The sequence below is a fragment of the Sandaracinaceae bacterium genome, from assembly GCA_020633055.1.
Classification (GTDB): Bacteria; Myxococcota_A; Polyangia; order Polyangiales; family Houyiibacteriaceae; genus JADJJE01.
The window spans coordinates 230,687-346,029 of sequence record JACKEJ010000011.1 but is presented as its reverse complement, the minus strand read 5'-3'; the positions used below and the strand labels follow the sequence as shown (position 1 = coordinate 346,029).

Annotated in this window: 100 protein-coding genes (2 of these 100 running past the window's edge); 37 read left to right on the top strand and 63 right to left on the bottom strand. The window is 70.3% G+C overall.

Going from position 1 to position 115,343, the window contains the following annotated elements; genetic code table 11:
- On the bottom strand, positions 1-791 hold the 5' portion of the coding sequence (locus H6726_25990; GenBank protein MCB9661126.1) for a hypothetical protein. The gene continues 430 nt to the left of window position 1, outside the view; 791 of the gene's 1,221 nt are visible here — the first part of the coding sequence; it begins with the start codon at positions 789-791; its stop codon lies off the left edge, out of view.
- 202 nt (positions 792-993) lie between these two features.
- The gene (locus tag H6726_25985) at positions 994-1,650 is read right to left on the bottom strand and encodes a hypothetical protein (protein ID MCB9661125.1); all 657 of its coding nucleotides are present in this window, start codon (positions 1,648-1,650) and stop codon (positions 994-996) included.
- Positions 1,651-2,754: 1,104 nt separating this feature from the next.
- On the opposite strand from H6726_25985, the gene H6726_25980 reads away from it, so the two are divergent.
- From H6726_25980 to H6726_25970, 3 genes are all read left to right on the top strand, one after another.
- Entirely contained in the window at positions 2,755-3,342 is a 588-nt protein-coding gene (locus tag H6726_25980) for a hypothetical protein (protein ID MCB9661124.1), read from the top strand.
- Positions 3,339-4,064 (top strand): DbpA RNA binding domain-containing protein, encoded by a 726-nt coding sequence (locus H6726_25975; GenBank protein ID MCB9661123.1) that lies wholly within the window; start codon positions 3,339-3,341, stop codon positions 4,062-4,064. Before H6726_25980 ends, H6726_25975 begins: the two co-directional genes overlap by 4 nt.
- Positions 4,065-4,688: 624 nt before the next feature.
- A complete protein-coding gene (locus H6726_25970) occupies positions 4,689-5,264 on the top strand; it encodes a hypothetical protein (GenBank protein MCB9661122.1) in 576 nt (191 codons plus the stop codon).
- Between the two features lie 143 nt (positions 5,265-5,407).
- On the opposite strand, the gene H6726_25965 is transcribed toward H6726_25970, so the two are convergent.
- Together H6726_25965 and H6726_25960 are read right to left on the bottom strand one after the other, a co-directional pair.
- A complete protein-coding gene (locus tag H6726_25965) occupies positions 5,408-6,028 on the bottom strand; it encodes a hypothetical protein (protein ID MCB9661121.1) in 621 nt (206 codons plus the stop codon).
- 17 nt (positions 6,029-6,045) lie between these two features.
- A complete protein-coding gene (locus H6726_25960) occupies positions 6,046-7,002 on the bottom strand; it encodes an ABC transporter ATP-binding protein (GenBank protein MCB9661120.1) in 957 nt (318 codons plus the stop codon).
- A gap of 207 nt (positions 7,003-7,209) precedes the next feature.
- Here H6726_25960 and H6726_25955 point away from each other — a divergent pair, with 207 nt between their 5' ends.
- The gene (locus H6726_25955; GenBank protein ID MCB9661119.1) at positions 7,210-8,301 is read left to right on the top strand and encodes a DUF1517 domain-containing protein; all 1,092 of its coding nucleotides are present in this window, start codon (positions 7,210-7,212) and stop codon (positions 8,299-8,301) included.
- Between the two features lie 9 nt (positions 8,302-8,310).
- On the opposite strand, the gene H6726_25950 is transcribed toward H6726_25955, so the two are convergent.
- A complete protein-coding gene (locus H6726_25950; GenBank protein MCB9661118.1) occupies positions 8,311-9,801 on the bottom strand; it encodes a PLP-dependent aminotransferase family protein in 1,491 nt (496 codons plus the stop codon).
- A gap of 98 nt (positions 9,802-9,899) precedes the next feature.
- On the opposite strand from H6726_25950, the gene mazG reads away from it, so the two are divergent.
- Both mazG and H6726_25940 read left to right on the top strand, forming a co-directional pair.
- Positions 9,900-10,718 carry a nucleoside triphosphate pyrophosphohydrolase gene (gene mazG, locus H6726_25945; GenBank protein MCB9661117.1) on the top strand — a complete coding sequence of 273 codons (819 nt, stop codon included), beginning with the start codon at positions 9,900-9,902 and terminating at the stop codon, positions 10,716-10,718.
- 4 nt (positions 10,719-10,722) lie between these two features.
- Positions 10,723-11,790, top strand: a complete 1,068-nt coding sequence (locus tag H6726_25940; protein ID MCB9661116.1) for a hypothetical protein — start codon at positions 10,723-10,725, stop codon at positions 11,788-11,790.
- A 56-nt stretch (positions 11,791-11,846) separates the two neighbouring features.
- On the opposite strand, the gene genX is transcribed toward H6726_25940, so the two are convergent.
- Genes genX through H6726_25925 form a run of 3 tightly spaced genes read right to left on the bottom strand, consistent with a single transcriptional unit; the run spans position 11,847 to position 14,095 of the window.
- Positions 11,847-13,163, bottom strand: a complete 1,317-nt coding sequence (genX, locus tag H6726_25935) for an EF-P lysine aminoacylase GenX (GenBank protein ID MCB9661115.1) — start codon at positions 13,161-13,163, stop codon at positions 11,847-11,849.
- On the bottom strand, positions 13,108-13,671 hold the full coding sequence (gene efp / locus H6726_25930; protein ID MCB9661114.1) for an elongation factor P: 564 nt from the start codon (positions 13,669-13,671) through the stop codon (positions 13,108-13,110). Before efp ends, genX begins: the two co-directional genes overlap by 56 nt.
- 4 nt (positions 13,672-13,675) lie before the next feature.
- Positions 13,676-14,095: a hypothetical protein gene (locus H6726_25925; GenBank protein ID MCB9661113.1), complete on the bottom strand. Its 420-nt coding sequence runs from the start codon at positions 14,093-14,095 to the stop codon at positions 13,676-13,678.
- Between the two features lie 139 nt (positions 14,096-14,234).
- Between H6726_25925 and H6726_25920 the strand changes: the two genes are divergently transcribed.
- Together H6726_25920 and H6726_25915 are read left to right on the top strand one after the other, a co-directional pair.
- Positions 14,235-15,116, top strand: coding sequence for a tetratricopeptide repeat protein (locus H6726_25920; GenBank protein MCB9661112.1), 882 nt, complete (start codon positions 14,235-14,237; stop codon positions 15,114-15,116).
- 67 nt (positions 15,117-15,183) lie between these two features.
- Positions 15,184-16,107, top strand: coding sequence for a patatin-like phospholipase family protein (locus tag H6726_25915; protein ID MCB9661111.1), 924 nt, complete (start codon positions 15,184-15,186; stop codon positions 16,105-16,107).
- Positions 16,108-16,217: 110 nt separating this feature from the next.
- On the opposite strand, the gene H6726_25910 is transcribed toward H6726_25915, so the two are convergent.
- The 3 genes from H6726_25910 to H6726_25900 are packed head-to-tail and all read right to left on the bottom strand — an operon-like array spanning position 16,218 to position 18,038.
- Positions 16,218-16,580: a divalent-cation tolerance protein CutA gene (locus H6726_25910; protein ID MCB9661110.1), complete on the bottom strand. Its 363-nt coding sequence runs from the start codon at positions 16,578-16,580 to the stop codon at positions 16,218-16,220.
- A 2-nt stretch (positions 16,581-16,582) separates the two neighbouring features.
- A complete protein-coding gene (locus H6726_25905) occupies positions 16,583-17,227 on the bottom strand; it encodes a hypothetical protein (protein MCB9661109.1) in 645 nt (214 codons plus the stop codon).
- On the bottom strand, positions 17,220-18,038 hold the full coding sequence (locus H6726_25900) for a class II glutamine amidotransferase (protein MCB9661108.1): 819 nt from the start codon (positions 18,036-18,038) through the stop codon (positions 17,220-17,222). Before H6726_25900 ends, H6726_25905 begins: the two co-directional genes overlap by 8 nt.
- A gap of 164 nt (positions 18,039-18,202) precedes the next feature.
- Here H6726_25900 and H6726_25895 point away from each other — a divergent pair, with 164 nt between their 5' ends.
- The gene (locus H6726_25895) at positions 18,203-20,854 is read left to right on the top strand and encodes a hypothetical protein (protein MCB9661107.1); all 2,652 of its coding nucleotides are present in this window, start codon (positions 18,203-18,205) and stop codon (positions 20,852-20,854) included.
- Positions 20,855-20,880: 26 nt separating this feature from the next.
- On the opposite strand, the gene H6726_25890 is transcribed toward H6726_25895, so the two are convergent.
- Both H6726_25890 and H6726_25885 read right to left on the bottom strand, forming a co-directional pair.
- Positions 20,881-21,840: a cation diffusion facilitator family transporter gene (locus tag H6726_25890; GenBank protein ID MCB9661106.1), complete on the bottom strand. Its 960-nt coding sequence runs from the start codon at positions 21,838-21,840 to the stop codon at positions 20,881-20,883.
- A gap of 58 nt (positions 21,841-21,898) precedes the next feature.
- The gene (locus H6726_25885; protein ID MCB9661105.1) at positions 21,899-23,056 is read right to left on the bottom strand and encodes a glutathione S-transferase family protein; all 1,158 of its coding nucleotides are present in this window, start codon (positions 23,054-23,056) and stop codon (positions 21,899-21,901) included.
- Between the two features lie 99 nt (positions 23,057-23,155).
- On the opposite strand from H6726_25885, the gene xerD reads away from it, so the two are divergent.
- The 3 genes from xerD (at position 23,156) to H6726_25870 (ending at position 26,310) form a co-directional block, all read left to right on the top strand.
- Positions 23,156-24,055, top strand: a complete 900-nt coding sequence (gene xerD / locus H6726_25880; protein ID MCB9661104.1) for a site-specific tyrosine recombinase XerD — start codon at positions 23,156-23,158, stop codon at positions 24,053-24,055.
- A gap of 131 nt (positions 24,056-24,186) precedes the next feature.
- Positions 24,187-25,566 (top strand): penicillin-binding protein, encoded by a 1,380-nt coding sequence (locus tag H6726_25875; GenBank protein MCB9661103.1) that lies wholly within the window; start codon positions 24,187-24,189, stop codon positions 25,564-25,566.
- A complete protein-coding gene (locus H6726_25870) occupies positions 25,567-26,310 on the top strand; it encodes an extensin family protein (protein MCB9661102.1) in 744 nt (247 codons plus the stop codon).
- Between the two features lie 13 nt (positions 26,311-26,323).
- Here the strand turns inward: H6726_25870 and H6726_25865 are convergent, their stop codons facing one another.
- Positions 26,324-26,659 carry a DUF2834 domain-containing protein gene (locus tag H6726_25865; protein MCB9661101.1) on the bottom strand — a complete coding sequence of 112 codons (336 nt, stop codon included), beginning with the start codon at positions 26,657-26,659 and terminating at the stop codon, positions 26,324-26,326.
- Positions 26,660-26,896: 237 nt separating this feature from the next.
- Here H6726_25865 and H6726_25860 point away from each other — a divergent pair, with 237 nt between their 5' ends.
- Positions 26,897-27,877, top strand: a complete 981-nt coding sequence (locus tag H6726_25860; protein ID MCB9661100.1) for an ATP-binding protein — start codon at positions 26,897-26,899, stop codon at positions 27,875-27,877.
- Complete coding sequence (locus H6726_25855) at positions 27,874-29,247, top strand: sigma-54-dependent Fis family transcriptional regulator (GenBank protein MCB9661099.1); 1,374 nt, start codon at positions 27,874-27,876, stop codon at positions 29,245-29,247. The genes H6726_25860 and H6726_25855 overlap by 4 nt, the downstream gene beginning before the upstream one ends.
- A gap of 98 nt (positions 29,248-29,345) precedes the next feature.
- On the opposite strand, the gene msrA is transcribed toward H6726_25855, so the two are convergent.
- From msrA to H6726_25830, 5 genes are all read right to left on the bottom strand, one after another.
- Complete coding sequence (msrA, locus tag H6726_25850; GenBank protein MCB9661098.1) at positions 29,346-30,083, bottom strand: peptide-methionine (S)-S-oxide reductase MsrA; 738 nt, start codon at positions 30,081-30,083, stop codon at positions 29,346-29,348.
- A gap of 34 nt (positions 30,084-30,117) precedes the next feature.
- Positions 30,118-30,942: an SPOR domain-containing protein gene (locus H6726_25845; GenBank protein ID MCB9661097.1), complete on the bottom strand. Its 825-nt coding sequence runs from the start codon at positions 30,940-30,942 to the stop codon at positions 30,118-30,120.
- 80 nt (positions 30,943-31,022) lie between these two features.
- A complete protein-coding gene (locus H6726_25840) occupies positions 31,023-31,757 on the bottom strand; it encodes a penicillin-insensitive murein endopeptidase (GenBank protein MCB9661096.1) in 735 nt (244 codons plus the stop codon).
- 150 nt (positions 31,758-31,907) lie between these two features.
- Positions 31,908-33,089, bottom strand: a complete 1,182-nt coding sequence (locus H6726_25835) for a hypothetical protein (protein ID MCB9661095.1) — start codon at positions 33,087-33,089, stop codon at positions 31,908-31,910.
- Between the two features lie 34 nt (positions 33,090-33,123).
- The gene (locus H6726_25830) at positions 33,124-34,278 is read right to left on the bottom strand and encodes a hypothetical protein (GenBank protein ID MCB9661094.1); all 1,155 of its coding nucleotides are present in this window, start codon (positions 34,276-34,278) and stop codon (positions 33,124-33,126) included.
- A gap of 65 nt (positions 34,279-34,343) precedes the next feature.
- Between H6726_25830 and H6726_25825 the strand changes: the two genes are divergently transcribed.
- Positions 34,344-35,093 (top strand): ribonuclease HI, encoded by a 750-nt coding sequence (locus H6726_25825; protein MCB9661093.1) that lies wholly within the window; start codon positions 34,344-34,346, stop codon positions 35,091-35,093.
- 55 nt (positions 35,094-35,148) lie between these two features.
- On the opposite strand, the gene H6726_25820 is transcribed toward H6726_25825, so the two are convergent.
- On the bottom strand, positions 35,149-35,775 hold the full coding sequence (locus tag H6726_25820) for a carbonic anhydrase (protein MCB9661092.1): 627 nt from the start codon (positions 35,773-35,775) through the stop codon (positions 35,149-35,151).
- 27 nt (positions 35,776-35,802) lie between these two features.
- On the bottom strand, positions 35,803-36,774 hold the full coding sequence (locus H6726_25815) for a diguanylate cyclase (GenBank protein ID MCB9661091.1): 972 nt from the start codon (positions 36,772-36,774) through the stop codon (positions 35,803-35,805).
- A gap of 152 nt (positions 36,775-36,926) precedes the next feature.
- Between H6726_25815 and H6726_25810 the strand changes: the two genes are divergently transcribed.
- The gene (locus H6726_25810; protein ID MCB9661090.1) at positions 36,927-38,513 is read left to right on the top strand and encodes an AarF/ABC1/UbiB kinase family protein; all 1,587 of its coding nucleotides are present in this window, start codon (positions 36,927-36,929) and stop codon (positions 38,511-38,513) included.
- Positions 38,514-38,609: 96 nt separating this feature from the next.
- On the opposite strand, the gene H6726_25805 is transcribed toward H6726_25810, so the two are convergent.
- Entirely contained in the window at positions 38,610-40,661 is a 2,052-nt protein-coding gene (locus H6726_25805) for a bifunctional aldolase/short-chain dehydrogenase (GenBank protein ID MCB9661089.1), read from the bottom strand.
- Positions 40,662-40,778: 117 nt separating this feature from the next.
- Here H6726_25805 and H6726_25800 point away from each other — a divergent pair, with 117 nt between their 5' ends.
- Positions 40,779-41,249 carry a PaaI family thioesterase gene (locus H6726_25800; GenBank protein MCB9661088.1) on the top strand — a complete coding sequence of 157 codons (471 nt, stop codon included), beginning with the start codon at positions 40,779-40,781 and terminating at the stop codon, positions 41,247-41,249.
- 27 nt (positions 41,250-41,276) lie between these two features.
- On the opposite strand, the gene H6726_25795 is transcribed toward H6726_25800, so the two are convergent.
- Positions 41,277-41,858, bottom strand: coding sequence for a DUF4202 domain-containing protein (locus H6726_25795; protein ID MCB9661087.1), 582 nt, complete (start codon positions 41,856-41,858; stop codon positions 41,277-41,279).
- Between the two features lie 198 nt (positions 41,859-42,056).
- Between H6726_25795 and H6726_25790 the strand changes: the two genes are divergently transcribed.
- The 4 genes from H6726_25790 (at position 42,057) to H6726_25775 (ending at position 46,689) form a co-directional block, all read left to right on the top strand.
- Positions 42,057-43,148 (top strand): hypothetical protein, encoded by a 1,092-nt coding sequence (locus H6726_25790; GenBank protein MCB9661086.1) that lies wholly within the window; start codon positions 42,057-42,059, stop codon positions 43,146-43,148.
- Positions 43,141-44,205: a hypothetical protein gene (locus tag H6726_25785; GenBank protein MCB9661085.1), complete on the top strand. Its 1,065-nt coding sequence runs from the start codon at positions 43,141-43,143 to the stop codon at positions 44,203-44,205. The genes H6726_25790 and H6726_25785 overlap by 8 nt, the downstream gene beginning before the upstream one ends.
- A gap of 7 nt (positions 44,206-44,212) precedes the next feature.
- On the top strand, positions 44,213-46,015 hold the full coding sequence (locus H6726_25780) for a hypothetical protein (protein ID MCB9661084.1): 1,803 nt from the start codon (positions 44,213-44,215) through the stop codon (positions 46,013-46,015).
- Between the two features lie 74 nt (positions 46,016-46,089).
- Complete coding sequence (locus H6726_25775; protein MCB9661083.1) at positions 46,090-46,689, top strand: TetR/AcrR family transcriptional regulator; 600 nt, start codon at positions 46,090-46,092, stop codon at positions 46,687-46,689.
- 24 nt (positions 46,690-46,713) lie between these two features.
- On the opposite strand, the gene H6726_25770 is transcribed toward H6726_25775, so the two are convergent.
- Together H6726_25770 and H6726_25765 are read right to left on the bottom strand one after the other, a co-directional pair.
- Positions 46,714-47,031, bottom strand: coding sequence for a cupin domain-containing protein (locus H6726_25770; protein MCB9661082.1), 318 nt, complete (start codon positions 47,029-47,031; stop codon positions 46,714-46,716).
- A complete protein-coding gene (locus tag H6726_25765; protein ID MCB9661081.1) occupies positions 47,028-47,657 on the bottom strand; it encodes a hypothetical protein in 630 nt (209 codons plus the stop codon). Before H6726_25765 ends, H6726_25770 begins: the two co-directional genes overlap by 4 nt.
- A gap of 154 nt (positions 47,658-47,811) precedes the next feature.
- Between H6726_25765 and H6726_25760 the strand changes: the two genes are divergently transcribed.
- Positions 47,812-48,366, top strand: coding sequence for a hypothetical protein (locus H6726_25760; GenBank protein MCB9661080.1), 555 nt, complete (start codon positions 47,812-47,814; stop codon positions 48,364-48,366).
- Here the strand turns inward: H6726_25760 and H6726_25755 are convergent.
- The 8 genes from H6726_25755 to H6726_25720 form a co-directional block, all read right to left on the bottom strand.
- Positions 48,293-48,841, bottom strand: coding sequence for a hypothetical protein (locus H6726_25755; protein ID MCB9661079.1), 549 nt, complete (start codon positions 48,839-48,841; stop codon positions 48,293-48,295). The two genes, H6726_25760 and H6726_25755, sit on opposite strands and share 74 nt — an antisense overlap.
- A gap of 58 nt (positions 48,842-48,899) precedes the next feature.
- Complete coding sequence (gene smc / locus H6726_25750) at positions 48,900-52,508, bottom strand: chromosome segregation protein SMC (protein ID MCB9661078.1); 3,609 nt, start codon at positions 52,506-52,508, stop codon at positions 48,900-48,902.
- Positions 52,509-52,897: 389 nt separating this feature from the next.
- A complete protein-coding gene (locus H6726_25745; protein ID MCB9661077.1) occupies positions 52,898-56,245 on the bottom strand; it encodes a hypothetical protein in 3,348 nt (1,115 codons plus the stop codon).
- 130 nt (positions 56,246-56,375) lie between these two features.
- Positions 56,376-56,696, bottom strand: coding sequence for a hypothetical protein (locus H6726_25740; protein ID MCB9661076.1), 321 nt, complete (start codon positions 56,694-56,696; stop codon positions 56,376-56,378).
- A gap of 21 nt (positions 56,697-56,717) precedes the next feature.
- A complete protein-coding gene (locus H6726_25735) occupies positions 56,718-56,969 on the bottom strand; it encodes a hypothetical protein (protein MCB9661075.1) in 252 nt (83 codons plus the stop codon).
- A gap of 77 nt (positions 56,970-57,046) precedes the next feature.
- Positions 57,047-58,492: a FecR domain-containing protein gene (locus H6726_25730; protein MCB9661074.1), complete on the bottom strand. Its 1,446-nt coding sequence runs from the start codon at positions 58,490-58,492 to the stop codon at positions 57,047-57,049.
- Positions 58,489-59,100, bottom strand: coding sequence for an RNA polymerase sigma factor (locus tag H6726_25725; GenBank protein ID MCB9661073.1), 612 nt, complete (start codon positions 59,098-59,100; stop codon positions 58,489-58,491). The genes H6726_25730 and H6726_25725 overlap by 4 nt, the downstream gene beginning before the upstream one ends.
- Positions 59,101-59,111: 11 nt before the next feature.
- Complete coding sequence (locus H6726_25720; GenBank protein ID MCB9661072.1) at positions 59,112-60,869, bottom strand: hypothetical protein; 1,758 nt, start codon at positions 60,867-60,869, stop codon at positions 59,112-59,114.
- A 103-nt stretch (positions 60,870-60,972) separates the two neighbouring features.
- On the opposite strand from H6726_25720, the gene H6726_25715 reads away from it, so the two are divergent.
- Positions 60,973-61,638: a hypothetical protein gene (locus tag H6726_25715; protein MCB9661071.1), complete on the top strand. Its 666-nt coding sequence runs from the start codon at positions 60,973-60,975 to the stop codon at positions 61,636-61,638.
- A 47-nt stretch (positions 61,639-61,685) separates the two neighbouring features.
- Here H6726_25715 and H6726_25710 read toward each other — a convergent pair whose 3' ends face one another.
- From H6726_25710 to H6726_25690, 5 genes are read right to left on the bottom strand one after another with little or no spacing between them, the layout of a single operon-like run.
- The gene (locus tag H6726_25710) at positions 61,686-62,183 is read right to left on the bottom strand and encodes an MOSC domain-containing protein (protein MCB9661070.1); all 498 of its coding nucleotides are present in this window, start codon (positions 62,181-62,183) and stop codon (positions 61,686-61,688) included.
- 9 nt (positions 62,184-62,192) lie between these two features.
- Positions 62,193-63,713 (bottom strand): GMC family oxidoreductase, encoded by a 1,521-nt coding sequence (locus H6726_25705; protein MCB9661069.1) that lies wholly within the window; start codon positions 63,711-63,713, stop codon positions 62,193-62,195.
- Positions 63,710-64,210 (bottom strand): hypothetical protein, encoded by a 501-nt coding sequence (locus H6726_25700; protein MCB9661068.1) that lies wholly within the window; start codon positions 64,208-64,210, stop codon positions 63,710-63,712. Before H6726_25700 ends, H6726_25705 begins: the two co-directional genes overlap by 4 nt.
- A gap of 24 nt (positions 64,211-64,234) precedes the next feature.
- Positions 64,235-64,849, bottom strand: a complete 615-nt coding sequence (locus H6726_25695; protein MCB9661067.1) for a hypothetical protein — start codon at positions 64,847-64,849, stop codon at positions 64,235-64,237.
- Positions 64,850-64,883: 34 nt separating this feature from the next.
- Positions 64,884-65,693: a FadR family transcriptional regulator gene (locus H6726_25690; protein MCB9661066.1), complete on the bottom strand. Its 810-nt coding sequence runs from the start codon at positions 65,691-65,693 to the stop codon at positions 64,884-64,886.
- 179 nt (positions 65,694-65,872) lie between these two features.
- Between H6726_25690 and H6726_25685 the strand changes: the two genes are divergently transcribed.
- Both H6726_25685 and H6726_25680 read left to right on the top strand, forming a co-directional pair.
- Positions 65,873-66,832: an NAD-dependent epimerase/dehydratase family protein gene (locus H6726_25685; GenBank protein ID MCB9661065.1), complete on the top strand. Its 960-nt coding sequence runs from the start codon at positions 65,873-65,875 to the stop codon at positions 66,830-66,832.
- A 16-nt stretch (positions 66,833-66,848) separates the two neighbouring features.
- Positions 66,849-68,435 carry a protein kinase gene (locus H6726_25680; protein MCB9661064.1) on the top strand — a complete coding sequence of 529 codons (1,587 nt, stop codon included), beginning with the start codon at positions 66,849-66,851 and terminating at the stop codon, positions 68,433-68,435.
- 82 nt (positions 68,436-68,517) lie between these two features.
- Here H6726_25680 and H6726_25675 read toward each other — a convergent pair whose 3' ends face one another.
- The 8 genes from H6726_25675 to H6726_25640 form a co-directional block, all read right to left on the bottom strand.
- Complete coding sequence (locus H6726_25675) at positions 68,518-69,411, bottom strand: hypothetical protein (protein ID MCB9661063.1); 894 nt, start codon at positions 69,409-69,411, stop codon at positions 68,518-68,520.
- A gap of 123 nt (positions 69,412-69,534) precedes the next feature.
- Positions 69,535-70,425 carry a hypothetical protein gene (locus H6726_25670; GenBank protein ID MCB9661062.1) on the bottom strand — a complete coding sequence of 297 codons (891 nt, stop codon included), beginning with the start codon at positions 70,423-70,425 and terminating at the stop codon, positions 69,535-69,537.
- Positions 70,426-70,447: 22 nt separating this feature from the next.
- Positions 70,448-70,852, bottom strand: coding sequence for a hypothetical protein (locus tag H6726_25665; GenBank protein ID MCB9661061.1), 405 nt, complete (start codon positions 70,850-70,852; stop codon positions 70,448-70,450).
- Positions 70,849-72,108: an ATP-binding cassette domain-containing protein gene (locus H6726_25660; GenBank protein ID MCB9661060.1), complete on the bottom strand. Its 1,260-nt coding sequence runs from the start codon at positions 72,106-72,108 to the stop codon at positions 70,849-70,851. Before H6726_25660 ends, H6726_25665 begins: the two co-directional genes overlap by 4 nt.
- A 46-nt stretch (positions 72,109-72,154) precedes the next feature.
- A complete protein-coding gene (locus H6726_25655; GenBank protein ID MCB9661059.1) occupies positions 72,155-72,892 on the bottom strand; it encodes a hypothetical protein in 738 nt (245 codons plus the stop codon).
- The gene (locus tag H6726_25650) at positions 72,889-74,505 is read right to left on the bottom strand and encodes a GTPase domain-containing protein (GenBank protein ID MCB9661058.1); all 1,617 of its coding nucleotides are present in this window, start codon (positions 74,503-74,505) and stop codon (positions 72,889-72,891) included. Before H6726_25650 ends, H6726_25655 begins: the two co-directional genes overlap by 4 nt.
- Before the next feature lie 30 nt (positions 74,506-74,535).
- Positions 74,536-75,744, bottom strand: a complete 1,209-nt coding sequence (locus H6726_25645; GenBank protein MCB9661057.1) for a DUF4388 domain-containing protein — start codon at positions 75,742-75,744, stop codon at positions 74,536-74,538.
- A 1,168-nt stretch (positions 75,745-76,912) separates the two neighbouring features.
- Positions 76,913-77,812, bottom strand: a complete 900-nt coding sequence (locus H6726_25640) for a LysR family transcriptional regulator (GenBank protein ID MCB9661056.1) — start codon at positions 77,810-77,812, stop codon at positions 76,913-76,915.
- A 329-nt stretch (positions 77,813-78,141) separates the two neighbouring features.
- On the opposite strand from H6726_25640, the gene H6726_25635 reads away from it, so the two are divergent.
- From H6726_25635 to acs, 6 genes are all read left to right on the top strand, one after another.
- Entirely contained in the window at positions 78,142-79,257 is a 1,116-nt protein-coding gene (locus tag H6726_25635; protein ID MCB9661055.1) for an IS4 family transposase, read from the top strand.
- Between the two features lie 126 nt (positions 79,258-79,383).
- A complete protein-coding gene (locus H6726_25630) occupies positions 79,384-79,617 on the top strand; it encodes a hypothetical protein (protein ID MCB9661054.1) in 234 nt (77 codons plus the stop codon).
- Positions 79,618-80,391: 774 nt separating this feature from the next.
- Positions 80,392-82,245: a PAS domain-containing protein gene (locus H6726_25625; GenBank protein MCB9661053.1), complete on the top strand. Its 1,854-nt coding sequence runs from the start codon at positions 80,392-80,394 to the stop codon at positions 82,243-82,245.
- 69 nt (positions 82,246-82,314) lie between these two features.
- On the top strand, positions 82,315-83,445 hold the full coding sequence (locus H6726_25620; GenBank protein ID MCB9661052.1) for a hypothetical protein: 1,131 nt from the start codon (positions 82,315-82,317) through the stop codon (positions 83,443-83,445).
- Entirely contained in the window at positions 83,442-85,238 is a 1,797-nt protein-coding gene (locus tag H6726_25615) for a hypothetical protein (protein ID MCB9661051.1), read from the top strand. The genes H6726_25620 and H6726_25615 overlap by 4 nt, the downstream gene beginning before the upstream one ends.
- 29 nt (positions 85,239-85,267) lie before the next feature.
- Positions 85,268-87,220: an acetate--CoA ligase gene (gene acs, locus H6726_25610; GenBank protein MCB9661050.1), complete on the top strand. Its 1,953-nt coding sequence runs from the start codon at positions 85,268-85,270 to the stop codon at positions 87,218-87,220.
- An 83-nt stretch (positions 87,221-87,303) separates the two neighbouring features.
- Here acs and H6726_25605 read toward each other — a convergent pair whose 3' ends face one another.
- The 7 genes from H6726_25605 to H6726_25575 form a co-directional block, all read right to left on the bottom strand.
- Complete coding sequence (locus H6726_25605; protein ID MCB9661049.1) at positions 87,304-89,742, bottom strand: transglycosylase domain-containing protein; 2,439 nt, start codon at positions 89,740-89,742, stop codon at positions 87,304-87,306.
- Between the two features lie 198 nt (positions 89,743-89,940).
- Entirely contained in the window at positions 89,941-91,605 is a 1,665-nt protein-coding gene (locus H6726_25600; GenBank protein ID MCB9661048.1) for a CTP synthase, read from the bottom strand.
- A 63-nt stretch (positions 91,606-91,668) separates the two neighbouring features.
- The gene (locus H6726_25595) at positions 91,669-93,003 is read right to left on the bottom strand and encodes a DNA polymerase IV (protein ID MCB9661047.1); all 1,335 of its coding nucleotides are present in this window, start codon (positions 93,001-93,003) and stop codon (positions 91,669-91,671) included.
- A complete protein-coding gene (locus H6726_25590; GenBank protein ID MCB9661046.1) occupies positions 92,909-94,027 on the bottom strand; it encodes a CapA family protein in 1,119 nt (372 codons plus the stop codon). Before H6726_25590 ends, H6726_25595 begins: the two co-directional genes overlap by 95 nt.
- 155 nt (positions 94,028-94,182) lie before the next feature.
- Positions 94,183-95,793, bottom strand: coding sequence for a hypothetical protein (locus H6726_25585; protein ID MCB9661045.1), 1,611 nt, complete (start codon positions 95,791-95,793; stop codon positions 94,183-94,185).
- Positions 95,794-95,991: 198 nt separating this feature from the next.
- Positions 95,992-96,297 carry a GIY-YIG nuclease family protein gene (locus tag H6726_25580; GenBank protein ID MCB9661044.1) on the bottom strand — a complete coding sequence of 102 codons (306 nt, stop codon included), beginning with the start codon at positions 96,295-96,297 and terminating at the stop codon, positions 95,992-95,994.
- A complete protein-coding gene (locus H6726_25575; GenBank protein MCB9661043.1) occupies positions 96,294-97,037 on the bottom strand; it encodes a hypothetical protein in 744 nt (247 codons plus the stop codon). Before H6726_25575 ends, H6726_25580 begins: the two co-directional genes overlap by 4 nt.
- Positions 97,038-97,211: 174 nt before the next feature.
- On the opposite strand from H6726_25575, the gene H6726_25570 reads away from it, so the two are divergent.
- Entirely contained in the window at positions 97,212-98,021 is an 810-nt protein-coding gene (locus H6726_25570) for an enoyl-CoA hydratase (GenBank protein MCB9661042.1), read from the top strand.
- A gap of 75 nt (positions 98,022-98,096) precedes the next feature.
- On the opposite strand, the gene H6726_25565 is transcribed toward H6726_25570, so the two are convergent.
- Positions 98,097-99,125: an alpha/beta hydrolase gene (locus H6726_25565; GenBank protein ID MCB9661041.1), complete on the bottom strand. Its 1,029-nt coding sequence runs from the start codon at positions 99,123-99,125 to the stop codon at positions 98,097-98,099.
- A gap of 189 nt (positions 99,126-99,314) precedes the next feature.
- On the opposite strand from H6726_25565, the gene H6726_25560 reads away from it, so the two are divergent.
- Both H6726_25560 and priA read left to right on the top strand, forming a co-directional pair.
- Positions 99,315-100,424, top strand: coding sequence for an EscU/YscU/HrcU family type III secretion system export apparatus switch protein (locus H6726_25560; protein MCB9661040.1), 1,110 nt, complete (start codon positions 99,315-99,317; stop codon positions 100,422-100,424).
- Positions 100,421-102,694 (top strand): primosomal protein N', encoded by a 2,274-nt coding sequence (priA, locus tag H6726_25555; GenBank protein ID MCB9661039.1) that lies wholly within the window; start codon positions 100,421-100,423, stop codon positions 102,692-102,694. The genes H6726_25560 and priA overlap by 4 nt, the downstream gene beginning before the upstream one ends.
- Positions 102,695-102,734: 40 nt before the next feature.
- Here the strand turns inward: priA and H6726_25550 are convergent, their stop codons facing one another.
- The 3 genes from H6726_25550 to H6726_25540 all read right to left on the bottom strand — a co-directional run bounded on the left by H6726_25550 (position 102,735) and on the right by H6726_25540 (position 105,438).
- Positions 102,735-103,073: a TerB family tellurite resistance protein gene (locus tag H6726_25550; GenBank protein ID MCB9661038.1), complete on the bottom strand. Its 339-nt coding sequence runs from the start codon at positions 103,071-103,073 to the stop codon at positions 102,735-102,737.
- A gap of 86 nt (positions 103,074-103,159) precedes the next feature.
- A complete protein-coding gene (locus tag H6726_25545; GenBank protein ID MCB9661037.1) occupies positions 103,160-104,989 on the bottom strand; it encodes a hypothetical protein in 1,830 nt (609 codons plus the stop codon).
- Positions 104,986-105,438, bottom strand: coding sequence for a hypothetical protein (locus H6726_25540; protein ID MCB9661036.1), 453 nt, complete (start codon positions 105,436-105,438; stop codon positions 104,986-104,988). The genes H6726_25545 and H6726_25540 overlap by 4 nt, the downstream gene beginning before the upstream one ends.
- Before the next feature lie 66 nt (positions 105,439-105,504).
- Between H6726_25540 and H6726_25535 the strand changes: the two genes are divergently transcribed.
- On the top strand, positions 105,505-105,951 hold the full coding sequence (locus tag H6726_25535; protein ID MCB9661035.1) for a GNAT family N-acetyltransferase: 447 nt from the start codon (positions 105,505-105,507) through the stop codon (positions 105,949-105,951).
- A gap of 31 nt (positions 105,952-105,982) precedes the next feature.
- Here the strand turns inward: H6726_25535 and H6726_25530 are convergent, their stop codons facing one another.
- Genes H6726_25530 through H6726_25520 form a run of 3 tightly spaced genes read right to left on the bottom strand, consistent with a single transcriptional unit; the run spans position 105,983 to position 109,154 of the window.
- Complete coding sequence (locus tag H6726_25530) at positions 105,983-107,254, bottom strand: protein kinase (GenBank protein ID MCB9661034.1); 1,272 nt, start codon at positions 107,252-107,254, stop codon at positions 105,983-105,985.
- A gap of 32 nt (positions 107,255-107,286) precedes the next feature.
- Positions 107,287-108,822 (bottom strand): GMC family oxidoreductase, encoded by a 1,536-nt coding sequence (locus tag H6726_25525; protein MCB9661033.1) that lies wholly within the window; start codon positions 108,820-108,822, stop codon positions 107,287-107,289.
- A gap of 53 nt (positions 108,823-108,875) precedes the next feature.
- Complete coding sequence (locus H6726_25520) at positions 108,876-109,154, bottom strand: hypothetical protein (GenBank protein ID MCB9661032.1); 279 nt, start codon at positions 109,152-109,154, stop codon at positions 108,876-108,878.
- 159 nt (positions 109,155-109,313) lie between these two features.
- Between H6726_25520 and H6726_25515 the strand changes: the two genes are divergently transcribed.
- Together H6726_25515 and H6726_25510 are read left to right on the top strand one after the other, a co-directional pair.
- Positions 109,314-110,777, top strand: a complete 1,464-nt coding sequence (locus tag H6726_25515) for a hypothetical protein (protein ID MCB9661031.1) — start codon at positions 109,314-109,316, stop codon at positions 110,775-110,777.
- A gap of 160 nt (positions 110,778-110,937) precedes the next feature.
- On the top strand, positions 110,938-111,660 hold the full coding sequence (locus H6726_25510; GenBank protein MCB9661030.1) for a hypothetical protein: 723 nt from the start codon (positions 110,938-110,940) through the stop codon (positions 111,658-111,660).
- A 67-nt stretch (positions 111,661-111,727) separates the two neighbouring features.
- On the opposite strand, the gene H6726_25505 is transcribed toward H6726_25510, so the two are convergent.
- The 3 genes in view from H6726_25505 to H6726_25495 are tightly spaced (at most 7 nt apart) and all read right to left on the bottom strand, a layout consistent with a single transcriptional unit that may run on beyond the window.
- On the bottom strand, positions 111,728-112,726 hold the full coding sequence (locus H6726_25505) for an SDR family NAD(P)-dependent oxidoreductase (GenBank protein ID MCB9661029.1): 999 nt from the start codon (positions 112,724-112,726) through the stop codon (positions 111,728-111,730).
- A gap of 7 nt (positions 112,727-112,733) precedes the next feature.
- On the bottom strand, positions 112,734-113,357 hold the full coding sequence (locus tag H6726_25500; protein ID MCB9661028.1) for a hypothetical protein: 624 nt from the start codon (positions 113,355-113,357) through the stop codon (positions 112,734-112,736).
- Positions 113,354-115,343, bottom strand: partial view of a TIGR03960 family B12-binding radical SAM protein gene (locus H6726_25495; GenBank protein ID MCB9661027.1) — the 3' portion only. The gene runs 1,031 nt beyond the window's last position; only the last 1,990 of its 3,021 coding nucleotides appear in the window; its start codon lies beyond the right edge, outside the window; it ends in the stop codon at positions 113,354-113,356. The genes H6726_25500 and H6726_25495 overlap by 4 nt, the downstream gene beginning before the upstream one ends.

Below are 115,343 nucleotides of genomic sequence, written 5' to 3'. Positions count from 1 at the left end.
TCGGTCGTGGCGCCTGCGGGGCCCGGATAGGCGGACCAGCGCCGCCATGTGAGGTTGAGCGCGAGCATCAACTCGGGGATGGGCTTCCAGGACCCCTCCACCGACAGGTTGTGCGGGTCGTAGTGCGCGTAGGCGTCGATGCCCAACAGAGGGAGCGAGATGGGCAGGTTGCGGACCGAGATGTCGAGGTCGATGGCCGACACCAACTCGGACCTGTACGTGATGCCCAAGGAGAAGTTGTCACGGTAGAACTGCAGACCTGCGATGGGCGCGAAGTCGGCCAGCAGCTGCACCTCGGTGAGCGAGACGAACTGGTTGGTCTCGTCGAGGAGGACGTCGAGGGTGCCGGAGTTCTGCGCCAACCCGGAGATGCCGATGCCCAACCGCAACCCGGGGATCCAGCGCTCGAGACCGATGCCGAAGCCGATCTGGAGCGCGACCACCTGAGCTCGGTCGATGACGGTCCACTGCGGCGCCTCCGCGAAGCGCACGTCGTTCCGGAGGATGGTGTTGAACGGCGTGAAGAAGCCCGCACCGAGCGTCAGGACGTCTTCCAACGGGCCGCCGAAAGGGAGCGGCAGCTGAAAGCCGATGGTCATGCCCTGGGAGGCGTCGAGAGGGAATTCCGACCCGTCGAGCTTCAGGCGGAACATGCCGCCCGTGGCTCCGAGCATGAGCTCCATCCTGCCGTTGCGTCCGAGGCCGGCCGGGTTGCTGTAGGCCGCCTCGAAGTTGTCGGCGAACGACGTCCCCGTCATGCCCATGGCGGGCGAGCGACCCCCGAAGCCCATGAGGTCCTGGGGTGTCGCGTGGGCTGGGCGTGGAGCCCCCAGACATATCGCGAGGGTCAGTGGGAGGAGCAGGACGCGCAGGCGTGGCCAAGTCATGAGCTTGGCCGCGACGCTAACACGATGTCATGGCCACTCGGACACGAAAACGACCAAGATTGACACGGGGTGACAAATGGCACCGTGTAGGTGTCAGTGCGCGTAATTACGGGAGTTCTGCGCGCCGTCGGGCGATGAAGTCCGCGAGATCCTTGTGTTCGTCATTACTGGCATTGCGGATCGCGCGGGCCGACGCGCTCTTGCCCCCCGAGCGCATGGCGTGCCCCCCGGCGTCCACCGCGCGGCGTGTCAGCGGCCCCACGGGGATGACCGCGAACGCCGCGACGAACAGATAGTCCAGGCTGTCGTCCACCACGCCGGCCATCGCGCGCACCAGCGCGTCCTTCTCGACCGACTCGATCGCGAGCTGCAGCGCGGCCGCGTTGTCGGGCGTCATGGGGACGGCGATGACGGGCTGCGCGACGTCGGGGAGGCGGGCGACCCGCGACGTGAAGAATTGGCCGGCGTCCATCAAGACGTCACGGGGAGCTTTCTTCAACACCTGGTGTACGAGCTTGCCCGCGACGCTCTCCACCAGGGAGGCCAAGCCGCGCATGAGCGACTCGGTGAACGAGCTGACGGTCACCCCGTCCGTGATGAGGCCCAGGACCAGCCCCTGCACCGACGCATCGACGAACGCGTGGGCCAACGCGGTGACATGGGCGCGGAGCGGCTCGACGTCCCACCCCGCGTGCTCACGCGCGAACGCGTCTGTGAGGGCGGGGAGCTCCTCTCCGGCGGACAGGGTGAAGACGGTGTTCACGCGCGGGAAGGTAGCAGCCCCGCAAGGCGCGGTGCGCACTATCCGGCGGGCGGGTCGTCGGGCGGGGGGGCGCCGACTGGACGCGGCGCGGGATTGCCCCCATAAAGGGGACCCGAGCGTCGGTCGGTGCGCCTAAAGCGCTGACCCCTCCTCTCACCCCCACGCGTGTCCCGCGCGGAGAGGACCCCGCTCCCCATCGCCGTTCTCGTTGGCTGCCTCTGCTTCAGTCGTCTTCGAAGAGGCGCCCCGAGACCACTAGATGACATTGCACGAACCTCTCCGCCGCCCCCCTGGGCTCCGGCGACACCCAGGTGCGCAGGCTTCCCGAATCGCTCACCACTGTCCAGGCCGCCGTCGTACGCCGACGCCGTCGGCCGAGACCCTACGCGTCTCTTCGCAGACCGGGTCCGGAAGACTGTCGTGATCGGCCTCGCCGTCGCGGACATCATGGACCATCGAACCTCCAGGCGCCGCCACGCGGCGCCCTCGCTCGTGATCGCCCACACGCGAGCTCGCGCAGCAGCTGGGTCGGGAGCTCACGGGCTGTACCAGCGCTGCGCGCGTGGGCGCTCGCCGCCGGTGGCACCAACCCGTCGAGGGCTGAGCTCAGGTCTGAGCCAGCGGTCGTGGTGAGCGCCTGGTCGGCTTCGACCACCTGCGCACGGTGGCCTGCAGCCGGCGACATGCGCGCCGTGGTGCTGGACGACCGACCAGATGCTCGACATGGACTTCGAGGAGAGCTCAACGCCATCCTCGGCCACGCACCAGAAGAGCGCACGACGCACCCGGTGTCCGCGACGTTCCCCTGCGGTTCAGCGGCTCGCGAGCCGCCTGCAGCGACCTGCTGGCGCCTGAGGCACGACCCTGGGCAGCGCGAACGCGGACATCGATCACGTCGCGAGGGGTCCAACGGGCAGGCGCTGCCGGCCATCATCAACACGCTGCTGTCCGCGCCCGACGACAAGACGCTGCTCTTCGTGCGCACGCGCGCCGACACCGAGGGGCTGGCGGCGGCGCTCTGCGACAACGGCTTCTCGGCGCGCGCGCTGCACGGCGACATGACGCGGATGAGACGGGGACGTTCGAGTTGTTCCGCAGCGGCGCGTGGCCGCTGGTCGCGACGGGACCTCGCGGCGCGGGCTCGACGTGCACGACATCGCGTTGGTCATCCAGGTGGACCCACCAACGAACGCGGACGTGTACACGCACCGTAGCGGGCGCACGGGTCGCGCCGGAAAGAAGGGCCGCAACGTCATCTTCGTGCCGCCCCGCGCTCGCAGCCGGGCCGAGATGCTCTTCCGCTCGGCGCGCGTGAAGCCGCGCTTCGAAGACGTGCCCACCGCCGACGATGTCGCGCCTCGGCCCGTGAGCGCCTCTTGGCTTCCGTGGCCGAGACCGCGCAGCACGATGCCGAGACGGGCGACGAGTCGCTCCCCGGGCGGCGCCGATTGGCCGAGTTGCTGCTCGACGGCAGGGACGCCCGCGACCTGGTGGCTGCGTTGCTCACGCGGATGGACTTCGCAGGCCCCTGTGCGCCGCGCGACGTGCAGCCGTACCGCGACCCGCGCGCCGAACGCGCGCCGCGGGTCGGTCGCGCGACACCCAGCGAAGGGCGCCAGCGTCCGGCTGGTCCCGCGCGGGCGCCCAAGGGCTCGTCCGCCCCAGGGAACGAGTTCGTTACCTTCCAGGTGAGCTGGGGCGAAGAGAAGGGGGCCGACGTGCGGCGTCTGCTCGCCATCCTCTGCCGCAAGGGGGACGTCACCAGCCAGGACATCGGCGAGATCCGTGTCCAGGCACGCAGCAGCGCGGTGGACGTGCACGCGTCGGTGGCCGAACAGTTCGAGCGCAACGCCACCCGCGCCGGATCGACGCGCAGCGCTGGGCGCTGGGAGCGACGGCGGCGCTGCGAAGGCGCCAGCCTCGCAGCAAGCGCAAGGTCGGCTGAAGGCGCACGTCAAGGCGTCGTGGCGCGCCCGCGCACCTGCTGCCCACGGAACCGGGGGCGTCGCGCGCCCGCGCAGCGCAGTGACTATCGCGCTCGCGCTGCGCAGTGGCCGTCGCGCGCCGCGCTGCGCAGTGGCCGTCGCTCGCGCTGCGCAGGCCGGTCGCTCGCGCTGCGCAGTGGCCGTCGCGTTCGCGCGACGAGGGTCTGCGAACCCCGCGCTCGCACGACGTCGGGTGCTGGCGTCGTGGGGCTTGGCCTCAGCGGCGGGGCCTCTCGTCGGACGTGCTCGCTCCCTGATCCGTCGCGCTCCCGCGCGCGCGGCGTTCGCGTGCACGGCGTCGGAGGCGCAACACCACCTGCAGGCCGACGGCGCCCACGCACACCAGCGTGGCGTGGACGACGTGATCACGCAGCCACACGAGGAAGCGGTCGGTCACGTCGCCCACCTCACGTCCGAAGTAGAAGCTGAGCAGCACGTACCCCACCTGGCCCAGCGTCGTACCGGCCAGAAAGCGGCCCAGCGGGGTGCGCACCACGCCAGCGATGGAGCTCAACGTGTAGGACGGCCAGACCACGAGGAGCGCTGGGCCAGTGCGCAGGAAGGCGCGCTCGATGAAGCGCACCAGACGCAAGACGCGTGGATAGCGTCCCTCGATGAAGCCCAACGCCGCGCCACCGAACGCTGCGCCGACGGCCCAGGCCGCGTACATCCCAAACACCCGGCGCGGCACGCAGATGAGCAGGACGGTGCGCAGGTCGAGCGAGGTCGCGGTGAGCATGATGTGCCGCATGTCGGGGCTCAGCCCCAGCAGCCACTCGGGGTGATGCAGCAGCAGCATGGGCGAGAGCGCCGTGCCAATCGCGCCGACCATCGTGCTGACGGCGGCGAGCAACGCGGCCCAGCGCTGCTCGCGGCTGGTGCGTGGGGGCGTGGCGCGCAGGCTCGTGGGGGCCAGCTGCCCGACGAGCGGTGAGTCCTCGGAGGAGCGCGCGTCGTCGGCCACGCCCCACGGTATCAGCTGCCGTGCGGCAGGCCAGCGCCCCTCCGCTACCTTCGTCTGGTCAGCGGGGCGGGGCCTGCTAGATCGGGCGCATGTTCCTTCGCAAAGCGGCCCTGCGCCCCGTGCCCCGTCACGCGGTGGTGGACGAGCACTTCGTCCAGCTCGTGGAGGCGCAGCTGGACGCGCACGAGGACGACCTCCAGGGCCTGCTGGACCGCGGCTATTCCGAGCTGGACAGGCGCCAGCCGGCGCTCAGCGACTGGCTGGCGGAGCAGCTCTCGGACGGCCAGGACGAACTGGTGCAGTCACTCGGGTACTTCTTGGTGGTGACCGTCTTCATGATTTTCCGCGAGGCCTTCCCGACGCGCCTCGAGGAGGTCGACGAGCGCTCGCTGCAGATCGCCCTCGAGACCCTCAGCGTGGACGAGGAGCTGCGCGCCAACGATCCCACGGAGACGCTGGACAGCGACGACGTGGTCGCCATGGGTCAGCCCGCAGTGCTCGACTTCGTGCAGCACCACGTGGAGGAGGCCATCGAGCAGGCCGAGGGAGAGGTCGAGCTGACGGAGCTCGACAGCGTCTACCGCGCGCTGCTCGTGGAGGTCATCGCGCTCAGTCACGCCGTGACCGGGCCACGCGGCGAGGCCCGCAGCCACATGGTCTCCTGACGCCCTCCTGCATCACGCTCGGGCGTCCGCGATCCTCGGTCGATCGACCCCTCTACGGACCGTTGCGGGGCTACCGACCCCTGGGACGGCCGAGCCGCTCGAGGAAGTGTGGGAGACGTGAGGAGCTCCGCCACGAACCCGACCTATTTGGCAAACCCGTCGTTCGGTGTCTCGACGTCACGCGTCGGCAGGCCGAAGCGCAGCCCCGCGACCCCGCTGAATGCGAGGCCTGCCATCATCATGAAGGCTCCCGCCAGCAGCTGCGCACGCCCGGCGCCCCCCGCCTGCAGCAGGAGCTCCACGTGCGCGAACACGCGCTGGGCCGTGTGGGCGATGGACGCGCCACCCACGCAAGAGAGCAGGGGGATGGTCAGCCGGGCGCTGCGCATCGCGCTGGGGGTGCGCCGCGTGGCGAGCACGGCGAGCTGCGCCAGCGCGACTCCCAGGGGGGTCCACAGGTTGAGGGCCCGATCCAGCGCGAACGTGTACGCAGAGGCGGTCGCCAGCTGGCCGTCGAACTGGAATTCGATGAAGGGCAGGAAGAAGCCGACGAACGTGGTGATGGCGCCGAGCGCGATGGGCCCGCGCATGAAGCCGGGGTGCAGCGCGTCGATGCGCTCCTCGGGCGCCGCCCGTTCACGCAGCACGTCTTCGTCCAGTCGGCTGCGCAGGCGATCGAACGGGACGAGCTCCAGCTCGTGCTCCGGGCAGTGGGTCAGGCCCTCGAACGACTCTTCGCAGAAAGGGCAGAACAGGACGGACACGGGGCTGGTACCTCCGGCTAGGGGGCGGTGGCCCCGGCCCCGCTAGCGGCTTCGTCGGCGTCGTCGCGCTTGGCCAGGGTGTCCAGGAACGCTCGCTCCAACGTGAGCTTGAACGGCGCCATGTGCCGCACAGGCTGCTTCGCCTCGCGGGCGGCGCGCAGGATGGCGTCGGTGCCCACGCCGTCCGGCAAGCGGACGCGCAGCGCCGCGCCATCGCGCTGCACCACGCAGCGCTCCATCTCGAGCGCCTTCCGCACCGTGTCCGGGTCGCCCTTCACGCGCACCTCGTAGATGCTGTGGTCGGTCCGCAGCAGCTCTGCCAGCTCGCCCGCGTAGAGCACCTCGCCCTGCGTCATGACGACGACTTGGTCGCACGTCTTCTCGACGTCCGGGAGGATGTGCGTGGACAGGATGACGCTCGCGCCGGTGCGCTTGGGGATGTCCAGGATCAGCGCCAGCATCTCGTCGCGGCCGCGCGGGTCGAGGCCGCTCGTGGGCTCGTCCAACAGCAGCAGCTTCGGGTCGGATACAAGGGCTTGGGCCAAGCGTGCGCGCTGCTTCATGCCCGTCGAGAACGAGCCCAACGGCCGGTAGCGAGCCTCGCCCAGGCCTACGTAGTGGAGGATCTGGTGTGCGCGCCCCATCGCCTCGGCGTGCGGGAGACCACACAGCTCGCCGGCCAGGACCGTGTAGTGCAGGGCGTTCATCTCGGGGAACACGGCGTCGCCTTCGGGCATGTATCCGATCAACGCGCGCAGCTTCAGCTCCTCGCGCGAAGGGTCCAGGCCCAGGACGCGTACGGTGCCGTGGGACGGCTGGAGCAGGCCCAGGAGCGTCTTCAAGAAGGTGCTCTTGCCCGCGCCGTTCGGGCCGAGGAGCCCGATTCGCCCTGGCTCGAGCGTCAAGTTCAGGTTCTTCAGCGCGCGAAGCTCGCCGTAGCGCTTTTCGACGTTCTCGAGGTGGAGCAGGGACACGGCGGCAACGTACGCGCCCAGGCGCGGGATTGGCAAGCCGATGCGCGCGGACCGGTGTTCCAGCGCTGCCGGGGCCCGCTTTCGGCGCGAGGGGCTCGACGGGTGCGGGATGGTTCCGGGGCTCGCGGGGTGCGGGAGGAGGTGTGGGCTCGGTGGTGGCTTGTCGCGGACTTTCCGTGCGGGCCGAGCTGTGGGACTCTGCCGCACATGTCTTCGCGGTTCGCCGTGTGTGCTCGCCTCGTGGTGCTGTGCTCTGTCGTGTCTCTCGGCTTGCCCGCCGCGGTGTGGCCGTGCGCGGCGGTCGCGCAGAGCACGGGCGGCAGCTTCGGGGGAGGGAGCTTCTCTGGAGGAGGAGGCGGCGGGGACTACGGTGGCGGCGGCGGCTATGGCGGCGGTGGGGACTACGGTGGCGGCTATTCGCCCACGTACCAGCCGAGCTCGGGCTACCAGGGGTACGACGGTGGCTATGGAGGAACGCCCTACGAGGGGGGCTCTGGAGATGGCTTCTCAGCCCTGTGCTGCTGCTTCATCATCTTCGTCCTCATGGCCGCGGTGATGCTCCTGTCGCGCTTCCGCTCTGGGGACGCGGTGCGGGGCACCGTGCCGAGCACCAACCGCATCGACGTCTCGGGGCTGATGCTGGCCATCGATTGGCGCGCCCGGAAGCACGTGCAGGGGCAGCTCGAGCGGCTGGCCCGTGAGGGCGACACCAGCACCCGTGACGGACTGGCGCGGATGGCGCGCGAGACCGCGCTCGCGCTGCGGCGGGCCGAGCTCTCGTGGCTGTACGGCTCGGTGCTCAACGCGCTGCCGGCTGCGCCGCAGGACGCCGAGCGCGTGTTTCGGCGCGCGGCCGCCGAAGCGCGCGCCAAGTTCCGGTACGAGCTCATCCGCAACTCCGACGGGTCGTCCCGCGTGAGCTCCGCGCCCACGCAGCGATCCAGCCGCGAAGAGGGTGAGGGCGTGGTCGTCGTCACCCTGCTCGTCGCGGCCCACCGCGAGCTGATCGACGTGGCGGACGTGACCAACGCCAACGAAGTGCGGCACCTGCTGGACCAGGTCATCGCGCTCGACGGCGAGAGCCTCGCCGTGTTGGAGGTGATCTGGTCACCTGCCGACGACGCGGACCGCATGAGCACGGCCGAGCTCGAGGTGCTCTATCCGGATCTCCGTCGGATCAACGAGGAGACCGTCGCCGGGCGTGTGTTCTGCGCGTACTGCGCCGCACCGTTCGCGAAAGAGCTGAACACGTGCCCGCACTGCGGTGCGCCCGCGGGGGACGCGCGTCCGCGCAGCTGAGCGGCGCCGTCACCGCAACGCGCGGCGCGCATCCACCAGCAGCGCGACCGCCTGCTCCAGCTCCGCCTCCGTGTGCGCACCGTAGCCCAGGCGCACGTGCTGACGCGGCCTGCGGTCGAACGTGAACAGACGCGCGGGTTGGATCAGCACGTGTCGCTGGGCGGCCGCGGCCGCCCATTCGTCCACGTCGAAGCCCCGCACTCGGGCCCAGAGCGCCATCCCTCCGCGGGGCACACCGAAACGCAGCTCGTCTCCGAACGCGTCCGTGAGCAAGCGCACCATCGTGTCGCGCCGGGCTTCGTAGAGCGTGCGCATGCGTAGCACGTGACGGCTGACCTCACCGTCCGCGAGCAGCTCTGCCAGCGCCTCTTCCACGACCTGGTCACCCTGCCGGTCGATGATGCCGCGGTGGGCGACGAGCGCCTCCCGCAGCGGAGACGGGGCCACCACCCAGCCGAGGCGTAACCCGGGGGCGAGCACCTTCGACAGCGTCCCGACGTACACGACGCTCGTGGGCCCGCGCGCCGCGAGGGGGCGGATGGGGCGCCCCTCGTAGTGGAACTCGTGGTCGTAGTCGTCCTCCAGGATCGCGATGCGCCGTTCTTGGGCGAGGGCCAGCAACGCGAGGCGTCGCGGCGCGGGGAGCACCGCGGTGCTCGGGTACTGGTGGTGCGGGGTCACGTACACGGCGCGCACGGGCGTCTGATCCGTGAGCGCCGCCAGACGATCCACGCGCAGGCCGTGGGCATCGACGGGCACGGGTACCAGCCGCGCACCTGCGTGCGTGAACGCTTCCCACGCAGGCCGGTAGCCCAGCGCCTCCACCGCCACGACGTCCCCGGGCCGGACGAGGGCGCGCGCCACCAGGTCGAGCGCCATTTGGCTGCCCCGGGTCACCACCACGTCGTCGGGTGAGAGGGGGAGGCCGCGCGTCCGGGCCAACATCTTGGCGAGCTCCGCGCGGAGCGAGAGGGTCCCGCCGGGGTCGCCGTAGCTCAGCACGCCGGGTCGTCGCAGCGCACGGCGGTAGGCACGGGCGAGCGCCGCAGTGGGCACGTGCCGCAGGTCCGGGACACCGCCCAAGAGTGTGAAGCACCCGCGCGGTGGGGGGCTCACCAGGAATGAAGGCGGGCGCGGGACGTGAAACTGGGCGCTCCCCGTGGGCCGAGGCGCGGGAGACAGCGGTCTCGCCGGGAGGGCCTCCGAGATGCGTGTGCCGCGCGCAGGCTCGGTCACCAGGAAGCCCTGCTTCTCCAGCTCCCGCAACGCGGCGAGGACGGTGTTGCGGTGCACGCCCAGGGACGCGGCCAGGGTGCGGCTGCCCGGGAGTGCTGCGCCTGGCGCGAGCACGCCCCGACGGACGTCGGCTGCGATGACCTCCGCGATCTGAACGTACAGTGGCAGCGCCTCGGCGGACGTGTCCAGCTCGATGGCGTGTCCCCAACGCGCGCCCGCACGGCTGGCGCGGCTGGGTCTGCTCTGGTCTGTCTGCTTGGGCATTTCGTGGAAGCTCGAAGGTACCAGCTCCGAGCCCCTCCGCGAGCGCGCGGCGGCAACGTTCGCGCGGGCGGTCACGCGGTGGGCTGGTAGGGTTTGCCATGACCAAGTCGAGCGCCCTGCGTGGCGAGAACCTCCCGGAGCTGGTGTCCATCATGCAACGGCTGCTGGGGCCAGACGGCTGCCCGTGGGACCGCGAGCAGACGCTCGAGTCCCTGCGCCCGTACGTCATCGAGGAGGCCCACGAGGTCGTGGACGCGATCGACTCGGGTGACCCCCGTGAGCTGTGCGAGGAGCTCGGCGACCTGCTCCTGCAGGTCGTCTTCCAGGCCGAGATCGCGCGCGGGAAGGGCTGGTTCGGGCCTGGCGACGTGGTCGAAGCGATCGCGAACAAGATGACGCGTCGCCACCCGTGGGTGTTCGGCGACGAGTCCATGGACACCGCCGAGGGGACCGTGTCGCGCTGGGAAGCCATCAAGGCGGCGGAGAAGCGCGCGGCCACGGACGGCGCCGAAGAACGACCGAAGGGAGCGCTCGAGGGGGTGCCGCGAGCGCTGCCCGCGTTGCTGCGCGCGACCCGCGTCGGCGAGAAGGCCTCCGCGGTGGGCTACGACTGGCCCGACGCGGCCGGCGCACGCGAGAAGGTGGACGAGGAGCTGGGCGAGCTCGACCAAGCGCTCGCCAGCGGGGACCGAGAGGCGATGGAGCGTGAGCTGGGTGACGTGCTGTTCGCGTTGGCCAGCCTCGCGCGCAAGCAGCAGCTCGACCCGGAGGCTGCCCTGCGCGGCACGCTCGCGCGCTTCAGCGCCCGCTTCGGGTTCGCGGAGGAACAAGCCCACGCGGAGGGACGGGGGCTGCGTGAACGTACGCCGGAGGAGCTGGACCTCCTGTGGCAGCGCGCGAAGGAGCGGGTAGGATAGGCACGTGACGCGCAGCTCGGTGGCGTTCGTGTTGGCCCTGATGGCGCTCGGGTGCGGGCGCTCGAGCGTCAGCGCGGTCGTCGCGTACCCTGCCGCCATGCCGCTGCGGGTGTACCCGGTGGTGCTGGTTGCGTTCGGGTCCGAGCCCACGGGCGCGGAGGCGGCGGCGCGCGTGGAGGAGCATCTTCGCCAGCCCGTGGGTGAGTCACCCGCCGTGGACGCACGCATCATGCCGCGGGAGAGCGTGGAGCAGCTGATCAGCGCGGGCGCACTCCAGCCCGGCACCGCCGTGGTCGACGTTGCCTCGGCCGCCTCCGTGCGCATCACGACCGTGCCACGGACCATCAACTACCAAGACTGCTCGTTCGGTCGCTGTGTCTCGCGCATGCGCACCGACTATGTCGACGAAGCGGTCTCGATGCTGGCCGTCACGCTCTCCGTGCGGGACATCCGCACGGGGCGTGTCATCCACCGTGTCCGGGAGGCGGCCGACCTGATCGGCGCCGGACCGCGCGCGGAGCGGTCCCTGATGAGCCGCGTGATGAGCGCGCTCCTCCCGTATCTGGACCAGCGTACGGAGCGCGTGCGCCTCCGGCTCCTGAGCGTCTCGGAGCCCCGCGTCGAACGGGCGCTCGACCTCCTGCGGGAGGGCGAGTGGCGCGCGGCGCGCGTGCTGCTCGAGGAAGCCGTGCGCAGCCCCGAGTTGGCTGCGCTCGACGCCGAGGACCGCGCGCGCGCGCTCTACGATCTCAGCGTCGCACGGCGCTTCGACCCCACCACGACGGACGATGTCGCGCGCCACTATGCCGCTGCCGCGGCACCTCTCGAGGCAGCCCAGGCGTTGGATCCGGAGCGGACGTTCTACCGAGACGCCCTTGCCGCGCTGCGGGCGGACGAGGCGAGGGCTGCCGCGCTCGCGGCGCAGTACGAGGTCGCCCGCGCGAACGCCGCCGGACCCGGCGCGCTGCCCGCTGGCGGGGAGGCCGCCGCTCAACCGTCGGATCCCTCCCCGCGCGATCCGCCGGGGACGTCCAGCGTCGACGTGGCCCCGCCGCCGCCAGGTTATCGCTGAGGCCCCCGGCCTACCGGAGCTCCCGTCCACGTGGTCACCGCGGCGAGGCGTCGCGATCAGAGCCGATCATGCGGGATGGCGCAGACGTCGTCGATGTGGGTCGCGCCCGTGAGCAGCATCAGCAGACGGTCGAGCCCCAGCGCGTTGCCCCCCGACGGCGGGAGCCCCTCCCGGAGCGCATCCAGGAAGCGCTCGTCGATGGGGTACACGGGGAGCCCCGCGTCGCGCCGCGCGTCCTGGTCGCGACGCAGGCGCCGCTCCTGTTCGGCCGCGTCGATCAGCTCGCCGAAGCCGTTGCAAAGCTCCACACCGTCCACGATGGCCTCGAAGCGCTCCGCGTGGGCGGGGTCCGCGGGAACCAGTCTGGCCAGGGACGCCATGCTGGCCGGCCAGTGCGTGAGGAACACCGGCTTGTCGCGGCCGAGCTGCGGCTCCACCTCCGCGGTGTACACGTCGAAGAAGCGCGTCTCGTCGGTCCGGGCGAGCGCGTCGGCGTCGGCGTCGGCGTACCGTCGAAACGCCTCCGCGACCGTCAGACGTGGCCACGGAGGGCTCAGGTCGATGACCTGGGTGCGCCCCGGGACGCGCAGGGCTTCGTCGCCACCGCCACGCAGCGCCCACGCGGCGTGTGCGACCAACGCCTCGGTGTCGGCCATCACGTCGTCGGCCCCGGCGCCGCCCCGGTACCACTCCAACATGCTGAATTCGGGCTGGTGAAGGGCGCCAGCTTCATCGCGGCGGAAACAACGGCAGGTCTGGTAGATGCGCGTCAGGCCCCCCGCCAGGAGCCGCTTCATCTGATACTCCGGGCTGGTGATCAGCCAGCGCGGTGCCCGTGCGCCACCCAGCTCGAAGGCGTCGAGGTGCGTGTCCAGGCCTGGACTGGGCACGGCGAGTGGGGTCTCGACCTCCACGAAGCCCTGGTCGTCGAAGTAGTGCCGCACCGCGCGCATCAGCCGCGCGCGCAGGACGACGTTCTTCAAGCGTCGCCCGTCGTCGTCGTGCAACCAGCGGAAGTCACCTCCCGCGGCAGGGAACGGACCGACTGGCGCGTTGAGCACCCTCAGACGAGCCCCCCGCAGTCGGCCGTCCACGAAGCGCCCCTCGAGGAGGACCCAGGCACCTGCGGGGGGCGCGGGCTGCCCGTCGTCCAGGTCACACCACACCGAAGCCGCCGCTTCGACGACGAGCAGCGTCCGTTCGAGGACGGAAGCGACGCGCCCCGTGACCCGCACGTCCAGTCTCGGGACCGATGCGGTCGCAAGGAGGGACGCGATGGTGTCGCGGGGCGCTTCGCTCGAGCTCACGTGGGGGTCGTCAGGCTTTGACGCGCTCGACGTACTCGCTGGTGCGCGTATCGATCTTGAGCACATCACCCTCGACGACGAACAGCGGCACGTTCACCGTCAGGCCCGTCTCGACGGTCGCTGGCTTGGTGGTGTTGCTGCTGGTGTCCCCCTTGAACCCCGGCTCCGTGGCGGTCACGGCCAGGTTCACGAAGGTGGGCGGGGTCACGCCGATGGGCTTGCCGCGGAAGAACATGACGTCGACGTTCGTGCCGTCGAGCAGGAAGTACTGGGAGTCGCCCAGCTGCTCGTTCGACAGGTTGATCTGGTCGTACGTCTCGGTGTCCATGAAGACGCGCGCTTCACCCTCGGGGTAGAGGTACTGGTAGGTGCGCTCCTCCGTGTCCGCCTTGTCCAGCTTCTCACCAGACTTGAACGTGTGGTCCACCACGCGGCCGGTGATCATGTTCTTCAGCCGCGTGCGGAAGAAAGCCTGACCCTTGCCCGGCTTGACGAACTGACAGTCCGCCACGAGCCAGGGCTGGTCGTCCTTGATGAGCTTGAAGCCCTTCTTGAGATCGCTTGTATCGCCCAATGAACTACTCCTCGACCAGCTGCTCCGCCACGACGACGTCGCTGGGGGACGTCACGTCCCGGTTCTCTTCCGCCGTCACACGGACGCGGAATTGCGAGTACGGGGTCGTCGCCACCATGGTGCCGGTCCGTTCCGCATCATCGTAGTCGAGGGCGCCCGCCAGAGTGGGCGCCACGCCGTCACGGATGAACCACACCACGTAGGTCGTCAGGCCATCGCCCAAGCGCGCGGGTGGCGGCAGGTGACGCAGCTCGATCTCGACCATGTAGTTCCCGTTTTCGTGCGCGTCCACCTCGACCGTGCCGTCGGTCCCGATGGAGCGCGGCGTGCCGACCAGGGCGTACACGGTGGGGCCGCCGCAGGCGGGGAGCGCGAGGGCCGCCACGAGGGCGAAGACACTGAGGGTGCGGGAGAGCGTGTTCATGGGGGTTCCTCCGAGGCGGCGCATTACGCGCCATGGCAGGGGTCGTCAAGGGACGCGGCGCAGTATGTCACCGTTTTTGGCGCGCGTCTCGTCCGTGTGGGGCTTGCTTGTGGCGCGCAACGGGGCTACCTCCCCGCCTGTGCGCGAGACCGACGAGGAGATCCGTGAGATCAAGAAAGAGATCATCGAGTCTCGTGGTCTCACCATCAAGACGAACAACCTCGTCAACTCTCTGGGCGCAGACATCAAGTCCATCGCCAAGCGGCAGGCGGGCTACGAGCGGCGCTTCAACTGGAACGGCGCCGTGGCCTACGCGCTCTTCGCGGCGCTGTCGTTCGGCGGCCTGAAGCTCGCTTCGGACGCCACCATCGCGGCCATCGAGTCGGAGAAGCTGGCGCTCGAGGCCCGCAACACGGACCTGCGGCGTGCGCTGCTCGAGGAGCGCCAGCGCGCCGACGATCGCAGCGCGGCCGAGGCGCGCGCGGCGCGCTTCTACGATCTCATCCGTCAGGAGAAGCGGCGCGAGGTGGTGACGCGCTACGACGCGATCGCCGAGGACACGCACATCTCCCGCGCCGAGGCCCAGTTCTTCCGCGACTTCTACGAGCGGTTCAGGCTCGACCTGAGCATCGAGGCCTACCAGAACGGCCTCGACCTGGTGCGCACCGGTCGCTACGCCGAGGCCGCGGACAAGCTGGAGGAGGCCATCCGTCTGAAAGAAGACGCGCCCCACGTGCCGGCCATGCGCTACGAGCTGGCGCGCGCGTTGCGCCGTCTGGGGCGCCAGGCCGAGGCCATCCTCTACGCGCGCCAGGTGGCAGAGCAGAACATCGACCCCGACCTGCAGGACGACGCGGTGTTCCTCGCCGCCCTCTGCGCCGAAGAGCTGGGCGACCTGGACTCCGCCATCGATGGCTATCTCACGCTCATCCGCCGCTGGCCGCGCTCGAGCGTGGCGCACGAGGCCCGGCCGATGCTGCGGGAGGCGCGCCAGAACGCCATCCGCAACCGCAGCCGCTAGCGGCCCGTTCACGCGGTCGGTGCAACGCACACTTGACCCACAAGGCCGGGCGAGAAACCATGAACCCATGGGTAAGCCTCGCATCGCGTTCGTTGGTTCAGGTGGAGCGACCAAGGGCGTCGCGCACCTGGGGGTCCTCAAGGCGATGGAGGAACTGGCCCTCGAACCCGACATCTACGTGGGCGCCTCGGCAGGCGCCATCGCGTCGGCGTTCTACTCGCAGGGCTTCAACGCGACGCAGCTCGCGGAGTGGGCGCGCCCGTTCTATCAGCGACGCACGGCCGAGACCAACCCGCTGCGCGCGCGCTACTTCCTCGGGCTCCCCACGATGGAGCAGCTCGGGCAGCCGGCCTACCTCAGCACAGGGCTGTTCTCCATCGATCGCTTCGAGCGCTTCATGGCCGAGAAGCTCCCCAAGAACGACTTCCGAGCTCTGGACAAGGACGTCTTCATCACCGCCGCGGACATCGACGGGCGTGGGCGTGTGGTGTTCGGGCGAGGGCACCGCGAGGACGTCCCCATCAGCCAGGCGGTCGCCGCCTCGGCCTGCGTCCCGCTCCTGTTCCGCCCGTATCGCATCGGCGATCGCTACTACGTGGACGGAGAGTTGGTCCGCACGCTCAGCATCGACCTCGCCGTAGAGGCGGGAGCCGACGTGGTCATCATCTCCAACGTGTACCGTCCGCACGTCATCCGGCCGGGCCAGCGTTCGCTGGTGCATCAGGGCGGGTTCTCCATCGGTCGCCAGGCGCTCAACATCGTCATCAGCGAGAAGGAGAAGCGGGGCATCGACCTGATCAACCGTCTCTACCCGCACGTGACGGTTCTCAACGTCTCGGCCGACCTCGGGCGCTTCTCGTTCACCTCGCGCGCCAACGCGAAGCTGCTCATGACGCGCGGCTACCGTGAGGCGTTGCGCGTGCTCGCGGCTGCCAAGCGGCGCGGGATGTTCGACATCGCGTCCAACGTGCACACCATCGGCGAAGCCTGAAGACTCTCCACGCCCCCGTCTGGAGAGTCGCTTCGTACGCGTGGGCCAGGACCCGCTCGTCACGCGTTGGCGTCGACCGACGCTGCGCGCCTCAGGGAACGAGCCGCGCGTCAGCCCACGCCGTCACGCACGAAGCGCTGGTAGGCGGCGCTGCTCGAGACGGGGTCCGTGTCCAGCACGAGCACCTCGGGCACGTCGTATGGATGGGCGTGCGCGAGGTGTGCCGACAGCGCTGGCGCGTGGGCGCGTGTGGTCTTGAGCACGAGCTGGACCTCCAGCTCGTCACAGAGGGCGCCGTCCCACATGTAGAACGAGCGAACCCCTTCGACGAGGTTGACGCACGCGGCCAGGCGGGCCCGCACCGCGCCTTCTGCCAGCGCAGCGGCCACCTCCCGCGACGGCGCCGTACACAAGACGACCACCACGTGGTCTTCGGTCGCGGTCGGCGCTGCGGGCTCGGGCACACGCGTCATGCTCAGAAGCCAATCACTTGGGGCGACCCACCGACGCGCACCAGGACGCGCACCCGGGCGGTCCAGCCCGGGTACCAGCGGGCCAACTCCACGCGGCCCTCGGCCGTGCTCGGGAACGTGACGAGCGTGTCGTTGGGTCGCAGCCGTTGCTGGATGTCCGCGCTGGTGGGTCGCGGGGCCGTCACCTCGACGTGCTGCAGCTGCACCAGGCGGGCGATGGGTGGGAGCCGCACCCCGGCGGCGCGGCCTCGGGACGTGGCCGAACGCAGCTGGACCAGCGCGTTGTTCGCGCTCATCGGTCGATAGGTGTCACGCTCGCCCAACCTGTACATCTCGTCTGCCATCAGCGCCCGCGCGCGCGTCAGGTTGGCGTCGCGCACGGCCTCCAGGAACTCGAGCGCCAGCTGAACGGCGCTGTCGACATGCGAGCTGGCAGCGAGCGCGCGCAGGTCCTCGTCGCCCGCCGCGTGCGGAGTAGGGCGGTACGGCTCCGGGTCTTGATCGGTGAGCGGAGCACGTACACCTTGGCCCCCAGCGCGGGTGGACCGCCCGCAACCCCACCCGAACGAGGCCACGACCGCGGCGAGCCCGAGCGCCCGCCAGCGTACCCATCGCGAGCAGCCGTCAGAGTCTCGAGCGTCACGCATCGGTGGGGCTCACGTGGACGCGCAGGTCGCGGTCCACGACCAGGATCTGTCCTTGGGGCACGCCCTGGTAGTTCATGGGGGGCGCCTCGGCCGTGGTGATCATCACGTAGCGCAGCACGGCTGCATGCTGGGGCGAGCTCGGACGCGGGGCGGGCTCGTCAGCGGGCAGGGGACCGCGCCGCTCCACGTAGTACAGCGGGGCCCCGTGGCAGAGGCCGAGCGTGAGACGGCCGTCGGTCAGCACGCACGTGAGGCCGCTGGGGACGTCCGACTGTGCCCGCGCGAGAGTGGCCAGTGTGGACTTCGACTGAGCGAGCGCGCTGATCAGCACGTCCGGGCTGGGCGCCTGCGCCTCGAGCGCGCCGCGACGGTGTAGCTCCCCGAGGACGTGATGGAAGAACACCTCGCTGTCGGTCTCGCCCTGGACGTTCCGGCGCAGGAAGTCCGGCAGATCTCCCAGCAGCTGCTCGCGCAGGGCCGCGAAGCCGGCGAGCGTGCCCTGATGGGCGAAGGTCCAGCGGCGATAGCGGAAAGGGTGCGTGTTCTCTGTGCGGAAGTCGCCCACGGTTGGTTCACGCAGGTGCATGAGGGCGCAGTCCGTGGTGACCCCCTCACCGAGCTCCGACCACGCCGGCGCGCTCCCGGCCGGCAGCGGACGCTTCTTGTGGAGCACCTCGTCGCCCTGGTAGAAGGCGATACCCCACGCGGCCTCGCCCTGCGCAGGGGGCGGACGGAGCGCGTGGCGCTCGAAGCGCAGCGCAGCGGCGAGGCCGTCGCGCCGGTTGGCGGTGTAAGCTACTAGCCGTCCCATCGCGCTCTCCTTCTTGTCTCGCGCGTCGTCCGTGCTCCCGGGCTCGCAGCTGGAGCGCGGTGAACGAGGGGCGACACCGAGAGATCGAAGTGCATCATCAAGGCCTGATCACTACATACCATGCGCACGATCCGACCCCAAAGCCCTGCGGTGGCTTGGGCCTCTTGGCGCGCACGCTGATGCTGGTGCTCGCGGCGCTCGTGGGCCTCCCCTCCGCCCCGGTGCGCGCTGCAACACCCGAGATTTACGACGTGAACGCGGTCGTCGACCCTGCCACGGGGTGGGTGCGGGGGGCGTTCCGGGTCGTGGTCGATGTCTCGCCAGAGGAGATCGAGCTGCGGCTCTGGGTGCTCGGAGCGAAGCTCGCGTACGTCCCCAGCGCCATGGACGAGCAGAGCGCGCGCTGGGTGTATCCGCGGCGCCCGGACCTCGGCGAGGCGACGGTGGAGGACCTCCACCTCGATGGTGTACCCGTCGAGGCCACGCTGCTCCCGCATCTGGTCGACACCGGGCGCGACCCCGACGCCGCGGGGATCGACCTGCGCGTGCCCATCCCGCCGGGTTCGCTGCGCGTCATCCTCACGGGACACTTCGCGGTGCGCATCCCCGAGCGCTTCGGGCGGTTGGGGCGCGTGGGCGGGCGCTTCAGCATGTTGGCCCCGTGGTATCCGCTGGTGGTCTCGGGCGAAGGCGGCGAGCGCTGGCAGCACGAGGCCGAGCATCGCGTGCGCTTGACGTCGACCCGTCCGCGCGAGTGGCTCGTGGGCGGGCAACCGCTGGGCTCACAGCCCATCGTGGTGCGCGGGCCGTACGCGCCCGTCTTCGGCGCCAGGAGGCTGTACGCACAGCCCGTGGTTCACCGCGGCGCACGTGTCACGCTCTACGCGACGCGGCCGTGGTACGTGACGCCCCCGGACGGCGCGCAGGGGCTCGATGCCCTGCGCGACCTCGCGCGCCCCGACCGCCTCGGCCCGTTACGACGCGCCGTGGTGGACGCTCTCGACACGCTCGCGCTGAGCGGGACGCGAGGGGTGCGTCCGCCACGCGCCGCGCTGCTGGTGCCCTCACGCTCGGAGCTGGCGGGCAACGCGCCTTCCATGCTGTTGGTGTCCGATCGCGCGTTCGAGGTGCTGCCCGTGCGGGCCGTGCTGGAGTACCAGGAGCGGGCCGTGAAGCGCGCGTTCCTGCGGGAGAGCGTGAGCGCCCGCGCGCGACGGTTGGATGGCCCGCGCGACGCAGGGTGGGCCGCGGACCTGCGCGCCGTGTGGCTGACCGACCTGGACGCGCGAAGGCGCGAGGTCGCGCTGTCCACGCCACAGGAGCTGCTCAGCTTCGCCGCGTTCAACCCCGCCATCGACCAGTTGCTCTACGCCCCTCAGGTGACGTTCGTGGACGTGTACTTCGGCCGCGTGGCGGAGCCCGATCTCTTCCGCGACGACCCGGTGCAGGCGCGTTGGGTGCACGCGCGTGGGCGCCTGGTGCTGGAGTACGTGCGCGACGCGCTGGGCGAGGGTGAGCGACTTGCGACGCTGGCGCGCGCGTTGCTCCACGAGCCGCGCGCTGCCCGATTCGTGTTGGCGAGCGTGGGGTTCGACGACGCCGCGGTCGAGCAGCTGCTGGCGAACCCGCGCTTGCCGGTGAACTACGCGTTGGGGGAGATCACCAGCGTGCGTCGCGAGACCGGCTACGTGCATCGCGTCGAGGTCATCCGGCAAGGCGCCGAGCGTCCCGAGAGCGTCCCGGTGCGCGTGCGCGACCGCGAGGGGAACGTGGTCACCGTGAGTTGGGACGGGGGCGACGCGCGGGGCACCGTGGAGGTCGAGACGCCCGCGCCGCTGCGCACCGTGTGGATCGACCCCCTCGGGCGGCGGCCCGAGAGCGCGGCGGTGGCCGGCGGCCATCCAGCACGCGACAACACCAACCGCTTGCCCTTGCGGCCCCCCATTCTCCAGCGCTTCGAGCCCACGTACGCGGGGGGGCTCGGCCTCGCCGTCAGCTTCGGCGTGTTCCGCAAGTACGACCTCGAGAACAGCGCGGTCGTGGACCTCAACCTCTATCCGCGCTCGTATGGAGGCTCGCTGCGGTACGTGCGCAGCTTCGGCCGCACGCGAGACCTCAACCATCGCGTCGCATCGGGCTCGGCGGGCCTCGCGGTGGAGCGCGTGCTGTCGCTGCGGCGCGACGGCGAGGACGGGACCCGCTACAGCGTCTTCGGGGGCGTCGCGTACAACGACAGGCGGTACTACCTGGACCCGCGTCATGGGCAGTCGTTCAGCGCGGGCCTCCGCTTCGCGTGGGTGGAGGGGGACGCCGGCCGCGCGGGGGCCGCGGTCTCCTTCTCACTGCACGGAAACGTGACCCGCAGCCCGAGCTGGCGTCACGCGTTCATCTTCGTGGTGGATGCTGCGGGGGTGCTCGGGACGACGCTCGAGGGGCAGCTCCAGGGCATCGGCGGGCCCAGCCTGCTGCGTGCCTACGAGTACACGGAGCTGTTGGGGAAGGGGCGCGCGCTGGCCGTCGCGGAGTATCGGCTCACGGCGCTCGCGGACCTCCACATCAACGTGTTCCACGCGTTCTACCTGCGCGAGGTGCAGCTGGCGATCTTCACGGGTCTGGGGGTGGTGGCGCAGTCCGACGACGGCCGCGCCCTGGCTCCGGCCGCCGAGGTGGGGGCCGGCGTGCGCCTGCACTTCGAGTACGGGGGCGTCCAACCCTCGCTGCTCAGCCTCGACGTCGGTGTCCCGCTCATCGAGGCGCCGCAGTTCGGGCGCATCGTGCCCATCACCACCGTGCTCAGCTTCGAGCAGTACTTCTGAGGGTCCTGGGCACGCCCGCGGGGTGCTCAGACGCGGTGCGTGGCGGCCTTGACCGGGTCGTAGATGTCGGGCTCCACCACGACGTAGCGTGCCCACGGGCTGGTCGCGCGGATGCGGTCCTCCAGCTCGTTGGTGCGCTTCGACACCTCGTCGATGCGCAGGTCGCCCTCCCACTGGATCTTGAGCGTGACCAGGAACTCGTCGTCTCCCAGCTGCATGGAGCGCATGTTCATCAGGCTGACCACGCCCGGTGTCTCGTTGACCAGCCCCGCGATGACCGCGAGCGCCTCTTTGTCGGCCGACTCCCCGATCAGGAGCGACTTGGTCTCGCGGCTGACGAAGAAGGCGATCAGCACCAGCAGGCCGCCGATGGCGAAGGTGGCGTACACGTCCCAGTACGGGTTGCCCGTGGCGAGCGTGAGGCCCACGCCGGTGAGCGCGAAGAGCAGGCCGATCAGGGCCCCGGTGTCCTCCATCCAGATGACGATGATCTCGGTGGACTTCGAGCGCTCGATGAACTGCCACATGCTGAGCTCGCCGCGCAGGCGGTTGACCTCCCGTGTGGCGGCCGTCCACGAGTAGCCCTCGAGCGAGATGCTCACCAGCAGCACGCCGATGGCGATGCTGGGGTGCTCCATGACGGGCGTCTCGCCTGCCGCCAGGGCGGCGCGCACCTCGGCCAGCTTGTGAGTCGCCTCGTAGATGGCGAAGAGGCCGCCCAGGCTGAAGAGCATCAGCGCGACGATGAAGCTCCAGAAGTAGCTCTCCATCTTGTAGCCGAAGGGGTGCGCCTCGTCGGGCGCACGCGAGGCCTTGTTCATGCCGAGCAGCAGGAGCAGCTGGTTGCCCGTGTCGGCCACGGAGTGGATGGCCTCGGCCAGCATGGACGACGAGCGCGTCATCAGGAACGCCACGAACTTGGCGACCGCGATGCCGAAGTTGGCGCCGAGCGCGAGGAGGATGACCTTCTTGGAGCCGTGAGACATGCGTGTTTCCGTAGACGGGGACGCCGAATGTAGCAGCCCGGCGCCGAACTGCCTCGGGCTATCGCGCGGCTGGCTCGCCGGCCGTGAGCGCGCTGGCAAGGGCCGGCGTGCGTGTCGCGAGGCGCAGCTTGAACGCGTGGCGTTCCAGCGGGTGGCGCACCGTGCGTGCGATGGCGTCCCGAGCGGCGTCTCCGCCAAGACGCCGCAGCCATGCGTCCACGGCCGGGCGGTCCGTGGCAGAGAGCGTGGCGTAGGCCGCGAGCGGACGCTGTGCCATCCACTGCGTGTAGGTGAGCAAGCGGCGACGCCCCGAGGAGCCCCCCACCGTGAAGGCGTGGTCCCCCAGCGCGCGCGGGACGCGGGTCGCTTCCGGGTGTGCGTCGCACCAAACGTCGATCGCGTCCATCAGCGCCATCACGAACGGCATCTGTTCGGCGAACAGGGTGGCCAGGACGGGCTCCAGCGTAGCCGGCACCTCGTCGTCGGGGAGGAAGGCGCCGTCGCGCCCGAGGGGGCTCATCAGTCGCTCGAACCACGCGACGATGTGCGGGGTGTCGCGGAAGAGGTAGGTGGAGCCCGGGTCGCGGTAGAGGTGCGCCCACAGCGGCCCGTAGAGGGCGAAGTCCGCGACGGACGGGCGCGTCCCGAACAGGAACGGGTACGCGCGCAGGTGCAGCTCGAGCTGCGCTAGCAGCGACGCCGTGAAGCGCTCGAAGCCAGGGATGGTCTCGTGCGTCACGCCCACGACGGCGCGGTAGCCGGCCATCTTGGAGGCCACCGGTCGAACGAGCACGCGGCTGAGCGCGGGAGGGAGTCCCGGGAAGGCCGCGCTACCGAACTCGCGCAGGGCGAAGTCGCGGTTCTCGTGCCGGTTCCAGCGATAGTGGAGGGCCACGCTCGGGAGCCACTCGTCCGCGTGCAGCTCCAGCAAGAGAGCGGCGATGCGCTGCTTGGGCGTGCTGGGGTGGACGGACACCTTCGGGAAGCGCTCTTCCAACGCGTCGATGATCTCCGTGCTGTCTTGCATCCAGCGCCCCTCCGGGGTGAGCACGGTCGGCATGATCGCTGCGCCCACGGCCTTCTGGATGTCGCGGTACAGGGTCCACGCACTGGGGGCCACCTCGGTGAACGGGATGCGCTTGAACGTGAGGTAGGCGCGCGTCTTCGCGGAGTAGGGCGAGACGGTCCACGCGAAGTGGGTGAAGTAGGCGCTCATCGGGGGCGCACAGTAGCAGCCCTCGGCGCCTGCCACCGCTCGACGGTGCCCGCGCGAGAAAGTTGGGCCTGGTGCTCGCGCGCGCCACACTCGAGATCCATGAGCCACGACGACCAGCTCTTCGACGCGTACCTCGCGCACCTCAAGGTGGAGCGCGGCCTGTCGAAGAACACGCTCGCGGCCTACGGCGGTGATCTCGCGCGGTACGCGACTTGGCTGGAGGAGCGCGGGGTGTCCGTGGAAGAGTCCAGCGAACCGGACGTGGCGCGCTACCTCGCGCACCTTGGTGCCCAGGGCCTCTCCGCCCGCTCGCAGGCCAGGGTGCTCAGCGCGCTGCGCGGGTTCTACAAGCACCTGCTCGGTGAGCGCGAGGTGCGTCGGGACCCGACGCATCTGCTCGAGGGACCGAAGCTCGCCAAGCGCCTCCCGGTCGTCATGACGCGCGACGAGGTGCTGCGGCTGCTCGCGGCCCCACGCGGTCAGAAGCCCAACGCGGTGCGCGACCGCGCCATGTTGCACACCATGTACGCGGCGGGGCTGCGAGTGTCCGAGTTGGTGCGGCTCGAGCTGGGCGACCTCCACCTCGAGGCCCGCTTCCTGAACGCGTTCGGCAAGGGCAGCAAGAGGCGCCTCGTGCCCATCGGTGACCTCGCCATCGAGGCGCTCGTGGCGTACCTGCGTGAAGTGCGTCCACGCTGGGCGCTGCGCAGCGGGTCGGCGGTTCCTCAGGTCTTCCTGACCGCCCGCGGTACGCCGCTCACGCGCCAGGCCTTCTGGAAGTCGATCAAGGACTACGCGCGTCAGGCCGAGATCCAGAAGGACATCTCGCCGCACAAGCTGCGCCACAGCTTCGCCACGCATCTGCTGCTGGGTGGTGCGGACCTGCGTGCCGTGCAGTCCATGCTGGGCCACGCCGACATCGCGACCACCGAGGTGTACACGCACGTTACTGGCGCCCACCTGCAGCACGTACACCGAACGTACCACCCCCGAGGCTGAACCTCCGGCGCGGTGGCTTTTTTGACGCGCACCGGGCGCGTCCCTAGGTTCCACGGGTGATGCCTGTCCGGACCCGAAGAGTTTCGGAGATCACCGTGGCGTGCCTGTGCGCCGGCGGTCTCTTCGCAGCCATGTCGAGCGGTGGCGACGCCAGCGCTTCGCAGGCGGCCTCGGCGCACGCGAACGTGGGCTCCACCGGAGGCACGTCTGGAGGGGTGGCCGCCTCTGGCGGGGCTGTCTCCACGGCCTCGACTCCGGTCGCGTCCGCCGCGCCGGCCGCGCCGGCCGCAGCCCAGGTCTCGCTCCCTGCACAGGGCGCCGCGCTCACGGACGGACCAGGAGACGTCGGGCTGCCCCTCGAGCACTACGCGCAGGGAGCCGACGACTCGGTCCCGCCAGGTCTGGCGGCGCACCTCGACGGCTTCGACCCACGCGAGCACGCGCTCGCCGAGGGGCGCCTGGTGTCCCCTCTCGACGGTGGCGCGCGCGCGGTGCTCACGTTGCACCCCGGGCTGCAGGCCCACATCACGGACCGCTTCGCGCAGTACGAGGTGCCGTACGGGGCCCTCGTCGCCATCGAGCCGAGCACCGGGCGCGTGCTCGCTTACGTGAGCCACAGCAGCCGCAACCCGCGCGGCGGCGACCTGGTGCTGGACGCCACCCCGCCCACCGCGTCGGTCTTCAAGGTGGTCACCGGCGCGGCGCTCATCGACGCGGGCATCGGGGCGGACACCAACGTCTGCTACCACGGCGGCGCAAGCCGCTTGGAGCTCAGCGACCTGACGGACAACCGCGCGCGCGACCGCTGGTGCGCGACGCTGAGCGACGCGATGGGAGGTTCCATCAACGCCGTCTTCGCCAAGCTCGCGGACCGGCACCTCTCGCCCGCCGTCATCACGCGTTACGCCTCCGCGTTCGCGTGGGGGCAGCGCGTCCCCTTCGACATCCCCGTCCGGCCGAGCCCGGCCGAGGTCCCGACCGACCGCCTCGAGTTCGCGCGCACGTCGGCTGGCTTCTGGCACATGCACATGTCCCCGCTGCATGGCGCGCTCGTCGCCGCGACCATCGCGAACGACGGCCAGATGCCACGCGCTGCCGTCGTGAGCGAGGTGCTCTCGGCTCGCGGCGAGCGCGTTTACCAGCATCAACCCGCCATCTATCGCGCGGTGCTCAGCCGTCGCACCGCTCGCCGCGTCGGAGAGATGATGGAGCGCACCGTCTCGCACGGTACGGCCCGCCGTTCGTTCCACGACAACGCAGGCAACGCCTTTCTGCCTGGGGTCCGCATCGCGGGCAAGACGGGCACGCTGACCGGCAGCGACCCCTACCGGGGCTACACGTGGTGGGTGGGCTTCGCGCCAGCCGACGCCCCCACCATCGCCGTCGCGGCGCTGGTGGTGAACGACCCCGCGTGGCGCGTGAAGGCGAGCTACATGGCCCGCGAGGCGCTGCGCTACTATCTGGTGGAGGCGCCTCGCGTGGACGCTCGCGCCGAGGCCCGGAGCGAGTAGATGCGCACCCGGGGTCGTGCCTGTGTCGCCCTCGGACTCGGCCTCGTGTCGTTCGGGGTGAGCCTCGGCCCCGACTCGTTCGTGCCGGCCGCTCACGCCAACCTGGCCCAGCACTTCCCCACCGAAGCGCCCCTGCGTGACATGCCGTCCGGCGCGGCCATCGCCAACCTCGATCCTCCGACCTGCCGTGCGATTCTACGCGCCAACGGCGTCTCGTTCAGCCGCTATCGAGGCGATCACGACGAGGCGATCACCGGTCACGGCATGCTCCTGGGCGGGCCGCTCAACGGCGTGCGCTTCGAGCACGCCGGGCGTAGCGAGATGCACTCGGTGCTGGACTGCCGTCTGGCGCTGGCCCTGCTGGCGTGGACGCCCGTGCTGCGCGAGTTCGGCGTCACCCGCGTACAGCACATGAGCACGTTTCGACCCAACGCCCACGTGGCGGGCACGTCCCGCGTCAGCGGACACGCGAGCGCGCTGGCCATCGACTTCCGCTACCTCGAGTTCGCCGACGGAACGCGGCTGGACGTGCTGACCGACTGGACGTCGCGGGAGCGTGGCGCGCCTCCGTGCACGCACCCTCCCGACGAGCTGGGCCCGAGCGCCGTGCTGCGCCGCGTGGTCTGCCGCGCCATCGAGGCCGACCTGTTCCAGGTGGTGGTGTCCCCGCACCACAACGACGCCCACAACAATCACGTCCACCTCGAGGTGCGCCCCGAGGTGACGTGGCGGTCCATCCAGTAGCGCCGGCCCGAGCTCAGGCGTGCTCGACCACGGAGCGCGCGGGAACGCCCCCGGGTGTCGCCTCCTCGCTCGGTCGGCGCAGCAAGTAGAGCAGCGGGCCCACCGAGCCGAAGAGCACCATCAGCGGCACGTACGGCAGCACGCTCACACCGCGGCGTCGCGCGTCCTGGACCATCCAGAAGAGGACGAGGCCAAGGGCGATCGCCAAGTCGACCAGCATCGCGACGGTGCCGACGTTGTCGAGGGCGGCGCGGACGAAGCCGTCGTAGCCCATGGCGTACACCACGTAGGCGTTGAGCGCGGCGAAGTCGACGAAGAGCACGGAGAGCAACAGTTTCTGACGGGTCATGAGAACCTCCTGAGTGTTGTCAGGAGGTACAGCACGGGGCGTGCCAGCCGTGTTTCGTGCATGCTGCATGGGATGCGGTGCGCGGTGCGCGTTCGACGTTGCGTGCCTGCAACGCACGCCGTGGCCGGGACGCAACGCGGGGGGCGAGTCGCGTGACACGGAGCTTCGGGCGCCGCGGTCTGCGGGGCTCGCGTGGCGGGCACATCGAACGGTACGCTCTTCGCAAGGCGCTCGTTCGTGACCCATCCTCTGCCGACCTCCTCCGTGCGTGCCGGTTCGCTCTCGGGCGCGCTGCGTACCCCTGCCTTCCATGGGCTGCTCGGCTTCGCCGTGGGGCTCGTGGACCTCGGCCTGTTGGCCTGGCTCGACGTGCGCATGCGCTACGCAGACCACGACGTGCGTGTGCCGGTGGTGCTGCTGTTCGCCGGGACCTTCGCGCTGCTGGGCTACGCGGTGGGGCACCTGCGCGAAGCGCGGGTTCGCGCCGTCGCCGACCAGGAGACCATCCGCCGTCAGCTGATCGCCTTGCGCGCAGAGCAGGCTCGCGCGCTCGAGAACGAAGCGCTCGCCAGCGTCGGGCGCCTGTCCGCCAGCGTGGCCCACGAGGTGCGTAACCCGCTAGGGGTGATTCGTGCATCGGCGAGTGTGCTCCAGGAGGAGCTGCGCGACGGGGACGCCGACGTCGTGCAGGCGTGCGTCTTCATCCGTGAGGAGGTGGAGCGCTTGGACGGGTTCGTCGCGAAGCTGCTGGGCTATGCGCGGCCGAGCGCGTTCGCGACGACGGTGCAGGACCCCGCCGCGCTGCTCGAGCGTGTCGTCGCGCTGACGGAAGGACCTCCCGCCCAGCTGACGCTCGATGTGAGCGTCGCGCACGCCGCCATCGACGCCGAGCTGCTCCTCCCGGCGCTGGTCAACGTCGTGCAGAACGCGCGTCAGGCTGCCGCGTCCAGCGTGCGGGTGGCGGCGCGTGTGGAGGACCGGGCCCTCGTGGTCGAGGTTCGCGATGACGGTGCCGGTGTGGCCCCAGCGCACCAGGCGCGGCTCTTCGAGCCCTTCTTCACCACCAAGAGCACGGGCACCGGGCTGGGCCTCGCGATGGCCCACAAGCTCGTCACGGCCCACCGCGGCATGCTCGGGTACGTGGCGGACGCCGGGCTGGGTGAAGGGGGGCGGGGGGGCTGCTTCCGGATCATCCTGCCCGACGCGGAGGCCGCATGAGCGGGCGTGTGTTGGTCGTCGACGATGAGCCGCGCATGGCGGAGGTCGTACGCATGGTCCTACGCCGTGCGGGCCTCACGGTGGACGTGGCGTTGGGGGGCGAGGACGCGCTCTCGGCGCTGCGCGCGGCACCACCGGACCTGCTGCTGACGGACCTGCGCATGCCCGGCATGGACGGGCTCGCACTGATGGAGCAGGCGCGTGCCCTGGACGCCGAGCTCCCCATCATCCTGATGACGGCGCACGCGACGCTGCAGAACGCCATCGACGCGCTTCGTCTGGGAGCCCACGACTATGTGCAGAAGCCCTTCGAGAACGCGGAGCTCGTGGCGCGCGTCTCGCGGGGGCTCGCGTTGCGGGCGCTGACGCGCGAGAACCGCTACTTGCGGGGAGCCCTACTGCGGGAGCAGGGACCCGCGCAGGTCATCGCGGAGAGCGAGCCCATGCGGGCCGTATTGGAGCTCGTGTCACGTGTGGCGCCGAGCGACGCCACGGTCATGATCGAGGGCGAGAGCGGGGTGGGCAAGGAGGTCGTCGCGCGCGCCCTGCACCTCGGAAGCCCGCGCGCAGGCGGTCCATTCGTGGCCGTCAACGTCTCCGCCCTGGCCGAGTCCGTGCTGGAGAGTGAGCTCTTCGGTCACGAGCGCGGGGCGTTCACGGGCGCCCACGCGCGCAAGGCGGGGCTGTTCGAGCGAGCCTCGGGGGGCACCTTGTTTCTGGACGAGATCGGCGAGGTCGGACCGGAGTTCCAGGCCAAGCTGCTGCGCGTGCTGCAGGAGCGCGAGGTCACGCGCGTGGGGGGACTGGCTCCCGTGCGCGTGGACGTGCGGGTGCTCACGGCGACGCACCGGGACCTGCCGCGGGCCGTGGCGGCGGGGCAGTTTCGCGAGGACCTGTTCTTCCGCCTCGCCGTCATCCCCATGCGCGTGCCCCCTCTGCGCGAGCGTCGCGCCGACATCGCCCCTCTGGCGCTGCACTTCCTCACGCGCCACGGTGACGAGACCAGGCGTCCCCTCCGCTTCAGCGACGCCGCGATGGAGGCGCTCGAGGCGCACGCGTTCCCCGGGAACGTGCGCGAGCTGGAGAACGCGGTGCTGCGTGCGGTGGTGCTGGCGCGCGGGTCCGAGGTCCAGGTGGAGGACCTGATGCTGGGCGGTTCAGCCGTGGGGGCGGCGGGCCTCGAGCCGCCACGGCGAAGCGCCTCGGGCGAGGGCTTCGCGACGCTCGCAGCGCATCTCGACGCGGCGACCCGCGAGCACATCGCCGCCGCGCTGCAGCGCGCCGCGGGGGTGAAGCACGAAGCCGCTACGCTGCTCGGCGTCGAGCGGACCACCCTCTACCGTCTCCTCAAGAAGGGCGAGGGAGGATAGGAAGACGCGTGCGTGGCGGGGAGCTTCCAGCTGCACGGTGGCGCAAGGCGTTCGTCGCGCGGCGATCGCGAAGCGCAGGGGAGCCATCGACCACGCCTTCAGGGCGCGTGGCCGGACGCCGCCTCGCCCCACAGCTCCCGTAGCCGCGCGTCGCGTCCGCAGCCGAGGCGGTAGCGTTCGTAGTGAGCACGGTGTGTGCGGTAGAAATCCTGGTGGTAGTCCTCTGCCAGCCAGAACGGTCCGGCCTCGCGCACCTCCGTCACGACGGTGCGCCCTAGCGCTTCTGCCGCGGCGCGGAGGGCTGCCTGGGCGGCGGCGCGCTCTTCATCGCTCGCGACGAAGATGGCGGACCGATACTGTGTGCCTCGATCGCAGAACTGTCCGTCGTCCTGCGTAGGGTCGATGTTGCGTACGAACACCTCGAGCAGCCGTGCATAGGTGACCTGTGCGGGGTCGTAGATCACGCGCACCGCCTCGACGTGCCCCGTGTTCCCCCTGCCGATCTGCTGGTAGGTCACGTGCTCGAGCGCCCCGCCGGTGTAGCCAGAGAACACCTCGCCCACACCCGGGACGGCCTCGAGCGGGCCCTCCATGCACCAGAAGCAGCCTCCTGCGAAGACGGCTGCGCGCAGCGGGGGAGTCGGATCCTCGGCCAACCGCGTGCCTTCCCCGCTCTCTGCGTGTTCGCCGTCGCCGCTCGCGTGTGCACGGCCGCTCGGGGCGCGCGGTGGTGCCACGGGGTCGGAGCAGGCCAGGAACGAGAGCGCCCCCGCGATGGCGAAGCCGAGGCGGAGGCGACGTGGGGGCGGGCAGGAGCGGGGCGGGCGGCGGACCATGCCCACACTATGGCCCGTCGCGCGCATGGTTACGTCACGCTTCGTCGCGGCGGCGCACGACGTAGGTGTTCATCTGCTCCTCCTGCTCGAAGGTCGCGCGGTAGCGCGCCGCCTCCCGGGCGTTCTCGAAGGGCCCGATGCGCACACGGAAGAACACGCCGCGCTCACCGAGGTCGGCCTCGGTCACGAACGCGCCATGTCCACGGCCGCGGAGCGCCTCCGCGAAGATCTCGGCCTCTTCGCGGGTGCGGTAGCTGATCACCTGCAGCGTGTACAGACCCTCCGCGCCGACCGACGCGCGCGTGCGTGGCTCGCGCTGCCGAGCGACCGCGGGGAGCGCAGCCGCCACGAGGGGGTCGCCTCCCATGGCGAGGCTCAGGTCCCCGTTGTCCGGGCTGGCGGCCACCGCCGCTGGCAACGCCTGCATCACGACGTTCGTGTCCATCACGCCCAGCGCCGCGGGCATCTGCGCCATGGCGGCGGGCACGGGCAGCGGCTCGGGGTGGTTCAACTCGGCGGCGGCGGCGGCCAGCGCAGCCTCCACCTCGGGCCGCTCGTCGGCGGCGCTCGGCGTAGCGCTCAGGGTCTCGTGGAAGCGCAAGGCGCGGGCGTCGACGTCCACGTCTTCCTCGGCGGGGGCCTCGGCCCGCAGCTGGCTGCCGGCCGCGCGATCCAGCGCCGCGAGCGGGTCTTCGGCCTCGGCGGGGTCCTCGGCGCCAGCCTGGAGCATCGTGCCCATCGCAAACACCAGCATGACGGTCGCCAGCGCGGCCATCGCCAACATGCCCAAGCGGCGGCTCGAGCCGTCGTCGGGTTCGGTCTCTTGAATCTGCTCGAGGTTGCGCATCGCGGTGTCCATGTCTGCCTGCCTTCCGGTCTGTGGGGGCCGTAGGAGGTGATGTAGGACAACTCAGCACATGTGCGCAAAAAAACTACGTGTCATTCCGTGTGCGCTCGGTTCGGGGCGGGCGCGTCGGCCATGAGTGCCTCCACGAGCGCCTCGTCCGTCCACGCCCGCGCGGGGTCGGCGGCGTCGTTCGACGCGCCGTGTCGCAGCCAGGGCCAGTCGGGGCCCCAGTCGCGGCAGCCCAAACGCTGCTCGCGTAGCCCGCACGCCACCCGGACGTGAAAGTGGTCGGCGTGCGGGTTTCCGCGGCTGGGCTGGTGCAGCACCTCCCGGGCACGCGTGACCGCCGCGCGTTCGGGTTCGTGCGCGACCGCAAATCGAAGCAGCCGCGCCTTCAGACCGTTCGACACGAAGATCCACTGCACACGCGCCTCCTCATCCAACAGCAGCGAGCGCACCAGCGCCCAGTTGCGGGCGTCGTCGAAGAAGAACACGCGCCCTCGACGGCCGCCTTCATCGACCTCTCGCGCGGCTCCAAAGCGGTCGTAGGCCAGCCACCCGCGCCCACGGGTCGGTGTGCCGGCGGCGTCCGTCGCGTAAAAGATGACGTCTGCATCGCGACCCGCGCGGTGGCTCCCGTGGCGGGGGTGACGCCCACCGTCTGGAGAGGACAGGTCGCCGATGCGTAGCGGCGAGCCACCCGGGTGCCTCGCTTCGACGTACGCCGCTGCGCGGCTCAGCGCGCTGACCAGCTGTCGGGTGCCTGCCCGCGTCGCCTCCCCGGGTCTGGCGCGTACGAAGCCCGGCCCTCGCTCGGGCAGGTTCACCGGGTGAATGACGAGACCGTTGGACGTCGTGCCGAACGAGAAGCTCTCGTCCGCGGGCGTCTGCGGCGGGATGCAGCCGGCCGAGCAGGCCAGCCAGAGGCTGAAGGCCAGCGCGCGCGGCGAGCGCCCCTGCGTCGCGCGGGCCAGCGGCTATTCCCCTGCACCCACGAGGCGCCGCTCCAGCTCGCGCAGGAACCCGTCGACGCGCGCCTCCTCGGCGCCCCGGATGGCGACGCGCACGTGGTCTGCTGCGTCCAGCCGCACGGCCACGTGCCCGCGCCGGCCGAAGGGCAACACCCCCAGCGTGAGGTCGAGGAGCGCGCCGGTCAGCATCAACGCGCCGCCCGCCATGAGGAGATAGGTCTCCCCGGTGCGCACGCCCTCGGCGACCCACACGCCGCCAAGCAGCAGGCTAGCGCCGAAGGCGGCGGCCCCGAGCAGCAGGTGCGCGCGCGGGTAGCGCACCTCGCGCGAGGCCGCCTGCACGCTGCGCAGCGGGAACGTTTCGCGTGACCGGCGGACCTCCCGACCCATGAGCCGCGTCGTGCTCAGCACCTCCACGCCTGCACCACCGAGCTGCAGCGTGGTGTGCCGCCGGAGCGTGACGATGAACGCCAGCGCGCGACCCAGCCACTGGAGGGCGGCCCACCCGGAGAGCAGCCGGATCACGCCGCGCACGCCGCCTGGTGGCGCATGACCCGCGAGGCCCTGTACGGCGTGTGCGGTCGCGCCGCTGCTGACGCTCGGCGCTGCCATCGCCCTTACCACGCCGTCCGAGGCGTCCTCGGCGATGCGCTCCAGAATGCGTGCGCTCTCTGCCGAGCTGGAGGATCGCAGGCCAGCGCACCAGGCTGCAGCCCGCGCGGCTTCGGATGGGGTGGTGGCCTGCGCGCCGAGCAGGCGCTCTCCCACCTTGTCCCAATACGCGTCGGCGGCGTGCGACTCCAGGAGGCGGTCCACGAACGCGAAGACGGGGTAGCGCGTCTGCGTCTCGAGCCACAGCGCTCGCTCGGTCCAAGCAGCCATGACCTCGGCGCGCCGCGCGCCCGGCAGGTCGACCCAGTGCGACACGGCCAGCGCTGCGATCAGGGCATGGTCCACGTCCGACTCTGGCCCGCGCTCGAGGATGTCGAGCACGTTCCCCGACGCGAAGTCGGCGTCCGTGCGCGTGATGCCCGCCTCACGGACCCGCTGCGACACCGCGTCCGGGCTCAGGTGGCGTAGCTCCGACTCGGCGAGGCGCGCCAGCAGCGCGGCGGACAGCGCCGCCAGCGCTGGGCGCTGCGGGTGCGCCCGGACTTCGTCTGCGATCTTGTCGGCGAGGGTGGTCATACTGGCCAGGGTGATAGCACCGCTGGGCGCGCTGTCAGGGAGCGGCCGGGGCGCCTTCGGTGGGGGCTGGCTCGCTCGGGGCCGGCGCGGCCTCGGAGGCCGCCGGGTCGTCCGCGGGGGCAGGGGCTGGCGTCGCACCAGACGGAGGCACGAACATCCCGCCGGGGCCGTGCATGGGGCCGGGGGCACCTCCGCTCGCCGCGCCACCGAAACGCTCGGCAAGCGAGAACAGGTTCTCCACGCGCTCCTGCTGCAGGTCGAACGCGATGTTCACGTCCGTGCCGACCTGGTTCACGTTGACGCGGCGCAGCGCCGGGCCGATGGGACTCATCGAGATGATGGGCTGGTTCATGAGCATGTCCAGCTCCTCACGTAGAGAGCGCGTCAACACTTCGGCCGCCTCGCTGTCGCGCATGTTGAACAGCGCCCCGACCGCGAGGCCGACACTCACGCGCGCGCCGAGGCCGATGGCGCGGGTCGCCAGGAAGGGCTCGGCCATGCGCGCCACGTCCTCGCCGCGGCTCTGGGCCAGCTGACGCAGCGCAGGGATCCACGGGTCGGGGATGTGCGTGACGATGACGATCTCGCGGTCCCGCCCGATGGTGGTGTAGAGACGGTTGAGCAGCTCGTCCGACGACGCGCGTCCGCCTTCGTTGCGCACGGCCTTGATGACGGAGGTGACCGTCTCGACCTGACCCCACGCCAGCCCGCGCCGACCTACGAAGGCCATCACGGCTTCGCCGCGGCCGATCTTCACGGCGGGCAGCCCTTCGATCTCGGTGCGCTCCATCGTGGTGTCGGTCTCGGTGGCCGCCTGTCGCAGGCACTCGGCCACGCGCTCGTGCTCGAACGGCCCGCGGGCGACGAGGCCCGTGCGCTCCAGCTCGGCGCTGTCCCCCGCCACGAACAGGATCAGCTCCTCCAGCTGGTCCAGCGGGTCGAAGCCGCAGCGCTCCACCAGCGCGCGGTGGGCCGAGTCACGCCCCGCTTCCACCACCAACTCCTGGTAGAAGATGGACCGCCGAACGGCCGGAACGTCCATGCGCAAGAGGGCGCGCGTGCCGGCAGGAGCGGCGTCCAGCGCCTGGTCCGGCAGGGCGAGGTCCCGCGAGGTGTAGTAGATCAGGGCGCCGGCGATGCCGAGCACGGCCAGGCTGGCGAGGGTGGCTCGTTGTCCAATCAGGGTCACGGCGCGCAGGGTAGAAGGTTCGTAGGTACTTGGCGAGCCCCGTCGTACCCTGCTATGCGGCCGCGATGCCCTATCGCCCCATGACCCTGCGCGGCAAGCGCGTCCTGGCCCGCTGCGACGCCGCAGGCGCGCTCGTCGAGCAGGGAGGGCGTGTGGAGGTCCGCTACAGCCCGCGCGACGGCAAGGCGTACCACGCCTCGGCGCGCAACCTCGAGCCCATCGTGGGGGATGGCGCGCTTCTGCCCGACGACCACTGCGCGCCGGTGCGGGAGGCGGGCGCAGGGGGCTTCAGCGCGACCAAACCCGGCGCCTCCACAGGCGGCAAGCGCCCTAGCGCCGCGCGTGGCCGGGCGAGGGGCGCATCGGGATCGCCTCCCGACAAGCCCGCTCCGGGGGAGGTGCTGGCCTACTGCGACGGGGCCTGCAGCGGCAACCCCGGACCCGCGGGGGTGGGGGTCGTGCTGCTCCACGACGACGTGCGCTGGGAGCTCAGCGAGTATCTTGGGCAGGGCACCAACAACGTCGGTGAGCTGACCGGGGTGCTGCGGGCCTGCCAACAGACGCCGGACCCGTCGCGTCCCCTGCGCATCTACACGGACTCCACGTACTCCATCGGCGTGCTCCAGCAGGGCTGGAAGGCCAAGGCGAACCAGAGCCTCGTCGCCGAGTGCAAGGCCGCGCTCGCGCGTCTGGACGACGTCAGCCTGGTGTACGTGAAGGGCCACGCGGGCGTCCCACTGAACGAGGCGGCCGATCAGCTCGCCGTCGCGGCGGTGGAACGGCGCGGCACCCGCGGCTGGACGCGCACGGCCTGAGGCTCCTCCCGAAGCCTCGAGGCGCAGCGCGTGGTCCCCGCGTCGGACATCGGTGTCAGGTGAGGCGGTAGATGTCCCTGATCTCGTCGAGGATCTGCTCGAACGGGATCTCGAGGTCGCGCAGGAGTCCGTCGTGCAGGTCGAACACCCAGCCGTGCACGATGGGGTAGCCGTTGGCTGCGAACGACTTCTGCACGCAGGCGGTCTTGGCGACGTGGATGCACTGTTCCTGGACGTTGAGCTCCACCAGGCGCTTGAAGCGCTCGCCCTCGTCCTCGATCGTCGCGAGCTCGGCGCGGTGCAGCCGGTAGACGTCTCGGATCTCGCGCAGCCATCCGTTGAGCAGGCCGAGGTCCTTGGGCTGCATGGCGGCCTGTACGCCGCCACATCCGTAGTGACCGCACACGATGATGTGCTTCACCTTGAGCGCCTCGACCGCGTACTGGATCACCGAGTGGACGTTGATGTCCGTGTTGGGCACGCAGTTCGCGATGTTGCGGTGGACGAACACCTCGCCGGGCTTGAGGCCCATGATCGAGTTGGCCGGCACGCGGCTGTCGGAGCAGCCGATGTACAGGAAGTCGGGGTTCTGCTCGGTGGCGAGGTCCTCGAAGAAGGTCGCGTCGTCGGCGCGCATCTTGGCGACCCACGCGCGATTGGCGGCAAAGATCTTCTCGTACATTTTGTGCGGCAACGTTTTCTCCCTGAATCAGGCCTCGGGTGGCGAGGCGGGTCTGTAGATGTACCCTTGGTGTTGGAACACGCAGATGCGGTCGCGGCCGTCGTCCTTCGCTTGATAGAGCGCGCGGTCCGCAGCCTTGATCAGCTGGTCTTTGGTCTTTACGTCACGACTGGGGTACAGCGCCACCCCCACCGAGACAGTCACGGGGTACGACTGTCCGTCGATGAGCACGGGTTCGCTGCCGACCCCGCGCCAGACGCGGTCCGCCACGGTCAGCGCGCCCGTGAAGTGCGTGCTGGGCAGCACCAGCAGGAACTCCTCACCGCCGTAGCGCGCGACGACGTCAATCTCGCGCACGGCCTTGCGCAGGCGGGCGGCCACCTCGGCCAACACGCGGTCGCCGGTGTGATGGCCGAAGCTGTCGTTGAAGCCCTTGAAGTGGTCGATGTCGATCATCGCGCAGGCCAGGGGGTCGCGATAGCGCTCGGCGCGCTTGAACTCCTCGTTGAGGCGCGTGTGCAGGTAGCGGTAGTTGTAGAGGCCGGTCAGCTCGTCCAGCACCGCCAGCTTCTCGAGGCGGTGCTTGGCGTTGGTGACGTCGTCGTGCATCTGCTTGAGGCGCAGCATGTTGCCCACACGCGCGAGCAGCTCGCGCTCGTCGAAGGGCTTGCACACGTAGTCGTCGGCGCCGATGCGCAGCCCTTCGATGCGGCTGTCCATGTCGGACTTTGCCGTGACGAGCATCACGGGCACGAACGCGTCCTGCGTCATGGACTTGAGCAGGCGGCAGGTGTCCACGCCCGACAGCCCGGGCATGATGATGTCGAGCAGGATGAGGTCGACGCCGCCCTTGGTCAGCCGATCCACGGCGGCCTGACCGTGCTCGACGATCTCCACGTGGTGGCCGTTGCCTCGCAGCAGTCCACCGAGGAACTCACGGGTCACGCGGTCGTCGTCGACGACGAGGATGAGGGGGCGCGGGGGTTGGGAGTCGGACACGAGCCCTCAGCTTATCCCATCTCACGGGGGGCTGGGGCATCGATCCGAGAGGGTGTGGGGAGCGTGTGACACAATTTGTATCACAACGTGCTTGCGTATGTGTCACAGCGTGGTACAAGTCTTGTGTCACACGTTGTAACACGGAGATTCCCATGGAAACCCAGACGTCCACTTCCGCTCATCGTCCCGCGCAGCCCCGTACGCAGGGTCCCCGTCCCGGAGCGTCCACCCACGCGAGCGCCGCAGCGGCCCAAGAGCTGCGCGCCTGGCTGCAGGTCATGGACGCGGCCTTGCGGGTCATCGAACAGACCGCATGGGAGGCCCGCGCGCTGGCCGCGGAGTGGGCCCGTGCTGCGCGCGAGGACGTACTCCTCATGCAGCAGCGTCGCGATGAACTCGGTCAGCTCCATGCGCGGTTGGCCCGCGCCACCCAGTGTGGCTGGGTGCTGACGAAGATCGCGTCCGGCTACCGCTTCCACCTCACCCGCTCCGCGTTCACCACGCGGGCCAGCGCCGCGCGCGCGCTGACCAGGCTGCATGCCAAGAACGCCGTACGCTTCCGTGACCTGTGCATGGCCCAGGGGGGCGCGTTCCTGAAGGTGGGGCAGCTGCTCTCCGCGCGGCCCGACCTCCTGCCCAGCGTCTGGGTGGACACCCTGTCGTGCCTGCAGGATGCGGCGCCCCCCGTCCCCTCCGATCAGGTGGTCGCGCTGCTCGAGCGCGAGCTGGGGGCGTCGCTCGAGCAGCTGTTCGCGTCGTTCGAGCGGGAGCCGCTCGCGGCGGCCAGCATCGGGCAGGTGCACCGCGCCGTCCTGCACGACGGGCGCGCCGTGGCCGTCAAGGTGCAGCGCCCGGGCGTAGACGAGACGGTGGAGCTCGACATGGACCTGCTGGTGATGTTCCTCGACGGCATGAAGGCCATGTTGCCGCCCACCGACTACGACACGATCATCGGGGAGGTGCGCGCTCTCGTCCGCGCGGAGCTGGACTACGCCGCAGAGCTGGAACACACGGAGCGCGCCGCCGCGTTCTTCGCCGACGATGCGCGCATCGGCGCGCCACGCCCGGTCCGTTCGCACTCCACCGGGCGCGTGCTCACGACCGAGCTGGCGCCCGGCGTGAAGCTGACGACCGCGCTCGATGCGCTGCGCGAGCGCGCCCAGGCGGGGGACGCCGCGGCCGAGGGGGAGCTGGCCGAGGCGCTCGGGCTCCTGCTCCAGGCCTACGTGCGGCAGATCCTGGTGGCCGGTCATTTCCAGGCCGACCCCCACCCGGGCAACCTGCTGTACGACGGCGCGCACGGCCTGACGCTGCTCGACTTCGGCTGCTCCAAGGCGCTGGACGTCGACACACGCCGCGCCTACTTGAAGCTCGTGCAGGCCTTCGTGGTGTCGGACCGTGAGACGCTCGTCGGGCAGCTGCAGCTCCTCGGCTTCCGCACGCGCAGCGGCAGCGCCGACACGCTCTTGGTATTCGCGGACACGCTGCTCAAGGAGTTCCGCGACGCCCAAGCGACGGGCTCGCTGCGCTTCCGGCGCCCCGAGGACATGCTCGAGGAGGCCAAGCGCGTGCTGGCCGCGGCCGAGGCCGACCCGGTCGAGCGCATCCCCGAAGAGTTCGTGATGATCGCGCGGGTGTTCGGGACCATCGGCGGGCTGTTCTCGCACTACGAGCCCGAGATCGACTTCGGCCGGCACGTCTTGCCCACCTTGATGGTGGCGATGACCGAGGCTGCCTGACGGTTCGCGGGGATGAACCGTGGTCGAGGCGGTCCGCTCCGACCACCGTGCGACCCGAGCGGAGGCCGCGCGTTTTCGCGCTGACCGTCGAGCGAGTCAGCGCGGCGAGGCGGCGATGTTCCCCCCGTCGACCGTGACCACGGAGCCCGTGGTCGCCCGAGCGAGCGCCAGGTCCGTGAAGGCACGGGCCACGTCCTCGGCGCGCACCTCGCGGTGCAGCAGGTTGCTCTCGAAGTAGGCGTCTTCGTCGAGCCCACGGGCGGCCGCGCGCTGCGCCACGAAGCCGGGCGGGAGGAGGCCCGTGCGCACGCGGTCCGCGTTCACGGCGTTGCTGCGGATGCCGACGTCGCCATTGTCGAGCGCGTACTGCTTCATGAGCGCGACCAGCGCGGCCTTGGGGATGGCATAGGGGCCGAAGTCGGGCCCTGGGTTGAACGCGGCCTTGCTGGCGTTGAACAGCAGCGAGCCGCCCAGCCCCTGCCGACGCATGATGCGCGAGGCGGCGGCGGCGACGTGGTGGTGTGCGAAGAGGTTCACCTCGAAGCTGGCGCGCAGCGTATCGAACGGCACCTCGTGCATGCGTCCCTGAGACGCGAGCCCCGCGTTGCTGACGACGACGTCCACACCGCCGAAGCGCTCGACGCACGCCGAGAGCGTCGCTTCGACCGCGTCGGGGTCCGTGACGTCGCACACCGCGCCAGCCACGCCCGCTGCGGCCAGTGTGCTCAGCTGCCGGCCCAGGGCCTCCTCGTCACGGTCGGTCAGGAACACGTTCGCGCCCAGCTCCGCAAAGCGCTTGGCGGTGGCCGCCCCGATGCCGCTCGCGGCGCCCGTGACCAGCACGACATGCGCGTCGAGTGGGCGCCCTGCCGCTTTGCCGAGCTTGGCTTGCTCGAGCGACCAATACTCCATGTCGAAGATGTGCTCATCGGGCAGCGGCTGGTAGCGACCGAGGGCCTCCGCGTCCTCCAGGATGCCTGCGGTGTGCTCCACGAGATCCGCGGCGATGCGCGCCGCGCTCACCGTCTTGCCCACGGTGATGACGCCCAGGCCCGGGACGAGGAACACGCGCGGATCCGGGTCCAGCGTCTGCACACGACGACCCCTGCCAGCGGACTCGCGCTCGACGTACGCGAGGTAGCGTGTGCGGTACTCGTCGAGGGCGGAGCGCAGCAGCGCGCGCACCGTCGCCTCGTCCATGTCGGGCGTGAGGCGCAGCACGACCGGCGTGTTCTTGGTGCGGATCACGTGGTCGGGGGTGGGGACGCCGCGCGTAGCGAGGTCCTCGAGGTCGCCCCGTGAGAGCAGGCTCTCGATGACTGGCGACGTGCGCCGCTGCAGCACGTAGCGTGGCGTGTCCCCGCCGGAGAGCTCGCCACGCAAAATGGGCGCGAGGAACGCGTAGTCCAGCGGCTTCGGCACCTTGCGCGCCACGTCGTCGCCCAGCGCGGCGACGCGCGTGCGGATGTAGCGCTCGGCCTTGTCCACGGCCGCGATGTGCCGCTCGTAGCTCTCGCGCGCCGTGTCGCCGAACGTGAACAGCCCATGGTTGAGCAGCACCAGTCCGCACGCTCCGGGGTGCGCGGCCGCGACCTCGGCCGCCAGCTTGGCCAGCGCGAACCCCGGCATGACGTAGGGCACCACCGCCAGGGTGCTGCCGAACACCTCGGCGCACACGCGCGCCGCGTCGGGCTGGTTCGCCAGGGCGAGCACGGCGTCGGCGTGGGAGTGATCCACGTACTTCGCGGGCAGGAAGGCGTGCAGCAGGGTCTCGACCGACGGGTTCGGTGCGCTCGCGTCGAGCAGGCGCGTGCGCTGCGCGTTGACCATGGCCTCGTCGCTCAGGACCTCGCGGTCCCGCAGCTGCACCAGCGTCGACAGGCGCACGGCGGGGAGGCCGCGCGGCTCGAGGGTGTCCAGGTCCCAGCCGCTGCCCTTCACGCAGAGGACGTCCACCAGCGCTCCCGTATCATCGTGCAGCTGCGTCTTCACGGAGGTGTTGCCGCCCCCGTGCAACACCAGCGAACCATCGCTGCCCAGCAGGCGCGACGTGTAGACGCGCAGCGCGATGTCCTCGTTGCAGCCCGGCTGGTCGGCGTACGCGATGATGGCCTCGGCGGCGCCCGTCTCGGTGTAGCGGCTCTTCACGGCGCGCAGCCTACCACCAAGGCGCGCGACGAGCCCTGCGCGACGATGCAGTGAGCAGCCCGCTGCTGGCGCGATAGAAAAGGGCAGGTCGACAGGGGGCTGCTACGCTCCCCGGCGATGAGCCTGAGCGAGCACTTCCCCCCGCCGGTGTGGACCGCCGAGGACATCCACGCGTTCCTGGACCGTCACTTCCGCGAGGCGCGCAGCTTCGGGACCGAGATCCTGGCGATCGAGCCGGGTCTGCTGCGCGCGCGGCTGCCGTTCGACAAGCGCTTCCTGCGCCCTGGGGGCACCATCAGCGGGCCCACGCAGATGACCCTGGTGGACACGGTCTTCTACTACCTGCTGCTGGCGCACCTGGGCGACGAGGCGCTCGCGGTCACCACGGGCCTGACCATCAACTTCCTGCGCCGGCCGGCGCAGGCGGCGCTGCTCGCCGAGGCGCGGCTCCTCAAGCTTGGCAAGAGCCTGTGCGTGGGGGACGTGCTGCTCTTCAGCGAGGGCGACGAGCGGCCCGTCGCGCATGCTCAGCTGACGTACTCCATCCCGCCGCGGCGCATCGAGGTCGCGCCCGAGCTGATCGGCTGAGGCGCCGAACGTTCGACGCCAGTCGGGCTACGCGAGCGCCTTCTTCACCACCGCCGCGACAGCGGGGTGCAGGATGAGCTGGAGGGCCGCGGCGTGCCCACCTTCGCTCATCTTGCCCCAGGTCTTCTGGACGATGTCGATCACCTTGGGCTCCGGGTGCTGGCCCGCGAACTCGAGCGCGTAGTGCTCGAGGAACACGAGGCAGGCCACATCCTCCAGGGCCTGCGTCTCCGCGTCTTGGCGGAGGCGCTTCTTCTGGACCAGGAAGGCGCAGCGGTCGATCAGCTCCTGCTCGGCGCCGCACTGCGTGAGGATCTGCGTGAGACCCTCGGCGTGCTTGCGGGCGTGATCGGAGCGCCAGCGCAGATACCCTTCGCGACCGTCGGGGTAGTCGCTGCGGGGGACCTTGAAGCGCGCCAGGTGCTGCGCCCGACACGCGATCTGGAGGGCCATGCTCGCGTCTGGTCGGAAGGCGGTCAGGCGCTCGCTCATGCGCACGCCGTAGAGCCACTCCTTGGGCTGTGGTGCGCCGTCCACGAGCTCGTGCGCAGGATCTTCTCGGTTGGCAGCGTCGATGAGCGCGAACACGCGGTCGAGGTCGATGGACATGGCGACCAAGGATGCCAGGTTCTCCTCGTTCCGCACGGTGCCGTGCGGAACGAGCCTGGTGGCGCCTGCGCGGCCCCGTGGTATAAGGCCCGCCCTTGGAGGCGCGTTTTAGGGAGCCATTGGCTTGTGATTCTCAATTTCAGAGGTACGACCGCCATGGTCACGGCGAGGCCGAACCCTCACGTTCTTGCTGTCGTCGTGTTGCTCGTGCTGGGCGGCGTCGGCGTGGCCATGACGCCATGCGCAGCCGCGCAAGACGTGGCGTCGGCGACCTGCGCGCAGGTGCGCGAGCTCAGCGACGCTCAGCGCTCCCTTTGGCTTTCCCCTTCGACGACGCTCCAGCTGGTGCGCGCACCGGGTCAAGGGATGGACGACCCGACCGGGTACCTCGCCAGGGACGGTTGGCAGGTGCGCTGGGTCGTCTCGGCGTCGCCGGTGGACTATGGGCGCGCGCACATCGCGCGCCGCTTGGCCGTGGCGAGCTGCCTCCGGTACGAGCTCGAAGCGCTCATCGGGGAGTACCTCCGGGCGGGCCCGCGTGTGGGCGAAGACGCTGCGCTGCGGGCGCGGATCGAAGTCGTCCGCGCTCAGCTGCCCGAGATGCGGGCCCTCCGCGCCCGCCATCGGGCCAGCCGCGACGCGGGCTTGCTGACGCATGACGACGTCGACGTCCTGGAGGAATTGGTGGCGCGCCTCGAGCTCACCGAGGTCTCCGACATGGCGCAGTTGGAGTTCGTCTCGGTCGAGCTGTCGCGCCTCGAGGGCGTCTCGCTGGCGCGGCTCCTCTCGGACTACCAGCGCGTCGCGTCGGTGGAAGCGAGCCTTCAGTCGCGACAGCGGCGGCTGCAAGCGTGGGACGCGCGGGTCGTCGTCGGTGTGATCCCGGGTCGCGAGAGCGACTGGTACGGTCAGGCGACCCTCACGTACAACCTCGGGCAGAACGCTCAGCGTCGACACGAGCGCGCGGGTCTGCAGGCCGCCGAGGAGGCTCGTGGAACCGCACTCGAGTCGCTGTTGGTCCGCGCAGAGCGACTGGTTCACCAGCTCCGGGCTCGTGTCGCCGTGGCGTCCGCGGAGCTCGCGTCGGCGGGTGTGCGTCGCGACCGCATGCGCACCGAGCTGCGTGAGCTGGAGGCGCACATGGGCTCCGAGACGCGGGAGCTCGTCCGGCGACGCGATCGCCTGAGCGCGAGCCTCGTCGAGGTCGACGTCGAGGTCGCGTACCTGGAGCAGCTCGTCGGCGCTCTGGCTGCCGTGTTGCGCGACTTCCAGGAGCCCGCCGATGGCTGAGGTCGCCGACGCTCCCGTGACGTTGCCAGCGACGTCGCCATGGACGCGTGTCGTGTCGCTGCTGTCGCTCGCTGGGGTCTTGGGCCTGATCGCTTGGGCGGGAACCGAGGTGTACCTGGCCATGACGGATGCCTGGATCGCCCCGCTGCGGCTCTCGCCCAACGACGACGCCGTCATGCAGGCCCGCGTGAGGCTCACGTCCCAGCTCGCGGAGCGGGACAAGCTGCGCGCGGAGGTGGAGTTCGCGCGGGCGCAGGCGGAGGTGCTGGACGAAGAGTACGCGCGTCTGGCGACGCTCCTCGACGCCGCGGACGGCGCGTTGTCGTGGAGTGACGACGAGCTGGGCAGCGAGATCCGAGCGGTCGGTGATCTCCTCGGGCGCATGCGCGACGAGCGAGTGGCGCTGGTCGACATTCAGGCACGTGAGGTCGAGCGACTCGAACGGGCGCGGGCGAACCTGTCGCTAGGCTTGGTGACGGAGGCCGAGGTCGCGGGCGCAGAAGCTGCGGTGGACCGAGTGGCGTTGGAGCTGCTCACCCTGGACAGAACGGTCGCGGCGTCCGAGGTCGAGCACGCGCGCTGGGTCCGCCGGCGGCGCGGCATCTCGGCGACGGTCACGCCAGAGGCGCGCGTGTCTCCAGAGCGCGGCCAGCACCACGAACAGCGGCTGCGCGTATCGGTGGAGCTGGCGCGCATCAACGCCGAGCGGCGTAGGCAGGCCGAGCTCGTCCGCGTCGCCACGAACACGCTCGAAGCGACGGAGCAGCTCCTCGAGGAGCTCCGCGAACGACCCATCTACCGCGCCATGGAGGCACGGACCGACATCGCGTTCGTGCCTTACGACGCTGCGGAAGACGTCGACGAGGGCGGGCGTGTCCTCGCCTGCGTCTGGGGTGTCATCCTCTGTCGCGACGTCGGTCGCGTGGCGGAACTGATCCCTGGTGAGGTCGTGACCGAAGGACCGTGGGGGGAGCGAGAGCGAGGTCGCTACGCGGCGCTGCTGCTCGACGAGGCCGATGCATTCATGGAGCGCACCCTGAGGGTGCGTCTGCGCTGAGGCTACGATGGAACGACTCCTCTGGTTCGTCCGGAACGCACCCGCGATCGACGTCATCCTGCCGGTGCTGAAGCCGCTCTTGGTGGGCATGGCGCTCTACCAACTCGACTACCTCTGGCTCGCGATCCGATGCATCTGGACTCGCGTCCTCGGAAGGCCGGGCTTTCAGGGCTTCGCGAACGGGTCCGCCCCGAGCGCTTGCGTCGTGCTTCCGACGTTGCTGCGTTCCGAGGCGGACTACCGAGGGCTCCTGGACGCAGCCAGCAGCGTCATCACCAACGGGTACCCCGGACGCTTGACGGTCGTGCTGGCGATCGACGACCGCACGGAGCGGCCAGACCTCTTCGCCGACCTCTGTGCGTGGTGTGCGCGCGTCGCGTGTCCAGACGATGTGCGCATCGCCGCTGTGGGTGGTCGTCGCCGTGAGGGCAAGGCCATGGCCATCGAGCGCGGCCTCGACCTGCTGCGGGAGTGGGAGCGGCGTGACGCGTCGTCTGCGCTCCCCACTGTGTTCTTCAACATGGACGCCGACAGCGAGCTCGGTCCGAGGGCGCTCGAACGGATGGCGTTCAAGTTGACGCAGCCCGCATGGTTCGGGGACCGACCGATGATCGTGGCCAGCAACGTCAGCGTTCGCGCGACGCACTACTGGGGTGGTTGGCGACGCTTTTTCTCGGTGGAAGGGCAGGTCGCGATCTCGGTGGCGCGCGAGTACATGACCTCCATCAGTCTCGGGAAGCACAACACGCGCGTGCTGCCCGTGACGAGCGTGAGCGGCGCGCTCTACGCGACGTGGTTCGAACTCCACGACTTGGCGCCACGTTTCGCACGCTTCCTCACGACAATCCGTGTCAGGGACCTCGTGGCCTGGTGGCTCGGAGGGGCGCCGCCGAGCTTCGCAGGTCGGACATGGAGACCGCTCCCCGAGGCCATGATTGGCCCCGGGGACGACACCTACGTGACGTGGGTGGCCTCGATGGCCACGTGGCGTGACGGTCGCCTCTCGCTCGATTTCCCACGGACGCCCGCGGGTGCGCTCCTGGCGCTCGCTCGCTACTGGGTGTGCCGACCGATCGCGTACGACCCGCTGGCGAAGGTGTACACGTCTTCGCCGACGTCCGTGCGAGGGCTCTTTCGACAGCGAGTCCGTTGGAACGGCTCACGGCTGTTCAACACGCGACGGTTGGGGCCCGCGATGGCGTTTCACTGGGGCATCGCTCTCGCGGTGTTGGCGGACCTGACGATCGTGGCGATGCTCAACGTCGCGCTCCTTGGCGCCGTCGTGCTCGCACCGTTCGTCCCGGGCACCCGCAATTGGCTGGCGCTCAGCCTGATGGTGTCCGCCGCGACGCTCACGTTTCGCGCCCTCGGCACCGCGCTGGCCATCTTCATCGATGGCGACCATCAGCAGTGGCGCAAGCTCCTGGCGGTCCCGGCGTCGCTGCCGTACCACTTCGTCTTCAACATCTTGACGACGCTCGTGGCCTGGGTCGAGGACCTGCTCTTGTTCGGTGCCAAGACGAACTTCGCGCCCGAGCAGACGCTCATCGACTCGCAGACGACACGGCCAGCTCTGCTCTATCGTGCCCGTCGAGCGTTCTTGCTCGCGATTCGCAGCGTCACCGTAGGCGACGTCCCCTTTGGCTGGTGGTGGTTTGGGTGGCGGGAGTCGCCGTTCACGCCGAACGGCTACGAGGGGTGGATCTCCGGTCGGGTGCCGCCCCAGGTCTTCAGCCCCGAGCCGGCCCTCGGGGAGCTGACGCGAGAGACCGCGCGGAGGACGCGGACGGTCCGAGCCCGTGTGGGGTGAGGTCCGAGCGGTTCCCCTTTGGCGCCGCGTCTACCGCATGGTAGACATCCTCCGACCGGACGGTAGAGGCACCGATGATCGATGTTCGCGACGAAATCCTGAAGGAAGCCACGCGCTTGTTCGCGGCGCACGGCTTCGACGGCACGTCGGTGCAGAGCATCGCGGAGGCCGTCGGTATCCGGAAGCCGAGCTTGCTCTATCACTTCCCCAGCAAGGACGAGCTGCGCCGCTGTGTGCTGGACCAGATGCTCGACCACTGGAACCAAGAGCTGCCGCGGCTGCTGTTGGCGGCGGCGCGGGAGGAGCGCTTCGAGAAGGTGATGGAGTCGTTGATCGGCTTCTTCCTCGAAGACCCCGACCGCGCGCGCCTCATCGTGCGCGAGTCGCTCGACCGGCCCTCGGAGATGAACGAGCGGCTGGGGCGCTTCGTACGGCCGTGGGTCGAGGTGGTGGCCGATCAGCTGGCCCGCGCGCGCGACAAGGGCCTCGTGCAGGCGAAGGTGGACCCGCAGGCCTACGCCGTGCAGGTGATCAACATGGTGGTCGGCGGCGTGGCCATCGTGGACAGCCTGGACGTGCTGCTGCCGAACGACGCGAAGCACGGGACGACGCGCGAGCGGCATGTGCGCGAGCTGATCCGCATGGCGCGCGCGAGCCTCTACGTGCCGGGCTGAGCTCTCCGGCCGCGCAGCGCGTTCTCAGCGCTTCGGGGACGTCATGTGCACCGCCAGCCAGAGCGCACCGTGGCTCGTGCGCAGCACCCGGTGCTTGGTGTGCGCTGGGAGAAGGACGTAGTCGCCCGCGCGCAGCGTCCGCGTCTGGCCTGCCACCTCGAGCTCGGCGTCTCCTCGCAACAGCACGACCCACTCGTCGTGCGGCTGGTCGTACTCGCCGCCTTCCGGTCGCAGCGACGACACGATGCGCTCGATGGTCACGCTCGGCGTGGTGAGGAGGGCGGTGAACGTCTCACCTACGGCTGGGGGCTCGACCCCCTCGAAGAGGTTGGGCACGCTCATGGCAGCGGCTCGCCTGTGTGGCGGCCACAGCGGATGTGGTCGGCGTGGTACTGCTGCAGGGCCGCACGGCCGCCTTCGTTCCTCAGCTCGACGAGCTCCTCCAAGATGGGTGCCCCGCGCGCCTGATTGCGTGCGTAGTAGGCCTCGAACCACAGCAAGCCAGACTCGAGGCCCGCGCCTTGCACACGCGGGCCCTCGGGGTCGGCAGCCTCGGCGGGGTTCTCGATCATGTAGGCGGCCATGCCGAACCCTGCGCCCATGAGGAACCCCGTCGCGGCACCTTCACCGGCCTGCTCCTCGGCGAGCGTCACCGTCGCTGGACACATGGCCACGGACACGTCGGGGGACTCGGCGAGCCACGTCAGCATGAGCGCCATGGTGGACGGCGTCTGCTCGGGGTTCGGCGGCGTCGTCGGGAGGAACGGGTCGCGCTCCCAGTGCCGGATGAAGCGCGCGATCTCGAGCAGCTGCTCGCGCGGCAGCGGCTGGTCGCCTCCGCGGAGCAGCTCGCGCACCGTCCGATAGCGTGGTCCGCCGCCGATGGGGCTCCCGCTCGGTGCGGCGCCGCCACACGACACGAGCAGCAGCGCGAGCGCCACGACCATCCCGTTCTTCCCCTTCGACATGCTCTTGCGGATTGCGTTCGTCACTGCCGACGGACGTTACGGAGAGCTGCGCCGCTTGGCCAGCGCGACGACCTCGACGGCGCTCACGAACCCGCTCGGCGCGCGGCGGCGGTCGTTTCGCTCACGCCGTCGAATCCTTCGCTACACTCAGGGCGTGAAGCATCTCCGCGCGATGCCGAGGGTACGACCACGCCGTCGGGAGGGGATGTCCTGCGTCGTGCTGTTCGCTTCGTTCGTCGCGGGCTGCGCCAGCACTCCGTCGCCGCGGGTGTCGGCGCACGGCGAGGACGGAGCGCTGGACGAACTCGCGTTCATCGAGGGGTGCTGGCAGTACTACTCCGTGGACGCTGGGGCCGCGCTGTGTTGGCGCCGACACGACCGAGCGTGGGACGGCGCGTTCGAGACACTCGGTCCGATGGCCGTCCGGCGGACGATCCACCTCTCCATCTCCCTTTCGCAGGGACAGCTCCAGCTCAGCAACCACGAAGCACGTCGCGTGTTGCCGCTGACCACGCGCGGCGAGTCGTTCGTCGCGTTCGGTGACGGGGATCACCGCTGGGAGCTGCTGCGCGTGGACGACCGGCTCATGGTGGCCTCGCCGGGGAGCACCCATCGGTACGAAATGGATCGGGCGCCTACAAGTCGTCGTCCACCGTCTCCACAGGCGCACGCACCCCCACCTGCAGCGAGCTCCAGCTCGTCGCTTTGAACAAGCCGCGGTTGTTGCGGCGCAGCCCGATGGGGCGCGGGCTGTCGGCGCCCGAGCAGTGCACGAAGCGCTTGGCGACGTCGCCCACGCTCTCTCCCGGCACCTGCTGGTCGCGCACGCGCACCGTCAGCGGGCCGCTCGGCAGCGCGTAGCCGTGCTCGGGCGACGTGCCCACCAGATAGCTGCGCGCGATGTGGGGCTTGCCGCCGTTGCGCTCCGTGAAGGCCTGCACATCCGCTCGGCCCGGCACCAGCCCCTTGTAGCCCCCCGTCCCCTCTTGCAGGTGCTCGCGGTCGATGGCCACCGTGAGCGCTGCCATGCCGAGCGTGGCGTCCTCCGCGTACATCAGGAGCGCCACCACGAACATCGCGGCGCCTCCCTCGGGGGTGTGCGCCAGCCGGTCACGCAGCGCGACGAACGCCTCCATGTCGGCGGGGACGCTGCCAATCGAGACCAGGTGTTCGTGGTGATCCAAGCGCTACCTCCGCGCCGAGTCTAGAGCACGGCTCGGGATCGGCGGAAGCGACAAACGGTCAGGCGACGGCCGCAGCGGGCACGTCCACCATGCCGCTGCGCTCGCCGCGCAGCTCGACGGCCACGAGCTTGGAGATACCCGCCTGCTCCATCGTCACGCCGTAGAGCACGTCGGTGTACTCCATGGTGCGCTTGCTGTGCGTGATGACGATGAACTGCGAGCGCGCCGTCATCTGCCGGATGGCTTGGGCGAAGCGGCTGATGTTCGCCTCGTCGAGCGGGGCGTCCACCTCGTCCAGGATGCAGAAGGGGCTCGGCTTGTACTGGAAGATGGCGAAGATGAGCGCCACGGCCGTGAGCGCCTTCTCACCACCGCTCATCAGCTCGAGCGAGCCCAGGCGCTTGCCGGGCGGCTGGGCGATGATGTCCACGCCGGACTCGAGGATGTTGTCCGGGTCCGTGAGCTTGAGCTCGGCCTTGCCGCCGCGGAACATCTCCGGGTAGATGCGCTTGAAGCGCTCGTTGATGCTCACGAAGGCTTCCTTGAACATCTCGCGGCTCTGCTTGTTCATCTGCCGGATGGCGCGCTCCAGCTGGCTCAGCGCGTCCTCGAGGTCGGCGCGCTGTCCGTCCATGTACTGGAAGCGCCCGTTCTTCTCCTCGAACTCCTCGATGGCCATGAGGTTGATCTCGCCCATGCGCGAGATGAGCTTCTGGAGCTCGTCGATGCGCAGCAGCATGTTCGCATCGGGCAGCTCGCGCGCGTGGTAGTCCGTGAGGATCTTGGGGAGGTTCACCTCGTGCCGCTCCAGCACGCTCTCGAGCAGGTGGCTGATGGCCAGCTCCAGCTCGCGGCTGCGGATCTTCAGCTCGTTGACCGAGCTGCCCACGGCCTCGATCTGGGCCCGCAGCTCCTTGAGCTCCACCTCGTAGTGGCCCATCTCCTCCTGGGCCGCGTCGTAGCGCACGCGCACCTCGGCCAGCACCTCTTGCGCCCGCATGGCCAGCTCCGTGCTGTCGGCCAGGCCCTCGATGGCGTCGGCGATGAGGCCCCGTACGCGCTCCTGGTTGCCGGAGGCCGCGAGGATCTCGGCCGCCAACCGCTCGTGGCGGTGCGTGAGCTCGGTCAGGCTGCGCTCCAGGCGCTCCACGGCGTTGCGGTCGCCCTCGGCGCGCTCCTTCGCCTGCGCGGCGCGCACGCGCACCTCGGTCACCCGCGCGGACTGCTCCTCCACGGCGTAGCGGCGGTCCTCCAGCACGTTGCTTTGAGCGGACAGCGCGCCCTCGGCCTCCATCTCGGTCTCGCGCGCGTCCTCGATCTCGCGCGACGACTCGCGCTCTTCGTCTTCGGCCTGCTCCAGCTTGTAGGCCAGGTCTTCGACCTCGCCCGCCACGTCCTCGTTGCGCCTCCGCGCGCGCGAGCCCTCTTCCTCGATGTTGCGGAGGTCCTTCTCGATGGAGACGATGGCGATCTCGGCGTCGTGCGCCTCCGAGCGCGTGGCGTCCATCTCGGCCTGGCGCTGCGCGATGGCGTTGCGCAGCTCGCCCTGGCGCGCCACGCGGGCCTCCCAGCGGACGTCCAGGTCCTGCACCTGCACCTCGAGCTCGCGCATCTCGCGCTTCATGGAGAGCATGTGCGCGCCCGAGTCATCCTCGGCGCCGCCCATGATGGTTCCGTCGGCCTCGATGCGCTCGCCGCCCAACGTGACCAGCAGGCCGTGCGCGGGCTGCGCGCGGTGCAGCGCCACGGCCTCGTCGAAGGTGCCGACGATGGTGACGTCGCCCAGCAGGTGCTCGACGAGGGCGCGGTCTTCGGGTGCGAAGCGCAGCCGGTCCACCAGGCGGCCGAGCACACCGGGGCCCTGGACGGCGGGGGAGGGCGGGGCCTGGTGACGCGGGGTGCGCGGCACGAGCGCGGCGCGCCCCTTGCCGGCCTCGCGCAGGAACCCGACGGCGTCGAGCCCCGCTTCCACGCCGCTGACCACGATGTGCTGCAGCTTGTCGCCCAGCGCCGCCGCGAGCGCGCGCGTGTATTCGTCGTCAGCCTCGACGCGGTCGGCCACCAGGCCCAACACCCCGCGCGCGGCGCGCTCCTGATCGTTCTCGGCGAAGCGCGTCATCAGAGCGCGCACGCCGGCGCCCACGCCTTCGAAGCGCTGCTGGACCTCTTGCAGCGAGCGCAGGCGGGAGCGCTTGGTGGTCAGCTCCTCACGCAGCTGCTCCACGTCCGCGTCGCACACCACGCGCTCTTCGCGCAGCGCGACCAGCTCGTCCTCGACCTGCTGACGCCGCTCGGCCGTCTGCTCGCGGCCGTTGCGCAGGCCGTCCAGGCGCGCCTCCAGCTCGGAGCGAGACTGCGCCAGCTCCATGACGCGCCCGGCCAGGTCGTCGCGCTCGTCGCGCAGCTTGGTGAGGCGCGCGTGGGCCTCGTCCTTGCGGCGCTGGAACCCAGCGCTGACGGCCTCGGCGCGGGCGATGCGGGTCTGTGCGTCGGTCACGCGGGCGCGGGCGTTGTGCACGGCGCGCTCGGCTTCCTCCACGGCCGTACGACGGCGCATCAGCTCGTCGTTCTCGGTGTCGAGCACCGATGCCGCCTCTTCCTCGGCGGACTCGGCCTCCTCGAGGGCACGCACCAGGTGGTCACGCTCGTCGATGAGCCCCTCACGCTGCTGCGTCACCTCTTCCAGGTCGCGTGCCGCGGTGGCTTCGCGCTCGATGTAGTTCTCGAGCCGGTCGCGCTGCTGCTTGAGCTCGCCCTCGAGGGCGCGCACCTCGTTGTCCAGCCGGTACGACTCGCGCTGGGCCTCCTCCACCTCGGTGGACACCAGCTGCAGCTCGGCACGGCGCGCCTCGATCTCGGCCTCGCGGGTGCGCAGCGCCTGGCGCACGCTGTCGGCGGTGTCGCTGGCGGTGGTGAGGCGGTGCGCCACGACCTTCTGCTCCCCGAACAGCTCCAGGTAGCGGAACGACGCCACGTGCAGCTCGAGGTCGCGCTGCTCGGCGCGGTAGTTCTTGTAGCGCTCGGCCTTCTGCGCCTGCCGCTCGAGCGACTTCAGGTTGCGCTCGAGCTCGCCGATGATGTCGTTCACGCGCAGCAGGTTCTGGCGCGTGGCGTCCATCTTGCGCTCGGCGGCCTGCTTGCGGATCTTGAACTTCGTGATGCCCGCGGCCTCTTCGATGATGGCGCGCCGGTCGGCCGGCTTGCTGCTCACGATGTAGCCGATGCGCCCCTGCTCGATGATGGAGTAGGCGCGGCGGCCGACACCCGTCCCGAGGAACAGGTTGGTGATGTCCATCAGGCGCACGGCCGCACCGTTGATGCGGTAGTCGCTCTTGCCCGTCCGGTCGAGGCGGCGGGTGACCTTGATCTCGGCGTATTCGCGGTACTCGGGCGGAGCCAGGCCGTCGTCGTTGGCGAACGTCAGCGAGACCTCGGCGAAGCCGTGTGGACCGCGGCTCTCGCACCCGTTGAAGATGACATCGTCCATCGCCTTGCCGCGCAGGCGGGACGCGGACTGCTCGCCCTGCACCCACTTGATGGCGTCGACCACGTTGGACTTGCCGCAGCCGTTGGGGCCCACGATGCCCGTGACGTCGTGATCAAAATTGATGACCGTTCGGTCAACAAAGGACTTGAACCCCACGATTTCGAGCTTCTTGATCTTCACGATGTGCTCCGACGGACACCCGCACCCACACGCATGGGTCCGCTTCTATCAACACGAAAGCCGCCCGAGGGCTACCCGAGAGGCACGCGTATCGTCTGGGATCCAGCCAGGGAACTACCACCCAGGGATCACGTTTGCAACCTTGATCCTCCACGACGAGTAGTGGCAATTTCGTGACCACCACTAGATATTGTGGGAAGACCGCCTGGGTGCCACAGCGCCGGGACGTAGAGGCAGATCGTTTCGATCGTCCACGCGACACCCTCAGGGCTCGGGGGCGCCTCGCGTCCACACGCCATGCGCATCCGCTTCCGCCGTCGTTCGAGCCTCGGGTCGCCCTCGCTGGCATCAGGAGAAGCCGTGGGACGGGTACCGCCCCGAGGCGTGCTTCAGATGCCGCGAACCACCGTGGGTGCGGCGGGGCAGGTCACGGAGCACCCCGCTTGCGGGTCGCAGTAGCCGATGCAGTCGAAGATGATCTCTCCGGCCGCACCCGCGCTGCTCTCGCCCCAGCAACGGACGCTGTCGTCCAGCGCGACCACACACGTGGTGGCGTCGTTGCCTGCGATGCTCACGGCCGAGACGTTCGGGACGCGCGCGGCCACGTACAGCTGCGGGGTCGTCTCGGCGTCGGCGCCCGCCTGACCCCCGTGGTTTCGGCCCCAGCAGTACACGTCCGCGAGGTCGTCGATCACGCACGCCGTGTGCACCGTCAGGTGCAGGGCCCGCGCGTTGCGAACGTCTCGCACCTGCTGGGGTGTGGGCGAGAAGGGCCGGTTGGCGCCCGCGCCCAGCTGCCCCAGCGTGCCGGTGCCCCAGCAGTACACGCTCCCGTCCACGCGGATGGCGCAGGTCACGTCGTAGCCCGCCTGGACCTCGACCACGTCGTTCAGCCCGCTCACCGCGACCGGGGTCAGGCTGGAGACCCCGAGCCCGTCGCCGAGCTGCCCTGCTCCGCCTGCGCCCCAGCACGCCACCGCGCCGGTGCGCCTGAGCGCGCACACGTGGGTCAGGCCGACCGAGACGCTCACGGCGTCGTCGATCCCGGCGATGGCCGTGGGCACACCCGCCGCCGTGATGCTCGTGTCGAGCCCCAGCACCCCGAAGATGTTCTGGCCCCAGCAGCGCACCTCGCCCGACTCGAGCACCGCGCACGTGATGTTGTCGCTCGCGCTCACCTGGCGCACCGGGGGGAGATCCACCCGCGCCGCGGGCAGGATGGCGTTCTCGATGGACTCGTTCCCGAGCTGCCCGTACCCGTTTCGGCCCCAGCACCAGAGCTCCCCGGCAGCCCTCACCGCACAATAGTGCTCTTCTCCGCCGGCGAGGCTGTGCACCTGGTCGGTCTCGTTCACGATGGACGCGACGGGGTTGCCTGCGCCCCAGCAACGCACGGCGCCGCTGCGTGTGACGGCGCAGGTGGCGCCACGCGCCGTCACGCGTGCCGTGTCGAAGCCCGCGACCTGCGTCGGTTGTGGCCGCGAGGTGGTGCTGCGGTCGCCCAGCTGACCCGTCTGGTTGCGCCCCCAGCACCACGGGGCACCGTTCGTGTCGATCGCGCACGTCGTGTCGCCGCCGGCCGCGACGGTCGAGAACGCCGGCGGCGCGAGCACGGGCCCAGGCGCGGACGAGGCTTCGGTGAAGCCGCGGCCGAGCTGCCCCACGTCGTTTTTGCCCCAGCACAGCACCGTGCCGTCCTGGCGCAGGCCGCAGACGTGATCGGCCCCAGCGCTCAGCGACGTGATGGCGGCGCTACCGGGGCCCTGGAGGAAGATGGCGAGCGGCTGCTCGATGGTGGACGGTGACGGCTCGAGCCCCTGGCCGTTGCTGTTGTCGCCCCAGCACGTGATCTCCTGTCCGTTCGTGGCGCAGGCGAAGCGGTCGCCCACGCTCACGATCGGGAGGGCGGGGCTCGGGTTGGGCGAGATCGGGGTCGTTGCGCACGCATCCTCTCCGAAGGCCGGGAACAGCGGCTCGCGATACTCGCAGAGCTCGAGCATGGCGTCGGTGCCCAGCTGTCCGTACGTGTCGGCGCCCATGCACCACAGGCCCGTCACGGGGCCGTCGTACCCGCAGAGCGAGTCGTAGCCGACGTCCACGCTGGTCCCGCCGCTCGACAGCTGCACGGGCGAGAGCGCGTCCAGGAGCGCGCCACCGAACCCCCAGCACCAAACCCCGCCATCGCTGCGCTGCGCGCAGAAGTTCCGCTCCCCTGCCGACACGGTCAGGACGTCCGTGAGGTTGACCACCGCCGTCGGGACACCAAATGTCGCGTAGCTCCCCGCGCCTCGACTCCCGGACCGGTTATCACCATCGCAGAACACGCGTCCGTCGACCGCGACGGCGCAGGTAGTGGCCGCGCTGGCGGCGACGTCCATGGACTCTCCGAAGCGGGTCGCGTGGGAGGCGTAGGCGCGCGTCTCGATGGTCCCCGTGCCCAGCTGACCGTCGCTGTTCTGTCCCCAGCACCCCACCTGCCCGCGGCTGGTCACCACACAGGCATGGCCAGGCCCGACCGCGATCGAGGTGGCCGTGGGAACGGCGCAGTGCCCTGCCGTACACGCCTCACCCAGGGGGCAAACGATGCCACAGCCTCCACAGTGCGCTGCCGTGATGCCGAGATCCGTCTCGCACCCATCCGCGACCAGGCCGTTGCAGTCCCCGAAGCCCACCTCGCAGCTCGCGACGTGGCACGCGCCCTCGATGCAGTAGCCGGCGGCGACTTGGTCGACGGCGCACGATGCGTCGGCGTCGACGCGCTCGTCGATGCGACCGTCGCAGTCGTTGTCGATCCGGTCGCACAGCTCGGGAGCGCCCGCATAGGTGGTGGCGCTGAAGTCGTTGCAGTCGTCGCGGGGGGCAGGGCCGTCTGCGCAGACCGAGGTCGGGTCGAGGTGGCCATCGTTGTCCAAGTCGCGCTCGAACAGCCCATCGCAGTTGTTGTCCACGCCATCGCAGACCTCTTGGGCGCCAGGGCGCACCGTGTCGTCCGCGTCGTTGCAGTCGAAGCCGTTCAGCGAGTCGCTGTGCGCCTCGGTGCACGCGTGGGTCACCGGCACCGTGGGGTCGCCGAATCCGTCGCCGTCCATGTCTCGGTAGAACGTCGCCAACACGCCTTCGTCCAGCATGCCGTCGCAGTCGTTGTCGAGGCCGTCGCAGGTCTCGGTGCCCGTGGGGTTCACGCTGGGCGCCGCGTCGTCGCAGTCGCGGCCGCACGTGCGCGTGCCCTCCGCATCCTCGTTGCAGCACGCGGCGTCTCCGACCCCATCGCGGTCCAGGTCGCGGAAGCCATAGGTGGCGGGGTCGCAGTCCTCGTCGCGGTCGTCCACGTCGCACACCTCGGTGTTGCCGGGGTAGCGGGCAGCGTCGCTGTCGTCGCAGTCGTCGCCGCCGCACACCATGGCGCGGTGGCCATCGCCGTCGGCGTCTTCGGTCTCCGAGCAGGTGGTGCGGCAGGTGAGCGCTGCCTCCGAGCAGGTCTGTCCCGTGAGGCACGGGGGAGTCGCTGCGACACAGCCACGCGCGTCGGCCTCCATGTTGGCGGGCGCGCAGCGCTCGGTCCCATTGCAGAAGACGCCGTCGTCGCAGTCGACGTTCGCTTCGCACCGGTCGTCCACGACCATGCCGGCGTCCTCGCCCGTCGGGGGTGGGGTCCCACCGCCGCAGCCCGCGTTGAGCGTGCCGGCCGCGAGGAGTGCTGCGAGCACCAAAGAGGGAGGGGCGAGACGACGGGTCATGGGAGCTCCGCGCGAAGCAAGGGGAGACCGTCAGGCTAGAGTATTACAGCCCGGGCGCCAACCCGCCGCGCGCTGCTGCTCTCGGGTCGGCGGGACCCAAGGCCAGGCGCACGAACGCGCCGAGCGGAGCTCAAGGAGTGTTCGCCGGTGCCCCGACCACGGTCAGCACCAGCATCAACGCCACCAGCACGAGCAAGCCCGTGATGAACGCCAGGGGCTTTACGCTACGCGCGCCCCAGCGATCGGCCAGCCCCATCCCACCGAACGCGCCGAGCACGACGCCTGCGAAGTTGCCGATGACCATGGGGTACGCGTTGCCCAGCCACGCGCCGAGCCCGATGCTCGCCATCAGCCCGAGGCTCGCCCCGGCGAACCACCCCAACACGGTGGCGGCGCGCTGGCCGGGGTCGGGAGGGGGTGTCGCGGTCGCAGGGGTGGGCTCGTCGGTCACGGCGGGAGCATAGCAGCCGCGCTAGGCGAGTCGCTCCGTCTCGAGGTTCTCGAAGGTCACGCTGCGAAAGCCGCAGCGCAGGAGTAGGCGTCGAGTGGGCCCGTCGATCGCGGTCGCGTGCGCGTCGTGGAGCGACAGGAAGAGTCGGTCGCGGAAGACGCCCATCGCGTCGGCGGAGCAAACGTCTGCGCGGCGCTCCAAGCGGGCGGCCATGCGGCGGCGAACGCTGCAGGCACGTCGGTACTGACTCAGGGTGCGATCGAAGGAGCTCACGGTCACCGCCTCTCAGCCGGGGCGAACGTCACCCTGACAGAGAGCTCAGTGCGCCGGCTGCGGGCTGGCGTTGCAGATCACTCGCTCGCTTCGAGCTGCTCCCGCATGAAGGGCGCGAGCCCGCCTGCGGGATACCGTGACAGGTACCGCTGTGCGGCGGCGCGCGCTTCGGTGGTGCGTCCGAGGCGCACCAAAGCCCGCGCGCGGAGCCCGAGGGCGCGCTCGGCCAGAGGGCCGTTCTCTACGCCGGCAGCGTCGAGCGAGCGCAGGGCCCCCGCCGCGTCGCCCAAGCTGCCAAAGCGAATGCGCGCGGCCGTGTAGCCCGACTCTCCGGGCTCGATGCCTGCACGTGCTGCGCGGTCGTAGGCGTCCGCGGCGGCCTCGTGCCGTCCCAGCGCGCGCAGGGCATCGGCGCGCGTGAGCTGCCAGCGCGGCGCGCCAGGGTCGAGGCGCAGCGGGTCGGTCGCGGCGGCCAAGGCGCGCTGAGCGTCCCCTGCGGCGAGCCATGCCCGGGCATCGCTCACGCTCGGCCGTGGGCGTTGGGGGGCGCTGGCGTTCGCGGCGGCGGACGCCCCCGCGCTGGACGGCGCGTGCGTGTCGGTCGCGTGCTCCCGCTGACTACGCGCAGGCGCTGCGCCCGGGTCCGGCGTTCCCGCGCGCGCGGAGCCCGTGGCCAAGAGCGCCACAGGCGCCTCGACGACCGCCTCTTCTGCGCCGCTGTCCTCGGGGCCCTCGGTGTCTTCCAAGGATGCCTCGGCGACCTCGGGGACGTCGGCTGGTGCAGGCCCCACCGGTGCGCTCGCCACGGTCTGGCCCCGGACGCGAGTGGCCTCGAGGCGCTCTTCCGCCGCGCTGCGACCAACGACCTCCAGGGGCGCGGCTTCGATCGGGGTCGCCGCTGCCGCGCCCGAACGCCACATCTGGTTGGCACCGACATACGTGCTGCTTTGCTGCTCGAACACTTCGACGCGACCTTCGTACACCCGTACGGTGACGGCTCCCTCGGCACGCTCGACCGAGAACACGGTGCCGCGCACCGCGACGCGCACATCGTCGGCGCGGACCTCGAAGCTCTCGCCTGCCAGCAACGGCTGGACATCGAACAGCACGGTCCCGCGCTCGACCGCGACTCGACGCGCCACCGGCTCCGCAGACTGCAGGGTCCAGCGCGCGTCCGAGGTCGCCGTCACGCGGTCACCGCCCGGGAGGGTCATCTGCGTGCCACCGGCTTCGTTGGTGGCCATGGGGGCGGTCGGATCGTCCGCCGTGCGCGCGACGAGGAGGAACGCTGCGCCCACCACGGCGGCCGTGGAGAGGCTGGTGAACGCGGCGATGCGGAGGGCGCGTACGTCCCAGAAACGTTCCCGCCGAGTGTCCGTCCGAGCGGCGGACAGCGCGTTGCGCACCAGCGCCTGCTGGCGCGCGCGGGAGAGGGGGGCGGGCTCTGCGCGGCGTGCGTGATCCACCAGGGTGTCCACGCGCTCGGCGGCGCGCTCGCGGTGGGCGCTCTCGTGCTGTGTCATCGGGTGGTTCCTCCGCTGGTGAGCCAGGCGCCGAACGCGGGGTCGTCCCGCAGCTGCTTCTCGATCGCGGCGCGCGCGTGATGCAGCCGGCTGCGCATGGCGAGTCCACTGCTGCCCGCCACTGTCGCGGCCTCCGTGGGAGTCAGTCCGTCGATGCAGCAGAGCACGAACGCCACGCGCCGCTTCTCGGGGAGGGTGTCGAGCGCCTCGTGCAGGCGCGCGAGGGCCTGCCGCTCGATCAGGCGCGCCTCGGGGTCGTCGTGGTCCTCGATGTCGATGTCTTCCCGCACCTCGCCATGGCGTGCGCGACGCTTGTAGTAGCGGTAGGCGACGCGCACGGTCACGCGGTGCGCGAAGGTGCGGAGCCGCGCGCGCCCCTCGAAGGTCGGGAGCGCCTTGGCGAGCTCGATCAGGGCGTCCTGGGTCGCGTCGTCCACGTCGGCGCGCGGTCCGAGCAGACGCAGCAACCAGCGCCGCACGTCGGGCAGCAGCTCGTGAAGAAGGTCTTCGAGGGCCTCGGCGTCTCCATCGCGAACGGCGGCCAGCCGCCCGTCGCCCAGCGCGGTCGCGCTGGCGTCGAAGGACGGCTGGCTCACGAACAGGGGCATGCGGCCGACATTCATAGCACTTGGAGGCCGACGAGGATGCTCGGCCAGCTGCTGAGGTGCCGTCCCTCCAACAGCTCGTCGTGGTGTCGGGTGCCGAACAGGCCGTAGTCGGGGGCGGGGGCCCGGGACCACAGGCCCGAGTACGACGCTCCAGCGACCAACGACAGGCGCGAGAAGAGCCGGATGCCGAGCATGACGCGCGCGACCATCATCGCGTCGACGCTGCCGTTGGTGTCGGTCAGCTCCGTGCGGGAGCGCAGGGCGTAGCCGAGGGTGTCCAAGTCCAGGAACACTCGCTCCCCGAGAGTCGCGCGGGCGCCGATGCCCATGCCAGCCCCGAAGAGGGTGTCGTCCGCCCCGTCTGGGCGGGTCAATCCGCTGTAGATGTAGTGAAAGTGCCGCCCACCGTGCTTGAGCGAGAGGGCGAAGAAGCCGTCCGAGCTGCCGGTGAGCTCGAGATGCGTGCGCCCATTGCGAACGATGTTCAAGAGGCCGAGCGCGAAGTCCACGTCCTCGGAGTAGTTCACGAGGCCCACCTGCACGCCATGCACCGTCCCGCTCGCGACGTTGACCGGGCCGACCTGCGCGCCGTGGACGTCGCCACCGGCGTAGTTCAACGCCCCGGCCAGCTGCACGCCCGAAGCGTCGCCGCGCACGAAGTTCGCGCCGCCGGCCAGTTGTACGCCGCGTAGGTCGCCGCCCACGTAGTTGAACACGCCGGCCAGCTGCGCGCCGGTGACGTCGCCGCGGTACATGCCGAACCCCATGGACAGCTCGGCGCCACGCAGCTCTTGATCGATGCCGCCGAAGAGGTTGATGGAGTAGTGCCGAATGGCGCGGCCGCGGGTGCGGCTGCTGGTGCCGACGAAGGGCAGCACGTCGGCGCCAAAGGGCGTCACGAAGGGGTCCGGCGGGAGGTCCGAGTTGCCCGCGTCGGGCTCGGGTGCGGGAGGTTGTGCGTCGTCCTCCGCCTCCAGCTCGGATTCCACGAGGTCTTCGATGGCCTCGAGCGAACCTTCGACGACCGCTTCCGCGCTCTCGGGTTCGACCGCTGGCTCGGACTCGACAGGTGTCGCCGCCTCGGGGACGAGAGCTTCGGGTTCGGTCGGGGTGGGCTCCGTGGCTTCTGCGGGTCGCGCAGCCTCCACGGGGGTGTCGTTCGGTGCGAGTCCTGGCGACACGGCCACGACGGTACCTTCGTCGGGTCCCAGGGACATCTCGGCGGACGCCTGCGGCGGGTCGTCGCTGTCGCTGTCGATGTCGACCTCGACTCGGACGCGGACGCGCATCGGGCTGCGCGCCGGAGGTTGCTCGAGCTCGTCGAGCAGGCTCCCTGCGACGACCGCGAACGTGCGGGGCGCGACCTCCGCCAAGGGCGCGGGCAGCGGGGCGTAGCGCGGGTCGTCGAGCCCCGCGGAGAGGGCTCGCACGACGACGCCGCCGCCCTGCTCCTGATCCTGCTCCTCCAGCCAGAGGGTGGCCCGCGCCCCGGCCCCGGCTCCCTGCGCTTGGGCCGCCGCGGCGCGCTGCAGGCCGGTGTCCCCTACGGGCGGAGCGCCGAGGACGAGCCCGTAGCCGTTCGACAGGGCCTCCACGCGGAGGGCCTCCACCAGCTCTGGGCGCAGTCCGTCCCCCGAGAGCAGCAGCACGAGGGCCTGCGCGGTGCGGGGCGGCTGCGCCCCGACGGAGGAGAGCGGGAGCGGAACGATCGCGACCGCCAGCCAGAGGGTGGCGACGAGCGACGAGAGGAAGCGATGTTGGTGCGTCACGCTCTGTGGGTGATCGGCGGACCGACGCGCGTTGCAAAAAAAATCTGGGGGCCGTGGCCGGTCGCCCAACGCGGTTCCCGGTGACATGCTGGCACACCCCCGCATGCGGTCCACCCTGAACGCCCTGCGCGCGGCCCGCTGGGCCCATCTGGTCGTCGCCAACGTGCGACTGCTGCTGGGCTTCGCCTTCTTGCCAGCAGGTCTCAAGAAGGTCCTCGGCGAGCGCTTCACGGACGCCGCCAACACAGGACCGTTTCACGAGTTTCTGCACGCGTTCTACGCCACCGGCGCGTTCTACCGCTTCGTCGGTGTCGTCCAGCTCGCCATCGCGGCGCTCCTCATGACGCAGACCTACGGCACGCTCGGGGCGCTGCTCGCGGTCCCCGTCTTCGCGGCCATCACGGCGCTCTGCTGGAGCACGGGTGCGGTCTTCACGGGCGTCATGACCACGCTCATGTGGCTCGCCGCGGTGGGGCTGTGCGTCTGGGACTACGAGCCGTTCGTGGACGTGTTCGTCCCCCCGGGGCGTCGCCGCGGAGCGCGCTCGGCGCCTCCCTCCCAGGTCGACCTCGGGCTGTGGAGTCGCGCGGGGGTCGTCGTCATCGTCCTGTACTTGGGCACCTGTGCGATCGGCGGTGGCATCTACAGGCCTCGCGGGGTCGAGCTGGACAACCCAGCCTTCTACGTGTTTCCGCTGATCGCTGCGGTCCCGATCGTGGCCCTCGCCATCGAGCGGCGGCGCCAGTCGCGCGGTGGGGCTGTGCGCTGACCGGCCCCGGGGTAGCTCGCGGTGCGCTGCGAGCGTGGCGGCCGGTCTCAAGCGTCTGGGAAGCCCAGCGCGCGCACGGTGTCACCGACGCGGATGGTGCCCCCACGGGTGACCGTGGCCAGGATGCCGCCCATGTCGATCATCGCCGCGTAGCCACCTGGGCCAAGCGCCTCGCGCATGCGGCTGCAGGGGGCGCAGCGGTCGCTGCCAGCGAGCTCCACGTCCCCGATGGCGAAGCGCAGGCGCCGCAGGGCAGCCAACGGCACCCCCGAGACGACCAGGTTCCGCCGCAACAGCTCGGGCGCGACGGCGCGCTCCGTGAACGCGTCGATCACGCCGAGGTGCTCTTGCTGGATGAGCGACACTTGGCGCTTCCCGCCCTTGCGCGCGTAGCGGTCACCCTCGATCCCGTGTCCCTCCACCAGCTCGGCGGATGCGACGACGCGCATCGGTTCCCCGCGCCCCGGACGTAGGCCGATCCACTCGAGGCGGCCCAGCTGTGGGACGTCGCCCAACAGCTCGCGGAGGGCTGCGCTCGGGTCCATGCCGCGTTCTTACGCCTCGGCGATGCGCTCGGCCAGCTTCCACGCGATGGCGCAGATGGTGTGCTGCGGGTTGACGCCGAGGTTGGTGGGGAAGAGCGACGAGTCCACCACGTACAGCCCGTCGAGGGCATGGGTGCGACCGTCGGGACGCACTACACCCGCTCGCGGGTCACGGTGCATGGCGGCCGTCCCGAACAGGTGCGCCGCGATGAAGTGGTAGCGCCGCGGGTCGTCGTCCAGCGTGTCCAGCGCGCGCGCTTGGTCGGGGGACGTCAGCGCCGTGGGCAGCCCGTGCACGCCCGGCCAGACCTCCTTCGCGCCAGCCGCGAACATCATCTCGATCAAGCGCCGGATCCCGACGCGGTAGCGCGCGACGTCCCGCGCCGTGAGGTCGTACCAGACGCTCTCCCCGCCCAGCAGGCCAGGCCGCACGCGGCCGTGGGCCTCCGCGCGCACCTGGACGCCCCACTGCGCGACGTGGCCGACGTTGGCCAGACGCGCCTGCAGCGCAGGGCCGAAGCCGGGCAGGCGCGTGGCCGCGATCTCGGGCTGCACGGCCACGCTCTCGAACTTCATGCGCTCGTCCCAGAAGTGCGTCGTCTCGTAGCCCTGCGTCGCGCCGAAGAACATGTTCACGCGGTCTTCGAAGACGCCCATCACGCTCGTGCCGGGGTGCGCCTGGAAGCGCCGCCCCACCAGGCCACCTCGGACGCCGCTCGCGTGGAGCAGGACGGGGGTCTGGATGGCGCTCGCCGCCAGCAGCACGGCGCGTTTGGCCTCGACGCGCAGCTCGGGGCCGCGGGTGCCCGTGATCGGGTCCTGGAAGCGGCCCAACACGGCTACGGCCCGGCCGCCGCGCGACTCGACCTTGGTCACGCGACAAGCCGCGTACACCCGCGCACCCGCCGCGACGGAGCGCGGGATGTAGGTCAGGTGCATGGACTGCTTGCGGGCGTTGGGGCAGCCCTGGCTGCAGCGCGCCGAGCCCTCGCAGTCGCGCACGTTGCGCAGGATGAGGTTGCCCTTGGCGCCGATGCCCTCGACGCCCCCGCGCATGAGCGCGTTGTTGCGTCCCAGCACGGCCTCGGGGGCGGGACCGACGCCCAGCTCGTCGTCCAGCTGGTCGAAGACCTCGGTCAGCCCCGCGTAGTCGAGCAGGTCGTCGATGGCACCCATCTCCTGCCAGCTGGCGTGCACCTTCTCCGGCAAGCGGTGCATGATGGCGCCGTTGATTACGGTGGTTCCGCCTACTGCGCGGCCTTGGAGGATGGGCATCAGCACGCGTCCACGGGCGGCGCGGAAGCCGAGGTCGCGCCAGAGCCCCTTGAAGCCGGTGTAGGCGTCCTGACGGAAGCCATCGCGCGGGGTGGGATGACCCTCTTCGAGCATCACCACGGACAGGCCCGCCGCGGTCAGTACGCGCGCGGCCGTGGCGCCCGCGGCTCCTGTGCCGACGATCACCACGTCGGCGTTGTCGTGGACGTGGGGCCGCCCAGCGACGTCGCCCAACCCGAGGACGGCGCCACTCACAGCGTCGCCTCCCGTGCGCTGCTGGCCGCCGCGCCCGAGCTACCCGGCGAAGCGCCTCCCGCGCCACCGCTCGACCCGCCGGTCGTCGACGTCGCCCATGCGGGTGGGGTGTCGTCCACTACCGCGAGGCCGATGGCACGTTGGACCTCGGGGACGCCGACGTAGCCCAGGCTGGCCACCATCTTGAGCAGCATCGGCAGCTCGCGCACGAGGTAGAGGCGATGGTGGGCGAGCCCCTCGAGCACGTCCGCGCGCTCGTTGGGCAGGAGCGAACCGAAGCGACGGAGCCGCCCGATCAGCAGTGGGCCGAACAGCGTCACCACCCACGCGGCTGCGCGCACGCCGAGCATGAAGTCGAACGGCGCGTGCCGCCGCAGGTCCGCGAGCAGCCCTTCGAGCGGGACGTCGGCGGCGCCAAGGCGCAGCCCACCCGGCGCGTTGGCCGGATAGATGGCGTCGAAGATGCGCAGCAGCCAGCGTCTCTCGAAGGCGAACATGGTGGGCTCCCAGGGGGCGCGGGCTCAGTCCTCGCGACAGAGCGTGAAGTAGTGGTCGAGGGGCTTCTCGCCCTTGTACGCGGCGCCGATGGACACGTGCTCGCTCACGCGGCGCATGAAGTCGCGGGTGCCCATGTAGATGAAGCGCTGTAGGCCCTCGCTGTTGGGGCGCACGCGCGGCCACTGGGGCGCCACTGCACCGTCCGGGTGCTGGAAGTAGTCCACCACCCACGCGCCGCGAGGGGCCCACTTGGTGTTCCCAGCGGTCGATACCAGGACGAAGTACCCCGGTCCCACCAGCGGCTCGGAGGGCGCGTCGTTGTATCCAAAGGCGCGCGCGCTGCCGTCGTTGGGGCGCAGCATGGGCTTGCGGAAGAACTTCTGTGCGTCGGGCAGCGGCAGGGTGTTGCGGCCGTGGTGCACCACGGGGCGGAGGGCGGGGACGCTCGCGGGGAGGAAGTGCTCGAGGGTGATGCGCCCGGCGTCCGACGACGCCTTCTCCCACAGCGTGCGCTGATCGTCGCGCGAGGTGGTGCTGAGCGCCTGCATGCGCGAGCTGTGCGTCAGGCCGTCCAGGTAGGTGCCGATGTCCTCGATCGTGCTGCTGGTGGAGTGGATGAGGGAGCTGAGCTTCGACATGTCGTGTTGGCTTTCGGGGTTGATCGGCGCGGCGTCAGTCGACGTCGCGGGTCCAGGTGCTGGTGCGGTGCGGACGCTGCGGCAGCGTGGCGATGTGCGCCCGCAGGGACTGGTGGTGTGCGCTCAGGTACGCGGCGTGCGCCTGGAGGAGCACGTCCTCGGGCAGCGTGGTGGTGAGTGCGCCTTGGAACATGGTGCGCTGCGCCTCGCACTGCTTGCGCGCGTCGACGAGGTCGAGCTGCAGGCGCGCCAAACGGTGACGGATGCCGCGGGTGGAGTTGGCGGCCAGGCGCAGCATGACGTCCCCGAGGACATCGACGAGATGGTCCTGGAGGTCCATCTCGATCTCCGCCACACGATCCAGCGCGGCGCCCCGCTTGCCCTTTGGGGCGGCGTCGAGGGCCTTCAGCTGCGCCTCCATGAATGCGTCGATCTCGCCCAGCTGGGCGGGCGTCGCGCGCTTCAGGGCCGCCGCCACGAAGCGCGGCATGGTGTGGTTCCACTGGTCGAGCGCCTCGATCAGGAATGCACCGCCCAGCTCGAGACCCGGGATCTCCAGCACCGCGGACAGGAAGTCGAGCCCGGCATGCCGCCGGTAGTCCAGCACGGTGATGCCGGAGCCCTGCGTGGCGCGCACGACGTGCATGCGCGAGAGCTGGCGCAACGCCGCGCGCAGGGAGGTGCGGTCCACCCCAAGCTCTTCGGCCAGCACGCGCTCGGGGGGCAGTCGCTCCCCGGCGGCCAGCTGCCCCGTGAAGATGCGCGCGATCAGCTCGTCCGCGATGCGGTCGGGCAGGGTCTTCGCGTGGCTCTCGGCGGGAGCGGCTGGGGGCCGGCGGGGCATATTGGATAAACCAATGTGCGAAATTGGTTGCCCTGTCAAGCGGCGCGACCACGGGGGCCAGCGGCGCGTCGGGTGCTCCTTCCAGCTCCACCCGATCACCCCCGTGGCGGCCGACCGCGTGGGAACGGGGAGCGTGCGTCGTTTGAGCCCTTTCTGCCTGTCCGTGGTACACGCAGGCCATGCTCGAAGGCGCGCGGATTCTCATCACGGGCGGTGCTGGCTTCATCGGCACCGCGCTCACGGCCCGGCTCGCGGACAAGAACCGCATCCGCATTCTCGACACGCTCCGGCGCAACGCGCTCGGGGCAGCGGGGCTCGACACCCATCCCAACGTCGAGTTGATCAAGGGCGACGTGCAGGACCGAGCCTGCATGAACGCCGCGGTCGAGGGGATGGACTACGTCATCCACATGGCGAGCATCGCGGGCGTGGACACGGTCCTCAAGAACCCCGTACCCACCATGGAGATCTCCTTGGAGGGCACCATGAACGCCCTGCGCGCAGCGCGTGACCATGGCGGCATCAAGCGCTTCATCGACTTCTCCACCAGCGAGGTGTTCGGTACCTATGCGTTCCGCGTGCACGAGGCGGACGTCACCAGCCTCGGCGCGGTCGGCGAGGCGCGCTGGACGTACGCGGTCAGCAAGCTCGCGACCGAGCACTTGGCGCACAACTACTTCAAGCAGTTCGGCCTCCCCACGTGCGCCATCCGGCCCTTCAACATCTACGGGCCGGGTCAGGTGGGGGAGGGCGCCATCCACGCCTTCGTGGTGCGCGCGTTGAAGAACGAGCCCATCCAGATCCACAACGAGGGCGACCAGATCCGGGCGTGGTGCTACATCGACGACATCGTGGACGCCATCCTCTTGGCGATGACGCGTGACGAGGCGGTCGGCGAGACGTTCAACATCGGCAACGCGCGCAGCTCGGTGACGATCTACCATCTGGCGAAGCTCGTGGTGCAGCTCGCCGGGAGTCAGTCCCAGCTCGAGTTCGTGCCGTGGGACTTCGCCGACGTGGAGCTGCGCATCCCCGACATCCGCAAGGCCGAGAAGCAGCTGGGTTTCCGCGCCCAGGTGGATCTCGAGAGCGGCATCGAGCGCACCCTCGCGTGGTATCGCGGTAAGCTCGGGCTGTGACCAGGACGCCTCCTCCGTGACGCTCCTGCGCCCGGGCGATGTGGTGGGCGACCGATACCGCGTGCTGCACCCCATTGCGCGCGGCGGCATGGGCGCGGTGTTCGAAGCCGAGGACACGCAGCTGCGCCGACGGGTCGCGCTCAAGGTGCTCCTCCCCGCCTTCGCCTCCGACGTCGACGCGCTCGAGCGTTTTCGGCGCGAGGCGCTCGCCGTCGCGTCGGTGAAGCACGAGGGATTGGTGGACGTCTACGACGTCGCTCTCGACGGCACCCCGCCTTACCTCATCATGGAGCTGGTGGACGGCGAGAGCTTGCGGGACGTGCTCGCGGTCCGCGGGCGCCTCCCGCTCGGCGAGACGTTGGGTCTGGTGGCCGACGTGCTGGACACGCTCTCCGCGCTGCACGCGGCTGGCATCGTGCACCGCGATCTCAAGCCTGCGAACGTGTTGCTCGTGCGGGGGCCGAAGGGGCAGCGCGCGAAGCTGATAGACCTGGGCGTCGCTCAGGTCGACGACGCTGGGGACACGCTGACGGCCACCGACGTGGCCGTGGGCACGCCTGCGTACATGGCGCCCGAGCAGCTGGCCGGGCATCGTGTTGGACCGGCCGCCGACTTGTGGGCCGCAGGCGTGCTGCTGCACACGTTGCTGACCGGCGCGCGCCCGTTCGCCGCAACGACCCTCGCCGAGCTCGTCGCCGCCAGCGCGCCTTTGCCGCTCCGTCCGCTCCGAGAGAGCTGCCCCGATGCGCCGGACGCGCTCGACGCGTGCGTCGCGCGCCTGCTGCACCCCGACCCGCGCGAGCGTCCCATGTCGGCGGCGGCCGTGGCCCACGAGCTGCGGACGTTGGTGGGCGTTGTCGGTGGGCCGTCCGACGCCTTCGGCGTGGCGCCCCTCGGAACCGGCGACCGCGACGCACCCACCGTGGGGGCGAGCGCCACGCCGAGGGTGGGCGGCGCGACGCAGCAGACCAGAGAGACGCCGACGATGGGAGCGACGCCGGCGACGGGAGCGACGCCGAGGATCGGCGGGACACGCCGTGCTGCGGACGACGTCGGCGCGCCGCACCCTCACCGACGGGTACGCGTGTGGGCGGCCGCCCTGACCGCATCGGCGCTGGGGGGCCTCGTGTTCCTGTCGCTCGGGTCCCGCGAGCCCTCACCGCACGGCGCTCCGCCGACGGCCGAGGAGCCCCGACCGCCCAGCGCGGCGTCAAGCATGGCCTCCACAGCTCCGCCGTTCGTGTATCGCCCACCAGACTCCCACGTCGTGGTCCTGTTCGGCTCGGTGGAAGAGCAGGCGGCTGTGGCCACCTTGGTCGAGGGACGGGTGACCGCGTGCTTTCCATCGTCGGGGGAGCGACGACTTGGATTCCTCGCAGCGTACACCGTACGCTACGAGGCGGACGGACAGGTGGTCGAGGTGCTGCAAGGCACGCGTCCGGACCAGCGTGGTTCACGGACGGACGCTGAGGACGCGTGCGTGCAGTCGGTGCTGCGTGACACGGCGTGGCCGACGGCGGGGCTCGAACCCTCGTTCGGTCGCTATCGCGTCACTGTCTCCGTGGCCGCGCTACCCCCTGGCGCGCAGCCCGTCCCGCTGTGAGTTGGGCGCGGGGTCCGCCGCGGCGTGCCCCGGCGGACCCCGCGCGTGTCTCCCTGCGGCGCGGAGCCGCTCGTGCAGGAGATCAACTGCGGTCTTCGAGCGTGTCCGACGGGTAGCGGACGCACTGCACCGAGCCGCTCCCGTCGTGTCGGATGAGGTCGCGCCGTACGCCGGCTGCCCGCAGGCGCGCTCGCAGGCGGCTGAGCGTCACGTCCCAACGATGACGCAGCTCGTCCGGGGAGCCCTCGCGCCAGATCTCCTGCGCGACCACCTGCCATGGCACCGGCCCCTCGAGCAACAGCAGCTCGCTCAACAGGCGTGCACCGACGCCTCCGAGGGTCAGCGGCAGGTGGCCAGGGCGATGGATCTCGACGCTGTCGTACCAGACCACGATGCGGAGGGGCGGGGCGAGTCGGGCGTCTTGGTTGGGAGTGGTCAGCGCGCCGACGGCATCGACGGACACGAACCTGACGCGCGTGTCGCCGAGGGTTAGCGCGTCGCCAGCCTCGACATCGAGGGGCGCTTCCCCGGCGACCCGGGCCCGCCAGGTGCCTCCGTTCCACCAAACGTGCAGGGCGGCGTCCGCGTCGAAGCGAGGCGCGAGGTGCGCAGGCGGTCCGAGGTGCAGGCTGACGACGCCTGGGAGCACGTGGCGACCGAGACCCTCGAGCTCCAACGCGAGCACGTCGGGAGGGTGCTGCACGGCGTCCACCTCGAGCACCAGCCCCTCGGCGAGCTCGACACTCATCCCAGGCCGCAGGACGCTCTCCTCGGTCGCGCGACCACGCACGCGAAAGCCGGCGCGCAGACCCAAGAGGACGAACTCGCCGCGCCGCATGCTCACGAGCGCGTGCGCCTCGGAGACGCGAGGGTCATCCAGTGTCAACGCGGCGAGCGCCAGCCGTCCGATGAGGTCGCCGTGGCTGAGCTCCACCAGCTCACCGTCTGGCAGACGAAAACGTACGAACGCGCGCACGTGGCGAGTGTACGCGTCTTCGGCGCCTCGGTCGTGCGGGGGTGAGAAGCGCGTGAGAGCCCCGGTCCATCGCGATGACCTCCTGGACGAAGTCGAGATGGGCCCGTCCGCCGGCCTCCCGGGTCAGACCAAGCTCTGCCGCGGCGTGTCGAGCTCGAGAGCGCAGGCGTCGCCCAGCTTGCTGCGCGCCATCCCCATCGACATTCCGAGGTTGCGCATGTCTTGGCAGAGCGCGACGGAGACGCGATCTCTTCCGCACTGGCGTACGACCATCAGCTGGTTGTCCCCGATGATGATCACGTCGCGCTGGCTGTTCGGCGGTGGGGACGCCGAGCCGAACGGTGTCAGGGTGGGCTGGAGCATGTGGAGCGCCGTCTCGGTCACCACGACCTCCTCGGCGAGCGAAAGGCGCGCTGGTGGCCATACGGCGACGGGCAGGCGACGAGCACTGTCGACCACCACGAGCGCGCGGCAGTCGGGGATCTGCAGGTAGACCTCGCTGAGCCGAGTGCTCGCGTCACTTGCAGGCGGGAGGATGCTCGAGTGCTTGTCGTTCAACGAGCGGGCGTGCGCCACCAGCTCCTCGTAGCGAAACAGGAGGGACCCCGAGTATTGCCGCGGACGCGGCACGAACATGCTCTCCACGCGTCTACCGAGCCCGATGATGCCGAGGAAGTGGGTCGCGTTGTGACGAAGGAGACACCCTCGCAGGGTCTCCTCGTCGAGCAAGCCCCAGTCCAGCAGCGTCTCTCCAAAGTTCTTGCGGGTGTGCTGACACTCTCCGACGACCGCGTTGAGCGCCTCGCGATCGATGCCGGCGTCCTCTTCGAGGATGTCGCGAAGCCGCGTGCGAACGGTGTCGCACGTGACCCACGCGACGGCCTCGCGGCACACGTAGAGCCTCCCCACCTGACTGCCAGTGCGCACGATCACCTCGCCGCCCTCGCGATCTGCGAGGGCTTCGTGAATGGCCCGGTCGACGGCCGGGGGGACGGTGATCGCGCTCGCACTCATATCCCGAAGGGCCCTCCCATGACTAGATGGCTTCCTGCAGGACCTTCATGGCAGCACGTGCCTTGCTGAGCGCCATTCCGATGTTGACGCTCCCGCGGCAGACGAACACCGCCGCGTGGCTCGTGTCCTTCGTGCTCCGCATGAACAAGTGGAGCAGGTTCTCGCTGAAGATCAGCATCTCCTGGAAGTAGTGGTGCCCATCCTCGACCTGCCCCCGCGACTTGCGGAACAGCTTCTCGATGGCCGTCACGCTGGGTCCCTGGAAGAGGTCGGCGGTGGCCGCCGCGACGAGGTCGAGGACCTCGCTGGGGTGCGAGTCGACCGTGGTGACGTCCAAGAGCATGCCCGTGGTCATGTCGACGTACCCGACGGCAACACATTCCGGTACGGACGTCTGAGCGTTCTTTATGGCTGCGCTGAAACTCATGCGATTGTCTCCCTGTTCTCTGCTTTGTGGTGTGTTTGAAGAGCGTGTCGGACGTGCCCGTTGAACGTCGATAGAAATGAGATCTGAGCGTCGGACTGAATCCACCTCGGGTTGATCGCCCTCACGCGCTCGATCGCGTCGACCGGAGGTGCGCCGCTCCAGATGAGCTGGGCGGCCAACATCGTCCCCGTGCGGCCCATGCCAGCGCGGCAGTGGAACACCAGCACCTCGCCGGCCGCGAGCGAGTCCGCCACGGACCCACAGAACACGGCGGCGGATGCTGGATCCGGCGCGCCCATGTCCTCGATGGGGAACTCCCGCGACCGGATACCGTACGGCGCGAGCGCTGCCACGTCGTAGTAGAGCCGCTCCTCGAGGCTGACGAGCGTCGTCGTCCCCAACCGCCCGAGGGCGTCGAGGTCCCAGTTCAGCTCCGACGTGATCCCTGGTCGTTGCGTACCCCCGAGCTTTCCCCGAAGCAGCCAGTAGAAGCCCTGTGGGCCAGCCTGTCGGCTGGTGACGGGGGGGGGAGTGCCCTGCGCGGCGTCTTCGGACGGGTCCGCCTTCACAGACGAGCACCGTCCGCTACGCACGAACGACCGCGCCTCGGGTGTCGTGGGGTGGTCGAAGAAGTGTTGGGTGCGCCCACGCAGATGAACCGTTCCATCCGCGAGCAGCACGACCTCGCCGCCCAGCATGCGGGCGTGACGCTGGTTGTGAGTGGTCACGATCATGAGCCGTTGTCGCGCTTCGCGGAGGATGAGCTCGAGGATGCGGTGGGCCCCTGGCTCGTCGTCGAGCAGACCCGCCGTGGGCTCGTCCAGCAACAGCGTGCTGGGGTTCGCGAGCAGCGCGCGCGCGATTGACGCTAGTCGCTGCTCGGCGCGGGGTAGCGAGCTGACGTCGTCCGCCAGGCGCCCGATGAGCGTGCTGAGGCCCAACCGCGCGAGGTGTTCTCCGAGAACACGGGTCTGCTCCGCGCGCGTGAGCTGGGCGCGCGACGCGAGGCCCGAGACGAGGTTCTCGTGCAGCGTGCTCAGGAGCAGTCGCGCGTTCTGGCGCACGAGGACCGGGCGCTCGTCGGGGAAGTGGGCCAGACCCCAGGTGCGCAAGCTGGGCTGGGCGTCGTTGAGCCCAGCGAGCGTCCGCAGCAGCGTCGACTTACCCTCACCGGCGGAGCCGAGCAGCAACACGACGCCCCGCGCTGGAAGCTCCAGCGAGATGTCACGGAGCACCCGCTGGGACCCGAAGGCCACCCCAAAACCGGCGAGGCGCGCTCCGGACCCTACACTGCGGTCGCGTTCAGCGTGCATCGGGTGCCCCCTCTCCGCGCGGCGCGACGCTCGCGTCGAACGGCATGCTGAGCTCCGCCTCGGACATGCCGATGACGGCGATGTGCGTCGTGCCGAGGAGCACCCCGAATGTCTGCGCGCCCCTCCGCACCTCGGCCCATGACTCGCGCGGCGTCGGACCCGTCGGGGAACGGAGCACCGAGCACGCGGCGTCGTGGCACAGGGCAAGCATCGGGCGCAGCTCGAGGTCGCCGAGCTCGCGTGCCTGCACGGGGTAGGGCAGGAGGTCGTGGCGCGGCCTGAGCCGAAGCAATATCGCAGCGCGGTCGGAGAACGCCGGAGCCGCGTAGGCAATGGCGGCCTGGTCCTCTGCCGGGCTGGGCTCTACGAGGGCGCAGGCGTGCGCGAACAGCTCGGCGCAGCTGATCGCGTGCTCGCCCGGGTCCCTCATGACAGGGATGATGTCGGGGCTCACTTCGCCGCCGCGGTTCACCCAGTCGACGAGCTCGACGGCGAGGGACCGCGTCGCGGTGGTCCGTGGCACGCGCGGTGCCAGCGCGATCCCTCGTCGAGACACTACCACGCGACCCAGGACGACGTCACCTGCGCCGACCGTGACGGAGCGCGGCGCCTCGGACTGTGCTGCTTCGAGCCCGAGATGGAGCGCGAAGAGCGCTCTCCGGACAACTCCCACGGGCGACTCTTCGCGAGCGACGAATGGATCATGGGTGACGTTGCTTGCGTTCATGGTGAGCTCAGCATGGTCTGCAGGGTGTCTGCGACGAGTCGTGTGAGCGGGTTGCGTGAGTGGGCTCCGTGATCCGCGAGGGAGTCGCGCAGGGCACCAGCGTCGTTGGCCCAGTCACGCACCACGGCGGTGAACTCGCGGCGCAACAGCTCCGTGTTGGGGGGAAGGTTGAGCGTGGCCTCGTTGACCAGCGCGAGGCTCGAGAGCAGACCGACGAACTCGGCGTGCGTGTCGCCGGGCCCGACGCTGTCCAGCGTGCAGGGCGGGAGCTGTGGGAACTCCTCGCGGCGGGAGTTCAGCTCCACCAACAGGGTACCGACCTCCGCGAAGCGAATCGCGACCTCGCGCGCGTCGACGACCCCGAGCGCCAGGGCGAGGCTGTCCCGAAGGGTCGGGCGTATCCGCACGATCTGCCACAGACGCCACGTCCCACGGCCGGTGGCCGCGACCACGATGGCGCGCGGATGAGACAGCAAGCGCCCCAGCGCCGTGTGTGCGCGTGCGGACTGCAACAGCTCTCGGCGCGCCGACTCCAGCGACGGAAACTCCGCGTCACGGGCGGAGTGCAGCCGCCAGCGCTCGCCCACCGTCGCAAGCCAGGCGCCGGACGCGGTGCGCGTGAGCTCGAGGTCGCAGTTCGTGACCTCCTCGAGGAGGATCCGCCCCTCCATGGGTGGCCAGATCATCCCCGTTGGGACGCTCGGGTCTGGCAGCGCCGGAGCAGGGATGGTCCCCGCGCCATCATGGACGTCTCCCGCGGCGGTGTCGTCGGTCGACGCGTCGTCGCGCACGAGCGCCGCACGCGCCTCGTCGACCACCTCGTTCTCCGCCAGGACCTGCAGAATGGCTCCTTTGGCGTCGACGTCGGGGACGCCGAAGTCGTCCGCGCGTTCGCCTCCCGACCCGTCTTCGACGCACGCACCGTCGTCTTCCAAGTCTGCGCGTTGCTGCACCGTTCCTTCGGTGGCGCGCAGCCATGCGAGCAACGCCTCGCCGCTGACAGCATCCGCCGCACGCTCCGGGATCTCTCCGAGCCTGGAGAGCTCGCGCACTCTGTCGAGCGCGAGGCGCACAGCGAACACGAAGGTCTCGCGAATCCCGACACCATCCTTCGCCACGGCCTCTCGCACCCCTACGGTGTGTGGCTGACGCGCGCAGAGATCCCGCAGCTCTTCGAGCGAGAGGCTGTGCGCGAGGTCGCACTTGTTCGCTTGCACCAAGAGGCCGCACGGCACGTGTTTGCCGTCCGGTTCACACATCTGGCTCAGCTGGCGCAGGCGTGCGTCGATCCTCTCGGCGGACGCGGTAGACATGTCCACGACGTGAACCACCACGTCGGCGGAGCGCACCAGCAGCTCCCGGCGCGCCGTCAGGAACTCCTGGCCCGGGACGCTCACCACCTCGCACCGTACCTGCATGCCTTCGAAGAGCCCGCCTGTGTACTCGAGCCAGTCGAAGAACAAGGTGCGTTCGCCAGGCTGCGGCGGCGTGTACACCACGCGCGACAGACTGCGCGAGAGCGCGTGCAGGTTGGTGGTCTTCCCTGCGCGCGCCTCGCCGTCGTACGCGATACGGACGATGATGACGCCCGCGGTTCGGTCGATGACAGCCATGGGGTGAACGGTCAGCGTGGGGGCGGAGCCTCAGGCGACCTTGATGTCGGTCTCCACGGAGGCGAGGACGTGGCGCGCCATCGCGAGGTTTCCGCGAGACTTGTCCAACACGAGATAGATGAACAGGGCGTCGTTCGAGCTCAGCGGACGAATCAAGTGGTACGCCGTCTTCAGCGTAATGAGGATGTCCTCCACCGTGTCGTTGAGCTTGAGCGCGGCCATCGTCTTGCGCTTGGCGCGCACCACCTCCGTGTTGCCCGCGGCTGCGACCTCCAGGTTGAAGGCGGCCGAACCGCCGAGGGAGCCCAGCATCATTCCGCTGTTGCTGTCGACGACGCAGCATCCGGTCGCTCCGTCGATGCTCATGAGCTTCTCCAAGCTCGCTTGTATGTCTGCCATGTCGGTACCTTTCACCTGGATTGTTTGTGTCTCAGTCCCATCAACGACCTCCGAAGGGTCCATCTCCGAGCCCTCCAGCGCGTCGTCAAACCAGTCCCCCTGCTCGATGCCCACGAGCTCCGCTGTGCTGACGCCGGACACGTGCTCGTCCATCAGCCTGCAGCCCTCCATCAGCAGCTCCTCCCAGCGGCTGTCGATGCTGTGCTCGGGCGGCGGAGAGTAGGGCTCCACCGCGAAGCGCCCGCCTCGCCGCGACAAGATCGCGTAGAACGCGGGCTCACCGACCAGCTCCCCGAGGCTGGCGTGGACCACTGTTCCTTCGTGGAACCACAGCGACCCCGTGCTGGTTCCCATCCGAATGCGGACGATGGCCTCGCGTCTCGAGAGCGCGAGCACCTGGACCAGGTCCTCGAGAGAGAGGCTCAGCGCACCAGAGAGCTGACCAGCGCGCGTCGCCAGTCGCTCCTCGATGATGCGTGCCGCATCTCCCAGCGGAAAGGGCTTCTCCAACACCGGGATGCCTCGCCTGCGAACATCCGGGAGCGCACCGTTCGATGTGTGACCCGTCATCAGCACCATGCTCGTGGCTGGACTGATCGTGGCCGCGTCCATGAGGAGCTCGAGGCCATCCACGTTGGGCATGCCGAGGTCCGTGAGGAGCACGTCCACGTCCTCCGTCCGAAGCCAGTCGAGAGCACTGCGTGCGTCGCTCGTCGACAGGACGCGCCACTCGGGGTGTAGACGGGATAGCGAGGAGCTCAGCGCCCGTAGGAAGAGCTCCTCGTCATCCACCACGACGAGCGTGGTGCGCGAGGCGTCGCCGCCCGTCGCCTGGCTCACGGCGACCCCGCTACCGCAGAGGACGGAAGGCGTGGATGATCCACGGCCGCGACCATCGAGATGTCCGTTGAGCCCCGCACCATTGGAACGACTCCACAATCCAGAAAAACTGGAAGAAGCAATCCTGACCGGTCTTGGTTGGAGGATCCCACCGTCCGACCGATACAGATTTGGTATGCACGTAGCGCTATCAAGTCAAGACAATTTCTCATCTGGCAAGAGATGGTGTTTTCGCCGTCACCGTTTCGGGGTCCGACCGTATCGGCATGAATTGTGTGAGAGAAGTACGTATTGACCGTAGAGGGTCGTAATAGATTTGAAATGAACTGTGATATGTTGATTGAACACGTCGACCAATCAGCGCGCGAGAACGACGTAGAGCCGCGCAACGGGGCTCGTCGTAGAGCTTCCGCGTTGGCACTTGTCTGCCGTCGCAGGCGGAACTTTGCTGCGTTGGTGCTCGACGACCCGAGCTCGAGGCGAACCTCGGCGTACGCCGGATGACGTGGTGGGACGCGCCGTCCATGCATCGAGTCGACGCACTGGCACGAGAGGGGTGTCGAGAGTGATGCGCGCTTCCGCTCGTTGGACCGAGAGGTGCCATTTTCGCGGGAACTCGAGAGAGCGACGTGCGCCATCCTTGGCCCCCGCCCCCCGTGCTGTCGGCTTGGGCGTCCGCGAATAGGGGGTGGTCTGGCCCTGTGTTCCAAGCCTCGCGTGCTCGCGGCGGTGTCTGTGCTCCGCCTTGCGGTGCCCCACCCTGGAGCTCCGGTTCACCGTCTGTTGGGGCGTTCGAGGAGTGGTTGTCGCGGCGTTCTGTGTCGCGCTTCAATCTGGGTAGTGGCCATCATCCATATCGGATAAGCCGGGCTGAAGGCGCCTCCACAGCGAAGGTGGGTTGGCGGGTTCGCTTGGTCGCTCGCAAGCCCTCGCACAACCTCTTTATCAGATGGTCGGTGCGGTTCCGCATACGTCACAAGTGGTGTAGTCTGTTGTGGTCTGTGGTCGCATCGAAACGGCACGCAGGGACATCAAATGGTAGTGGGATACCATCGCTGAGTGAATGTTTTGTCTAACCATCCCTGGTGTGGCGGATGTCACCTCCTGGGAGCACCGCTCGCGTGTCACGGCGTGGGTGGGCGACGGATCTGCGCCGAGCCGGCCAGCGTCAACCGAACAGTCGATGGGTCGCGGAGTGGCATATCGCCGCGACCGCTGGATGTTCGGACTTGCGGCTCGCCGAGACGACGTAGAAGCGCTCGCGGATGGCGTCCACCCGCCCGATGGCGCGCACCCTGAACTCTCGGACGACCTCGGCTTCGATCGCAGCAGGTGCTGCGAACACACCGACTCCGGCGCGCCCGAACGTCTTCAGCAGCGCGCTGTCGGTGAACTCTCCCCGTACATCGGGTCGCACGCCGGTCGTCGCGAACCACGTCTCGAGCGCGCTGCGGGTCGCGGTCCCCTCGGCGGGGAGGAGGAACGGCGCGCCCATGAGGCTCTTCGGGAAGCCGCGACGCAGCGCGTTCGCGAGGTCAGCCGAACCGAAGATGGTCACGCCACATTCGCCGAGGAGACGGTTGTGCAGCCGCTCTGCGCCGGGCGCGACGAACGGCGCGTCTGTGATGACGGCGTCCACGCGGTGCGTCAGCAGCTTCACCAACAAGCCGTCGGGTGAGTCGCTCTGGCAGCTGACGACGAACGGCTTGGGCGCACGCAGTGCCGGCTCGAGCAGTCGAAAGGCGATGAGCCGCGGGACGACGTCTGCGATTCCGACGACGAGGCGCGCTGCCTTGCCCGCGCCTACGCCTTCGAGCGCCGCTTGAAACTCTTGGCCGAGCGTGAAGATGTCGTTCGCGTAGCGCTGGGCGAGCCGCCCCGCGTCCGTGAGCACGAGGCCTCGACCCTCCCGACGCAGCAGAGGTTCACCCAAGAATTCTTCGAGCGAGTGGAGCTGCTTGCTCACGGTTGGCTCGGTCAGCTGGAGGACGCGCGCGGCTTTCGCGACGGACCCTTCGCGGGCGACCGTCCAGAAGTAGTACAGGTGATGGTAGTTGAGCCGCGTCACGGATGACATGGTCACACCAAGACAATCTCTTGGCTATGCATCAAAATATTGGCGTAGTCGTGGCGCGTATTTCTTGGCACAAGAGATGTGGTGCTGGCGCGCTGAGGGATCCCCGCATAGCGCACACATGATCGCATATCGTCGCGGACCGGGAATTTTGGGCCGAGTGGCTTGTTTCAAGGGGCATGACGACCACCAAGCCTGCCTCCCCGACCAAACTCGCCCACCTTCGAGAGCCTGAGACGCGTGACTGTTCGGCTACTGCCGGGCAGCGGAAAGAGGGACGATCCGAGACCACAGGCGGAGTGTCTTTGGCTAGAGTGCGCTCGATGGTCGACCAGGTGATGGACAATGAGCTGCACGCCAAGCTCGCGGGCTCGCTCGCGGACGGGGTGCTGGGCGTCATGCAGGCGGGTTCGCTGGGCGTGACGATCATCGGTGCGGCGCTCGCGACGTCGCAGGGGCTGGATCCCAAGCACGCGACCAAGCAGGTGGACCGCCTGCTGTCGAATCCCAAGCTTCAGCTTGAGCAGCTCGACGTTCCGTGGACGCGCTTCGTGCTCGGCGAACGCAAAGACGTCATCGTCGCGCTCGACTGGACCGAGTACGCACGCGACGCTCACAGCGTTATCGCCGCCAACGTCATCACCTCGCACGGCCGCGCGACGCCGCTCTGCTGGAAAACCGTTCCGAGCGCGGAGCTCAGCGAGGGTGGCCGCATCGACGCCGAGGATACGTTGCTGCTTCGCTTGCGGTCTGCGATCCCAAACGATGTCCGTGTCACCATCGTCGCAGACCGCGGCTTCGGGGGCACCGCCCTCTACGAATTCCTGAGCGACCAGACCTGGCACTACGTCATCCGCTTTCGCAAGGACATCAAGGTGCGCGTGGCCAACAAGCCGCTTTTGGCTGCATCCAAGCTTGTGTCGCCGGAAGGTCGAGCCCGGCTCTGGAAGAACGTGGCCGTGACCACCCACGAGCAGCCGGTTGCGGGCATCGTCACGGTGAAGGCCAAGGACATGAAGGACCCGTGGTGCCTGGCCACGAACCGCACTGACCTGACGGCCTCCCAAGTCGTCGCCATGTACGGGCGCCGATTCACGATTGAAGAGACGTTCCGTGACGCGAAGAACCCGCGCTACGGACTCGGGCTGTCGGAGGTGCGCGTCAAGCGTCCTGACCGCCGAGACCGCTTGATTATGCTGGCCTCGCTCGCCCAAGCGCTCCTCACCGTGCTGGGCGCCGCCAGCGAAGCCACGGGTCTCGACAAGGTGCTCAAGGCGAACACCGTGACCAAGCGTACGCACTCTCTGTTTCGGCAAGGTTGCATCTGGTTCGCTCTCCTTCCGAATGCTCCAGCCCATCGCCGCCACCTCATCCTCAACAAGTTCGATGAGCTCCTACGCGAACAGAAGTTCTTCGCGGACCTCTTCGGAGTCCTCTGACATGTCGTTAGCTGTGGACGAAATGAGGGGATCGTTCAGGCTGGCGCGTATTTCTTGGCACAAGAGATGTGGTGCTGGCGCGGATGAACGTGTCGTCCAACTTGTGCGCTGGACGGAAAGGAAACCATGGGACGGGTGGTCAAGATCAGCGTGGTGGATGCTGCCGGAGCTGGGGCGTCTGGACAGAGCGTGATGGCGGGTGATTTCGAGCTCACGACATCGGCCTCCGGAGTCGTCCAGGCATTGTTGGATGACGGGGACACGACCATCAAGGTCAACGGAGTGACGGCGTATCACGGCCCGGTGGACGCGCTGCGTCCGATGGAGGTGTTCAAGTCGACTGGCGAGCGCGTCGACTGACGCGTGGGCCTGGGGCGCGAGGTGGTGAGGAGCTCGTCCGGCGTGCGTTCATCGGGGAGTTCCGGGGGGCGATGTCGCGGGACTGGCTGGCCTAGCCGCTGCACCCGGCACCCTGGGGAGGCCCTTCGAGGGCTTCGTGAGCACACGCGTCTTGCGGGAGGGAGATCGCTGTTGTAGATTTTTCTTCTGAACGGAGTATCCAGGAAGCCCAGAGCACGGTAAACTGGTGGTATCGCGCGCTGCGGATTCCTCGCGCCCCGCGTGTGTCAGCCGGAAAGAGGAGGAAGAGTCGTGCGGAAGGGTTTGGCGAAGGACGGTGGGGGCCGACCGCGTCAGCGGAGCATTCGTCAGAGTGGCACGCAGGTCGCCGCTTGGCCGCGCGTCGGTGCCTGGTCGGTGACGGGCTCTGGAGGGGCGACCATCTCCCTCGAGTTGATCAAGATGCTGGGGGCGACCATGTCGGATGTGACCGCAGGGCTCCCCGCGCTCTTGTCCAATGTGGCCGATGAAGACCGCCAGAACCTCAGCGAGTACATTCGCTCGCTTGGCGACGCAGGTCCTGAAGCGCCATTCGACTTTCGTGTGCTACGGCCGAGCGGTTCCGTCGCATGGCTCCGTCAGCATGCACCCCTGGAAGGTCACCCCTCTGCGGGTGACAAGACAGCCGTTGTCACGGACGTCACCGACGAGGTTACGGCGGCTCGCAGGTTGGTGTTCAGTGAAGCATCATTGGCGAGCGTTCAGGACGCACATCTCGGTACGTGGCGAGTGGACATGGCCACTCGCACACTGGGTGTATCGACAGAGTTGCGGGGATGGTTCGGTTCGGACATTCGAGATGTTCCCGGTTTCATTCGTTATGCGAGGGGAGCGGTACACCCGAGCGACCTTGACGAGGTGCTACGGTGCGTTCAGGCCGTGCTCGACGGTGGAGCCGCCCCGCCGACGCTCTTCCGCGTGCGTACGACCGAAGGTGGTTGGCGCTACGTACGTCAGGTGGGCTCACGCGTCATCACCTCGGACACGGGCGACGTGGAGTGTGTCGTGGGTGCCATGCAGGACGTGACTTGGACCGAGCAGCGCATGGAGCGCTCCGAGCGCTTGCTCCAGCGCGCCGTGGACGGTGGCGGGCTCGGCCTGTGGGAGTGGAACCCTCAAACGGGGCACGCTGCGTACAACACGGCGTGGGCGGACATGCTCGGGTATTCACTCAGCGAGCTCCCTGCAGACATGTCTCTCTGGCGAGCGTCCATCCACCCGGCCGACCGCCGGCGCGTGCTGCAGGTCTTCGACGACCATCTGCGGTCTGGCGAGGCGCGCGTTCGTGTCACGTACCGGCTCAAGCGCCGGGACGACACCTATCGCCACGTGCTGTCGACCGTGCTGGTGACGGAGCGCGATGCGCGCGGCGCCGTCAGCCGGCTCACCGGCGCGCACATGGACGTGACGGAGTTGATGGAGGCCAACGAGGCGCGCGAGCGGCTCGAGTCGCAGCTCGCGCGCACACAGCGGATGGAGAGCCTCGGGCAACTGGCAGGAGGCATCGCGCACGACTTCAACAACTTGCTGCAAGTCATCTCGGCGTACAGCGAGCTCGCGGAGACCGGCGGGCCCGAGGAGCGTGACCGAGGCCTGCAGGACATTCGCAAAGCTGCGATGGGCGCTTCGGCGCTCACGCGGCAGCTGCTCGCCTTCAGCCGCAGCGAGCCACGTACGTCGGTCCTGGTCGACCTCTCTGCCCGCGTACGAGACATCGCTCCGATGCTGCGGCGCGTGCTGGACAATCACTACCGGTTCACCGTGACGACGCCTCGAGTCGAACGCGTCTCGGTCGATCCGAACCTCTTCGACCAGGCCGTCCTCAACCTGGTGATCAACGCGCGCGATGCGATGCCCCGCGGCGGTGAGATCCGCCTCGAGAGCGCCCTCGTGGACCTCGCTTCGGGTGACCCACGACGCCCCCCGGGACACGCCGCTGGGACTCATGTCGTCGTCAGTGTGGTCGACCAGGGCGTCGGCATCGCGCCGCCGGACCTCGAGCACGTCTTCGCGCCGTTCTTCACGACCAAGGCGGCCGGCAAAGGCACCGGCTTGGGCCTCGCCATGGTGTACGGGTTCGCGACACAGCACGGTGGGTTCGTGCGAGCCACGTCCGAGCTCGGCCATGGCGCGACGTTCGAGGTCTGGATCCCAGTGAGGGTCGACGCCGAAGGGACGAGCGAGGCGGGGGCGGACGTCGCCGTGCCCCTCGGGAAGGGGGAGACCGTTCTGGTCGCCGACGACGACAAGGCGGTACGCCACGTCATGCAGCGCACGCTCGAGCGCGGCGGCTACAAGGTGCTCTGTGCTGCAGACGGCTTGGAGGCAGTCGCGCTGTGGCAGGAGCACCACGCCGACGTCGGCGTGGTCATCCTCGACCTCGTCATGCCGCATGCCGGAGCCCATGAGGTCCTCGCGGAGATGCTGAAGGTCCGTGCGCCCGCGCGCGTGATGGTCGTGAGCGGGTACTTGGGCAGCGCGCTCAACGACGAACTCGAGATGCCCGTCCCCACGGTGACGATGTCGAAGCCGTGGCAGCGCGACCATCTGCTCGGGACCGTGCGTCGGTTGTTGGACAGCGACGACTGAGCGGGGCCCGAGCGCCTTGACGCTGCTCCTGGCACCTGAGATCCTCGTCCGCTCGTCACGTTGGTGCCCATGAACGAACGCCGCCATCACCCCCTCAACGCCGTCAGCGCAGACGGCTGGTTCGACAAGCTCGGCGAGAACTCACCCTCGTTCCGACAGCTGTGCGATGCCATCGGGAAGCAGTTTCTGGCGTACTCGGTCATCGCGGGGGTGCGCATCACGGCGGTCAGCATCGACCAACGCTCTGCCGACGCGTCGCTCGTGGACTTCATGTTGGACGATCAGCAGGAGCACCGCCTCGCGCTGGGTGAGTTCCGCCGCCGCGTCGCCGCGACGATGCTGGCCGAGGAGCCCGTCCCGGACTCGCTGCCCGAGAGCCCGACCGCGGAGGATCTGCAGGGCTTTCTGGGCGGCCGGTTCCTGCTCCTTGCGCCTCTGTTCGGGCTGGGCCTGCGCGAGCTCCGTGTGGGTGGGGGTAAGCCACCCGCGCTGCTGATCGACCTGGGTGGTGCACGCGACGAGGTGCCGCTGCACGAGCTGCACGACCTGGTCCGCGATCGTGTCCGTGCGTCGGCGCAGGCGGCGCGACCGCAGTCGCCGTTCGCCATCGACCTCAATGTGATTCCGCGCGCGGAGCGAGCCAACGCCGACCAGGACTGGGAGAAGACCATCGAGCTGCTGGGCCCGTGGCCAAGTCCGCTCTCGCTCCTGCTGCGCACCGCCGAAGGTCAGTCGCTCGCTCCAGAGGTGCGCGCCACGCTGGCGCGCAGCATGGCGCTGTTGGGCACGGCCTACGCGGAGACCGACCGCCACGAGTGGGCAGAGGACGTGATGCGCCTGGGCATCCAGTGGGGTCAGGACGGGCCCGCCGCGGGTGATCTGTTCCGACGTCTCGGGCAGTCCTACGTCGAGCGCGGGCGCTCGGGGCAGGCGATCGGGTTCCTGCGACGGGCCATCGCGCTGGGCGCTCGCGAGCGTGACACCCTCCCGCTGTTGGCGCGCTGCTTCGTGGAGCGTGGCTGGATGCTCGCGGCGGCGGTGGTCTGCGATCAGGCATCCGCCGTCGGCACACCCGCGGCCGAGCTGGCGACCGCCAGGAAGGCCGCCGAGGATGCGCTCGGGGCCCCGTGGAGAGCGTTCCGCGAGCAGGTCCCCCCACCGCGGCGCATCGACGCGCCAGTGTATCGCGCCGAGTCGTGAGCGACCCCCACGCAGCGCGGCCCGTCCCCCGGTTCGATCTCCGCTTGCAGCGTGGGGTGGCGCGCTTGGTCTCGCGGTCGCCGCTGTCCGTGCGGCTGGGGTCGGTCGACGGTCTCGAGCTGGTGGCCGGCGATCTCGAGGGCACGCTGGATCTGCGGCAAGGGGCGCTGCTCTTTCGCGACCGTCGAACACACGCGTCGCGCGGGACGTTTTCGCTCGACGTGTCGCGGGTGGAGCGGGCGCTCGAGGCGTTGGGGATCTCGCTACGGGTTCATCCAGGCGTGCCCGTGGAGCGAGGTGAGGGCGCGCCGAGCGAGGCGGCAGCTCGGAGCCCGGTGACGCTGCCCGCCCCACCGACTCGGGCAAGCGTGGCCCGAGCGAACGACGCGTCGGGGCTCGTCCACGCGAGCGACGCCACCGCGTTCGGCGTGACGCTGCGCACGCGGGAGGGGCCCATCGACTGCGTTGCGCAGGCGCGACTCGTGTCCGACCGCCTGCACGTGCGCCTGAGCGGCTTCGTCACCCTCCTGCCCTGCGATGAACGCGCCCACGTCGCGCGCGATGCGCTCCGACCCCTCGAGCGCGCGGTGCGCTTCGCCACCGTCGAGCTGCTGCTGCAAGGCGCTGGGCAATGGCTCGAGCTGGTGGTGCATGACGCCGTCGCCGCCCTGTTGACGGAGCCATTCGCGAGCGCCGGGTGGCGCCTGCCGCGCACCCGAGGCCTGCTGGGGACTGCCTGCTTGCGTGCGGCCGACGCGCGCGGCCGGGCGTCCATCGTGCTCGTTGCGGCGTCGGATCCGGCGGACGCGCACGCGCCACGACCCGTGCATGCCGAGTTGGACGGTTCGAGCGTGGACGATTCCGCTGCACGGGTGCGAGACGAGGCGCGCGAGGCGCTCGGCCGGGCGCTCACGGAGACCATGCGTGCCCGTGATCCGGACGCCGGCCTGCACGCATTGCTCGAGCGCTACGTCGCGCACGAACCCTCCACTGTGATGCGCGCACACGCGCTGCTCACCGTGGCAGAGACCACCCTCTCGACGGGTCCGACCTCGTCGTCGAGCGCGGCGGTCCTCGGGCTCGCGCTGCGCGCCCTCGGCAACGATGCGGACTCTCCACACACGGCGCGCCGGGTGCTCGAGCTGGCGCACCGGCTCCCCGCCATCGAGGACGAGCGTCTCCTCGCCGCCGTGTTGGCCGCGCGGCTGCCCGCGGCCCAGCAGGCAGCGCTCGTGTTGGAGGCCTTTCCGCGCGTCCTCGACGCCTCCGCGGTCCGCGCGCGCGCTTGGCTCGCACGGGTGCGCCCGTTCGTCACGGACGCGGCGGGGCTCCGAGCGGCCGAAGCCGCGCTCCAGGCAGCCGAGGCGGCGTCGGCGACACCCTTGGAGCCGCCCGGGCAGACCGAGGAGCGCGCCGCCGAGGCTCTCGCGGAGGCAGGGCGCTTCGCAGACGCGGCGGCCGCCTTCGCCCGCGCCGCCCGCGCGTATCAGCAGGGCCGGCAGGCGCTCGCTGCGGCGCGTTGCTGGGTGGCGTGTGTCTCCTCGGTGCGGCCCGACGCATTGGTGCTCGAGTGGGTGGTTCCGGGCGCCTTCGCGCTGCACTTGTCGGGTCGCACCCAAGACGCCATCGCGCTGCTGGCCACGCTGCTTTCGCGTGAGGCGGGGCCGCACGCACGAGAACCGCTCGACCATGCGCTCGAGTCGGCGGTGCGCTTCCACGAGGCGCTTCCGTCGCCGATGGGGAGCCCCGAGCTCTTCGCCGCGCGACGTCGTGAGCTGTCTGCGCCTTCCTGAGCCGTGAGCGATGTGGTCTCATGCTCCGCATGAGCGACTCCCGCATCACGAGCGTATCGACCGAGGCCCGCGTCTTCCCGCCCCCCACCGCGTTTGCTGCGACGGCCCGCGTGGGCACGCGAGAGGCCTACGACGATCTCTATGCCCGCAGCGTCGCCGACCCCGAGGGGTTCTGGGCAGAGCAGGCGCAAGCTTTCCACTGGTTCTCGCCGCACGAGCGCGTGCTCGAGTGGGTCGCGCCGCACGCCAAGTGGTTCGTGGGAGCCACCACCAACCTGGCGTACAATTGCCTCGACCGGCACCTCTCGGGTCCGCGGGCGGACGCGACCGCCATCGTGTTCGAGGGGGAGCCGGGCGACGTGTGTCGCTACACGTACCGTGAGCTCCACGCCGAGGTCTGTCGGCTCGCGAACGCGCTGACGCAGCTGGGGGTGGCCGCAGGGGACCGTGTGGGCATCTACATGGGGATGGTCCCCGAGGCGGCCATCGCGATGCTCGCCTGTGCGCGCCTCGGCGCTGTCCACACCGTCATCTTCGGCGGCTTCGCGTCCGAGGCCATCCGCGACCGCCTCAACGACGCGGGCGCGAAGGTCGTGCTCACCCAAGACGCCGCATGGCGTCGCGGCGTCGTGGTGCCGCTCAAGGCGCAGGTGGACCGCGCGCTCGCGGACGTGCCCAGCGTTCAGCACGTGGTGGTGCTGAAGCGCATGGCGGAGCCGCTCTCGCTCGGGGAACGCGAGCACGACTGGCGCGCCCTCGTCGACGCGCAGTCCGCCGAGCATGTGGCCCCGCCGCTCGACGCCGAGCACCCGCTGTTCATCTTGTACACGTCCGGCACGACGGGGAAGCCCAAGGGTGTGCTGCACACGACTGGCGGCTACATGGTGGGGACGGCCGTCACCACCAGGCACGTGTTCGAGCTGCGCGACGACGACGTCTACTGGTGTACGGCGGACGTGGGGTGGATCACCGGTCACAGCTACGTGGTGTATGGCCCGCTGTGCAACGGCGGCACCGTGCTCATGTACGAGGGCGCGCCCAACCACCCCGCGGAGGACCGCTTCTGGGACATCATCGCGCGGCACCGCGTGAGCATCCTGTACACCGCACCCACGGCCATCCGCGCGTTCATCAAGTGGGGGGACGAGCACCCGCGGCGGCACGACCTGAGCTCGCTGCGTCTGCTCGGGACCGTGGGCGAGCCCATCAACCCGGAGGCGTGGATGTGGTACCGCGAGGTCATTGGCGGCGAACGTTGCCCCATCGTCGACACGTGGTGGCAGACGGAGACGGGCGGGATCATGATGACCCCGCTCCCGGGGGCCGTCCCTGCCAAGCCTGGTTCGTGCTGTCTACCCTTCTTTGGGGTCTCGCCCAAGGTGTTGCGCGATGATGGGCAGGAGGCCGAGCCGAACGAGGGCGGCCTCCTGGTGATCGATCGTCCTTGGCCGAGCATGCTGCGGACCATCTGGGGCGATGACGAGCGCTTCCGCGCGACCTACTTCTCGCGCTTCCCGGGTCGCTACTTCACTGGCGACGGGGCCCGCCGCGACGAAGACGGGTATTTCTGGGTCATGGGGCGCGTGGACGACGTCGTCAACGTCGCCGGACACCGCCTGGGGACGGCCGAGGTGGAGAGCGTGCTCGTCGCGCACGAGGCGGTTGCGGAGGCGGCGGTGGTCGGTCGTCCCGATGCGCTGAAGGGCCAGGCCTTGGTCGCGTTCGTCACGCTCAAGGCCGAGGTCCCCGCGACGGAGCCGCTGCGCGCGGCGTTGATCGAGAAGGTCAGCGCCGACATCGGCAAGTTCGCGCGACCGGACGCCGTCATCTGGGCGGAGGCTCTTCCCAAGACACGCAGCGGAAAGATCATGCGGCGCCTGCTCGCGCGCCTCGCTGCGGGCGAGACGGAGCTCGGAGACGTGACCACCCTCGAGGACGCGGCGGTCTTGGCGCGCCTGCGTGACAACGAGAGCGACGAATAGAGACGCGCTCGACGCGACTGGGTGCGCCGAGCGCGTCGAGGGGGCGCGCCGTGACGCTCGAAGCGGCCCGCGTGGATGCGCCGTCACATCCCGTCGAAGGCGTCGTCCTCGGGCTCCGTCAGCGCACCAGCGTCCTCCCACGTGTCCCAGTCTTCGTCGCTGGTCGTCACCGTCGAGAACGGTAGGCGCCCAGGCGTGCCCGGGATCACGCGGTGTTCGGGTGGCCCCCCGCTCCGTCGGAACCTGAAGCTCGCGAGCTCTGCCAGCCCGTAGTCGAGCGCCGCCTGATCCATGCGTCGCCGGTCGCGCATGTGGCGCATCAGTCGCGCCATCCTGTCGCGCATGGATGGTCCCAGACGGCCCTGCGTGTACTGGTGGTGCATGCGCTTCGGGGCTGGCAAGACGCACGCTAGAAAGGCGCTCTCCGCTGGGCTCAACTCGTCGGCGTCGCGTCCGAAGTAGTGCCGGGCCGCTTGGCGGATGCCGTAGACGTTCGGTCCGTACTCGATGATGTTCAGATAGAGTTCCAACAGCTTCTTCTTGGACATGGCGGTCTCCAGCCACCATGTGAGGAGCGCCTCTTGCAGCTTGCGCGCGAGAGTCTTCTCGCGGTTCAGGAACAGGTTCTTGGCGAGCTGCATCGTGATGGTGCTGGCGCCCAACACGAAGCGCCCCTCGCGCAGGTTCCGCACCAGCGCACGCTCGACGCTCAGCACCGAGAAGCCGGTGTGGTTGAAGAAGCCTGCGTCCTCGTGCGCGAGCACCGCATGGATGAAGTACGGGCTCATGGCGTGAATGCTCACCCAGTTGGCGGTCCCGGGCCCGGTCGTCATCGAGAACACCTCGCCATTCGGCTCCTGCACCTCATGCCGGAACGGCGCTTGGACACGTCGCAGATCCGCCAGAGCGGGCACCGAGACGAACTGACAGCCGTCCGACACGTCGACGCGCAACGCGGTCGCGTCCAGGTCTCGTGAGTCCACCCGCAATGAAGCGAGTCCGCCGATCTCTCCCGTCCAGCTGAACCCCCGCAGGTCGCCCAGCAGATCCTCCGGCACGGCGCGCATGACCACGTCGCACGGGGTTGCGTTCATGGACACCCTGGCGTCCAGCGCGTAGTGGTCCGTCGTCCGTTCGAGGCTCCCGGAGCCCCGCAGCTCGGCGTCCCCCAGCCGCAACGTGGCGTGGGTCACTTCGAGCTTGCGCTCGAGCGGCATGAAGTACCCGCTCCCTGCGACCGCCACGTTGATGTCGAACACGGGGACGGGCGCGATGCGTGGCGACGACACCGCCGCGTCGCGCAACGTCACGTCGCCGGATACGGCGAGCCGCGCGGGGCTCTCCGCGTGGATGCGGAGGTGTCCGGACAGCCCAGCGCGGTCCGCCTCGTACCACGGGAGGCTGGGCAGCAGGGGCGCGACCAGCGCGAGGCTGATGCCCTCGAAGTCCGCGTGCCCTTCACCGCGGAGCTCCTCCGGTGACACGCGCACGTCCCACTCGAGCGAGCCATCTCCGGAGGGGCGACCGCTGCCTCGCAAACGGAGCCAGCCGTCGTCCTCGGCCTGGACCTCCGCGTCGAGGTTGTCGATGCGTACCGCGGGGCGTCCGAGGCCGTGCGTCTCGAAGTCGACGTCGCGGATGACGAGGCGAACGTCAGGCGCGAGGCGCCGCGACCAACCGCCACCAACCGCGTCGGTGTCTTCGTCCGTGCGCTCGTGAGCTCGCTCCGGCAACAACGCCGAGACCGCCGCGCGTACACGATCGAGGAAGCGGTCGGCGGTCGGCTCCTCTTGGAGGGACGCGTCCTCCCACACCACCTGGCCGCCGCTCACCTCCGCGTCGGCCAGCGTCCAGCCCGCGTGCCCGCGATACAGGCGCGCGCGGGCGCCCAGCAACACAGACTCGCCCGCGATGTCCGGGTCGCCTTCGATGCGGGTGGCACCGAGCTCGAGGCGCGGACCGTCGAGGCGGATGTCCGCCTGGCTGGTTCGCATGAGCAGACCGTGCTGGTCTCGGACGGTGATGTCGGCGTCGCGCGCCTCCAGCACCGGCCCCCCGCGGCGGCGTTCGCCACGCGAATGTTGGGACGGGCCATCGCCGCCGCCGGCATCGCCGTTTCCATTTCCATCACCATCACTGCGCCGGAGCGCGCGCGAGAACACGCTACGCAAGTCGTCGTGGGACGAGTCGATGGCTACCCGGGCGCCGCGCACTTGAAGGTACTCGACGGCGGCCGCGCCGCGCGTCGCCAACGCCAGCAGCTGCCCACGCACGCCCACGGCGTCGAGGTGTACGTCGAGGCCGCCGCTCGCCGTTCGAACCCGCACGTCGCTCAACACCACACCGCGTAGGCGCAACGACGCGCCGCCCACGGTGGCCGCGACGCCGAGGCGCTCCCGCAGCGCGTCTTCCGCCCGCTCCCGAACGACCCCTGGGAGCACGCCGAACCACAAGACCAGCGCGCATGCGGCGGGTGCGCCGATCAGGGCGGCGCGCAGGAGCTGTTGTCTTCGGGTGGCCATGGGCGCTCGCGCCGTCGACGCCGTGGCGCCGAAACTGCCTGGGAGGCTGCGGTGCTTGCGAGTATGGGGGCAGACGCGACCTCGAGAAAGACGCGCCTCTGATACCCCCAGATGTGACGGAATCTTCCCGCCCGGGTCATTTCCAGCTGAGCCCTTCGCTCAGCGTTGGGAACCCTCCACGAGCGCGAGTGAAGCGAATCAGGCCTCGACGCTGGCGCTCGAGGTGGCGCCCGCGTGGGTGCCGTCACGCGTGTCGCGCTGCACGACGGCCGCGCGCACGAAGCGCGTGAACAGCGGGTGCGGGCGCAGCGGCTTGCTCTTGAACTCGGGGTGGAACTGGCAGGCCACGAAGTGGGGGTGCTTGGGCAGCTCCACCATCTCCACCAAGTGCTTGTCCGGGGACAGACCGCTCAACACCAGGCCGTCCGCTTCAAGCTTCTCGCGGTGCTGGTTGTTGACCTCGTAGCGGTGCCGGTGGCGCTCCGTGATCTCTTCCGCGCCGTAGATGCTGGCCGCGATGGAGCCCGGCGCGAGCACACACGGGTAGCTGCCAAGGCGCATCGTGGCGCCTTTGTCCTTCACGCCGCGCTGGTCGGGCATGATGTCCACGACGAGGTGCGGCGCGTCCGGATCGAACTCCGCGCTGTTGGCCCCTTCGAGCCCCGAGATGTGGCGAGCGTACTCGATGACGGCCATCTGCATGCCGAGGCAGATACCAAAGAAGGGCACGTTGTTCTCGCGCGCGTACTGGATCGCGCGGATCTTGCCCTCCGTGCCGCGGTCGCCGAAGCCGCCCGGCACGAGCAGGCCGTGGTGCTTCGCGAGCTGCGCCGCGATGTCGCCGCTCTCCAGCTCCTCGCTGTCGATGTAGGTCAGGTCGACCTTCACGTCGTTGGCGATGCCGCCGTGCACCAGCGACTCGTGCAGCGACTTGTAGCTGTCGCGCAGGTGCACGTACTTGCCCACCACGGCGATGGAGACGCGCCCGCTCTTGGGTGCGTCCACCGCCTCGGAGATGCGCTTCCACGCGCTGAGCTCCGGGTCGCGCGTCCAGATGTTCAAGCGCTCGCACAGCTGCTTGTCCAGCTTCTGGGCGTGCAGCACGATGGGCAGCTCGTAGATGTTCTTCACGTCCGGCGCGGCGATGACGGACGCGACGGGCACGTTGCAGAAGTGCGCGATCTTGTTGCGCAGCCCCTGCGGGAGGTCCTGCTGCTCCACGCGGCACACCAGCATCTCGGGCTGGATGCCGAGGCCCAGCAGCTCCTTGACGGAGTGCTGCGTGGGCTTGGTCTTGAGCTCGCCCGCGGCCGTGATGTACGGGATGAGCGTGACGTGCACCGAGATGGCGTTCTGCGGGCCCTCTTCGACCTTGATCTGACGCACGGCCTCGAGGAACGGCAGCGACTCGATGTCGCCCACGGTGCCGCCGATCTCGACGATGGCGACGTCCACGTTGCTGGTGGCCTCGCGCACGCGGGCTTTGATCTCGTCCGTGATGTGCGGGATGACCTGGATGGTGGCGCCCAGGTACTCGCCGCGGCGCTCCTTCGAGATGACCGCGTCGTAGATGCGCCCCGTCGTGAAGTTGTTGGCGCGGCGCATGGTGGCCGACGTGAAGCGCTCGTAGTGACCCAGGTCGAGGTCCGTCTCGGCCCCGTCGTCCGTGACGAACACCTCGCCGTGCTGGTACGGCGACATCGTGCCAGGATCCACGTTGATGTACGGATCGAGCTTCATGTTGGTCACGCGCAGGCCGCGCGCCTCCATGAGGGCGCCCATCGACGCGGCCGTCAGGCCCTTGCCGATAGAACTAACAACTCCGCCCGTGACGAAGATGAACTTGGTATGTCGGCTGTTCATCGCGGTCGTCTTCTCCGATACGTGCCCAGGTCGGGCCAGCTATACTCCAGCGGTGTTCGCAAGTCACGCGCCCGAGGCGTCGCCGGGGTCTCTGCGCGCGGGCAGCATGTCGCGGCTGACGCCCTCGAAGCCCTTCGCTGGGCGCTGATCCACGAGCCTCCCCCGCTCGATCGCGCGTTCACCGAAGCGCTCTCGTAGCTGTGCGCTGACCGCCTCCAGGCGGTCGCGTTTCTCGCGCGCGGGATCGTCGAAGAGCGTGCGGGCCGGATCGTCGGTCAGCCCCGCCGCGCTGATGCCCGTCAACCGCACCCCGCGCTCGAGGTGCTCGACGCGAGCGAGCAGCGCGCGCGCCACCTCGTAGAACGTGTCGGTGTCGCGGGCCGGTGCGTCCAGCTGCTGCTGGCGGGAGCGTAGCGTGTGGTCTCCGTACTTGACCTTCAGCGTGAGCGTGGTCGCGTACAGCCCCGCGCGTGTCAGCCTACCTGCCACGCGGGCGCATTGCTCGAGGATCGGGGTGAGCAGCGCCTCGCGTGTGCGCAGGTCGACCTCGAAGGTGTGCTCGGCGCCCACCGACTTGGCCCCGCGGTCGGTCTCGACCGGTCGCTCGTCCAACCCGAGCGCGAGGCGCTTGAGGTGCGGTCCCTGCGTCCCCAGCAGCCCCGACAGCCGCTGTTCGCTCGCGGCCGCGAGGTCGGCGAAGCGTTGGAAGCCCGCAGCGCGCAGCTTGGCCGCGCCGACCTTGCCCACACCCCACATGCGCTCGACGGGCAGGGGCGCTAGGAAGGCCCGGATCGCGGCCTCCTCGCGCGGCACGATGGTGACCCCGTTCGGCTTGTTCATGTCACTCGCCAGCTTCGCCAGGAACTTGTTCGGGGCCACGCCCGCGCTGGCGGTCAGCCCGAGCTCTTCCTGGATCTCCCGACGGATGCGCGCGGCGATGTGCTCGCCGGCGCCGAAAAGGCGCTCGCTGCCGCTCACGTCCAGGAACGCCTCGTCCAGCGAGAGCCCCTCGATTTCGGGTGTGTAGCGCGCGAAGATGGCGAACACCTGGCTGCTGACCTCGACGTAGCGCGCCATGCGCGGGGGCACGACGACGGCCTCGGGGCAGCGCGCCATGGCCTCCACCATCGACATGGCGGAGCGCACGCCGAACGGCCTGACCTCGTACGAGGCCGCAGAGACCACCCCCCTGCGTCCGCCACCCCCGACGATCAGTGGCTTGCCGCGCAGCGACGGGTCGTCGCGCTGCTCCACGGACGCGTAGAAGGCGTCCATGTCGATGTGCAGGATCGTGCGCACGCGCTCAGCGTAGCGTGACGTCGGGTCCGAGCGCTCGCGCGATGATCGGGGCCCGCTCCGCGCGCACCTCGGCCGGCATGTCCGCGAGCCCGCGCACACGGATGAGGTGGGGGAGGGCGCCGCTGCTCGCGCGGTGCGCCTGCCAGTTGTTCTCTGTGAACAGCGGCGTTGCCGACAGCGCCGCGATGGCGATGCGTCCGCCCGCGGAGGTCACGGGCACCTCGAGGAGCACGGCGTCGAGCGCCTCTGGGACTTCGTTTGCAGCGTGTCGTACGGATCGGGGTGGGTGCCCGACGCGATACGCGCGCCCCATACCCGACACGAAGTTCCCCAGCGAGAACGCCACTACGGCGTCTCCGCGCGGGCTCGCCACGCGTTCGACGGGGTGCAGCACGTGGGGACCGGCCCCCAGCACCACGTCGGCGCCCGCGTCGATCAGGTGAGTGGCCAGCGCGCGGAGATCACCTCGGGGCGCCGCAGCGAAGTCGCGGCCCCAGTGTACCGCCACGACCACGACGTGGGCGTTCCGGCGCGCTCCGACGATCGCCGCCATCGCCTGGGTTTCGCGCGCGAGGTGCGCAGCCACGAAGGGAGGGTCGTCGTCGGCTCGCCGGTTGAAGTGCTCCGTGAAGGAGAAGAAGGCCACGTCGCAGCCGGTTCGGCGCAGCCAGAGCGGCGCGAACGCCTCCGTCTCGGTCTCGCCCGCGCCCGCGTACGCCACCCCCGCACGCGCCAGCTCGGCCGTGGTGCGTCGCAGCCCATCGTGGTCTTGATCGTACGAGTGGTTGTTGGCGAGGCTGACGACGTCGACCCCCGCTTCCCGAAGCGCGTCCGCCAGGGCGGGTGTGGTGCCCAGCACGGGGGGCATCCGTGGGTGGTCCGGGTCGTCGCGCGGGAAACCCCTGTGCAGCGCACGTCGGTCCTGCACCAGCGGGTGCTCGAGGTTGACGTAGGCCAGCGTGTCCGGCCGGGCGTGCCGGAGCGCGGCGTAGCCCGCGAGCAGCGCGCGGTAGCCGTCTGGACCGTCTGCGAGTACGGCCTCCGTGGCCACCTGGTTCAGGACGAGGTCCCCGGTCGCGAGGATCGTGAGCGCGCAGCCCGAGCGCGGCGGCGCGTTCGCCACGGGGTCTCCGCGGACGTGGGAGGCGTGATCCGTCGTCGGCGCCTCGCGCTTGGGGTCGCTCGGACCGTCCGCAGCCTCTCGCTCCGCACGCGCGTCTGCACTGCACGCCGCCAGTGTCCCCAGCGCGCAGACCAGCGCGCACCGTCGCGCGCGTCTCACCGGAACGCGTAGCCGAGGGTCAGCGTGATACGAAAGTAGCTGTCGTGGACCGCGTCGCGGAGCCCACCCGAGACGCGCCGCGTGCCGCTCGTGGTGTCGACCAAGGTGGGCCACGGCTCCCAGAGCGCGTCGGGGGCACATCCGCCGCTCGCGTCGGGCGACGCACACGCCGTCTGGCCGCGGAACACGGTGGCGTAGCGGAAGAACTCCGCGCCGAGCCCGAGGTACAGGCCGGGCAGCACGTACGGCATCTCGGTGCGCAGCTCGGCCAGGATGCGCACCCCGCGGATGTCGTACGTCTCCCCTCCCCAGATGGCCTCGGCGTCCGACCCGATCTGGGTCCCCAGACGATAGTGGAAGCGTCCGACGAAGCTGAGGTAGACCGGCACGATGCCGACCTCGAGGCCAGTGCCGAGGTGCAGCTGACGGTAGCGCATGGGCGGTAGGATCTGGTCCGCGCGTACGCGCATCAGGCCGTCGGCGTCGAAGACGAAGCTGAAGATGCCGTAGCCGATGTCCGCCATCAACGTCGGCGAATGCCGCCAGCGGCCAAAGCGATGGCGAAGTCGGATGCCCATGTCCAGATCCGAGGTGTGTGCGGCGAGCTTGACCACGCCGTCTTCGTCCGTGCAGCGGGGGTCACTGCCGACCGGGCAGCCATCGAACGTCAGGGACAGGCCCGCGCTGTGCCGGTACGCCATGTAGAAACCGAAGAAGCCGAGGCGCTCTTGGTCCGGGAGCAGAGCGCCTGGGAAGAACTCGAGGCGCAACCCCAGCTCGAGGCTGCCAAGCCCGCGGCTGTGGAAGCCACGAGGCTCGATCACGGGCGCATCGCCAGGGCTCCCGCCTCTCAGCGCCGGGTCTACCTCGGCGGTGGCGTCGAGGTTGCGCCGCAGCGTGCCCACCAGCACCTCCACCCGGAAGGCATCCATGCGTCGCAGGTCGTACGCGAGACGTGGATCGTCCGCGTCCGCCACGACGTCGGGGTCGTGGGGCGGCGGGACCTCTGGCGGCGCCTCCACGGGAGGCACGTCGGGGGGGGTCTCGTCGTCCCCGGGGGCCGCGCGCACCGGGGACATGGTCTGATCCAACAGCTCGCTGAGCTGTGCGTACGCCTCGTTCTCGAGCACGGAGAATCCAGACGGCCGCGCAACGCGCCAGGTCGCTTCACCGACCACGGCGCCCGTCTGGCCGCTGCGCACCTCGACCGTCAGCAGGTAGCGTCCGCTTCGCCGCGCGACGCGCCCCGAGAGGAAGGCGCGCACGTCGAGGTCGCTCGCCAGCTGCGCGTACTGCTCGGGTGAGAAGCGGGTGGTGTCGAACAGCTCGCGGCCACGGGCCTGCACGGCGTCCGCGTCCAGCAGATGGAAGAGAGGATGCCCGTCCAGCCCCGTCACGAGGTGCGCGCGGGTCGAGGTGGCCGTGATTCCGCGGAACGCCTCGACGACGATGTTGTCGGGGGCGCTCCCGCTCGCACCCGCTGCAGCGTGCTGGGCGTGAGCCGTGCCGGTCGAGCCGAACGCGAGCGCGACGCCAGCCAGCAGGGCGAGCGCGCTGCGCGCGTACCTCGGGTCTCCATCACTCCACGCTCGACCGCGACACCACACGGCCAATGACAGTATCAGAGTCGTTACACGGGCGTGGAATTTTGCGCTGAAGGCCTGGAGGGAAACCTCGTGACGGAGCCGCCGATGGGTACCCCGCGGAAGAGGCTGTCCGAATTCCTGCTGGCTGTCGGGTATTCGGGGCACTGCGGAGTGCAGAGGCAATCTCAGAATTGTCCGCGAATAGGGGCGCCCTTGACTTTAGTCCGGTGTGCCCATGAATGAGGATAGTCGGCAGTCCAGATCGAGCGGCAGCAGCCGGGCGTCCCCGCGCCGCTTCTTCAGTGCGCGCTCGACGCGCAGCGCGTCGCCTCGCCGCTCGTACGGACCGTGCAGTCTCGCTCGCGTCCAGGGGCGCCCCGCGCGCGTGCTCCGGGCGCCACCCGCGCGCTCGCCGTTGTGCTGCGCGAGGCGGCGCTCCGGGTCCGTGCTGATGCCCACGTAGGTGCGGCGCGCGTCACGGCTCAGCAGCACGTACACGAACCAGCCGTCCCGCGCCTCACTCACGTCGCGATCACTCCCTGGTTCACCACCACTCCGTCGCTTTCGCGCACCATCCGGAACGCGTGACGCGCCTCGGCCACCTCGCGCAGCTCGACCTGCAGTGTGTCCCCGGCCAGCGCCTCGCGTTCGTAGGACACGCTCAGGGAGCGGATGTCCGGGAGCCCGACGGCCCGCCGCGCGTCGTCCACGAAGTCGATGTAGCGCGCCTGGTTCACGTGGCGGAACGAGTCCTGGTCGCTCTGCCGCACGACCACCTGGTGCTGGGCCGTGCCCGTCCAGTCCACGGCCTCGGCCGTGAGAGGCGCGGGGGTCTCGAGCGCTGTGTCCGCGTAGGCCCGCAGGTACGGAGGCACGGTGGCGGGCCGTCCCTGCGCATCGAGCAGCACGATCACGGTGCGGGCGCGCACCACCACGTGCCCTCGCGCGCTGGTGATGTCGTGGCCGTAGTGCAGCGACGAGCCGCCGACGTGTACGAGGTGCGTGCGCCCCGTCCACGTGTCTGGGAAACGCAGAGGCGCGCCGTAGACGTGCGTCTGCGCGCGCACCACCCCGCGCTTCGGCATGGCGTCGTCGGCGATGACACCTCGGCGCCCGAGCTCCCAGCGCATCATCTCGAAGAAGCGCGCGAAGCCGGACGCGGGGAGACAGCCGTCTTGCGCCATCTCGTAGCCGCGCACCGCCTCCGTCGTGGTGATGCGAGAAGCGGCCAAGAGGGCGCGATGCAGGTCGGGGTCGGGATGCACCTGCGGGGTATACGGGATGCGGGCACGGCTGACACGTTCGCGGCCACGCCACGCACATCACCTTACACGAGGATGCGGAGTGGAGACTCTGGTGCTAACAGCCCGGTCAAGAGTGTCCCTCCGCGCTCCCGTGGCTTCACGGCCCCGCGCTGGGACGCCCGAGCGCGGGCCGCCATGGCGAGCCCATCACGGAAGAAGGATCCCCCGGTGAGCGTCAGCGAGAAAATCCAAGTCAGCACCGAGTCCGGCGTGCGCGAGATCGTCATCGCCCGGCCCGAGACCAAGAATTCGTTGTTGGTCTCGATGTACGAGGCGTTCACCGAGGCCCTCCTCGCGGCCGAGGTCGATCCCGAGGTGCAGGTCATTCTCGTGCGCGGCGAGGGCGGGCAGTTCAGCAGCGGCAACGACCTCAAGGACTTCCTCGAGAACGCACCCGATGGCCCGGAGAGCCCGGTGTTCCGCTTCATGCATGTCATCGCCGAGTGTCAGAAGCCCATCGTCGCTGCGGTGGATGGCTTCGCCGTGGGCATCGGCAGCACGCTGTTGCTGCACTGCGACATCGTCTATGCGGCCCCCGAGACGCAGTTCATCCTGCCCTTCGTGAACCTGGCGCTGTGCCCCGAGGCAGGCTCCGCGTTGGTCCTGCCCAGGGTGGCGGGGCATCGTCGCGCCGCCGAGGTGTTCTTCTTTGGCGAGCCCTTCGGCACGGACCTGGCGCTGGAGCTGGGCCTCGTGAGCTGCGTGGTCCCCAACGCCGAGCTGCTGGAGCATGCCCGCAAGCGCGCACGCAAGCTGGCGGAGAAGCCGCAGCGCGCGCTCTTGGCCACCAAGCAGCTGCTCAAGCGGCACAGCGGGGCCGAGCTGAACGCGCACATCGACACCGAGGCCGTCGTCTTCTGCGACTTGCTCAAGAGCGACGAGCTGAAGGAGGCCATCGGGGCCTTCTTCGAGAAGCGAAAGCCGGACTTCTCGCGCTTCCGGTGAACGTGCTCCGTGTGGGCGCGCCGCCAGCGCGACGACGCGCTACGGCGCGACCACGTCGGGCCGCCCGCACCCACGTCAGTCGGTCGGCCGCGACGCGTGGAGCTGACTGCGTGTGTGGCCCAACACCTCCGCCACGGCCACCGCAGCGCTCGGGATGACGCCGCCCATCGTGAAGAACCCATGGATCAGGTGGGGGTAGTCGAGCAGCATGACCGACACCCCCGCCTCCGCGAGCCGCTCCGCATACCGTTCGCCTTCGTCTCGCAGTGGGTCGCTCGCGATGGCGATGATGGCAGGAGCCAGCCCGCGCAGGTCGTCGCTCAGCAGAGGTGATACGCGGATGTCCGAGCGCAGCGCGTCGGCGTCCACGTACTGCTGCGTGAACCACTCGATGGTGGCGTCCTCCAGCCCGAAGCCGACGGCGTAGTGGTCCTTCGACGGCAGTCGGTTGAGTAGGTCGAGCCCCGGGTACACGAGCACCTGCAGCGCTGGTGGGGTCAGCCCGCGTCGCACGGTCTGCTGTGCCACGACCGCGCTCAGCTTGCCTCCCGCGCTGTCGCCCATGACCGCCAGGCGCGTGGGGTCGAGCCCGAGCTCCGGGGCGCGCTGGAGGAGGAACGCCCAGGCCGCCAAGCAGTCCTCGGAGGCAGCGGGCGCGGGGTGCTCTGGACCGAGCCGATAGTCCACGCTGGCCACGGGGAAGCCCGTCTGTGCGGCGATGTCACGGCAAACGCGGTCGTAGCCTTCGACGTCACCGACCGTGAACCCGCCTCCGTGGAAGAACACGATGGCCGGCGACGGGGCGGACTTGCGCAAGGGATAGTGCAAGCGCAGCAGGATGTTGCCCCCCGGTGAGCTGCCCACGGCCGGAACGCGCACGGTGTAGTCCACGCTGCGATCCATGGGCGCAGGCGCTGGGCTCAGCGTGTCCAGGAGGGCTCGGTAGGCGCGGCGGCCGGCCCGGACCGACCCAGCGTGCAACGGGGGGCGCAGCGCGTTCACCGCGAGCAGCGCTTGCAGCTCGGGGTGCAGCGCGGCCCGCGCGCGTGGGGTGGTCGGCAGGGCCCGCGCGAGCGCCCGCTGGGTGTTCGGGGGCAGACGCATGAGACCGAAGGCGAGCGCGCGCTCGAGGTGGCCCCGGACCGATGAGGTGGAGTGACGCGGCACTCGTTGGTTGTATCAGCGTTCCGTGGCCGACCGCTACCGTGACGCGTCGCGCGGAGGGGTGCGCGTGTCGGGCCTCCGTGACACGGTGCGAGCGTGGGGCGGCGGCGCTGCCCGAGGACCGAGCGCGTGAGCGAGAAGACTGAGCAAGCGACCGAAAAAAAGCTGCGCCAAGCGCGGCGCAAGGGGCAGGTGCCCAAGAGCCGCGAGCTCTCGTCCGCGGTGGTGCTGCTGGCGCTGACGTTCGCGCTCGGCTCGAGCGCCACCTCCATGCAGGCAGGGTTCCGGACGCTGTTCGACGTGGCGCTCGGTGCGGTGGACCAGGGCAGTGATGGTGCGCTGCGCGCGCTCCACGTCTCGCTCGCGCTCTCGAGCTCGGTGGTGTTGCCGGTGCTGCTGGCCGGCATGTGGAGCGGCGTGGCGCTCACGTTCTTGCAGGTCGGCCCGCTGCTCACGCTCGAGCCCATCTCGCCCGACTTCATGCGGCTCGATCCCCTGAAGGGGCTGCGCCAGGTCCTGTCGCAGAAGCGCTTGGTGGAGCTGCTGAAGTCGCTGATGCTGCTCGCGCTGGTGGGGGGCCTGGCGTGGATCACACTGCGCGCTTCCCTGAGAGGCCTCCTGAGCCTCGTGCTCGCACCCAGCCCGCTGGTGCTCGAGAGCCTCGGCGAGTTGGGGGAGCGCCTGTTCGCGCGCGTGGGGCTCGCGCTGCTCGGCGTCGGGGTGCTGGACGTCCTCTACCAGCGCTGGCAGTTCCAGCGCGACCAGCGCATGAGCAAGGACGAGGTGAAGCGCGAGTACAAGGACGCCGAGGGCGACGGACAGCTCAAGCATGAGCGCAGACGCGTGCACCAGGAGATCATCGAGCACGAGACGCTCGAGCAGGTGCGAAGCGCCGACGTCCTGATCGTCAACCCCACGCACCTCGCCGTGGCCGTCCACTACGACCAGGAGGGGGAGGGGGCCCCCGAGGTGCTCGCCAAGGGCGCGGACCACCTGGCGCAGAAGATGATCGCGGCCGCGCGCGAGGCGGGGGTGCCCGTGCTGCGCGACGTTCCGCTGGCGCGCAGCCTGTACGAGCTGTCGCTCGGCGAGGAGATCCCCGAGGGGCTCTACGACGCGGTCGCGGCCGTGCTGCACGCCGCGTGGGAAGAGCGCGAGCGGGCCGAGCGCGAGGCGCTGGGGCTCGCGCCCTCGCTGGAACATGGCGAGCGCGGAGCCTCGGAGCCGGAGAGCGCGTGAGCGACGAGCACGCCGGCTACGTCGACGTGGCGCTCCCCGTGCCGCTGCGCCGCACCTTCACCTACGCGGTGCCGCCTGCGCTCCGCGGGCGCGTGCTGCCCGGAACCCGCGTCGCCGTGCCCTTCGCGCGGCGCAAAGCCGTGGGCATCGTCCTCGCGCGGCGTGAGGCTCCACCGGAAGGTGTGGCCCGCATCATGCGCGTCGCCGGGCTGCTGGAAGACGAGCCCCTGTTCCCCGCCGAGCTGCTGGCGTTCCTCGACGAGGCGGCGCGCTACTACATGCACCCGGTGGGCGAGGTCTTGCGCGCGGCGGCACCCGCGCTGCCCCGAGGGGCGCTGGCTCGCCTACGCAAAGAGGGCTTTCTGACGGGCGAGGAGGGCATCAAAGGCGCGGCCGTGAAGGTGCGCGAAGAGGTGTTCGTGCGGGCCACCGACGCGACGCGTGAGGGGCGCCTGGGGACGGCGCAGGCGCGCGTGCTCGCGCTGGTGGACGCGCGCGTGGAAGTCGGCCTCAGCGAGCTGCGTATCCACGTGAAGACCGCGCGCGCGGTGGTGCGCAAGCTGGAGGAGCGGGGGCTCGTGCGCTGCGAGAGCCGCGAGGTGCTCGCCGACCGCTTCTCCGAGGTGGTGCCGCTGGCCGAGGCGCCGCCCGTCGCCACCGCGGCGCAAGAGCACGCCGTGCGCGTGATGGTGGACGCGCTGGCCGCGCCCACGCGGCCCTTCCTACTGCACGGGGTCACCGGCTCGGGCAAGACCGAGGTCTACCTGCGCGTCATGGACGCGGCGCGCGCGCTCGGTCGCGGGGGGCTCTTGCTGGTGCCCGAGATCGCGCTCACGCCGCAGCTGGTGGGGCGCTTCCGCGCGCGCTTCGGCAACGAGATCGCCGTGCTCCACAGCGGGCTCGGCGAGAAGGAGCGCGACGACTACTGGCGCGCCCTGCGCAGGGGTCAGCTGCGCATCGCGGTGGGCGCCCGCAGCGCGCTCTTCGCGCCCATCCCCGACCTGGGCGTCATCGTCGTGGACGAGGAGCACGACCCTTCGTTCAAGCAAGAGGAGGGCTTCCGCTACCACGCGCGCGACATGGCCGTGCTGCGCGCCCACCGCGCGTCGGCCGTGTGCATCCTGGGCAGCGCCACGCCCAGCCTCGAGTCGTTCCGGCACGCCCGCGAGGGGCGCTTCGAGCTCGTGAGTCTCCCGCAGCGCGCCACGGGCCAGGTCATGCCCGACGTGGAGTTGCTCGACCTGCGGCGCCTGAAGCCCACCACGCCCACGCAGCGCTACCTGTCCGAGCCGCTGCTGCGCGCGCTGCGCGCGTGTCTTGCGGACAAGGGGCAGGCCATCCTGTTCCTCAACCGCCGGGGGTACTCGCCCTCGATGCAGTGCGCCGCCTGCGACGAGCTGGCCGGGTGCCCCGCGTGTAGCGTCCCACTGACCGAGCACCGCCGCGAAGGCGCGCTCCGCTGCCACTACTGCGACTACGCCGAGCCCAGCTCGGACCCCTGCCGCGCGTGCGGTGCCCAGGAGCGCGTGCCGCTCGGGCTCGGCACCGAAAAGCTGGAGGACGAGCTCGCGCAGCTGCTGTACCCCGCGAAGGTCGCGCGCCTGGATCGCGACACGGCCAGCGGCGAAGGGGTGGAGCAGGTCCTCGAGCGGGTGCGCGCGGGCGAGATCGACGTGCTGGTGGGCACGCAGATGGTCACCAAGGGGCACGACATCGCGAACGTCACGCTGGTGGGCGTGTTGCTGGCCGACCAGAGCCTCGCCTTCCCCGACTTTCGCGGCTCGGAGCGCACCTTCCAGCTGCTGGCGCAGGTGGCCGGGCGCGCCGGACGGGGAGCGCGCGCGGGGCGCGTGCTGGTGCAGACCTACCAGCCCGAGCACCACGCCATCGCGTCGGCCGCGCGCCACGACTACGAGGCGTTCTACGAGGCCGAGTTGGCGCAGCGCAGCGAGCTCGGGTACGCGCCCTTCGGCCGCATGGTGGCCGTGCGGGTGGACGCGCCCGAGGAAGATCTGGCGCGCAGGGTCGCCGAGTCCCTCGCCAGCGAGGCGCGCCGCCACCCCGCATTGCGTGATCACCGTGTGGCGCTTCAGGGCCCCGCGCCGGCGCCGCTGGCCAAGGTGCGCGCGCGCTACCGCTACCGCTTCCTGCTGCGCGGCGAGGACCGTCGAGCCCTGCGCGAAGTGGCCCAGCTGGTGCTGGCGGCCATCGAGCGCGGCGTCGCTCCGGCGCGCGCCAGCGTGGACATCGACCCCGTGTCCATGATGTGAACGGGCGCGCGGTCGCGGGACGCCGCGCTGCGGTACTCCCTCAGGCCCAGAGGTTCTCGAGCCAGCTCAGCAGCGACTCTTCGTCGGCGCTGACCTCGTCGCCCGCCGCGACCTTGCGCATGAGGTCCAGGATCACGGTGCGGGCCTCGGCCCGGGTCACCTTCGCCGCCGCCGCGCGGATGTCGGCGTCGCGCGGGCAGGCCTGCGCCGAGTCCGAGATGACGCGCCACATCTCGCCCGCGCCACCCAGCAGCTCCTCGCCCAGCTGGTTGACGGTCTCCTCCTCGGCCTCCGTGAAGTCACCGTCCGAGCGGATCATGAGGCGCAGCAGGCCTCCGAGGGCAATGCGTTCGTCCTTCGCGAGCTTGTCGATCGTCATGGCGCCGGAAGCTACCAGCACTCGCGGGGCTTGTCTCGCGCGGAGGTGCGTCGTCGTCCGTGTCCCGCGCCCGACGACGACCGGGCTCACTCGGGGACGCTGACGGGCAGGTCGATGCGCTCGCCGCGCAGGCGCTCGAAGGTCTCACGCGGGGTCATGCCCGTGCGCCCGCCGAGCAGGCGTTCCGCCAGGGCCGGCTGCGCCTCCTGCGCGATGCCGGGCAGGTCCAGGCCCCACTCGGGGTGCGCCACCTGGAGGGTGCGGCCCCCCACCTGACGCACGGCCGAGACGGGGTCGTTCAGCAGCGTGACCAGGTGGGGCTCCAGCTCACGTAGGTCGCCGCTCTCCTGCACCCAGCGCTGGCGCAGGTGCCACGCGGCGAGAGCGCGCTGCACCGCGTCGCCGCGCAACAACCAGAGCGCTCCCGCCGGGATGTCCGCGAGCGCCTCCGGGATCGGTGGCGAGCTGCGCTCGTACCAAGCGTCGAGCGTGCGTGCGGTCCACGCCAGCGACTGGTCCTGATGGCAGAGGTTGCACGCGTTGGGTGCGTCGCGCGCGCCGAAGCCGCTCGCCACCGGGCTGTCCAGGCGGTGGCTGCGCGTGGCCATCAGCAGGCCGTAGCTGGTGTACGGCATGTGGCAGGAGACGCACTCGCTGCCGACGCTCCCAGCGGCGTGGTGGGTGTGTGCGGGCACGTCGGCCAGCTCGCGCTCGTGACACGAGCCGCACATCTGCGCGTCGTCGTTCTCGTGTGGGACCTGCCCGGCGCGCGTCCCGCCGTGCACGCTGTGGCAGGAGATGCAGCTCAGCTCGGCCTGCAGGTAGCACTCGGAGCGGATCATCCCGTCGTACTCCCGGCCCGCCACGCGCACGGTGCCCCCGTTCCAGAACGACTCGACGAGGTCGCGGTCGCGCTCGCTCAGCGCGGAGAAGTCGGTCACGCGGTCGTTGGCGTCCAGCAGCGCCCACAGGCGCGGGTGGTCCAGGCTGTCGGCCAGGTGGGCGCCCGGTGCGAAGCCCGGGTCGTCGTCCAGGTGGTCCGCCACGGTGTGGCAGCGCCCGCACACGGACGCCGCGTGTTCGGCGTCGAGCCGTCGCGGGTTCACGATGGTGTCGTCGGGGGCCGCCCCCGCCGCGTGCAGCGCGTAGCGGCGGCGTGGGTCGCGGTTGCGCTGCGCGTGTTCCTCGGCGCCCCCGTGACAGGCCTCGCACGCGATCCCCAGCTCGGTCACCGCGCGCGTGGTAGTCACGTGCGGCTCGACGTCCGCCGGGTGGAACGGCCCGCCGGTCGAGTGGCAGTTCACGCAGCCGTCGCCCCAGATGTACTCCTCGAACTCCTCTTCGGGCTTCGGCTCCGGCTGCAGGAACGAGTCCGAGTTCGCCAGCCAGCGCTGCTCGCGCATCAAGTACACGAACGGGAACTGGCTGAGCCGACCGTCCTCGAGGCGCAGCCAGTAGGCCTGCAGGTGGTGCGACCCGGTCAGCATCACCACGCGCCAGCGCTGCCCCGAGCGGGTGCTCTCGACGTAGTAGCGCCCGTCCTCCTGCAGCACGCGCGCCGAGCGCCCGCGCTCGTCCAGGGTGCGCCCGTCGAACGGCGCCAGCACCGTGTCGGGACCCGCGACCTGCGTCATCGTCCGGTGGAAGGTGTCGTGCCACGACTCGTACTGCCCGGGGTGGCAGGCGCGGCACGCGTCCGACGACGCGAAGCCCAGCGCGGCGCCGACGACGGGGAGGCTGTGCTGCAGCTCCGCGTCTGCGGCGGAGGGAGCGAACGCCAACCCGCTGACCACCCCCAGGCCCGCCAGCATGGCCGCGGCCAAGCCCCGCTCGGCGCGCGTCAGCTCACGCGCGGCCAACCAGCCCACCAGCGCGCAGACGCACGCGATCCCCAGCAGCATGAGCGCCGCGATCACGCCTCTCCTCGCAGCCCCCAAGCGATCGCCGCGAGGCCCAGCACCAGGACGCCGCCGCCCAGCGGCACGAGCGCGATGAACCAGCCAGGGTCCCCGCCGTACACGCCGAAGCCCGCCGCGAGGAAGCCGACCGGCAACAGCAAGCTGGCCGCCAGCAGCGCGCGCGAGCCGAGGCGCAGCGCGCGACCATCCCGCGCCAGCACGTGCAAAGTCACGCCGAAGGCCACGTTCACCAGCGCGAGCAGCACGCCGTGCGCGTGACCCAGCCGCCACATCAGGCGCCGGGTCTCGTTCGTCGCGTCGAGGTAGTAGGCCACCTTGAAGCCGTGCATGCCCTCCAGCACGAGGCCCACGCTGGCGAACACCGTCAGCGCAGCGAAGCCCAGCCGCATGTGGAAGCGCGCGCGCGCGAGGGGGTCGGGGTGGGTGGTCGCGTCTGCGTCAGCCATCAGGCCCTTTCTACAGGACGCGTGTTCCCGATGTCTCGCGTCCGCCGGAGATGATACAGGAGAGGCATGTCGGACCCACGCGTCGAGGTGCGCACAGTCAGCTGGCAGGACGAGCACGCGCGCGACGTGCTGCAGCGCCTGCGCTTCGAGGTCTTCGTGTACGAGCAGGGGGTGCCGGAGGACATGGAGATCGACGACGAGGAGACCAGCGCGACGCACTATCTGGCGTTGGACGCCGCGTCGGGAGAGGCCCTTGGGTGCGCGCGGCTGACCCTGGCACACAAGGTCACGCGCCTGTGCGTGGTGAAGGCCGCGCGTCACCGAGGGGTCGGTACCCTGCTTCTGCAGCGCACCATCGACGACGCCCGCGCCCGCGGCTGGTCCGAGCTGCACCTGCACGCCCAGACGTACGCTGCCGGCCTCTACGAGAAGGCCGGCTTCGTCGCGTCGGGGGAACAGTTCATGGAGGCCGGCATCCCGCACCAGCGCATGGACCTGTCCCTCGTGCCGTGACGGCGCTCGCTGCGCCAACCGTGGCAGGCCGTCAGGGGTCGGTCGTGGGGGCCGGGGCGGGCGCCGCTCGAGCAGCATCTGCGCGGCTGGTCTCGAGCCACACCCAACCGAGCACCAACAGGATGATGACCAGGCACAGCGCGGCCGCGGTCCACCACAGGCCGTCGTGGTTGTTCGACTTCACACGCGGGAGCCCCGCCGCCGGGATCGCGGGCACGGAGGGCGCGCCCGTGATGGTGGGTGGGGCTGCCATCGAGGGGCCCACTACGATGCGAACGGGGGCCGCTGATTGCGCGGATGCCGGCGAGTGCGAGCCACGCAAGATGCCGGGAGGTGGTGCGGAGGGAGCGCGCGCAGGCGGACGCGACGAGCGTCTGACCGGAGGCGGCGTGTCGTTCGTGGCGTTGAGCTGGGTGACGGGGATGTTGCCCACCACGGAGTACTCCATCCACAGCGGGATGTCCTGCGTGTGCGGGTTCATCTTGGAGGACACGACGTCCAGCCAATCCAGCGCAGCCAACATCCCCGCCGCGTCCGCGTAGCGCTCCGCCGGGTCACGCGCGGTGGCCCGCCGGATGACATCGGGCATCTGCGGGATGTCGGCGAAGCCGTCGCGCGAGTCGTAGCCCTCGGGGGGCTCGCCGATGACCATGTGGTGCATGAGCACCCCGACACAGAACAGGTCGGCGCGGGCCGACGCTCGCTGCCCGCGTAGCACCTCGGGGGGCAGGTAGTCGCTGGCGAACTTGCCGGACATCGGGTTGTCCTGCGCGACCACGCCGTGGTCGCGCAGGAGCTGTCCCAACCCGACGCCGATGACGCGGATGATGGGCGACTTCATGTCACCGCCGCGCGTCACGATGATGTTCTCGGGCGTGAGGTCGCCATGGACGACCGAGTTGCGGTGGCAGCTCACCAGCGCACGCAGCACCTGGTCGGCGACCTTGAGCAGCGGCACGGAGGGGAGCGGGCCCTTCACGAGCGCGGTGCTGATGGGCTTGCCCTCCTCCCAGCCGAGCTCCATCAGCGGGACGTCGTCCACGATGGCCCAGCGCTTGACCGGCAGGACCGTGGGGACGTCGATGGTCATGAGCGCTTCGGCCAGCGCGACGAAGGCGTCCTTGGCCTCACCGCGGGTGAACAGCTCGGGCAGCGCGCACAGGATCAGGCGCTCCCCGTCGCGCTCGGCCTCCAAGTACTCGACGCTGTCGCCGCCCCAGGCGAGCGTGCGGTGGATCACGTAGTGATCCGCTAGCTGCATCGCCAGGAGGTCCTCCATCTCGAGCGTCTGGTCGTCGTTCACTGCGGCGGAGCTTATCAGGTTGGCCGGACGTTTCACGCGCCGGGCTCGTCACGCAACCACTCGCCGAAGCGTTCGCCCAGCATCAGCGTCGGGAGGTGGATGTTGCCGCTCGGGATCGTGGGCATCAGGCTCGCGTCCGCCACGATCAGGCCCGATACGCCGCGTACGCGGCCGCGCTCGTCCGTGGCGGCCGTGGGGTCGTCGTCCGCGCCCATCGGGACCGTGCCGCAGGGGTGGTAGCCGCTGCCACGCTGTCGGCGAGCGACTTCGCGGAAGCTTGCCCGGCTGCCCAGCCCGCGCTCGCTGGGCAGCAGCAACGTGGCCAGGTCGCGCAGCGGGCCGGTGGAAGACAGCAGCCAGGCCAGCTCGAGGGCCTCGGCGGCCTGCTCCAGGTCGTCTGGATGCGACAGCGCGCGCACCTCGATGACGGGCTTCTGATGGGCGAGGGCGGTGGGAAAGTGCAGCGTCCCGTGCCCCTTTGGCTTGCCCACCGCGGCCATCAGGCTCAGCGCGGGGAGATCGCCCACTGGTAGCGGCACCAGCGACCCCGGCTGCAGCTGCATGTCGTTCGCGCGCGTGCTGTTCTCGGCCGAGTAGCGTAGGTGGGTCTGGACCACCGGATCCCGCACGTCGGCCACCCCGGACTTGGGCAGGTAGAACATCGCCACGCCAGGGTGGTCGAGCAGTCGCGCGCCGACCGCCTGCACGTCCGCGACGACCTCGACGCGCAGCCGGTCGAGCTCCGCGCGCGGGCCCACCCCGGAGCGTAGGAGGATGCCCGGGGTGGCGATGGCCCCCGCGCACAGCACCACGCGACGGGCTCGTACTCGCTGTCGCTCGCCGTCGATCACGGCCTCCACGCCGACCGTGCGCTTGCCGTCGAAGAGCACGCGCACGACGTGGGTCCGACCGCGAATGCGGAGCCCAGGACGCGCGCGCACGGCCGCTGTCAGGTAGCATCGCGCCGCGCTCATGCGCGCCCCGTCCAGCTTGTTCATGGGATGAGGGGCGTAGCCGGTCGTGTCGGGCCGGTTGGCGTCGGGGTTCGCGGCGAAGCCCAGCTCCGCACAGGCCTCCATGAACGCCGCCTGCCAGGGCACCAGCTCGGCCGCCGTGTGCCGGCGGATCGGGAGCGGGCCATCGTGGCCATGGTGCCCGTTCGCGCCCGTTCCGCCCCCCGAGAGGGTGCCAGCGAGGTCGTCCAGATCGCGCTCGAGGCGCAGAAACGCAGGGCGGCAGCGCGCCCAGGTCCAGGCAGGCAGTCCGCGGGCCCCCCACTCGTCGAAGTCGTACGGCATGCCCCGCAGGGCGATGCAGGTGTTGACCGCGCTCGATCCGCCGACGACCCGTCCTCGCGGGTAGTCCATCGGCCGGGCGTTGGCCGACGGACGCATGGCGTAGCCCCAGTCGTGGGCTCGCATGGAGTTGCGTGTGCCGTCCTCCAGATCGCCAGGCAGCGGCCGTTCGGGCCAATAGTCGGGCCCGGCCTCGAGCAGCAGGACGTCGTGGGACCCGTTCTCGCTCATGCGCGCGGCGATGACGCTCCCCGCCGCGCCGGCGCCCACGATCAGGGTGTCCGCCTCCAGGTCGAACCGCATGGTGGTCCCCGAGAGATGGCGGTTCAGCGCTTTTCGGCCGCGCCGTCCCCGGCGCTCGGGTCCACCCAGTCGTCCTCCGCGGGCTCCTCCGCTTCCGCCTCCTCGTCCTCGTTCAGCCCCAGAACGTCCGCGAATTCCGTGTCTTCCACCGCTGGATCCTCGGGCGTCGGGTAGTCGGGCGCGGGGCTCGGTGAGCCACACCCGGCGACCAGCGCGGCCGACAGCGTCAGGGCCTGCAGCACACGCAGCGGGTTCAGGACGCGCGCGCAGGCGCGGGACGGGCGGGCAGACGTGGTCGACATCCGGTGGTTAAGCCACGGGACGGGCCCGATGCGCAAGCATTCCCTCGTCGTCGGGAATCCGCGGTCACGGTGGCCCCCCTTGGTCGAGCTTGACCATGGAAGCCCCCCTGCGGTACTCCGTCGAAGGCCTGAAACGGACTTATTTCCAGGAGTCGCCGCATGAGGCTGAAGATCATCGCAGGGAACGTGTTGTGGGTCGTGGTCACGGGTTTGATCGCCTTCTTCGTCGTGCGCGGAAGCATCGTCGATCAGGCGGGCTCGGACGTGGCCGACGAAACGCAGCGGAACTTCGAGGTCCTGCAGCGCTCGTTCCGCCTGGCCGCGGGTGAGTTCACGGAGCTCGTGCGGGGCCGCGCGTCCACCCCCGAGGTCGCGGGTGTCTTCAACGCCAGCGGCACCGAGAGCTTGCGCACGCGCGCCCACACCGTCGCGAACGGCGTGGCGGGCTGGCTCGCGGATCCGGCGCGCGGGATGGGTGGGCGCCCGGAGATCGTCCTCATCACGGACGAGACCGGCCGCGTGCTCGCGCGCGATCTCGACCCCGAGCGAATGTTCGACACCCAGCTGAGTCAAACGCTGCCCGTCATGCGCGACGTCCTCGAGGGCCGCGCCATGCATACGCTCTGGCGCCAGCGCTCGGACAACAAGATCCTCCGCACGGTCGCCGCGCCCGTCCGCAGCGCGGACGGACGGGTCATCGGCGCCATCGTGGTCGGCTACGACCTCTCCAACGGCTTCGCCGAGGCGCAGGCAGGCGTGCTCACGCACGGATCGGTCGGTTACGTCATCGAAGGAGAGTGCTACTCGGCCTCGGGTGAGCTCACCACCATCGAGTCCGCCCTCGGCGCGGAGGGGCCCTTCAAGTCGGCGGTCACCGCGGCGCTCGAGTCGGGCCAGACCAGCTCACGGGTGGAGATCGCAGTCGGCGACGACGCGTTCTTGGCGGTCGCGGGCCCGCTCCCGGGCATCAGCTCCATCCCGTCGGCCATGGTGTCCATCGTCAACGCCAGCGCGCGCCTCGAGCGGGCGGCCGCCGCCAACATCATCCTCTTGCTCACGGCCGTGGCGGCGCTCGGCGTCTTCATCTACAGCTTCCTCATCGGCACGAGCCTGCTGCAGCCCCTCGAGACCATCGAGGAGGGTGTCCTGAAGGTCATCAACGGTCGCACCGACTTCCGCATCGACATCGACGACGGCGAGTTCGGAGGTCTGGCCTACCGCATCAACCAGCTCATCAACATGCTCACGGGCGTCGAGGAGTCGGACGAGGAGGGGCACACGACCAGCAGCGGCACCTGGGGTGCTCAGACGGAGGGGGTGGTGGCAGCCGGTGCGCCGCAGCCATCCGTCGCTGGCGAGTCGGCCGACGGTAGCGACGCCAACCTGGCTGCACAGCTCGCCGCCGAGCCCGCGGCCCAGTATTACCAGCGCGTCTACAACGAGTACATCGCCGCCAAGCAGGCCGCGGGCGAGGACGTCAGCAACATCGCCGCCGATCGCTTCATCGAGCGCCTGAAGGGTCAGGAGGCGAACATGGCTCAGAAGAAGGGCTGTCGCATGGTGCGTTTCCAGGTGCAGTCGGCAGACGGCCAGGTCTCGCTCAAGCCCGTCCTCATCAACTAGTCCGCGAGCGGCTGCCGGTCGGGCGCGCCGTCCTCGACGCGCCCAGAGGGACACGGCGGCTCTCCAAGCGCTCGCGCCGAGGCGCGATGTGTGGTCGCGCCTTGAGCGTCCCCGTCTACCGGGTCATGCTCCCACTCGATCTCCAACGTGAGCGGAACACATGGGTCTCCTGGACATCTTCGCCAAAAAGGACAGCCCCGCGGCCATCAAGAAGCACGCGGCGCGGGTCGCCAACAAGCGCTCTCAGACGCCAGACCGCTGGGACTCCATCAAGGCGCTCCGTGAGGTGGGCGGCGCGGCGGCTGCGGAGGCCTTGCTGCCACGCTTCGACTACAAGGTGGACCCCAGCATCTCGGACCGCGAGGAGAAGGACTACGTCGTGGAGTGCCTGGTGCACATGGGAGATGCGGCCCTCGCGCCCGTGCGTGCGCACCTGCACAACTCGGACAGCATCGCCTGGCCGCTGCGCGTCCTCACTCAGCTGCTGGACGACGAGGGCGTCACCGCCGAGCTGCTCGCGATCGCCTCCGACATGAGCGCCGAGTACGAGCGGTTCCCCGAGAAGAAGATCCAGGTCCTCGCCGAGCTCGAAGAGCGACAGGATCCGCGCATCGCCGCGGCGGTGTTGCCCTTCATCCGCGACATGAACGAGAACGCGCGGTACCACGCGGCGGGTGCCGTGCTTCGTCAGGAGAACGCCGCCGAGTGTGTGGACGCGGTGATCGACGCGTTCCTCGAGGAGGAGAGCGCGCGAATCCGCGCGACGGTGCTCGACCGCCTGGCAGACGCCTCGCTCGCCGTTGGCGCGCGCCAGGCCGAGGTCGCGGCGCACATGCCCCCTGGCTACAAGCTGGACGCCGCGGGCGTGCCGCAGCGCGTCTGACCCGCAGCCCGCTCACGCTTCGGGTCCGCCTGCGGTCACGCGTCTGATCCGCGTGCGGGCGGGCCCGTCAGAGCGTATCGGTCAACTGTGCCTTCGCGCGTACCCACGCCCAGAGGCGCTGGCGCTCGGCGGGCGTATCGGCGCGCTCGGTGCTGGCCAGGCGGTGCGCGGGCCGCGGCTTGCGGTCGTGCCAGAACAGGCCGCTCCGCACGGGCACCTCGCGCTCGTCGACGGCCAGCCACACCAGCGTGTCGGCGCCTTCCGCAGGCGTGCGCAGCAGCGGGCCGACCACCTTCCTGAAGACGGGCAGCGAGCGCGCCACCCCGGGAGTGTCCGCCCAGCCCGGATGCATCGCGTGCACCACGACGCCGTCTTGCGCCAGACGCTCGGCGTAGAGCTCGGCCAGCGTCACTTGCGCCCGCTTCGCGCGCGCGTAGGCGGCCACGCCATCATAGCGATCAGCGCTCATCTCGAGGCGGTCCACGCGCAGCGGCTCGCCGTACATGCCACCCGACGAGACCCACAGGACCCTCGCGCCGTTGGCGGCGCGGAGGGCGGGCAAGAGCAGCTCGGTCAGCAGGACTGGACCCACCACCTGACTTCCCACGGTCAGCTCGATGCCCTGCGGGGTCTCCTGGCGCACGTCGTCCAGCGCCCCAGCGTTGTGGACCAGCACGTGCACCGCGGGGTGCGTGCGCAGGATGGCGGGGGCGGCGCTCCTCAGCGCGTCGAGGTCACCCATGTCGGCGACCTCGAACGTGACGTGGTCGTGGCAGGCGAGGTGTCGCAGCTCGCGGCAGGTGACCTCCGCCTTGTCCGCGTTGCGCGCGATCAGCACCAGCGTCGCGCCCATCTTCGCGAACCGGCGCGCGGCTTCGAGGCCGAGGCCCGAGGTCGCGCCGGTCATGACGAACACCTTGCCGTGGAGGTCCACGCCGTCGAGCGCGTCCCAGCGGTCGAGTCGGCGGCGCAACGCGGAACCCACCCGTGTGAAGCTGCCGCCGATGCTGAGCTCGAGCGCTGCGTCGACCGCGCGGCTCAGCCTGTCGTTGCCAGCACGTCGCATGCGCTGCTCAGCGAGTGGTCAGCCCGGGCAGCTCGAGGGTGAGCGCCAACACACCGTCCTCGGCCTGCAGGTTCCCCAGCGCCACCGCTTCGACCATCGCCGCGACACCGCTCGTGGCCATGCGCGCCCGCAGAGCCGGGACGTTGCGCAGGTCCACGCGGAACAGGTCGTCCGCCTCTTTGTCCACGAACACACCGCGGCTGTCCGGGCGCGCGCCGCCGAGGGCCACCGACCAGAGCGCGTGTGCGACGACCGTGGCAACGGCGGCCACGAGCTCGGGCACGTGGCGTTCGCGCCCCATGCTGGCGGGCTCGACACGGAACACCAGCTCCTTCGCGCCGCGGGGGGCGAAGCGCACGTCCCACGGCACGAGGCCGAGCTGCACGTGGGACCCGTCGTCGAACGTGGCGTCGATGTGGACGCGTCCGCCCTCACAAGCGGCCGAAGCCTCGCGCACGCCCTCCGCGTGGGCCAACGTGCGGGTGAGTGCCTCGGCGGGCACGCGCGCCTGGCGCTGGGCCACCTCGTTCAGGAACTTCCGGGCGGTCGCGACGGGGCCGCTGGTGATGGCGCGCTGGGCCTGATCGCCCACGCGGCGCACCAGGCTCCGCAGCCGGTCGCTGCGGCTCACGGCGCACCCTCCTGCGCCTGCTCGGCGTCCGTCGTCGGAGCTGGGTCTCGAGCCTCTCCGTCGGCCCGCTTGCTGGGGACGTTGCGGAACGCTTCGAGCATCATGGGGGAGTGCCGCTGGCCATCGCGCACCGCGAAGAGCCCGCTGCGCACGAAGCGGATGGGCAGGTCGTCCACGTTCTCGAGCCCGAGCAGGGCGGCCATCACCTCGGTGGGCTTGGCGCTGCCCTCGGCGCGCATCCACGTGGTGAACTGCACGGGGACGAGGTCGCCCACGAACCCGGCCCGCGTGAGCGCTGGGAGGCCCTCACCCGGGGCCGCAGAACGCAGGATGGTGCCCACGTCGATCACCCGGCCGATGCCCTTCACGCGCCGTACGACCTCGAGGCGCTCCAGCGCGGCCTGGCTGCGCACGCGCTCGAAGAGGGCCTCCTCCGAGTCGAAGCCGATGGAGGCGAGCGCCGCACGCGGGATCGCCGCGACCCACTCGGCCTCTTCGAGGATGCGCCCGAGCGCGGGGTCGTTGGGCCCGAGGATGCACGCCGCGGTGAACTCCACCCCCTCGAACGCGACGCCGTTGAGGCGCTCCAGCAGCGGCCCGACGTCCGCCTCCGTCACGGACCCCGCGCGGAGCTTGAGGTCCAGGAACTCGCCCAGGCTCGGGATGCCCAGCGAGAGCGCGGGCGAGAACGTCATCTCGGGCCGCGGGTGGAAGCCCTCGGAGTAGTAGAGCGGCATGTCCAGCTGGCGGAACATGCGCGGGAACAGGCGCACCAGGTCGAGGTGCCCGTGGAAGGCGAACCGCCCGGTCTTGGTGAACGAGAGGCGCATGCGCATGCGCTCTCCCTGGCTCGCGCGGGCGTGCGGTACCTGCACGTACGGGACGGGGCCGTCGCCTTGGCCGTCGCTGGGGGCACTCGCTGGCCTCGGGTGCTCGCTCTCGGTGGCTCGCTCGGCGTCTGCCGCCGCCCGCGACGGCGCGTCGGTCTCGAGGGTGTCGATGGTCTCGTCGGTCTCGAGGGCGTCGATGGTCTCGCCGTGCTCGACCGCCTCGAGCGTCTCGACGGGGAGTTCCTGGCGCCGCGGCTCCTCGGCGCCCAGCACGCGCAGGCGCACCAAGCGCTCCTCCCGCATCTCGGTCATGTCGCACGCGATGCCGCAGTCGTAGCAGACCAGGCGGCGCGTATCGGCCTTGGCCTCGGCGACGTTGGTGTGGTGCACGAACATGCCCGCGGCCTTGCCGCAGGGGGGGCTCAGGCGGTTCTTGAGCGCCTTGCGGTACTCGCGCGCCAGGAAGCCGTCCTCGAGCCCGACGTCCAGGTGGTCCCACGGCAGGCGGGCGGTCACGGGGAACGTCCCCAGCAGCCCCTCGGTGTCGATGGTGTGCGCCTGCATGGCCTCGCTCCACACGTCGAGCTTCAGCTGGTCGTCCCACGAGTCGAAGCGGCAGCCGCGGTCGAACGCGTCGGAGATGACCTGCGCCAGGCGTCGGTCGCCACGCGCCAGCACGCCCTCCAGCCACGAGCCCTTGCTGTCGTGGACCTTCAGCTGGACCTTCGAGCGGCGCGCGGCGTCACGCAGGATGCGCTGCTTGCGGCGCACCTCGTCGTAGTCGTTCATGGCCGCCCACTGGAACGGCGTGTGCGGCTTGGGCACGAAGGTGGAGACGCTGACGGTGACCTGGCCGCGGTTGTCTCCGCGCGCTTGTGCGCCGCGCTTCCACGCGTTGTGCCCCGTCCAGACGATGCCCTCCACGTCCTCGTCCTCCTCCGTGGGGAGGCCGATCATGAAGTAGAGCTTCATCTTCTTCCAGCCGCGGCTGAACACGCGCTGGGCCGTCTCGAGCAGCTGCTCCTCCGTGACGTTCTTGTTCACGACGTCGCGCATGCGCTGCGTGCCGGCCTCTGGCGCGAAGGTGAGTCCGCCCGCGCGCTGCGACTTCATGTCGTCCAGCACGTCCTCGCTCAGGCCGTAGGCGCGCAGCGAG

Excerpts from the sequence above, each read along its gene's own strand:
- H6726_25625 (MCB9661053.1), top strand. The coding sequence starts at position 80,392 with ATGGCCACTCGCACACTGGGTGTATCGACAGAGTTGCGGGGATGGTTC.
- H6726_25875 (MCB9661103.1), top strand. The coding sequence starts at position 24,187 with ATGTCGAGCGGTGGCGACGCCAGCGCTTCGCAGGCGGCCTCGGCGCAC.
- H6726_25730 (MCB9661074.1), bottom strand. The coding sequence starts at position 58,492 with ATGACACAGCACGAGAGCGCCCACCGCGAGCGCGCCGCCGAGCGCGTG.
- H6726_25820 (MCB9661092.1), bottom strand. The coding sequence starts at position 35,775 with ATGTACGAGAAGATCTTTGCCGCCAATCGCGCGTGGGTCGCCAAGATG.
- H6726_25670 (MCB9661062.1), bottom strand. The coding sequence starts at position 70,425 with ATGAGTGCGAGCGCGATCACCGTCCCCCCGGCCGTCGACCGGGCCATT.
- H6726_25630 (MCB9661054.1), top strand. The coding sequence starts at position 79,384 with ATGGGACGGGTGGTCAAGATCAGCGTGGTGGATGCTGCCGGAGCTGGG.
- H6726_25855 (MCB9661099.1), top strand. The coding sequence starts at position 27,874 with ATGAGCGGGCGTGTGTTGGTCGTCGACGATGAGCCGCGCATGGCGGAG.
- H6726_25745 (MCB9661077.1), bottom strand. The coding sequence starts at position 56,245 with ATGACCCGTCGTCTCGCCCCTCCCTCTTTGGTGCTCGCAGCACTCCTC.
- H6726_25715 (MCB9661071.1), top strand. The coding sequence starts at position 60,973 with ATGCGGTCCACCCTGAACGCCCTGCGCGCGGCCCGCTGGGCCCATCTG.
- H6726_25890 (MCB9661106.1), bottom strand. The coding sequence starts at position 21,840 with ATGTCTCACGGCTCCAAGAAGGTCATCCTCCTCGCGCTCGGCGCCAAC.
- H6726_25510 (MCB9661030.1), top strand. The coding sequence starts at position 110,938 with ATGGGTCTCCTGGACATCTTCGCCAAAAAGGACAGCCCCGCGGCCATC.
- H6726_25915 (MCB9661111.1), top strand. The coding sequence starts at position 15,184 with ATGGGTAAGCCTCGCATCGCGTTCGTTGGTTCAGGTGGAGCGACCAAG.
- H6726_25835 (MCB9661095.1), bottom strand. The coding sequence starts at position 33,089 with ATGACCACCCTCGCCGACAAGATCGCAGACGAAGTCCGGGCGCACCCG.
- H6726_25780 (MCB9661084.1), top strand. The coding sequence starts at position 44,213 with ATGGAACGACTCCTCTGGTTCGTCCGGAACGCACCCGCGATCGACGTC.
- H6726_25690 (MCB9661066.1), bottom strand. The coding sequence starts at position 65,693 with ATGCCCCGCCGGCCCCCAGCCGCTCCCGCCGAGAGCCACGCGAAGACC.
- xerD (MCB9661104.1), top strand. The coding sequence starts at position 23,156 with ATGAGCCACGACGACCAGCTCTTCGACGCGTACCTCGCGCACCTCAAG.
- H6726_25655 (MCB9661059.1), bottom strand. The coding sequence starts at position 72,892 with ATGAACGCAAGCAACGTCACCCATGATCCATTCGTCGCTCGCGAAGAG.
- H6726_25635 (MCB9661055.1), top strand. The coding sequence starts at position 78,142 with ATGGTCGACCAGGTGATGGACAATGAGCTGCACGCCAAGCTCGCGGGC.
- H6726_25520 (MCB9661032.1), bottom strand. The coding sequence starts at position 109,154 with ATGTCGACCACGTCTGCCCGCCCGTCCCGCGCCTGCGCGCGCGTCCTG.
- H6726_25685 (MCB9661065.1), top strand. The coding sequence starts at position 65,873 with ATGCTCGAAGGCGCGCGGATTCTCATCACGGGCGGTGCTGGCTTCATC.
- H6726_25570 (MCB9661042.1), top strand. The coding sequence starts at position 97,212 with ATGGCGAGCCCATCACGGAAGAAGGATCCCCCGGTGAGCGTCAGCGAG.
- H6726_25825 (MCB9661093.1), top strand. The coding sequence starts at position 34,344 with ATGCCCTATCGCCCCATGACCCTGCGCGGCAAGCGCGTCCTGGCCCGC.
- H6726_25565 (MCB9661041.1), bottom strand. The coding sequence starts at position 99,125 with ATGCGTCTGCCCCCGAACACCCAGCGGGCGCTCGCGCGGGCCCTGCCG.
- H6726_25800 (MCB9661088.1), top strand. The coding sequence starts at position 40,779 with ATGAGCCTGAGCGAGCACTTCCCCCCGCCGGTGTGGACCGCCGAGGAC.
- H6726_25650 (MCB9661058.1), bottom strand. The coding sequence starts at position 74,505 with ATGGCTGTCATCGACCGAACCGCGGGCGTCATCATCGTCCGTATCGCG.
- H6726_25865 (MCB9661101.1), bottom strand. The coding sequence starts at position 26,659 with ATGACCCGTCAGAAACTGTTGCTCTCCGTGCTCTTCGTCGACTTCGCC.
- H6726_25795 (MCB9661087.1), bottom strand. The coding sequence starts at position 41,858 with ATGTCCATCGACCTCGACCGCGTGTTCGCGCTCATCGACGCTGCCAAC.
- H6726_25785 (MCB9661085.1), top strand. The coding sequence starts at position 43,141 with ATGGCTGAGGTCGCCGACGCTCCCGTGACGTTGCCAGCGACGTCGCCA.
- H6726_25910 (MCB9661110.1), bottom strand. The coding sequence starts at position 16,580 with ATGACGCGTGTGCCCGAGCCCGCAGCGCCGACCGCGACCGAAGACCAC.
- H6726_25665 (MCB9661061.1), bottom strand. The coding sequence starts at position 70,852 with ATGAGTTTCAGCGCAGCCATAAAGAACGCTCAGACGTCCGTACCGGAA.
- H6726_25770 (MCB9661082.1), bottom strand. The coding sequence starts at position 47,031 with ATGAGCGTGCCCAACCTCTTCGAGGGGGTCGAGCCCCCAGCCGTAGGT.
- mazG (MCB9661117.1), top strand. The coding sequence starts at position 9,900 with ATGACCAAGTCGAGCGCCCTGCGTGGCGAGAACCTCCCGGAGCTGGTG.
- H6726_25710 (MCB9661070.1), bottom strand. The coding sequence starts at position 62,183 with ATGGACCCGAGCGCAGCCCTCCGCGAGCTGTTGGGCGACGTCCCACAG.
- H6726_25950 (MCB9661118.1), bottom strand. The coding sequence starts at position 9,801 with ATGCCCAAGCAGACAGACCAGAGCAGACCCAGCCGCGCCAGCCGTGCG.
- H6726_25600 (MCB9661048.1), bottom strand. The coding sequence starts at position 91,605 with ATGAACAGCCGACATACCAAGTTCATCTTCGTCACGGGCGGAGTTGTT.
- H6726_25695 (MCB9661067.1), bottom strand. The coding sequence starts at position 64,849 with ATGTCGAAGCTCAGCTCCCTCATCCACTCCACCAGCAGCACGATCGAG.
- H6726_25605 (MCB9661049.1), bottom strand. The coding sequence starts at position 89,742 with ATGGCCACCCGAAGACAACAGCTCCTGCGCGCCGCCCTGATCGGCGCA.
- H6726_25535 (MCB9661035.1), top strand. The coding sequence starts at position 105,505 with ATGTCGGACCCACGCGTCGAGGTGCGCACAGTCAGCTGGCAGGACGAG.
- H6726_25620 (MCB9661052.1), top strand. The coding sequence starts at position 82,315 with ATGAACGAACGCCGCCATCACCCCCTCAACGCCGTCAGCGCAGACGGC.
- H6726_25505 (MCB9661029.1), bottom strand. The coding sequence starts at position 112,726 with ATGCGACGTGCTGGCAACGACAGGCTGAGCCGCGCGGTCGACGCAGCG.
- H6726_25700 (MCB9661068.1), bottom strand. The coding sequence starts at position 64,210 with ATGTTCGCCTTCGAGAGACGCTGGCTGCTGCGCATCTTCGACGCCATC.
- H6726_25870 (MCB9661102.1), top strand. The coding sequence starts at position 25,567 with ATGCGCACCCGGGGTCGTGCCTGTGTCGCCCTCGGACTCGGCCTCGTG.
- H6726_25810 (MCB9661090.1), top strand. The coding sequence starts at position 36,927 with ATGGAAACCCAGACGTCCACTTCCGCTCATCGTCCCGCGCAGCCCCGT.
- H6726_25775 (MCB9661083.1), top strand. The coding sequence starts at position 46,090 with ATGATCGATGTTCGCGACGAAATCCTGAAGGAAGCCACGCGCTTGTTC.
- H6726_25550 (MCB9661038.1), bottom strand. The coding sequence starts at position 103,073 with ATGACGATCGACAAGCTCGCGAAGGACGAACGCATTGCCCTCGGAGGC.
- H6726_25845 (MCB9661097.1), bottom strand. The coding sequence starts at position 30,942 with ATGGACACCGCGATGCGCAACCTCGAGCAGATTCAAGAGACCGAACCC.
- H6726_25955 (MCB9661119.1), top strand. The coding sequence starts at position 7,210 with ATGTCTTCGCGGTTCGCCGTGTGTGCTCGCCTCGTGGTGCTGTGCTCT.
- H6726_25765 (MCB9661081.1), bottom strand. The coding sequence starts at position 47,657 with ATGTCGAAGGGGAAGAACGGGATGGTCGTGGCGCTCGCGCTGCTGCTC.
- H6726_25515 (MCB9661031.1), top strand. The coding sequence starts at position 109,314 with ATGAGGCTGAAGATCATCGCAGGGAACGTGTTGTGGGTCGTGGTCACG.
- H6726_25900 (MCB9661108.1), bottom strand. The coding sequence starts at position 18,038 with ATGGGACGGCTAGTAGCTTACACCGCCAACCGGCGCGACGGCCTCGCC.
- msrA (MCB9661098.1), bottom strand. The coding sequence starts at position 30,083 with ATGGTCCGCCGCCCGCCCCGCTCCTGCCCGCCCCCACGTCGCCTCCGC.
- H6726_25540 (MCB9661036.1), bottom strand. The coding sequence starts at position 105,438 with ATGGCTGACGCAGACGCGACCACCCACCCCGACCCCCTCGCGCGCGCG.
- acs (MCB9661050.1), top strand. The coding sequence starts at position 85,268 with ATGAGCGACTCCCGCATCACGAGCGTATCGACCGAGGCCCGCGTCTTC.
- genX (MCB9661115.1), bottom strand. The coding sequence starts at position 13,163 with ATGTGCTCAAGATCGATACGCGCACCAGCGAGTACGTCGAGCGCGTCA.
- H6726_25970 (MCB9661122.1), top strand. The coding sequence starts at position 4,689 with ATGTTCCTTCGCAAAGCGGCCCTGCGCCCCGTGCCCCGTCACGCGGTG.
- H6726_25925 (MCB9661113.1), bottom strand. The coding sequence starts at position 14,095 with ATGAACACGCTCTCCCGCACCCTCAGTGTCTTCGCCCTCGTGGCGGCC.
- H6726_25905 (MCB9661109.1), bottom strand. The coding sequence starts at position 17,227 with ATGCGTGACGCTCGAGACTCTGACGGCTGCTCGCGATGGGTACGCTGG.
- H6726_25725 (MCB9661073.1), bottom strand. The coding sequence starts at position 59,100 with ATGCCCCTGTTCGTGAGCCAGCCGTCCTTCGACGCCAGCGCGACCGCG.
- H6726_25885 (MCB9661105.1), bottom strand. The coding sequence starts at position 23,056 with ATGAGCGCCTACTTCACCCACTTCGCGTGGACCGTCTCGCCCTACTCC.